Here is an 86,841-nt window from a genome sequence, read left to right on the forward strand (position 1 = left end):
AGGACTGCAGCTGCTCGAGCAACTCCTCCTTGCCTTCTAATAATCCTTCTACACTTACCTCCATCCTGCAAAGCTACAGCTACTTATAGCTTTGCACAACTCCTTAGCCTGACGGCTATGGTCAAAACACGCAGCAAGTGCGAGTGTTGTTAGGTTAGTTCATTTATCGAATCAAAGACAGAACTGCTTTTATTTTAAACCACCTGCTCCAGCAGCTCTATATATAGCTTAATTCCCTCCTCTATTTCTGACACATAAATAAATTCATCAGCCATGTGAGAGCGGCCGGAAAATCCTGGGCCCAATTTGAGGGAAGGAACAGATAGCAGCGCCTGGTCTGAGGTCGTGGGAGAACCATAAGTCTGGCGGCCCATCCGAATGCCAGCCTGCACCAAAGGATGCACTAAAGGTATAGAAGAAGGTTTCAGACGCATGGAACGGGGTTTTACTTCCGCTTTTACATGCTGCTCTATTACCTCCATCACTTCCTCCATAGTATAAGCATCCGTTAAACGAACATCTACGGTAAAATGACAGCTGTCTGGTACCACGTTATGCTGCGTTCCTGCCTGCACCATCGTCACGCTCATCTTTACAGGACCTAGGTACTCAGACTCCTTCTGGAATTTATACTGCTGAAACCACTGTATATCCGGCAGTGCTTCGTATATCGCATTGAGTCCTTCTTCCCGGGCTGCATGGCCTGCCTTGCCTTTCGCCTCACAATCCAGCACCAGCAGGCCTTTTTCCGCTATGGCAAGTTGCATTTCGGTAGGTTCGCCTACAATGGCGGCCTCTAAGGTTCCCAACTGCGGCAAAATCAGCTCTATACCATTTCTGCCGGAGATTTCTTCCTCCGCTGTCGCTGCTAATACAAGATTATACTTTAGGTCCTTTCTTTCATAGAAATGCATGAAAGCAGCAATAAGCGAGACAAGGCATCCACCGGCGTCGTTACTGCCAAGTCCAAACAACTTATCTTCTTCTATCGCAGCCTCAAAAGGATTTCGCGTCCAGCTGGGATTCGGCTTTACCGTGTCGTGGTGCGAGTTTAGCAGGATAGTGGGTCTTGAAGCATCATAGTATTTGTTAAATGCCCACACATTGTGCTGCTCCCGGTAAATGCTTACCCTATGCTCTTCCAGGAAATGCGCAATGATAGCTGCTGTGTTGCTTTCTTCTTTGCTGAAGGATTGGGTTTGAATCAATTGTTTCAGCAGTTCAACAGCTTCTTCGTAGAGTTTACGGGGCGTCATTAACAAGGTACTTTTATTTATTTTTCTTTATGATAAAGCTGTTCGGCTTTCTGAGAGGAAGTTTTGATACCTTTTATTAAAGCGGAACTGAAACCGTTATGCTCCATTTCGTTTAAACCGGCAATTGTGCAGCCTTTCGGAGACGTTACTTTGTCTATCTCGTTCTCAGGGTGGCTTTGGAAATGCAGCAGCAGAGAGGCGGCCCCTTTTGCTGTCTGGGCAGCCATACGCAGCGCATCTGCCGCATGAAATCCGATTTCAGTGCCTCCTTGAGTGGCAGCCCGGATAGAGCGCAGGAAAAAGGCAATGCCACAGGCACAAAGGGCTGTAGCCGAGGTCATCAGCTCTTCCTCTATCTCCACCGTATCTCCCACCGCATCGAAAATATCCCTCACCAGGTTCAGGTTTTCTTCAGAAGCTTTGTTGCCAGCAATGCAAGTCATGGATTCGCGTATGGCAATAGCGGTATTCGGCATGGCACGAATTACCTGCAGCCCCATTTTTCCTACCCGCTCCACAATGTCTGTTACCATCACCCCGGTCACAATAGAAATAAAGAGGTGGCGCTGCACATCCACCTTCTCAGCCACGGAGTCTAACACAAAATCAAGCTGCTGCGGCAACATGCTCAGGATGATAATGTCGGCCTCTTCCACCGCACGTGCATTGTCGCTGGTTATCAGGTACCCTTCTTTTTCTAGGCTTTCAAGCGCCCGCAGGTTCCGGCGGGTCAGGGTGATGGCCGTAGGTTTGTATTTACCGGATGCCACCATGCCTTTGGCCAGCGCAATTCCCATATTGCCTCCGCCAAGTATGGCTACTTTTTTTACTTCTAAACTCATGATAATCTCTTTAAGGATGCATTAGGGACTATACCCTTACTAAAGCTATAGCGTAAGCAGTGTTCCTGCCTTTCCGCCTGCTACAATATCATTAATTTCGGCAGCATCTCCAATCTGCACGGCTTTTACTCCCTGGCCCAGTGCAGCGAAGGCATTATCCAGTTTAGGTATCATTCCCTCTGAAACCACGCCTGTGTCTTTCAGCTCTTGAAATGTTGCCTGATTTATATGTGAAATCACAGATGTATCGTCGGTGGGATCCTGCAACACCCCCTTTTTCTCAAAACAGTACGTCAACTTCACCTGGTACAGCGGAGCCAAAGCGGTTGCCAAAACAGAGGCAATGGTATCAGCATTGGTATTTAAAAGGCTGCCATCCCCATCATGCGTTAAAGGCGCAAAGACAGGCGTTACATCTAAGGTTAACAGCCCATGCAGTACCTCCACATTAATGCTTCTGTTGCCAGCCACATCACCTGCAAAGCCGTAATCCACCTCCCGCACAGGCCTTTTAGAGGCGAGTATGGTATTGGCATCAGCACCCGTCAAGCCTATAGCGTTACAGCTAAATGCCTGCAGCTGCGCTACTACCTGCTTATTAATCAGTCCGCCATAAACCATCGTCACCAGTTCCAGGGTCTCTGCATCCGTTATCCGGCGGCCCTCCATATACTTAGGTATGATACCAAGCCGCTGGCCAATGGTAGAGGCAATTTTCCCGCCACCGTGCACTAGTATTTTAGCACCCGGAAACGATGCAAAATCGCTTAGGAAGCGCTGCAGGTGCGTCGGTTTGTCCAGTATGTTGCCACCAATCTTGATGATGTTTAGCTCTTGCATAGGTTATTACTTAGAAGCTTGCCAGAAAGCTCACTTGTCTTGTAACAAGTGAGGTCTGTGCGGCTATCATTGTTAATTTAATCCTTCCAGGAGCCGCTTCAGTACGGTCTGCGCAGCGTAGGTGCGGTTGTTTGCCTGCTCAAGCACCAGGGAGTTTGGCCCGTCCAGTATTTCATCGCTGAGCTCCACGTTGCGGCGCACCGGCAGGCAGTGCATCACTTTCGCGTTGTTGGTTCCTTTCAGCTTTTCGTTTGTCATCATCCAACCTTCGCCATCCGTCAGCACTTTGCCATATTCAGTGTAGCTCGACCAGTTTTTAACGTATACGAAATCGGCATCCTGCAGCGCTTCCTGCTGGTTGGTCGTTACCTGCGCATTTCTTGTAAATTCATCTGCCAGTTCATACCCCTCAGGGTGCGTAATTACCAGGTCTACATCTGCCTGTCCCATCCATTCGGCAAAAGAGTTAGCCACGCACTGTGGGATTGCTTTCACATGCGGTGCCCAAGTCAGGACAACTTTGGGGCGTTTGCCTGCCGGTGTGTTTTCTGTGATGGTCAGCAAATCGGCAAAGCTTTGCAGCGGGTGGCGCGTGGCGGACTCAAGGCTCACGACCGGCACTTTGCAGTAAGAAATGAACTTATGCAGCAGGTCTTCATTGTAATCCTCCTCCCGGCTCTGCAGCTTTGGGAAAGAACGGATGCCGATGATGTCGCAGTACTGCCCCATCACAGCCGCTGCATCTTTTATATGTTCCACCGTGCTGCCGTTCATGATGGCCCCATCCTGCGTCTCCAGCGCCCAGCCTTCTTTGTCAAGGTTCATTACCATCACGTTCATGCCCAGGTTGGCACCAGCTATCTGAGTGCTCATGCGGGTGCGCAGGCTTGGGTTGAGAAAGAGCAGGCCCAGCGTTCTGTTCTGTCCCAACTCTTTATCTTGATATGGATTTTGCTTCAGTTGCTGTGCTTCTTTTACCAAATCTTTTAAATCGGCTACATCCTGCACAGAAGTAAATTTTTTCATTAATTAGCTTGTATGGTAGAAGTGTGAAGAACGGATTCAAAAGCAGACAGGAAAGTGTCTACCTCACGGGCGCCGATGCACAAAGGCGGCAGGAGGCGCAATGTGTTTTTGTCTGAGGACGAACCGGTGAAAATGCCGTGCTCGGTCAGCAGTTGCTTCCGGATGGGTGCGCAAGGTTCCTCTAACTCCACTCCAATCATCAAGCCTTCTCCGCGCACTTCCCGCACACCCGGAAACTGACGCAGGGCTTCATTCAACCTTTTACCGATGTGCTGCGCGTTTTCCAGCAGGTTCTCCTCCTCTATTACTTCTAGCACCGCTAGTGCAGCCACACAAGCCAGGTAATTCCCGCCAAAGGTAGTGCCCAGAAGGCCATGCTTCGCTTCTATTTTAGGGTGAATGAGTACACCCGCCACCGGAAAGCCATTTCCCATTCCCTTGGCAACGGTTATTAAATCAGGTTTTACGTCTGTATACTGGTGCGCAAAGAACTTGCCGGTGCGGCCGTATCCTGTCTGTACCTCATCCAGAATCAACAACGCTCCTACGCGCTCACAGCCAGCGGCAACTTCCTTCAGAAAGGCTCCTTCCGGTGCATGTACACCACCTACTCCCTGTATACCCTCTACAATCACAGCAGCCAGTTCCGGCCCATGCACTTTGAGTGCATAGTTGAAGGCTTCTGTGTCATTTAAAGGAACAAATACGACGTTTTCCGATTCGTTGATAGGCGCCTGTATGGCAGGGTTATCTGTTACAGCCACGGCAGCAGAGGTACGGCCATGGAAAGCACCTTTAAACGCCAGCACCTTTCTACGACCTGTATGGAAAGAGGCCAGCTTCAGGGCATTTTCATTTGCCTCAGCACCGGAACTGCACAGAAACAGGTTATAGTCCTCGTAGCCACTCAGCTTTCCTAACTTTTCTGCCAGCTCCTGCTGAAGGGGCATTTGCACAGAGTTTGAATAAAAACCGATGTTGTACAGTTGGCGTGCCATGCGCTTTACATAATGCGGATGGCTGTGGCCGATGGAGATAACTGCGTGGCCGCCATAAAGGTCGAGGTAGCGTCTGCCATGCTCGTCCCAAAGGTAGGCGCCTTGTGCTTTTACAGGTGTAATATCGAAGAGCGGATAAACGTCGAATAAATTCATATAAATGAAGTTAGAGGTAAGAGGTTAAACAATAAAGGAAGTACTTGATGTACATGGCTTGTGTCGTTATTTGTTAATCATTACTTATTATTCAATTTAAAAAGCAGAAGCTTTTAAGTTGAGCCCTGTCCTTTCATTCATGCCGAACAGCAGGTTCATATTTTGAACTGCCTGGCCCGAGGCTCCTTTCAGAAGATTGTCTATCATACTGGTGATGACCAGGTTCTCGCCTTGCTTCTCGATGTATAGCAGGCATTTGTTTGTATTCACCACTTGCTTCAGGTCTGGTGTAGTAGAGCTGATGCTAACAAATGGGTGCTCCTTATAGTAGGCTTCGTACAATGCTGTGGCTTCGCTCTGGCTCAGGCTGCTGCGCAGGTAGGAAGTGCACAGGATACCACGTGTAAACGGCCCCCTGTAAGGCACAAAGTTTATTTCAGACAATTCTCCTTCCTGCAGCCCTTGCAATGTTCGGCGTATCTCGTGCAGGTGCTGATGGTTCAGCACCTTATAGTTCGAGATGTTACTGCTACGCCAGCTGTAGTGCGAGGTGGCACTTAGGCTTTGGCCGGCACCAGTGCTACCGGTAATGCCGCTTACATGTACTTCTTTTGTCAGTAGCTTTTCTGCAGCCAAAGGAAGCAGGGCCAGTTGCATAGCGGTGGCAAAGCAACCTGGATTTGCGATGTTATCCGCTTCCTTTATGGCATTTCGCTGTAGCTCAGGCAAGCCGTAAACAAAAGTGCGACCGGCACCACTAACAGTGGCTTCTGTTATACTTTCATTCCATCGGAAGTCCTGGCTCAGGTCTATAATTTTCATATGCTGCGGCAGGTCACTGGCTTCTACAAACTTTTTTGCTTCGCCATGCCCTACACAAAGAAACAGCACATCCACGTCCGGCTGAAGTTCATCTGTAAAGGAAAGCTCGGTGTCACCAAGTAAATCTTTATGCACCTCATACACGGGCTTGCCTGCCTGGCTGTTGCTGTGCACAAAAGCAAGCTGCACGTTCGGGTGGTGTACCAGGAGGCGAAGCAATTCTCCTCCTGTATAGCCTGCGCCGCCTACAATACCTGCTTTCACGCTTAATCCGTCGCCCATGCCGCTTCGTTGTTGATGCTGTGATACATTTTACTCTGGTTGCCGAAAATTTTTGCAAATCCTTTTACATCGTCCGATGTCCAGGCGCGGTTCATTTCGCCATAGGTGCCGAACTTGTTGCTCATCAAATCATGCACACTCTCGATGCCTTCTACCTGGAAGCGGTAAGGCGCCAGCAGCACATGCACCTTGCCCGTCACGTTTTGCTGCGTGCTCTCCAGGAAAGCCTCAATGTCGCGCATGGTCGGGTCCAGCAGCTGCCCCTCGTGCAGCCAGTTGCCATACCATACCGACAGCTGGTCTTTCCAGTAAAGCTGCCATTTCGTGAGCACGTGTTTTTCCAGGGTATGGTGTGCTTTGATGATAACCATCGGAGCAGCAGCCTCGAAACCTACACGTCCCTTGATGCCTATGATAGTGTCTCCCACATGTATGTCGCGGCCAATGGCGAATGGCGCAGCTAACTCCTGCAGGTGCTGGATAGCCTGCACCGGGTGCTCAAACGTGTGGTCATTTACGCCAGTCAGTTCACCTTTTGTAAAGTGCAGCGTCACACGCTCCGGCTCCTGCTTGCTGAGTGGTGTCGGATAAGCTTCCTCTGGTAATGGCAGATGCGATGTCAGCGTTTCTTTCCCTCCCACTGAAGTTCCCCAGATACCTTTATTGATGGAATATTGCGCCTTTTTAAAGTCCATCTCCACGCCATGCTGCTTCAGGTACTCTATTTCCTCCTCGCGCGATAGCTTTTTGTCACGGATAGGCGTGATGATCTCTACCTCTGGTATAATGGCCTGAAAAATCATGTCGAAACGCACCTGGTCGTTTCCAGCGCCAGTGCTGCCATGGGCAACATAATCAGCGTCTATTGTTTTAGCATAGTTGGCGATGGCCAGCGCCTGCGTTACGCGCTCTGCACTCACCGACAGCGGATACACGTTGTTCTTGAGCACATTTCCGAAAACCAGGAAGCGGATACAGCTGTTATAGAAGTTTTCTGTTTCATCCAGATGCGTGTGCTTCTTAGAGCCCATAGCGTAAGCGCGACGCTTAATATCTTCCAGCTCATCCGCAGAAAAACCACCGGTGTCTACAATGGCTGTGTATACTTCCAGGCCCAGTTCCTGGGCAAGGTAGATGGCACAATAAGAGGTATCCAATCCGCCACTAAAGGCTAAAACTACTTTTTTCATTCTGTTTTCTTTTTCAGATTAAGGGTAAATTAAGCTGCCGACACTTTACTGGCGTTCTCTGGTTGTTGGTTTGGACGCTGCCGATGACGCATCCAACGCTCCTGTACGCTGTTAGCTTTTGGCTGTGGCTGCTTCTCTACTACTGGCAAAGCCATATAACTTTCTTCTTTTTCAGGATCATAAAGCATGGCTGTGCAAAGGCAGTTCGTGCGGTTTTTACTCTGCAGAATCTCGAAGTTCACGCAGCTGCGGCAGCCCTTCCAGAATTCCTCATCATCCGTCAGTTCAGAAAACGTTACCGGTTTATATCCCAAACTGGAGTTAATGCGCATCACAGGCAAGGCGGTAGTTAATCCAAAGATCTTCGCGTCCGGATATTTGGTGCGCGACAGTTCGAATATCTTCTTCTTGATCTGCCGGGCAAGGCCGCTCTTGCGCAATGTTGGCGATACTATCAGACCGGAGTTTGCAACATATTTACCATGTCCCCAGGTTTCGATATAGCAGAAACCGGCCCAGGTACCATCCGGGTGCAGCGCAATGACCGCTTTGCCTTCCTGCATTTTCTGTGCAATGTAATCTGGCGAACGTTTGGCAATGCCTGTTCCCCTGGCTTTCGCCGATTCCTCCATTTCCTGGCATATCTGCAGTGCATGGACGATGTGTTGCTCTCCGGCAACGGTAACAATGAACACTGATTGATTCATCTTTTTAGAAAATGATATAGCCCTGCTGTGGGAAGCACAGCGTAATTACAAAGTATAAAAAAAGAAAAAGTAGCTTTGGCCGGCATTCATTGATGAGCCTGGCGTCTTTAGCTATTCGGGAAGATTATTAGAAATATGACTACCACATAGGCAGTCGGTAAGCACGCCGGCCTAGGGCCTGTAGCGGACTATAGAGGTAGCTGTTATAGAAACTAGCCTTGTGGAAAGGATAGAAAAAGTCGCACGCTTCGTGTTTGAAGAGTGTTTTATCACTGATGATGATAAAAGCGCCTTTTTTTGCATTGACTTAGTAAATCGTTTAAAATTGAGCACATTACCTTATACCCAAATGAACAATACAAATGTTTCATTTTAATTTTGATATTTCAAAGTTTTGAACGCAAAATTTTGAAATTTAATGTAAATCATAGTTAATCTTAGCTAATACAGCAGGATTATGTACCTCCAAACTAGGAAATTTCACTTTAAGGTTTTGTTCAAATCAACTTTATGGGGCAAATGCGCTATCTTGCGAATTATTTGCTGCTCCTCTGCAGCCATAAACGTGCTTGCATTACATGAGAAAACTTTCCATTCGGGTTATCGCCGGAATCCTCTTTTCTGCTATAGGCATGGTATCTCTGTTTCTGACCCGTGAAGCACTGACAGCAGCCATCTGGTTGAGTTTTGGGAATGGCCTTATCCTGTCAGACCTGCGATTTTCAGCGACGGATGAAAAAGGAAACACTTATGTAAAGCCTGTTCCAAAGGCAAGATACTATACTGCCATCTTTCTGATTGTTTTCGCCATACTGCTGCTGGCGCTCCAGATTTACCTGGATGTGCAGGATGCTGGAGCAAATGAAACAAATTAACAAGCGCTAAATGCGGCTTTGCAACACCAGGTCTACATCCAGGATTTCCTGCTGCCGCTTCACCCGCAGACGCAGCGTACGACCGGGTTTGCTTTTTAAGATTTCTAGCAGCTCTGGCAACATAAGTTCATGGCATTTTCGCCCGTTAATGTTCAGGAGTTGATCCCCGGGCTCAAGTCCTAAGAGTTTGGCAGGAGAATCTTCCACTACATTGGAAATAACGTAGAAATTGGTACCAGGTAAGGGTGTTACCACCTCAAAACCAGCCATATTGTAATTAAATGGTTCTTTAAACCTGCTGTTAGGAATGAGCGTGAGGCGACCGTGCGGGTAATCAAAAACAGCTGTGAACCGGGAGAGTACGTCTGAGCCCAGATTTCCGTTCCGGCCCCCCAGATTAATAGCTAACTTTATCGACTCCTCATCAGGGTAAGAAGCGGGCAAATTTTCTAACTCATACCTGCCTAATGCAAAAGCTTGGAGCCTGCCTATCTTGCCATGCAAATCACCACTCAGCCCCCTGCCCAAATATGCTTTCATTACTTTAGGAGGCAGTGTAAGGCGTCCATCGGAAGGCAGGTAAAGAGAAAGGCTATTGCTTGCACCTGTATCTATAACCAATTTAACTTTTACTGTATCGCCATTATGCTGCCGCACATTTCCATAAACGTATGCTTTTGTTCCTTCTATGTGCAAGGGATACTCCTCGGCTTTACGTTTTTTCTTTAACTCAACGTCAGGCCGGTAAAGCGTCAGGTACTTGCTGCTATAGTTTATTTTTATAATAAAGTTTTTAAAAATATCGTAGCCTATAATGCCATGCACTGGCATGCCCATATAACTGGAAAGGTCAAACACATCTTCTAACAGCACATACACACGATGGTTGATGCCTTTTATTCCCCGCATAAACATTTCATTGCCGTCAGATTCATAGGCTTCTATGGAATGTCCCTCTCCTAATCCTTGAATCGTGATTTTATTTACCTCTTTCAGGTCAAGCGAATCATCATGGAATAGATGGGTAATAAGTGTATTTTTAACTCCGGAGTCAAGGATGAAGTTCAGCGGCTGAGAACCATTTATGCGAACAGGAATGACGATGAGGTTGTGTACCAGTTCGAAAGGAATGTTAATCTTCTTTCGTTTGGAAGTGAAAAAGACTGTGTCACTGTCCATACTCAGCGCCTCCTGGGCCTGTACCGGGTAATGCAGCAGGCAAAGGGAAAAGCAAATCAGCATCAGGAATTTAACTCGTGCCATAGCCTGAAACTCTGTGTTGGAACAATAGTAAATACGCTATTCTTATATACGTATCAAGCCAGAGTAGAGGTAATTCGTTCCCTGATTATCAAAAGATTAGCCGCAGGTTAAGGAAAAGTTTGAGAGGTGCCTGTTCGAGCTGAGGCTGCTTTACTCCCTCTTTCTGCGCGATGCTGCCACCGATGATATATCCTGCCCTTTTTCGCGGCCGAAGAAGAGGTGCTTAGGGGTGCCAATAATCTGTGACCCGTATATGCCGGAATGGCCGGAGAAAATGTAAGCGGTAACGCAGGCTAAAGCCATAAATACGCTGCTTTCTGCACCAAACAATTCAATTGCCATGATGGTGCAGGTAAGGGGGGTGTTAGTGGCACCGGAAAATACAGCAACAAAGCCCATGCCCGCCAGCAGGGCCATGGGCAGCGGAATGACGCCTGATAAAGCATTGCCCAGGGTGGCACCGGTAAAGAAAAGCGGCGTTACCTCTCCCCCTTTGAACCCCGCTCCAAGGGTAAAGGCGGTGAGTATAACTTTTACAATGGAAGCATACCACGGTTGAGCCACTTCAAATGCTTGCAGAATTGTCGGGATGCCTAGGCCAATGTATTTGGTGGTGCCCATGCCCCAGACTACGATGGCAATAACAGCCCCACCCAGCAAAGGCCGGAAGGGAGCATACGAGATACGTTGCTGAAACTGCTGTGTAAAGAAATTAGTAGATTTTGCAAAGGCCATACCAGCAACACCAAATACAGCCCCTGCCCCCAATGCAGAAGCAATACCCGATGCGTTCATATCAGGTACAAAAGGAATGGCAAAATGCATATGACCAACACCCCAGGCCAGGCAGACATAATCTGCAATAACAGCCGCAAGAAAGCTTGGCAAGAGGGCTTCGTAGCGCAGACGGCCTAATATAAACACCTCCAGCCCAAAAATGGCACCCGCCAGAGGTGTTCCGAATAAGGAAGCAAACCCGGCGCTAATACCTGTTATAATCAGTATCTTTCGATCACGGGGGCGCAGGCGAAACAGGTAGGTGAACTGGTCAGCAATGGCTCCTCCCATTTGTACTGCCGTGCCCTCCCGTCCGGCAGAGCCCCCAAACAGGTGCGTCACCAGGGTACCCAGCAGTACCAGCGGCGCCATCCGGAAAGGTATTACTTTGCGGGGCCGGTGAATCTCCTCCAGCAGCAGGTTATTTCCTTTCGCAGCGCGACCGGCATAGTAGTGGTATAGCAAGCCAACTACAAAACCGCCAATGGGCAAAAGCCAGATAATCCAGGTATTCGCCTCCCGGTAATTAGTTACCCAATCCAGCGCTACCAGGAATAAAGCTGAGGCAGAGCCTGCCAACACTCCTACCAGCACACAAATGACCAGCCATTTTAATGTGTATAAAAGTGCTGTCGCCTGCTCGCCGGCAGCGAGCGATTTGCTTAGAATCCTTTTAAATAATGATTTTTGAGATGTCGGGCGGTTTTTCATAATCAGCTGAAGACAAATATACAACATTGGCAATCTAATGCTTGCCAATCTGTAGGAGTCATCAGCCTATGCTGCGGGCGCAGGCGGTTTAAGGTGGTATCCCATCACCTTTTAGCGAAGGTACCAAAATAGCCCCTATAATGCAATAAACGCCCTTTCAGGCTGATGACTCCTACAGATTGGCCGCTTGCAAACCCCATTTTTAAGCCCCTTTTTTATAAAAAGTTGTGCATTTGGTTGTGCATAAAGTTGTGCATCATAAAAAAGGAAACATGAAGATTAAGTCACTCATTTACAGGGGTTTTGTCCATATCTACACATCACAGGACAAAAATATTTTAAGAGTTTCTACAGGTGTGAAGGCTTCGAATCTTACAAAACATGGCCTTCTGAGTAAAACAGTTGATGATTATGAAGAAAAGAACAAGCAAATCATCAAGGTTTACAAGCAAGTTGAAAAGGCTTTGGAAGAACACCCTAAACTGACATTCAAGGAGTTAGCCCACTTTGTTAAAACTGGTGAACTACCTGAAGACATTACTCAACTATCTTTCCTTGATGCTTTTGACAGGTTCATCAAAGCCAGCGAAAACGGTGAAAGGAAGACAGAGAAAGGAACAAGGTTAACCAAGGGTACTGTAAAGACATATAAGACCGTTTACAGCAATCTTAAGAAGTTTTCCAGTACTTATGACCTCCAATGGAACAACATCAATGACAGCTTCTATAATGCCTTCTGTGAATACCTCTGGACTAAACTTGATAACTATGATAACTCTGTTGGAAAGAACATCAGGATTGTCAGGTCAATGGTGTTCTGGTGCTATAAGATTGGTATCATCAATACCCTTATTCCTGCAAAGAACTGGAAAGTTTGGAAAGAAGAAATTGATATCATAGTTCTGTATCAGGATGAAATCAGAATGTTAAACCAGATGCCGTTACAGCGTGAAAGGTTAATCAGGACAAGGGACGTATTCATGATGGGTGTTTTCACTTGCTTCAGGGTGAATCACCTGCTAAACCTCACAGAAGAAGATTTGGAGATAGTCAATGGTGAATACTACATCAACACTATAGTAGAGAAAACACAGAAACCTTTAAGAGTAAGGTTAAACACCATTGCTGTGGCAATTATTGAGAAATACAGGCAAAAAGGTAAAACCCTTTTACCTTATATCAATCCACTAAGGTTCAACATTAACCTGAAGTTACTTGCAAAGGAACTTAAAGCCTATCTGAACAAGCTGAAGGAAGTAAACGGGGTTCAGGTTGATGGTAATAATTGGAACAGCAGCTTCAGACGTAGAAGAACTAAGAAGGGAATACATGTTTATGAGTACCTGAAAACTGAAGACTTCATTAGTTCACACGTAATGCGTAGGTCTGGAATAACTAACCTGTTAATGATGGGTATGAACCCTTATGAAGTTCAGATGATTTCAGGACATTCACCCAAATCAGATTCATTCCATAAGTACATCAAATTTAGTTCTGCCATAACTGAGAAGAAACACGTTGATGCATGGACTTCTGCATTAAGCACTATGAAGGTTGCTTGATTTTTACATTAATTTAACTCTACATAGATTTATGACCAAAGAAGATACATTGTATATGGATTTATATATATTTGTAACTCTAAATAAAGATTTAAAGCATCATCAAAAAAGGTGTCATGGAAGCGAAGCTGATAGAAATAATTGAGAATAAACTTAAAGTAACTTTGAAGAAGGATAATAGAAGTTACAATAGAGATTCACCCTATAAGGCAGAAGGAGATGTTTATTCTTTCGTACTAAAAGATTTGATAAACTATGGTCATGCAAAAGATGAAGTTGAAGCAATTGGTGACATTATTAAAGGTGATTTAGGCGATAAGTACCAATTGACTGCTGCTGTAAATGGGTTTGGCAGTGATATCAAAGAAGTGAAGTGTTATATAGTAACAAAAAACTAAATTTGAATAACTTAATATTTGAAGCGTAGTATGTTGGGGATACTACAATGAAGTAGTATTGGGGATACTACAAAAAGAGGGTGGTGTAATGCTACCCTTTCTTTTTAAATATCATTTGTAAAACATATATTTGGTACAAGCTGTGGAACAGCAATCATAATCACTTTTAGGGGTACCTTAATCAAGGTAAAAGAGAAGTAGCAACCTGTGCTTAAGGTTGCTTTTCTTTTTAGGTACCCTGTGTCAAACCAGATATCAGCATGGATGGTATAGACACAAAAAAGGGTAGCTGTTACGCTACCCTTTGTGACCTACTATATTCTTTGACCTATGCAGTTACTTTCTTAGCATCGTAAGATAAGGCTGTGTTGATTAGCTGTTCTGAGTACTGGAAAATATCATCAATGGACATGATTTCATTTCTCACTTCCTTTCTGTTATCGTCAAACACCCCTATATATTTCTTATTACCTTCTAAATATAGTCTGCAAACTGGTCTTCGATTGTTATCGTCTACCAGTACGCTGAAATAACTTTGGGCATCTCTGTAAAATACTCTGTTTGCATCAATCTTGATTCTAAGGATAGAACGAACCACATAAAATGCTTCCTTCTCTAATTCAGTGGTGTTAATCTTGCTTTCGGGTTCAGCATCTGGTACAGCAGCAGCATCAGCTTCAGGTGTAGGTGAAACCGTATCAGCAAATTCCCTTGTTGCCTCGTTATTTAGTGCTGATTTAAGCCTGTCTGAAATCATATCACTGATGTATTGATTAAGTGACTTCTTAACTATACCAGTGAATTGTTCCATTACTTTAGCAGTAAGAACACCTGAATGTATTTGTTTAGCAAAATGCCTTACAAATGCATCAGTTGGATTGTTCATCTCTTCCTGTAGTATCTTCTTAATTTCCCTGTTATACTTTAACTCAGTAGCAGCATTTAATATATTATCTACATCAAAAGTGTTCTTGTGATACTTTTTGAGTTCAGAAACCGCATTATCTTTTATCTCAGTAATGTTGAACTCCCAAAAAGGCTTATCATCCATCTTATTTGGTTCAACCAAATCAGTGTAGAATTTATAGATGATACCATTAGTAAGAATTCCAAACTTAGATGTGGTTACATGGAAGTAGCGGTGTAACTGGCTGTTGTGAACATTCAAATCTTCCTTCCAGTGCTTACACTCTATGATGATAATTGGTGAATCATCTTTAAAGATGCAGTAATCAACTTTTTCTCCTTTCTTAATCCCTAAATCTGCTATAAACTCAGGTACAACTTCCATCGGATTGAATACATCATAGCCCAATGCAGCTATAAAAGGCATTATGAAAGCATTCTTAGTTGCTTCTTCAGTTTGAATGCTGTCTTGCAGCCTTGATACTTTCTCAGAAAGTGCTTTGATTGAGTCTATAAAGTCCATTTCATTTATTTGGTTTTGGTTAGGAGAAGGGATAAGGTATAAAAATTTTATATATTCCGAAAATATTATGTTCAAAAAATACAAAGAAATATTTATATACCTCTTCTTCTACTTTAAAAGCCTATTTTGAAAATCAGAAAATTTTAAAATTTGGGATAAGACATTTTAGGAATTCTGAGATAATGGGGTGGTGGATAATCATAGGTGGTCAGCTTGGTCAGTTAACGGCCAACAGATTTTCATTTTCCCCATCTTGTATGAAAGGAATTAGTTATATTTAGTGGTGATATATAGCATCATGGATATAAAGACCATAATCAATTCATTGGGTATAATCTTCACCATTTGGGGTGTGTTAATGGTTTATCTTCACTCACCATTAAATATCAGTTCAATTCATGGTGGTTATGCTGATACAGATTGGGATAAAATAGAAGCAGAAGTCAACAGACACAACAAATTAATGAAATACGGTGTGATAATTGTTATCGCTGGTTCACTTTTACAGCTTATCAGCAACTTCATCCCAACAGGTGAACCACTGTTCCAGATATAAGATATCAGAATTCAGAAGCTATGGATGATGTGAAATATTTTGTTTGGAATATCATTGGTGTTTGTCTGATGATTCCAATAGTAGCCCCGATACCAGCCCTGATACTAATGTCAATAAGTGGATGGAATGGGTGGGTCTTTGGTAAACAAACCTATCTTACCTGCTTGCTGGTAATGGAAGCACTTGTCATTGGGTATGCTATAATCATAATGGTGGTTTCCTTTATCAAATATCTGGTGAAGCGTAAGAAAGAACCCAAAATCAGAAAATTTTAAAATTCTGGAATCCAGATTTCCATTTTTGATACATTTTGTATGTGGGCAATAAGAAAAGAAAATGCCTCATTTTTATGTAATAAATATTAAGTTCTGTATCTTATTTTTATTTTATTCTGTATAGGGTTAATTATACAATGCACTTCCGATTTACTAAACAATTCAATTATGAAAAAGCAGTTACCTTTCTTTTGCCTGTTAGTATTTCTGCTGTTTTCATCAACTGTATACAGTCAAGATATAAGCAAACTTGATGAAAAATATGGTTTTCGTGATGCTAAATTTGAAACTCATATTAGCAAGTTTGATAACTTAGAATTTTTGCTGACCAAAGGTGATGTAAAATTCTACAGGCGTACAACAGATGTTCATCAGATAGGAGAATTTGACATCAGTATCATCATGTACAGCTTCTACAACGAAAAACTTCATGGTGTTCAGTTAAAAACCAATGGCTATAAGAATACAAAAGGTTTGATAGAGACATTGAAAGCTGCATACGGTGAATGTTTAGTAGTTGATGATGATAAAGAGTTACTGAAAAGTGAAGGGGAAAAAGCATATTTGTGGTTCAGTAAAAAGGTTTCTCTGTTTGTTATAGAAAACACAAAAACTGAGGAAGCAACTGCCACTTTTCATTGCAATGCTTTGGTTGAGGAAAGAGAAGCTGCTGATGCAGCCGCAGCCGCAAAAGCAGTCAAAGACATGTAATTATGAATATAAAGACTTCACTAAATTTAACCCACACTTTCTAAGTATTAGAGAACAAAAATTCAGAAATTGGGGATTTTCTGTGAGATGGGATATAGGAACGACCACCGAACCCCCACAAAAAATGACCCCTGCCCCCCTATCTTAATTAAGACCCATCAACCACAACCTTTAACTTTATCAAACCCCTTCTTCATGGTGCGTCCTTAATTAAGGCACTATATTTAACATAATAAACACAATATACAGGTGTGTAACAGTTGAGTAAAAATAAGCTAATAATAATTGTTATGTTAAAGAGTATTTGAACCACCCTTACATTTAGTGCTTTAAAGTGACATTCTCTGTTATGTTGAGGCTTCCTTACATGGGGCTTCTATTCATAGTATCGGCATAGTATAAGAGGCACTAAAAACAATGTTGCAAAGCTGAACCCCTCCCCTACCCCTCCCATTTTTCAGATTTCGGGTGTGGAGGGAAATGGTTAGTTAGTGCATTTGCGTAAGTGAATATACTCATGTTGTGTTTAAACCCACTTTTTATCTCATAGGCATAATTGGTACTGGTGTCCCTATATCCAGAAGTTTTTATATATTTAACATAGGTTTTTATATATGTTACTATGTTGTCTATTCTCTTACAGGTCACAAACACCTTACCCACCGCTACACCGTTAATTTCCACCACCAACATCATCACTGGTTTCATCGGTGCTGCATTAGCATTGTTCATGAAAAGGGTATTTGATGCCTATGATAAGGATAGAAAGAATTCTGACATTAGGGAGTTAATTGTATCAGATTTGAAGAAGCAGAAACAAGGTTTACTGGAAATGGATAATGATATAGTTGCTACTTTGCCTATGGTGCTGGATAAAAGTGAAGGAAGTAAAGGAAGTGCAGAAAGTGGTGATAAAACTACTACACAATATCCATTTTCGGGTTATAAGATGGAAAAGTATGTTGATACAGATATTTTTAAATCTCATACCAGAATGGAATTCTTCAAAGCTTTTCATGAAGAAGACTTTCATCTGTTATCATCTATTTATAGAAGGATTCAACTGTATGAAGAACTAAATTTGATAGGGTTACATGAAAAGATTAGTGATAAGATTCAACATTATACGGATGTTGTTTATGAAATTATGAAAGAAACAGATACTGAAACCCTATTGGAACGGTTGGATAGGATTGAATACAATGTAAAGAATTATTATAGTGACATTCACAGTACCTTGGAAACCCTACATGAAGAATCAAATGTGGTTATACCTATGATTAACAAACTAATTCAGAACATTGAAATGAAGTATGATGTGATATTCTGACAAATGAAAAAGGTAGCTATTAACTACCTTTTTTCTCCTATGATGATGTTGTGTCACATCTGCTGAAAGTTTGATAATGTCTTAATTTTGTCAAAATAAACATCCCATGATTTCGGATTTGACTGTGGGTTGCTACCATCTTTATAAAATGTAACTGCCCTCCCTATGCAACCAAACTGTTAGTGAAAACGAGAAAAATCATCAGCAACCGCTTCAAATTAATCCCTACTTCAGAAACATCATAGATTAGTTGCAAATACATATATTGGTATATATATTTGCTTCAATTCAAACACAAGCTAAACCTGAAGCATCATGAGAAGCGTTATCTACACCAGAGTATCCACTGACGAGCAAACAACGGCAAGACAAATAACTGACCTGAAAAAAGCTGAAGGGTTCGAGGTGGTGAAGATTTTTTCAGAGAACATTAGTGGCTTCAGGAAGTCTGTTGAGGAACGGCCAATATTACAAGCCATGCTAAAGTATGTTGATAAAAATGATATCAAGTGCATTCAGGTGTCTGAGGTGTCACGTCTTGGACGTAATACCCAAGAGACATTGGCTTTGATAAATGAGTTAGAGAATAAGGGAGTTTGCCTTTACATCCAGAACTTAGGTATTACACTTGGTGCAGATAACGAAAAGGACAGGATGTTCCAGCGTCTGGTGGTGACAATAATGGCAGACCTATCGAGGCTTGAATCAGAGCAACTCTCCTACAGAATCAAATCTGGCCTGCGAGAAAGGAAAGCTAAAGGGCTACACGTGGGACGCAAGGTGGAAAGCACAGAATCAAAAGATAAGTTTCTCGCAAAGTACACTAAGGTAATAAAGCTTCTCAAGTTGGGCCGAAGTTACAAAGAAGTGCAGGCTATCACTGGTACAGCACCAGCCACACATAGCAAGATTAAGAAAGCTTTAGAAGACAGAGGGCATGAGTAGTGAAGTATAGTTGAATCCTGAGTCAAATAATATTGAAGGTTTTCAATTAACTTGACTTTATGCATAACTGAGGCATATTTTATAATATAGTTTGCTTAATAGCGATATAGATGAATACCAAAAGTTATCTATTCTTATATATCACTTGATATTACTATCTTCACTCAATAAAAAAGGCATGTTTCTATGTTAGATTCAAAAGAGTTGGAGAGAATCAATGCAAGTGCTGAGAGGTTAAACCACTCAAATATCAAGGTTCCTACTGTATTTTATCATTATACATCGATAAAGGCAGCAATGGCAATATTAAGGTCTGCAAAGTTTAAGCTTAGTCATCCCGACTCCTTCAATGACCCTTATGATTTAGACACTTCTGTCATAGATTTCAATTGTGACGCAGAAATATTCATGAATCACCTTGCTCAGCTTGGGGTTCATAATCCTCTCAAAGACACACCACCAAATTCAGAACTGAAAAAGTATATGATAAATGCCAGCTCTGTTGCTTTTTTGGAGAATGAAGTCAAAAGAGTAAGAGGTGGTTATAGAGTAGGCTGCTTTTCAAAGGAATATAATAACACTTTAATGTGGAGTCATTATGCCAAGAGTCATTCAGGTGTTTGCATTGGTTTCGAGTATAATGCTTTCAATCCTGAGTGTTTCGTATATCCTGTTAAGTACCTCTGGAAAAAAGAGTCTTGTAACTTATTCGATTCAGAAATTCAGCCTGTTTTTTTTGTGTGCTACCAGAAGTCACGGGTTTGGAAGTATGAAAGAGAAATTAGGGTTGTTCACTTTGATACTAACTTACTAACTAAAGGAAAAGTAGCCTTTCAGAAAAACTCAGTTCTAAGATTGTACTTTGGTCTAAAGACGAAGCCTGAGGATAAAAAGGAAGTTCTAAGCCTTCTAAAGAAGAAAAAATATACTAATGTTAAAATTTATGATATGATTCATAATCCTAAAGGTTATGGTTTCCTTAAACCTCAAAAGATAGCTTACTAATTGTTAGAACTATCAAGAAAGCAAGAGACAACCCTGATGCATTGTGTTTATGAAGGAGAGCGAAAGACAGGCTATAATAAGAAGAAGAAACAAAACTATTGAAGTCTTAGGTATTGATAACTCTTTTGAAGGCAGTGACCCTATTATCTATCATTACACCAATTTCGAAGCGGCAAAGAAGATACTTGGTAATGCTTCCCTAAGATTTGGAGACCCAACTAATTTCGAAGACAAACGTGATATGGACGTGGGGTTGATTACGTTTGATGCTGACAAGGCTACTTATTTAAAGCACACTCTCAGGACTATGCCTGAAATACCTTATGAGAGATTATTGAAGATTTCTAATCACTTTGATATTTACCCTCGGTTGTTCAAAGAAGAAGCTCAGAAGCTGTTGAACGAGCAAAAGTCTAAGGTTGGAGTTATTTGCTTCACTGAAGAGAATGATAATGAGTATCTGTGGGATAAATATGGAGAGGGTGAAAAAGGAGTTTGTATAGGAATCAGAGTTTCAGGATTAGAAGGTTTCTTTATGTCAAAAGTTAAATACTCCCCTGCGATGCTGAAGGTGAATTTTTTTGATGAAGAGGTTGAGGCTTATATACATTGGGCCTTAGTCAAATCAACAAAATTTGATAAAGAAAAAGAGATAAGGGTTTTTTGCTTTGATGTACAGAACATATGTGACAGCAATCGTTGCATTCCATTGAAAAAGAACTCTGTTGACGCTGTTTACTTTGGTCAATATATGCCTGAGTCTAATCAAGAAGAACTTGTTAAAATTCTCAAACAGAAGAATTATCCTGATAGCCTAAGGCTTTTAAAGATGGTGGGTAACCCTGAGGACTACGGTTACCTTAACCCCAACAAATTATTTTTTTAAACTTCTTTTTCTTTGCTTTCTGCTGACACCACTCAAGGTGTTCTACTTACTCTCGTCTTTGAACCTGAGGTACCTGTACTTCTCAGGGTTTAGGGGGAATGTCTCAGCCACCATTGACACCGTTTTGAAACCTGCACTGTCTTTGTTCAGGAGAAGGCATCTCATTCCTCGTACCCTTCTGGTATAACCTTCGTGCTTTTATGAATTCAATTATTCCATCAGTTCAACTATTAATAATATTGATATTCAAACACCTCTTTTTTTAGTTTGCTCAGGTTATACTCAGCAAGCAATTTTAAGTCTTCTGGTGACAGTTCAGAGAGGTCTCTACCTGTCTCTTCCTTCAACCTGCTGATAGCCTCTTGCTCTTCTGTAGTCAGCGTGAAAGGGTCAAAAGTGGTCTCATCAGATGAATTGAGCCATTTCTCAAAATCATCATCATCATCATTTAAGTTGTACTTGCTGTACTTGTCAGCCTTAGTCTTTTCCACTGGCGCTACTACTTCTCTGTTTTCTTTGTCTTTCAGGTCTTGAGGCTCTGGTAACGCTACTGCTGCCACCACAGGCTCTACTACTGGTGCTGGTGCTGGTGTTGGTTCTGGCTGCCTGTTCGGGTAAGTGATGTGCTTCTCTGACTCTTCCTTGAGGGTTGTCACCTTTACCATGTTCATCAACCCCGTTGCCTTGTAGACTTCCTCATTCATTATTCTCAGGATTTCTGATTCATCATCTTTCTTGAAGATAAAAGCGTCATAAATTCCAGCTATGAAGGTCTGAGAACCTAACTCCTTATAGACCCTTCTGGCTATCCTGTTGTTGAACAATTCAGCCTCTACGGGAGTCATTACAGTAGTAAAACTCATTCCTTTTTTCAGCACCCTCAGGAATTCAGTGACTGTTGGATACAGCTTCTTGAATGCAGCATAGAAAGGGTTCTCTCTGTGTTTCTCGTTATGGTTACAAACTTTCCTGAGGAAATCTGTTTTAGGGTTGCTGACCTGCACACCTTCAGCCTCTAACTGCAAGCTAAGGGTTTTATAGAATTCACGTGTCTTTAGCAAAGCCTCAAACTGGTTAAGTTCTTCTGTGGCGATGGGGTCAGTCAATTGGTCTCTGTAGGTTCTCATGGCATGCAACATCAGGATAATTTGAGCAGAGGTAACGTCTGCTTGCATGATTTCACCTTCATAACCATCTACCACCAATCTTCTTCTCAAGACCTTGTAGGATGAAGTCAGGTCGGTTGTGATTCTGCCTGTCATGCCTATTGTAAAGGATACTGAGTCACTGTTGAGGCTCTCAACTGTTCTACGCATCATCTCTCTTGTGACTTCGTTGAACTCAACATTTTTGATTCGAACACCTTCAGCAAGCCACTCTTCGAAGTCAGACTCAACAGCCTCTACATCATATCTGAGCTTGTGTAAATTTGAGAGTAGGAAGTTGTACTCAGGTGTACTTGCGTTCTGAAGCAATAACTCAGTTTTCTTGTCTTCTATCTCTATTTTAGGCTGCTTAGGGTCTACCCTCTTGAATGCATGGACTAACACAGTGGCTTCATCTCTGAAGGTGTCAGTGAGCCTGTATTGCTTGCTTTCATCGTTATCAGCAGAGTAAGAGTCAGTGCCTCTGTTGTTCTGCTTTACCTCAATGATTCTTAGTGCTTTGAGGTCTTCAATAACTTTTTTATATGCACCAGTCAGGTTGATGGCTAATATCTTATACCAGAGCATTACCCATCCGTTATCATCTTTTCTTCTGTCTGATGTCAGGAGGTCAATAAATCTAAGGTATCTCCAAAACTGTGTGTCAGTTACTGGTTTCTTGGTGGTAGTTAATGAGTTGATTTGTTCTCTGAGTGCTTGAGGGTCAAGGTTCTCAGGTAGTATGCAGTTAATCTGCTTGTCAATAGTTTTTCTTTTAAGCGTTGGCATCTCTTCATTTTTTGTTTAGGCTTTAATGTTATTCTCTCACTATTTTTTTCTGTAGTTCCAGTACAGTCAGGCTTGTCGGGGTGGAACGTGAGCAGGCCGCCTGAGGGATAATGATAAACCCTAACCTGCTCACTCCCCTTAGTATTCTTATATAAATAGGTTGAAATAATATTTCAACTTGTTAGAGGGTGATTTTTTATAAAATATACTTAAGAACCTAAAAAGCGGCCATACATGCTATTTTATGGCATGGGCACGTTTTTGATATATACCAAATATATGTTTTGTGTGCTACAATTAAAAAGAGAGGTGAAAAAAAAGTACAATTATTTTTCAGAACTGAGAGTAGTCAGCAGATGTCCTGTAATGCGGGTGTTTTGTAGACTTGCTTTACCCTTCTGGCTATGTGATGGTGTTTTTTTGTGTGATGGGTATTTTGTTGTGATGCTGGTAATCAGTTAGTTATATGATGGGTAATTTGTTGGTATGCTGAAAGCCAGTTGGTTATGAGGATATTTGAACAAACTGTGGCGTATGAGGTTTTATTGAGATGGTTTACCCCTTCGTACAAGCATGGGTACTTTATTGTGATGCTGAGTATCAAGTATTTACATTATGTGTATTTTGTTGTGATGCTGGTAATCAATATCTTATGCATGATGAAATAATCAGTCATAAGTAGTTTTTTATCTCTCCTTAAGCAGTTGGGTGCTTTGTTTGGTTGCTGATTATCAACAAGTTTGGGTATTTTGTTGTCATTGCCCCTCCTCTCTCACCTGAATACTATATATATATTATAATACACTATATAGTATATAATAATCTTATATAACCCTTATAGATATAGAATAATAGATACTAATAAATAATAGGAGTATAATAACTGATGATATAGAGTATTCTTCATGAGTAAGTAAGATATTACCCCAATGATGGTGTATATAGTTGAAATATGTAACATATCAACTGTCAACAAGCCCAAGGCCACCCATGAAACAGGAAAGAACTTGATTCTGTGTATGAAGATTAGATTTTAAACAGTGCATCTATCCTGCTGGAAAATCAATACAGGTCGGGGTACTACCTGATTAATGGTAAGCCCACCCCCAAGGGAATGAAGATTACAGAAGCGCAGGCTTAAGTAAGAATACCTGAACCAAGACATCAAGCGCTTTGGAAAAGGTAAGAGCAGGTTGGCGAAGCCAGCAATCAACAAGAACATGTTCTCAGCACTGGTTTCTTTTGCGTGCAACTGCGGTCTGGACAAACTTAAAGAATACACTTCGTATGCGAGTGAGTAACGCCCCCCAATAACCCTGATGTTGCTTCAGTCTTCAGGCTCGAATCGTGGTGGTAAAGCACTGATGGGTTTGACACGTAGAAGAGCAGCAGAATCAAAGCTTCGTTTCTCTTGATGATTGAAGTAATGTAAATAATGGTCTCAATGGTCTTAATTTATATTTTCAGCCCTTCTGAGACACTTTAACAGCACCAGACAGACCAACACCTTAGCGAGGCTCAGAGAGGTTTAAAACAGCTGTAAAAAGAAAGGTTACAAGGAAAGAGGCTACTCATGACTAACCTCTTTGTTTCTGTATATATGATGTGGGTTTTTATGATATGACAGGATTAAACCACCTGCATAAGTACGCATCTATTCAAGTGTCGCCTTCAACACAGTGCCTGAAATGAAGCTATTAGAGACGATTACAGAGGCTTTTGCTCCTGCTATGGCAACTACACCACCTCAGGTGTCTGAGAACAACAGGGCCTATCAGATACTGTCTGAAGAGGAAATGTGGAAGCTTCAGGAAAGGGAGGATTGGGGCGACAGAGTGGCTGCAAGAATCCTCAGGCTCGTTGAAGCCGAAAGCAGGTTAGATTTCACTGAGGACGACATGCCCGTCATTCGCCACACTTATCGCATTAAGAAGAGGCACCTAAAGAGGGCTTCATAGCAGCGTAAGAGCATGTTTATATATGTATGTAGCTCTCTATGGATTTAGATTAACAGATTACTCAATTATTGAACATCAGCACAGAGAAGCCTTCCAATGAAAAACGGAGGGCTTTCTTGTTTCTGTTTCTCAATCTTCTATATAGGTCTCGTACATGAGGTGGCGAAGCTAACTTATAGCTCTTGTGGGAGTTTCGTCATTTGTTGTTTTCATTCCAGTTCTTCAACCAGAACTGATAACCTATAGCATCTGCTGAGTCTCCTTGAGATTCCGTTTTGATTATTGTTAGTGCTTTTTCTTCTTTTTCTTTGTCCGTTGGAAGTCTCTCAAGAATATGAACTGCTGCCCATAAACTTATTTTATGTTCGGGAATATCGAGTAAATCCGCAAATTCGTTTGGAGTTTCAGGTGTCTGCTCGTTGGCTATTGCTTCAACTATTTTGTACATTCTGCCTACAGCCTTATTGCGGCTTTTAACAGATGCTTTATCGCTATAATCTGTACAAGCGCATGTAGCCGCTAAGCTTTTGTACTCTTCTATCAAGTCTTTTTTTATCATTGGCATGCGGCACAACGTACTTGCCTATAATGTGGCATAGCTATATTATAGGCGTGGTTTGCGTTTGTATTTCTTCACTATTTGTTCTTCTTCTGATTCAATCTTCAAGATGCTTTCTTTAGAAGTCACAGAATTTATCTCTACACAGTTTCTAAGCCCACCTATTTGCTCTCTTGCACAAAGTGAATCTTGAAAATCCTTAACTGAGTTTTTCTTGTTATTCTTTATGTCGTGGAGTATTAAGGCTTCGTTCTCTTCGTGTAGGTCGGTGATATAGAGAAGTACCTGTTCAGCTTCATTTACGCCACCAGAATACCATTTAATAATTCATTTCCAGTCTTCTTTTCTATGAGTTGTATTGGGTGCGGATTACCTGCACCGAAAGAATACACAAACAAAAAAGTATCTCCAAAATCAGCACCTATGTAGCCAAGATTCTTATGTAGCATTTCAGAATTTTCTTCATTCAGTACTTTAATATCTTTTTTCCCCTTAACTAAAGTTAGGCTCTGTAATACTTCGTCAGTTGTAGAACTTGGGTATACCCTGTAAGACAAATGATAAACATGACTTAGCAATGTGTCAAAACTATATTGCTCTATCGAGTCAACTTTAATCAATTGTTTGGCTGCACCTTCTTTCAGAGATGAATTATTCATTTGTTTATCCTGTACAATTGTGGTACAGGAACAAATGAAAGCGAGCAATATTATGTATAGGAGCTTTATCATTTCATATGCATGCTAACGGTTAGGACAGGCTGCGAACGAGGCATAGCCGAGTATGAAGCCTGTGTCGTGTTAGCGGAAGGAGTTCTTGTCTAACCGATACAGCACTTGTCTGAAATACTTGTTAAGTAGTCCAGTACCTTTAAAAGTCTCTAACACTTTTGGTGCAGCTTCAACCTCTGCCTTTCTATACTCATTCTGGTCAACATTTATCAAGCTACCCAAATATGCCAGTTTGTAGATTAAATTTTTTGGTTCAAGAAGAGTCGCTTTCAAAAGCATTTCTTCTCCTTCCTTTTCTAAGTCTTCATAATCGCCATACTCATAAGGGAAGATTGAAACAGTATAACCAGCAACAAAATTGAAATCAGCTTTATCAGAAAATCTCACTTTCCCTTCCTCATACATTACCTGCAATCTATGACTTAAGTTAACCTTGTCATGGAAGCTGCTTGGAGCGTCTTCAATTGCTGTCCATAGGAAAAAGTAAAAGTGCTTCCACACCTCATAGTTACTTTTATCCGCTGAATATATTAGATTGTAAGCCTGAAAAGTCTCATTGAACTGCTCTTTTTCCTCAAGCTCAAATATGTACTGAAGCTTTTGAGTCATTTCTCTTAATGATTAAGCCTACCGCTAACGTCTCTGCTACAAGGTGGCGAAGCTAACTTATAGGTTTGGTTGGCGTATCGTTGTTCTTATTCTTTTCTTCTTTTCGCTTCTTCTTGACTTCCCGCTTTACACTACTCTTTTCAGCATACTCGTTTAACAAAGAATCTTTGTCCTTAGCCATTTCGTCAAGCTCTCGTTTTGAGAGTCCTTTCAAATCCTTACGGGTTACATGATAACTCTTTGACATTGTTTTCTTTTGTTTTGAGTTCTATTGATTGTCTATGCACGCCAACGGTCTCGTACATGAGGTGAGTGAGGCATTTGCCGAAGTTTTGCTCATGTGCATTGTTGTAAGCTGTTTATTTTTTTACGGCAACAACTATTCCTGTTGCCCACACCTGCTTTGTCAAAACCAAGTCCTCTCTTGTTTCTAAGCGGTCAATAAGGTTGATTGCCTTTTCATGATGCCCCTCTGGCCAGTTGGGCTGCGGCAGCATATCGTCAATGATATATACCCCTCCTTTATTCAACATGGACAACGCTTCATCCAAAAGAAGATATTTCCCATGCCATGTGTCGGCAAAAATGTAGTCAAACTTTTGATGCTTGTTACTTTCAATCCATTCGCCACCATCTGTATCAATCAGTTCCAACCGCTTATCATCACTAAGGAACTGCCGTGCGATTTCCAAGAACTGAGCATCATTGTCTATCGAAACCAGTGTGGAAGCATCATCCATGCCGTCCAGAATCCATGCTGTTGACAATCCAGTTCCCGTTCCAAGTTCAAGAAATTTACCTGATGGTTTAGAGCCTGCAAGCGTCCGAAGCAAAGAGCATGTTAGTACATCTGAGGCCATTGTAAAACCTGATTTTTTAGTAGCTTCATCAATAGCGATATAAGACTTCGGGAACTGCTGGTTTATTTCTTCTGTCATTATTTATTTTGTTAAAATATCTTACAACTCGGCTATGAGGTGGCGTAGCTAAAGTTTAGGTGTGGTTATGCATTGTTTTACTTCAGATTTTGCCCTAAGCTTACTGATAGTTCTTTTTCTGACCATGGAAAGTATCCAGATGCTTCTTCTACGCCTTCGTTAAATCTCACAATAGCGACTGTCTTATTATCTGGCATCCTAAATACCCAAATCCCATGCTGCTTTTCATCCTTAAAGCTTCCTTCAGTGTTCTGAATCCCACTCTCAAACCATTCAGCTATTCTTCCATTCTTTTTGCCGTTCACCCAAATGATGTGGTTTAGTCCCCCGCTTTGTGTGTATTCTTCTATTTTATTTTCTATTTTCAGATTCACCTTCAGCTTTTTAAAAGTCCTTTCCATGTCGGAGAGGTAACTTCTAAAACCACCTTCTTCATACAATGTCTCTCCGTCAAGCCCATACAGCCTGTAATCTGATGGTTGACACTTAGGCATTTCATAAGTTGTCACAAGTGCGCCATGTGTTGCGTAGCCTTCGGCAAGTGCATTTTTAAGTTCAGCGACTTTGCTTGAATGGACATACTTGAAGTACCCAAGCGACTCAAGCTTTTGAACAACTTCTTTGCCCGAAGTCTTTTTCTGAAAAATGCACTTGAAACTAAACAACATGACTATTGAAGAAAGGCAGAAGGTGAATAGTAAGACCTTTTTCATTGATTACAATTTTACTCAACGTACTGGGCTTTGCGGTGGCGTAGCTACTTTATAGGTGTTGTTGGCAGAGGTAGTTTTCATTTTCTGTTTAAACTGTCATAAGGTACACTAACTGGAGTTGGCGGAGGAGGTAATAACACGTCTTTAGCTGTGCTAAAGTATCTGTCCTCGCTTTTAATTAGATTTTGACTCTCAACGATTTCAAACAAACTGTGCATCTTCCTCTGTAATTCATTTTCAAGAGTACCCTTCATTACTACCTCCCCATTAGCAAACTTTAGTTTTAAAGAGTACCAAGGCTCGTGTTCAGCATCATAGTACTCGCTTTTCAAGCTATTAAAATCTATAGAGTCAAGTAGTTGATGAATTCTCCCCATACTTTGGGAGTCAAGTTTCGCTTTGTAATTTTCTACTATAGTCGTTTCGTCTCTCAAGCGATAGAAGACTATACTGTCCTGCAGAATCTCCACATCCTTACTCTTCCTCTCTCGGCCATACAAAGGGTTCATGGAGAAAGCAATTCTTTGAAAGCTAATGTCCTTCTTTTCAGTTGGAGATTGTTCAGTTACTTCATCACCTAACTGTATTTTTTCTTCACTACCCCCACAGGATATTAGAATCGTCAGAAACACCAGTGATAAGAGGTTTTTCATAATTTCTATTGCTGCCAATGATGTGGTGCAGCCGAAGCCCGTAGCGTAGCGAGGGTTAAGACTGAACTTGGTTGGCATGAGAGCTTCTTTTATTCTTTTATTAACTTGTTGAGGCGTGGCTGTAATACCCAATAACCGATGATTGAGAACCATATCAGAAAAAGCTCTCCTACATAGTCTCCGAACTTTGCGACCCGTCCTAACTCAACTGTTTTCATTGTCTTTGCAGCAAAGCGTAAACCCATGAAGATGAAAACCATTGACAAAAGGTGAAGCACAACTATTGCAATACCAGCCACTGCCACATTATCTCCCGAACCGTCTGTCAGAAAACCCATATATATTATGGTTCCCAAGATATATAGTATCGGAATCGAAAAGTAGACTTTAAATCTTCCAGAGTTTAGCCTTGTATCTTACGGAAGCTTTTGGTTCAACTCTGTTGCTATCGCCCATACCCATCCCAAGGTTCCAAGGGTAAAGAGTACCATCATAACTGGAAACACCTCAAACATCAATTCAGGATGAGAGAAGGTGAATACATTTATTAGTATTGGAAGTCCCCATGTCAGGAGAAACAATTGCCAATGCTTTAGCTTTAGAAGAAACTTCATTTGTTCTGTTTTTATAACTTATGCTTTGATGCCAACGGTACTCGTGCAGCCGAAGCCCAAAGCGTAGCGAGGGTTAAAGCTGAACTTTGTTGGCGGAAGCTGTTCTTTTTAACCACCAATCGAATTTCTGAAGAACCTGTAACATTCTCCTGTATCAATGTTGGTGACTATGTTAAAGTACCACTCTCCACCATCATCTACTTCTACTACTTCTGTTTTCCAGTCTGAATGGGCAAAGGAACTCTCTATTGAAAAGCAGTTAATCCAAATCAACTTCTGACCTTTCTCATTTCTGGCACCATAGTACTGTCTCCTATAACTTGGTAATTCTTCAATCGCATTATTGGAGATTCTTAAGCTATCTGCACCTATCTTGTCAACTTCAACACATCTTTTTAAGATTCTCTCTGCTTCCACGATGTTTTCAAGAGATGGGGTGAAGGGAGTAACTTCTTCCGCTTCCGTAGGTCTCATGAGCATGCTAAAGGTGTAAACATCATGTGTTGGTTTTTCTTGCTCATTAAATACAACACCTGAAAAGCTTTTGGTCTCAATCAGGTAATTTGCTGAACTATCAACTGGGGTTACAGCATATTCCACTCCATTAATTTCATAAGTTTCTGTCTTACTACATGAACAGAAACAAACCAAAAGTATAAGAAGAGGTATAAGCTGCTTCATATTTTCATAGTTAAAGTTACCGCCAACGGATAGTACATAAGGTGAGCAAGGGGTAGCCGAAGCGAAACTTATGTGCCGTGTTGGCGGCTGGAGTTCTTATTTTTCTACAATCGTGTCTCTTTCACTTAAGACTTTGTTAATCCGTGGCTGTATAAACCATATACCAATAGGCCACATCAACATCAGAACCACATCTCCCGCATACTCTCCAATCTTAGCTTCTCTTCCTAATTCAATAGATTTAAGCTCCTTAACAGGAAAGGCATAGACATATAGGTAAGCAAAAATGACATAATAAAAAGGTAAGGCGGCTAATCCGCTGAATACATAATGTTGCCCATCTCCAAAAACTAAAGCAACTCCTACAATGAGCAACACTAATACCCCATTTACCAAGAATAAATTATAGTTAAGCCTTACATTATCTGGAACATACTCATACAGTTCGTTTCCTAAAATCAAAGGAAAACTTACTATGGCAATTAGAAACAGAGTATCAAGAATGATTTGAAATGTTGAAGAATCACCACTGCTTATGTTACCGATGAAAGACAAAAGCATAAGAATTAGAAATATCTGCCAATGCTTTGCCTTTAGTATTGCTTTCATTTTTCTTTAATTAATCTTACCGCCAACGGTTTATTCATAAAGCGAGCGAGGCGCAGCCGCAGCTTAGCTCATGTGCTGGGTTATGTACTGCTTTTCTTTATATGGTTACTCTTGGTTCTGAAATATGAGTCACTGCTGCATTGTTCAGAAACTCAGACAAATAGATTTGACTTGTTGCCATACTGTTTGTAAGCTCAATAAGATATTCTAAAGGGTTAGCCATACCTTCTTCAAAAACCCAAAATCTAAACCGTCTTTTGGTGCCATTCTTATTTAGATGAGTCAGTTCTTCAAAGCAACATAACTGCATTGACTGGCTATGATAAAGATGTTTAGGGTTTAGAATCCCCTCTGTAAAAACTCTCCTGTATACTTCGTCTTCAATATCCAGTATCACTCTTAGACTGTCGAAGTAGACGATGTTGTGTTCGCTAAGAGAATCTTTGATAATGTTTCCATTGAATTTTTGATACTGCTTGACCTCGTAGTCCTGACTAAAATGTTGTTCAGCGAGGTGATTCTCATACTCGCCTTGATTAGCATAAGTTCTTTCCACTCCAACTACTCCATTTATTTCTACTGTTTTGCAGCCACAAATAGCGATAACGATTAGAAGTGGATATGCTGTTTTCATTTGTCTTCTATAATTGAAGTGCTACATAACGGATTGTGCATAATGTGGGCGTGGCATAGCCGAGCCTAAATCATGAACCGTGTTGAGTGATGTTATTTTTTCTTTTTTTAGACCACTCGCTATACCTGCTGTCGATAATCTTGCTTATCAGTTCATAGTTGCTCCATTTATCTTCTACATGATAAAGCGTTGGTAGCTCATTAGCTAATGTCTTCTCGTAGTCCTGTAGATAACTTCCTTTTTCGAAATCAAAGTAGTCCAATGTGAAGTTCATCCCAATACTGCTAAGCTCTTCTGAGGTGAAGACACCATCAAGGTAATCACTATAGAAGCTGCTTCCTGTAATTTCTCTTCTCTTGACCTTTTCAACTTCTTCTGAAAACTCTTCACTCAGCAGTTCATTGGTTAGGTTATTTTCAATTATCCAGTTCAAATATAAGCCAGTATGAACATAAGCTTGACGTTCGTTTAGCTCATAAGGAAAATCACCATCGAGGTGCCACTTCGCCTTATCAAACACAATGGTTTCAATAGGCTGAACTTCTTCACCATACCTATAGCCCTTATTGAGATATGTTGCTGCATGATTCTCTGCTTCTACTATCGCTTTATCAAGTGAGCCACAGTTCTTAGTCATTTTCGAAACTCCTGCTTTGCCCACTTTGCCTGAATGAATATGCAGAAACTTATCTTCCACTTGTAACTCTACATAGTCAGTAGTCTTCTTATTTTCTTTAATTAAGTAGAGTTTCTTCATGATTCTAATATCACTCAACGTGTTGGTATAGCAGATTGTGAGGCGTAGCCAAAGCATGACTGCTATACTTTGTTGTTACCCTGTTATTCTTAATCTACTTATCTGGTCGTTATGCTGCACATCAATATTTGTCAGCCCATTTTTGTCTAAGGCATTGAATATTGTAAAGTAGTTCTTTGTATCAAATTGATTCTTCTTTTTCAGGACAAATTCAACTCCATGCAACATATAGCCTGTCTCGTGCTTTCTACCGACATTTTTCGGGTTCTGCTTATCTTCGATGTATTCACTAATGAAGTTGTATGCAAGGATTCGGACTTCTTCAATTGGTTGGTCCAGATTTTCAAGTAACTCTTCTTTTCCGTTTACCTTCCAACTTAAGGGAAGTTCTTCTCCCAATCCAGTTTCTCATCAAGATTTATTGTGTTGATGGTTAAGCTAAGTTCATCAAGTTGATAAGCTGTGAACTCATATCGGTTATTATCTATTTCAAGAATCACTGGTCCATCAGGATACCATTCATTCTCCATGTCATCCCACATTACCCAAAAACGAGTTATAGTTTTCCCAATCAAATTTTGAAGTGTCTCCTGAAATGTTCTTTTGAAGAGTTCAACATCATAAAAAAATTTTGGTGCATAAGATGGGATTCCTAACATTCTATACTTTTAATTGAGTACAACGGATTGGCTTTTTGGTGGCATAGCTACCGTAAAGGTGGGGTTATGGGTAATATTCTTTCATTCTTTTAGCAAACCGCTGTATCATATTCCTTTCTTCAGCATCACACTTTCGGCAGTTGCTTAACATTCTGGATTCTACTCCATCTATTTCTTCTATTTCACTGTGTTCGTATTTAATGCCTACTTCCATGGCAACACCGTCTGCCCATTTGTTAAAATCAGCTTCTGTTAACACGGGTTCAGATTGAAAGTAAGTAATAAACTGCTTCGGCTCAGTTTCTACATACTCTTTCATTGATATGCCTAAAGGTTCTGAAAATGCTCCATCTGCCCACCAGAGTGTCTTTGTGACAAGCGTAAAGTAAAAGGGATGTCTAACTCTATCATTGCTGAACAAGCTATCTATGAGAGAAAGGGTTTTATCGTCATCGTCTAAAGCTACTTTTTCCTGAAACACATCTTTGAAGAGAACAGGAATCAAAGGGTCATCAAGATGCTCCTGTAGTGTCTTAGAACCTATCATCCCGTTAGTCTCAATCACTCTGAGGCTCCTTTCGTGGTAGCTCGTCTGTGCTTGTGTCAAACTTATAGAACTGCTGTCGACAACTAATTCCTGAACCACTGGCGCAGGTAGTGGTTCGTTTGTGCTTAGTTTATGTTCATTTACTTGATTGCATGAAGCAAGAAAAGCAGCCAGCAGGACAGCAAGGGCTAATTTCATTATTTATTTTTTCCCATAACGGCCAAGGGGATGAGCAGGCGGGCTTTAAAAGTTAATTGCCTTTCAGCCAAGACCAAATATTTTCAAAAGTATTACTGTTTGAATTAGCACTGCCCGCCCGCTTACATATAGCTGATGTTGTAAGTAGGGCTTCTTTATTTTCTTCTATTTCTATCGTTTCAACAGTTCTTAGTTTTCTTTCCGTGTCAGTCCTTTTGTCGATGTACTCATAATGTCCGATGTCGTCCATTTCACCTGTTGGAACAATGTTTTCTTCGTCAAGCCAATTCAAAACTAATTCAGCTTCTTTTTTGACACCTACATAAATTCGGTCAATTCTATTTTCTTTTTCACTCTTGGTCAGCTTTTCCCATTCATTGTAATCCCAAAAGTCTTCCGAGAAGGTCAGGCCGTATCCTAATCCAAGGTTGTTAAAGAAGTTGTATCCTGAACAGTACAACTTATAAGTTTCAATAAGGGATTTGGCGAAGTCGTCTGTCCGCTCATTCAGGTCAGTCAGAATTTTTCTCAATTTTCTCTCCTCATTTTTTCGGAAGTCCAAGAACGGGTCGACTATTTTACCCACTTCAGGTTTTACGTGTCGGTCTTTGAAGTTTAAAGAAATCAAGTCGATGTAAATGTCATAGCCTAAAAGCTGTTCAAGCTCCTTTGTGGAATAGAGCCACTTTTCGAAGTCAGCAATGGAAATTTCATTGTTATAGACTTTGAAGAACTGAATTTGTATGTTAAGTGGTAATTTGTTCATCGGGTATTTTGTCGCATTTCATACAACGTTCTCGTGTAGCAGAGCCGAAGCATCAGCAAGGCTTACTGCTACACCTTGTTGGGCTTTCGTGATTCTTTTAAATACTCTTCTACTACTGCATTAAACTCACCTACTGAAAAGGCAGGAACCCCATTATCTTTCTCCACCTTTTTACAATTCATATTCATGTAACTCTGCAATTCTATGTTTTCCTTCTCAATGCTTAGCTTCTGGGTCAAACCATACTTCCAATTCTTAAATGTATCTGTGGTTTTCAGCTTCCCTTCATTTATTTCTACTAATCCACACGCTTTAGCTGATTCTACACTTTCCGTAAATTCTTGATAGGTAAGAATGGCATGATTCACATAGTCAACATAGCCAATGATGTCCAGCAAACTCGCTCCTTCTTCACCCTTTTCTGAGTGAAATACAGACTTGATTACCAAGGAGTGAGTTTTGCTAAATTTCATTTTCATTAATTACTCATGCAGCCCAACGTTCTCGTGTAGCAGAGCCGAAGCCTAAATTATGAACTTTGTTGGCAGAAGGAATTCTTAATTTTCTTTAGCAATTTGATATATGTAGTCAACCAGTTTATCGACTTCGCTATTTTCATACTCTAAAGGTTCAATCAACCCGATAGCATAGTCCCTTACTTTATCTCTGTCCAAATCTGCTAATGTGCTAAGTATTGAGTCAGATAGGTGCTTTAGTCGATTTGCTATTGCTTTGCCTGTAATACTATCAAACTTGTAAACTGACCTTTTTAACCAGTCTTCAACTACATCAGCACGCCCTTCTTCCTCGAAGTTTTTCATTACTTCTTCTCTCGCCTTGATAAGAAGACTTGTTATAAGTGGGCTGCCAGCAAATTCATTTAAGTCATAACTGTCTATTTGGTCAGAGAACTTGGCCTTCGCCAGTAACTTATAAAGTGCGTAGACTTCGTTTTTATCAGCTATAACCATTTCTTCTATAATTTTTATTGCTGCCAACGCCTCTGCTTTGCGGTCGGGCGGGATGATTAGTATTACTGCTCACTTACTACTAACACAACAGAAGGGTAATATAGTAAAATTTAGATTTAAGTCCGCCTGACGTGAAGGTTTCGTTGGGGCATGTTTTTCTATCTATTCTTAGCTCAACACCTTTAAGGGCGAAAGTATATCATCAAAACCTTACTTACTAACCAGATTTGAACAGCTAAAAGAAGTGCAAGTCCTGCTACTTTAAGAATCTTCTTTGATTTCCTTTCTTCATCTAATTCAGTCCCTTCAGAAGAATTCCAGTAAACTAAGCTGCTAAATGAAGCCACTCCATAAACCGCCAGAAGAACTAAAATAAATGTAAATACAGCTTCGGGCAATATGAGTCTGCTGAAGTTTATACCTATGAAGAAAAAGGTAAGAAATACTGAAATCACCACATTCCAGCCGAATCGAAGATATTCTTTCAAAATGTGAATCATGAGTTCATTCAATACTTTAAATACGCCCCAACGGTGTTCGTGTAGCAGAGGTGAAGCGTCAGCAAGCCTTACTGCTACACCTTGTTGGGCTATCGTTATTCTTCTTTTCCTTCTGATTTTTTAGAGTTATCAGAAGAATAGGCATCAATTAGTTGTCTACACTTCCTAAGAATGTCGGCTTTAAAAATCTTATTGGTCTCGTCAAACTCATTTTCAAATTCAATGAGCTTTTCAATATTCCATTGAAGCCGTTCCGTGCCAACTGGCAAATCATCAATAATTAAATCATAGTCTCGGAAGATACCCACCTCTACATCATCAGTCTTTCTGTAGGGTTCTAACCAGCTTATGATTTGATTCATTTTGTATACTCCAAGGGGTATAGCAACTTGGTTTGATATTATGGCTCTTGCGTTAGAGACAATTTTATTAATGAACCTTTGCCTTTCCTTTTCTTCTGGAGTCATGTGAACATTCTATAAGTTGTAATGTAGCCCAACGGTCTGGTGCAGCCGATGGGCGAGGCATAGCCGAGCCTAAATTATGAACCGTGTTGCACTAAACCTTCGGTGGTTTACGTATATACACACTGTGAACTTCGTTGGAATACATTGAAACATCTTAATAAATTTAAATAACTGACTGTCAATAGCTTGTAAAAATATTTTAGACAGATTTTTTAATGCAACAAGTTGAACATCAGTTATTTATAAAGCATTTCAGCAAAACGGAAAACCCATTATATTATAGTGTAGGCAAATCGGTAAGGTGCAACCACGGCTTCATTGTAGGCACTCCGTACCCAACGAAGCCTTAGTTGTTGGGAGAAGCTATTCTATTATCAACCTATCTTTCGGGAACACCAAGCTCTCAATCCTTGGGTTCAACAAAACTTTTTCAATTATTTCTTTATCAGCCCCAAGAAAGAGATAATCCGCATCATAACAGGTATGGATAAACCACTTTTTTGATTCATCCCAGATGTCAGTGGGTGTGCCTTTGAATCCCATTTCCAGTGTGGTGGGTATGTCATTTAATTCGCCTTCGAAAAAAGTATTCTTGTAGGTGTCTATCGCAATCAAGTCATAGTGGAAAAAGCATTTACCCTTACCTATTGGCTTTAAGGTTTTTAGTATTTCTTTCAACAACTCTTCTTCAACTGTTCCGCTATCTGGGTATAAAAGCCATTTGGGCTGACTTCTCCCAAACTGGCTACTGATATTATTAGACTTAAAATCTACCCCATACTCCAATAAGAAGCCATACTCTATTTTCATCAACTCTATTATGTGCCTAACAGGAAGTCTTAGATATTCTTCATAAGGCTTCTCATGCATGCTTACCCAGCTAAAGAAAGATTCAACAATCTCTTCTGTGTCAAACTGCTGCACCTTGTCTCTCAACTGGCTTAAATCTGGGTCAATGAGAAAGGGATTAAAGATTTTCAGATAGTGGTTGAATTTGATTGGAAACAGTTGGTCAACGCTTATCTCATAAAGTAAACGCATGTTACCTTCAAAGAAAGCTCTAAACTCGTTGTTATCCGTTTCGCTTATCATTATTATACTTTGAGTTACTCCCAACGTCTCTGCTTTGCGGTCTGGCGGCTTAGGAAATAAGCCCACAGAACAACCTTTACTAAGCAGCAAAGTAATATAGTAAACTTTGCATTTAACTCCGCCTGACGTAAAGGTTTTGTTAGGTGCTGGGTTTCTTTATTCTGATGCTTTGGATATCTTCATACACTCCATCAAAACTAACATAATGAAGAAGCTTCTAACCCTTCTTTTGCTTCTTGTCACTTTCTTAACCTACGGCCAAAGTCAAAGCTGTAATGTGGAAGAGCTATACAGATTTCTTCATTCAAAGGGTTTAGCAAATGAAGAGGATAAGGACTATGTAAAGTGTTCTCCAATAGTGACTGAAGAGAATGGCAATGGTGTCTTTTCATTCGGTATTGATGAGACGCATGCACCAACATTCTTTTTCATTCGTAGAGATTCTGAAATTCACTTCATTGACAACTCCAAAGTAGACAATATCTTCAATGATGTATCAAGCTACTTAAAAGGTTCTAACCTCTCTTTGGAGAAGAAGCTATACTGCTACCAGAGGCTATTAGAATTAGTGAAGTCAGATACAGTTGATTATCCTTGGTCTTTACCCAAGAAGTAGTATCTTTTTTCTTCTATAATTCACCTTACACCTACGGCTTAGCTATAAAATGGCGAAGCTACCTTATAGGTTTTGTTATAAGGTCTTGTTCTTTATTTTGTCTTCCCAAAGCAACTTCATGGACGTGAAGTAATCCGATTCAAAAGCTATAGCTCTTATTTCATTCACATCGAACTCAAAGTCATAGTTTTCCTCCACAGAACCGTCTGCCTTTATCATGTCGATAGTCAACAACCTATCTGTTACTTCTGATATTTTGCCGTAGAAGACTTCTGTTTCGCTGTCGTCTTGAAACTCAAACAAGCCATACTTCTGCTCTGACCATTTCAGCAGGTCAATCGCTGAGCCAAAGAGGTTAACAGTTAAACCAAACCTGAATCCTATTGGGGGTTCTTCTTTTACTCCTTTTAGGTTCAACACCTTCTCTATTACTACTTCTCTTGAGGTATAAAGTCTTTCTTCTATGAAAGATTTCCTGTAGAGTTTGTAGCCATCTATTTGATAATCCACGGGAACATACTTCACCAGAACCCATTCGTCATTTTCTACTATGACGAGACCTTTTTCTGGTTCTTCCCATGAAGCAATTTGAAAAGATTCTACTTTCATAATTATACCCTACAACGTATTGCCTAAAGGCTGGCATAGCTAACGTAGGCGTGGTTATAGGCTTCTGTGCTTCTCTTTATGATTGATACTGTAAATCAAGCTCGATAACACTACGCTTCCAGAATAGACTAAGCTAAGCATAAAAGCCATGGAGCCAGATATAATTTTGAAGGTAATAAACACAATTCCGATTATTACCATGTTCAGGAGTATCTTAATCAGTATTGCGGATGATATTGTTTCAGTCAAAAGTCTATAGGTAAGAAAGCTAATTAACAAGGCGGGTAAAGAAAGGACTAAACCGAACATTAAAAACAATGGTAGAGTCTCTAACCCTGTATTCCATTCACTTTTTGTTAACCCAATGATAATAAGCAATAGTGGGGCAACAAAGACAATGCATGTAAACCAAAGCTGCAAAGGGTATAGCTTATTCATTCTTTTTCATTCATTGGTCTTGCCTATAACTGGCTGATGCAGCCGATGGGCGAGGCGTAGTCGAGCATAAAGGCTGAACTTTGTTGTAGGGCGTTTAAAATTTCCTCATATGATATTTCTCCCCTTGATGCGTAAATATTTGCATTGAATTATTAGTAATATTCTCAACAGAGATTACATATTCTTCATTATCGAAATCGAATTTGAAAGCATTATTTTCATGTGACCATGTAAAGAACTGTCCCTTCTTTCTTCCGCACCATATTAATTCTCCACTTGTTTTATCCGTTAGTTCAAATCCAGAGTTATATTCAAAAGGTAACACTGCGTAGGCACATGGCCAAAGACTTCCTTCTTGATAAAAAATAGTGTCTCCGTTTAATTGGACTAAATATTCTGCCTCCCATTTGCCAATAAAATTTGGCTTTACACTTTCCTCTTTTCTACAAGCATAAATAAATATTAGCGCGACCAACATTAAAGTAATCCTGTTCATAGTTAAGTGGTTTTTTATTTAAAAAAGTACATATTTTTTATTTTAATATTTGTTAAATTATGATAATGGCCTACGGATTTGGCTTTGCGGTGGCGCAGCTACCGTAAAGGTGGGGTTAGCGCATGTGCTTCTATTCATTTAAGTTGTTGAATTCTACTATACTTCCTCAATCTGGTGTCCTTCCCATGTTGTTATGATTGGGCGCTTGTGCATTTTATACCATCGTTGAACAAAATATTCAATATTATTCAAATCCGTTTCGATGATTCTCTTTAGTTGCTTTGCTCTTTTGCTAAAGCCATTCTTCGAATAATAGCTTCCAATTTTATGCTTTCTAAACATGAAGTCATAGTTAAGTATTGGAGGTCTTTTAATATCATCAATCCCCAAACGCATTTCTGTAATACTATTAGGTGGAAGCTTATATTGAAGTCCATCCACATCATTCAGTTGGTTGATAGATTCAGGGTTTGGATTTAGTTTAAAGATGTTCAAAATAAACTTTATCCATCTGTCCTGTCGAGTTATCTGTATCTCAATAATTTGTAATGTTGAATCAGGATTTAGGCGGCATAATTCATAGGTATAACCTTGAAGGCTGTCCCTACCAAACCATGATGTTGAGAAGGGCGATTTCTTAAAGCCTTTTTTCTCCAATAATGGAATCCCGCATTCAAGAACTATTCTATTTCTAACTTCAAGCAATTCTTTTGCTGAAGATTTAAAGAAAAGACCCATTATTACTTCTATATATTGCTTTGAAATTGTAATCGTATTAGCCCTAACGGCTCGTGTAAACAGTGTGCGAGGCCGTCGGCCTAAGTATGTTGTTTAAACCATGTTAGCCAATGCTTTTCTACTAAATGGCTTGAATGCCAACACAAAAGCCAAAACAGTTGCTACAACCCCAATTTGAGCTACGAAATACCCAAAGTCGGAGTGGTTGAAGCTAAATATGCTCAACAGGAACAATATTATAATAGCTTTCTCAATTCTATTCAAATCTTTCCATTGGAATATTCCACAAGTTATGGCAGCAATCCAAAAGCCCCAAGCTATCAATCCAGCTGAAGCAATCGGCCGATTTAATTCATTGCCATAGTTGATTAAAGTAAACAATAACCCTCCTACTAAAGCTGAAATCAAAATTATGATAATTAGAGTATTGTGATGGGTTCTTTTCTCTATGATATATCCTGCTGGTAAAATTATTAAAGCTATTCTTAACCAACCAAATAAGCCATTACTGTCAAGCGGATAAGTCAAAAATCTATACCAATGCAGAGGTTGAGATAAACTACTCGGGAATAGAATTAGATATTCACTTATTTCCTTTTCAAAGAGCATTCCTATTGTCCTGATTAGAATTGTGCTTACCAGAAGCATAATCAAGAATTTTATTGTAAAAGTTGGTTTCTCTTTTATTAAATTCATCTTTTAAGTTTTGGCTAACGGTACTCGTACATGCGAAGCCTGAAGCGTAGCAAGGGTTAAGTATGTACTTGGTTGGCGTTTCGTGCTTTTTATTTTGCCCTTTTTGCCTGTCTTTCCTCGAACTCCATAATAAGTACATCAAGCTGAATAGCTTGGTCCTTATTTATTCTTCCAGTTTGTTCCGCCACTACAATAGCATCCTTGATGTTGTCATACTCATGGATGCTCTTAATTCTGTTTCTTTTCAAAACGGTTTTGATAGTGTCTGTTCGCTGGAAGTTGATTCCCTCCTTTGAGAGTTCAATCCAAAAAACATCAATTTCTTCCCCACTTGATTCATTCCAAAACGTTAGAAAATCGTTTTCAAGATATTTAAGGCTTACCACATATCTATACTGGGGCTCAGGATTCAAAGCCATGTGCTTTACCTGCTGCCCCCATTTAAGAAAGTGAATCTTGTTTTCTTCAGGAATTGCTTGGGAGTTCCTCACAATTTTATCTGCTATGTCAACTGTTTTGGCAAGCTGTTCAGCTCTCTCTTGATAGGTATATTTCTTTTTAATCATTCCTTTTATTTCGCATGCATGCCAACGTGCTTGTGTAGACAAGGTGCGAGGCCATCGGCCGTAGCATGAAGTATACACGTGGTTGAGCTAAGCGTTTCTATACATCAAACTCCTTCCATTCCAGTTTTATCTCTTGCTGTTGAACAACTAAATGTTCCTCGATGGAGTCTATAAATTTTATGGAGCTTGAGATATTGTTAAATATTAAAACACTCTCATGATAATTTAAAATTGGATTGTCATGAGCAAAGCTTCTGTTATTGCGGACGTCATTGAAAGCATCCATAATCTGTATTGAAAATTTAAGGATTTTTTCAGCCATCGCAGAATGAATCAAACCCGTACCAACAACATGCTTCACATATTTACCAAAAATGCTGTTAAGAGCTTCAGTCAATGCGTATTCAATATTGTGTTTTCTGCAAAGCTCTCTAACATATTTCACAACAAAAGTATGAAGTCTATCAAGTGCCGTTTCAGGCTCATTTCTTTCGATACTTTCTCTTATTAGCTTCTCAAGGAGTTTAAAGTCCTTATCTTCATTATTAGCTTGAATTGCATCAATATTCTCTATCGGAAATTCTTGTTTTAAGCGTTGTGCTATTCGTAGGCATTCTTCATATAGTTCTTGTTCTTGAGCAGTAGTTTCAGCTTCATTGATAATTTTTTTGTCCTTCCAATATGCTATCAATTCTGCTGTTAACTTACCCGCGATATAGTTAGTTTCTACTCCCCAAAACCTCCGAAGCCTATTCGCTTTCGAACCGCTACTATAACTATACTTCTCAGATAGAATATCCAGCTCTGATTTATCTAAAACAAAATCTTGAAACGTCCTATCGGAAAAATCAAGGACATAGCCATTTCCCATTCCAAACAGTTTTTCAAGTTTATGTTTCTCTATTGTACTTAAATCAGACATTTCTTTATTATTTAAGTTAAGCTCAACGTTACTCGTGCATAATGTGGGTGAGGCATAGCCGAAGCCTATATTATGAACTTTTTTGCCAGAAGTTATTTTCTCTTTAGTTCTGTTTCAAAGATATTCTTTATAACCACATAGTCTTTCAGCTCCTGCACATCATCATAGAAAGAAGAATATGTGTCTGGATTATTGAAAGTATACACTCTGTACTTATCACCTATTTTAAATTCAACTGTGTAGCTTTGCCCGTCAGTTGTTTGAATCTTCTGCTCTGCTCTTCCCCTTATAGTATCTACATACTTTTTCATCTTTGGCTCAAGCTCTTTTTGGCTCGGAAGACTCGCCAAGTTATTTTGAAGGAGCATTTTGACTAATTCTGCGAATCCATATTGAGCAACTAAATCGAACTTTTTAATCTTGACCTTAGGGTAATTAGTTTCACTGTATTGAGTTCCTTTCCATGAATCACCTTTCAGTTCTAACACCTTCAAGTCTTTGGTGCTGCTTAATTCTTCATGCTTGTAGAATCGAATTTCAATTTTGTTATCTGATTTGTCTATAGGCTTTAGTTCGATTCGCTTCTCAAATTCCTTGTTTGGTGAAAGATTAACAGAGTCAGATGGAATACCATCAGTTACAATGGTTGTTACGCCTCGAATTTCTACCTGTGAAAAGCTATTCTCACAGTGCAGAAACATGACAATAAGTAACAGCAACAGCTTTTTCATGATTACAATTACTGGCAACGGACTTGGCCATAAGGCGGCGTAGCTGGCTTATGGGTGTGGTTATACTGATTAATTTTAAAACCCAAGAGAGACTAATAGAGAAGGATTTTCACCAGCTTCTATTTTTCTAAAATTAACAAAGGCACTACACTCAAGAAATGCATCAAGAATTTCAGGTGCCGTTTCTCTCATTGACTTACCTTTTTCAATATGAATTACAGCTTGTTCGTCTTCCGTTAAATCATCCACACAATCAATCCAAGCATTCATGTTTTCACCGTAATAATCAGGAAAGCCTAAAATGTTTTTAAACTCAATATGAAAAGATTTCCAATTCGTTAATTTCTCGGCTTTAAGTGTAAATGTTTTCATAACTTTTATTGAGTAAAGCGGTACTCGTGCATAGTGTGGGTAAGGCGCAGCCGTAGCCTATACTATGAACTTTGTTGGCACTTGTTATTTTTTCAGGTAGTTATCATTATAACCTACTTGGAAACGTTCTGGCAAATACTGATTCAACCCCTTGATGAAGGAATATAAAAAATCTACCTTCACTCTTTCAATATGAAAGCCCTTCATTATTCCATCATGCTGAACAGTTATGTCATACTGGTAGCCATGGTCACTTAATTCTCCTTCAGGTAATGGGGCAGAAAAAACATAAGCAGGCTCTTCTAATTTTCTTAAATCAACTGCTTCGATTGGGGCAAATATCTTTTGGCTCTGTTCTTTGGTTAAAACTGAGTTGAAGTAAATATTTTCAAGATATCCACTCTTCCTGATTTTTATAGAGTCTGTCGTAATGATGTAGCTATTATCTGCACCCATTGACCACTCCTTAATTGTGATTCTGTAATCTTTTTTCTCAACAGTTTGAGAGAAGCAAAGGCTATAAAAAGCACCTAATAAAAGTATAATCAGATAACCCTTCTTCATTCTCATTGATTAAAATATGTGCCAACGGTGTGGTGCAGCCGAAGCCCGAAGCGTAGCGAGGGTTAAGGCTGAACTTGGTTGTACGCTGTTTTTTTATGTGTTCTGAATGAAATAGCACGCAACTTTTGATGTTGGTTCAAAGAACACCTTTAAGGCACCGTCACACCAAAAGTTCATTTCCTCAAAAATCTTTTCGTAGTAGTCGTCTTCGCTTCTGAAGTTTCTGCTCTTGGCTTTTACATGTCCGTTACTCATTAGCTGGCAGACAAATTTCATTTTCTTTTTAGTCTTCGGGCAGATAGGGTAATCTTCAGCTTGAATCCAATGAGGTCTCCCTGCAAGACCGATTATTTCAAATTCATTGTCATCATCCACCCCTTTGAAAGGCTTCAAGGAGCAACTCAGAGAGTTGTAAGTTACTCTGGAGTCCTTATCCAGTTCATCGTAAGCCGTTGTGATTTCGGAGGTGTTAAGCGGATATAACAACTTGGGCTCGTTCGCATTTTCATAGTCCAAGAAAACGTAATCGAAGTCCAAGAAGATAGGACAAATCAAGTTGAGCTTAAATGGGAGCCAATCGAAGAACTTGTCTTTGTTTTCAATATAGCCCAAATACTGAAAGCCTCCCTTAAATTCATTTTCTGGTATTTTAAAATCGCGTGGTATTTCCCCTCCTAATTGGTGTAGCCCAGCACTGTCTTCTACAAACTCAAACTGTGATTGTATGTTCATTATCCTTTTTAACAGATTCATTTTTATTCTATAAATAGCGTACAACTACTGGATATGCGTGAACATACGCTTATCTGCACTATGTACGAAAGTGGTCTTATCTGCTCTATCTTCATTTTTGAAGCTTGTAGGGCTATTTTTAGTGTCTTCCCTCATAATATATTGCCTATTCAATATAATAACTTTTAGTGAAATACCAGCTTCTTTCATTTTATATTAGGCTCGTCTGGCACAAAATAATAGGAAGAACTGAAACCGTGTTGGAAAATCCAACAATCTCCCCTTGCTCACGGCTCTGACTCTTCATGATGTGGTCTAAATCTCCTGAGAATAGTAGCTATGACGATACACTCATAGCATATTCAGTGCAAATGCATTATCCGTGTATAAACGGGTATACTCGAGTAATAACACGGGTAAGTATGAATACTGATTCCGAAAGAGCTTTTTTAGCAATTGCATATCTTGCTCAATTCAGCAACTGAGCTTATCAGATGCTCAGAAGATGAAGTGTTTAGTCCAATCGGAAAGAATGGACAGCCTAAATTAAATGCTTAAAGGGATGGGTTTCGCAGTAGTTTACTGACTCAACCACACTCTCTACCGCCAACTCTGATTATTAGCGAAAGCAGGTATCACGATTTTTTTCAAACCAGTATATCATTTTTCATTTGTGTCCCTCCTACATGCAGGAAAGGTGGAGCATATATACAAGTAGCATGTGCTACAGAAGGGAAATGGAATCAAGGTCATATGAAGCTTAACTCTTGAAGATAGAACCAAAACCCTATCATCAACTCACATCTCCAAGTAAGATTCACGAAAAATAACCCCGCCATCTAACACTATAACATGAGTTAATATGTTCCCTAACTAACCTTATTCTATGTAAACGCTCCCTTTAACGGACTCTAAATCACCTTTTTCGAGCAATGGAACGGTAAATTGTATATCGTCATTCACGTATAGAGTTAGAATGTAGAATTAAAGCCACTAAAGTGCATCTAAAACACCCTCCGAGGGGGATATCCCACTACTACCCCTACCCATTAAACATTGTACAAACACCGAGGACTGCATAAACACAATTTCTAAAAAGAATCCGTTTTGAAAATCAGGATTATAAAAAATTATAAACCCCTAAAAGGTTTGATGAAAACGGGTGCGGCACCAAAATTTTTTCCAAAAATTTTTCAAAATCCTGAAGGCCATTTTCTGTCGCAACGATGTTATGACATGGTACATGGTTAAGGAACAGGAGACCCAATAGCTGTTTGGAAGGGCTGCTTAGAGAGAGTGGCGACTTGATGATTCCTGCCTCGCCATTAGTACCTGTTATTTGACGTTTTTAGCCATGTTCTACAGCAGCAAGCAACTTAGAGCTGGAAAGACCCTATATAGCCCTTCGGCTCTTATACAGTCGCTTAAATCATATTTTTTCAGTCAGGGTGAAGTAGCCTTTCCTTGAGCAGTACATCAGATATCTCCTACCTCTTCTATTCTCGTTCAGCAGCAACTCCTATTCTATAGTCGGGTATAGATAGTTCCATTTTTTGCAATGAACATATGTTCAAATGTTATCAAGACCTTGATAAAACTATTGTACAGCTATTTCACAGAGGTGGTTCCTATGAGGATTTGCAGGAGCAGTCACTATTTTAAATCCGTTTCTGTTCTGGATAGCACCCACCGCTAAGGGGGACGTGAAGAAAGTATTCACGAGGCTCAGAAAGGATTTCACAGGGCTAAAGCCACAAATTCTTACTACGAGAGAAAGATGGCTGAGCCTTAAAAACTGAATTATTCATGCTCAAATTTTCAAAAGGTGGGCAACTTTAGTTAAGTCAAGAGAATAAAAAAGAGGGTGTGGAAAACTTTTTTTAAAAAAAATCAAAATTCCCCCCCCTTTAAACTCCAAAACGCCCCTTACTAAAAAAAGTTGTGCATTTTGGTTGTGCATCCTTAATATTAGAACCATAAGTAACTGTCACTCAACATGATGCTGCGGGCGCAGGCGGTTTAAGGTGGTATCCCATCACCTTGAAAATAAAGATAAGTATAAAATATAAGTTTAAATCAGCTTCAGCTGATTTTGTCTAGCCTGTAGTAGGCTTGAGGTACTGTTATGAACGTAATTTGACCAGAAAATTAACCTTGACTTGAAAAAAGAAGTTACTGCCCCTCCCCTCACTGTTTCACCTTCTGTATCATTTAAGATTGGCCTTACTTAATAGGACTGAGCTAATATAACTCGTTTAAGCCTTTATCCAAAGAATGTTGCCAGGTTGGTATCCGGACTTATGTATTTGTACTATGCCACACACACCAAACGCACAGTATAGCTTGTAAAAGGCAGCAAAAGCATCAAAAACAATGACGTTAGGGCATTTCTGGGTATCTTCAGGCATACCAATACTATCCATTTTTTGTCTGAATTATATTTTACCAATAGATGCACTACATCGACTTAACCATTTTCGTGCTTTACATGCTGGCGATGCTGGGCGTGGGATTTTACTTCCTGAAAAAGAACGAAGGGGCTGACGATTACTATGTAGGAGGCCGCAACATGAGCAGCGGGCACATTGGATTGTCTGTAGTGGCGACGGATGTGGGCGGTGGGTTTTCCATCGGCTTGGGTGGTCTCGGCTTTGCTATGGGGCTTTCCGGCTCCTGGATGCTTTTCACCGGCCTATTGGGAGCTTGGCTGGCAGCAGTTTTCCTGATTCCGAAGGTGAAGAATAACCCTGCCTTTGCGAAGTTTCTGACCTTCCCGCAAATTTTTGGGTACTACTTTAACGCCCGTGTGGCGTTACTGGCTGGTATTATCTCCGCTATAGGCTATACCGGTTTCACCAGTTCACAGATTCTGGCGGGTGCCAAACTGGCCAGCGGCACCTTCATCAACCTCGACATGAACACCGCCCTGCTGATTATGGGCATCATTGCGGTGGTGTATACGGTGATGGGTGGCATGAAAGCAGTTATTTACACCGATACCGTTCAATGGGCCATCCTTATGAGCGGGCTGGTTTTTATCGGCATACCCGTATCCTTTTTAGCCGTGGGTGGCGGCGTGGAGCAAATCAGCTTTTCACAGCTTTTAAACCTGGAGTGGCTTTCGGTGCAAAGCAGCAGAAGCATGGCTGCCATACGAACGACCTTGCCTCCCGAATTCCTCAGCCTCACAAATGTCACATGGCAGCAGCTGGTGAACTGGGCCATCACCATTATTCCGATTTGGTTTGTAGGCATGACGCTGTACCAGCGCATTTACGCCTGCCGCGATGCGAAAACCGCCAGAAGAGCCTGGTACCTGGCGGGCCTGTTCGAGTGGCCCATTATGGCATTCATGGGTGTGAGCCTGGGTATACTGGCCCGTGTAGCCGCTGAGCAGGGCATGTTCGATGCCCTTGGCGCCGGTGCAGTGGTAGACCCTGAAACAGGTTTGCCGATGCTCCTACGCACAGTGCTGCCGGTGGGGTTGATGGGGCTGATGCTTTCCGCTTACTTCTCCGCCATCCTTTCTACCGCAGACAGCTGCCTAATGGCCTCATCCGGTAATATTGTATCAGATGTTATCAGCCACTTCTGGAAAATTGACCCGGATGCTCCTTCCACGCTGCGTCTTTCACAAATAGTAACCCTGGGGGTAGGAGCCTTTGCCCTCTGGCTGGCCACCACCATGACCAACGTGCTCGACCTGATGCTGTACTCTTACGCCTTTATGGTATCGGGGCTATTTGTGCCTGTTTTGGGTGCTTTTTTCTGGAAACGCCGCAGCAGTGTGGCTGCTTTCTGGGCAATGCTTATGGGCGGGGTGGTAACGGTCGTGCTGCAGGTAAGCATGCTTTCTGCTCCCGCCCCCGACGTTGATTTGATGGGACTTGCCCAATCGTTATACCCTTATTTTCCGGCTGAAGTAAGCAGCACCTGGGTGGGCCTGAGCGGGTTTGAGTTGCAGGAGCTGTTGGAACGTACACTTTCAGCGCACAGCATCGTACATATACCATGGCTGAACCTGACGTTCCAGTTGCCGCTAAACCTGGACCCAAACCTGTTTGGCTTAACAGCTTCTCTCATACTTTATATCACCCTGACCTTTTTATATCCCGATAAACACATAAAAACAACATGGCAGAAAACACTAGTGTCCGCTACGAAATTTACACCCCAACCAACCCACAAGGAATAGACAAAGATGAGATAATAGACTTCCTGTTCCATCAGCTTGATGAGTATGGAGATGAGCGGAACGATATTGGCAAATGCATAGACTATGCGCTTTCTGAAGCAGAAGGAAAAGGCGGTTCTGTAATGGTAGCGCGGGAAGGTGATGCCGTAGTGGGTGCTTTGATACTAAACAACACCGGTATGAGCGGGTTTATACCTGAAAATATACTCGTTTACATAGCCGTGCACAGCAGCCAGCGCGGCAAGGGCGTTGGGAAAAGGTTGGTACAAATGGCGGCTGATAACACCACCGGGAGCATAGCTCTGCACGTGGAGCCACAGAACCCGGCCCGTCACCTGTATGAGAAAATGGGCTTTACAAATAAATATTTAGAGTATAGATTACTGAGATAAACATGGCTGTCCTAAAGCTGTACCGCGAAAAATTAAAACATAATTACAATCACCTCGACAAGGTTTTTAAGGAACACAGTATTGATTGGGGTGTTGTTACAAAGCTGCTTTGCGGGGAAGAGATTTTCCTGAAAGAGGTGCTTGCACTTGGGGTGCGTGAAATCCATGACTCACGCGTAACCAATTTAAAAGCCATCAAAAATGTGGCACCCGATGTGCAGACGGTATACATTAAACCATCTCCTAAAAAAAGTATTCCTGATATTGTACAGTATGCTGATGTAAGTTTTGAGACGGAGCTGGATACTATCCGGATGCTGTCGGAGGAAGCCCTGCAGCAAAGAAAGATTCATAAAATCATTATCATGATTGAGATGGGTGACCTGCGGGAGGGCGTAATGGGCGATGAACTGGTGAACTTTTATGCAAAGGTATTTGAACTACCCGGCATATCCGTGATAGGATTAGGTGCCAATTTTAATTGCCTGCATGGGGTAATGCCTACGAGAGACAAACTCATTCAGCTCAGCCTTTACAAGCAGATTATTGATGCAAAGTTCAATAAGGAAATACCCTGGGTATCCGGTGGCACATCCGTCACCATCCCGCTCCTTTTCAACCACCAGTTGCCCAAAGGCATTAACCATTTCCGGATTGGCGAAGCACTGTTCTTCGGTCTGAACCTGTTTACCGGCGAGATATTCGAGGGTATGTACGATGACGTGTTTGAACTGGAAGCGGAGATAATCGAACTGACAGAAAAACCAAAGGTGCCAAGTGGTATGCTGGCTGAAAATCCCAGCGGCGACAGCTTTGAAGTAGATGAAAGTTTGTATGGAAAGTCTTCTCACAGAGCCATTCTGGATGTCGGCTTGCTGGACATAAACCCCAAGTTCCTGCTCCCGAAGTACGAAAAAGCAGCAAAGGAGGATGAGCTAAACGTTATAGGCGCCAGTTCAGATATGCTGGTGGTAGAACTGGGGGAAAATAGAAACAGCTATAAGCTTGGAGATACACTTCGCTTTAACCTGCGCTACATGGGTGCTCTCAGTCTGCTGAATTCCCGCTATATCAGCAAGGAAGTCATCAGCTAAATGCTTTTAGACTGTATATTAAACATGTCATCACACATGAACAGCCCCGGGAAATTCTAGGGCTGTTTTTTTTAGTCTGTCACTATTGCCGATAACCTTTAGACCGCTGACACGTCTTTTGCTTTAACAAGTATTTTTATTCAGACTATCATAAAACAAGTATGTCAGCAAAAACTCCCATCATTCGTCGTATCATTTATCCATTGCAGCGATTTATTCAGGCAGAGGCATTCAGTGGTATACTTTTGATGTTTGTGACGCTTGTAGCACTTGCCTGGGCAAACTCTCCCTGGGCAGCATCTTATGTTGATACATGGAACACGCCATTAACCCTTGCATTCGGTGACTTTGGCTTAACAAAAGCGGCTATACTATGGATTAACGATGGCTTGATGGCCATATTCTTTTTTGTGGTGGGCTTAGAGATAAAACGAGAAATGCTGATGGGCGAACTCGCCTCCCTGAAGAATGCAGCCTTTCCGGTAGTGGCTGCTTTGGGTGGCATGGTTGTGCCTGCTTTAGTTTACGTTTTCCTGAACCTCAATTCAGAGGGAATATCCGGTTGGGGCATTCCGATGGCGACTGACATCGCTTTTGCCCTTGGCATCCTGACGTTATTAGGAAACAGGGTGCCTATCTCGCTCAAGCTGTTTCTGGTGGCATTCGCCATTGTGGATGATATTGGCGCTGTTTTGGTAATTGCGCTTTTTTACACAGCCGAAGTAGATTTTGTTTTCCTGTTTGGAGCATTTTTAGTTTTTGGCTTCCTGCTTGTACTAAGTGCACTACGTGTTCGGATGGTCTGGCTTTATATCCTTCTGGGAATGGTGATGTGGGTGCTGTTTTTAAAGTCCGGGGTGCATGCTACCATTGCCGGTATTCTTTTGGCCATCACTATTCCTGCCCGTTCTAAAATCACGGAAACTGAGTTTGTCGGGTCTACAAACAGCATAATAGAAGAAATGCAAAGTGTATATGCGCCGCAGCCAAACCCTGAAGAAGAAGTTAAGGAAATGGAAGAAGAACAGTATCAGGCAGCAGTATACACCATCGAAGACAACTGCGAAGAAGCCTTATCGCCACTGCACCGGCTGGAGCACACCCTGCACCCCTGGGTAGCCTATGCCATCATGCCCATCTTTGCTCTGGCCAATGCGGGCATTTTTATAGATGCCAGTTTGACTGCTGGCTTTTCCAACCCCATTTCCTGGGGTATAATATTAGGTTTGATTTTAGGTAAGCCCGTGGGCATCATTGTATTCACCGGACTGGCTTCTGTTACCGGGCTTGTAACCAAACCGGAAACGTTCAACTGGTCACAGGTAGTTGGTGCCGGGCTATTAGGTGGTATCGGTTTTACCATGTCTATTTTTATTGCCAACTTAGCTTTTGTCGGCTCCCCTTACCTGGCGCAGGCTAAGTTCGCGATTCTTTGCGCCTCCTTTGCGGCAGGTATTGCAGCTTACCTCCTGCTTCGGATCGCCTCCCGCAAAACAATAGAAAGAGTGTAAAGAATACTTTTTAATAAAAAAAACCACAGCGTCCTTGCCGGTTGGATTAAATGGCAAGGACGCTGTGGCGTCAGCTATTACGCAAGGCAGCTAATATTATTTGTTAATCAAAGCATCTAAGAAGCCTATTTCTTCATCTTTGTTTTTAAATACAAGTAAAGGAATGTCCATGTCGTAGCGCAGTACTTTTTCAGTTACACTGCCGATAACAAACAAGGCCGCCGCCGACATCCCTTTCGCCCCGATGACGAGTATGTCAGCATGGGCTCGTTTCGCTTCCAATGCCACAAGTTCACCGATATCATCCTGCTCCTCCTGCCGTACCAGTACAAGTTTTGCTCTGTTTTGCAGGTCTGGGAAACGCTCCATTAACTTGCTAAATTTTTCCTGTGCGAAACCCTGCATCCGCTTATCGAATTCTTCATAGCTTATACCGAGGGTAATATACCCTGACGGAACGTCATACACATGCAGGCACACCACCTGTACCTCTGGCTTCGATAAAGCAGAATGGAGTACCCTATCGAGCGCCATCTCGCTGTATTTTGAGAAATCGATGCTGACTACAATACGGTTTAATTTCGGCTGATCATACGTTTCCGGCACATAAAGCACGCTCAGCCTACCTGACCGGAGTAATTTCTGGGCCAGCACACCACTCCCGCGCAAGCGCAGTTTACGGCCTACCAGCATCAGATCAATATCTTTTATTTTTGACCAATGCAGCATTTCTTTTACTGGTGTTCCCTCTTCAACCAGGATTTCTGTTTTCACCTGCGGCATCTGCTCGAAAACGGGTCCTACTTTAGATGCAATCATGTTTCGGAGTCCTTCCTCGGGAGATACATTTTTCCGCTGCAGGTTTTGCCGCAGCTCTTCGGGTATTTCTAGGCTCTTTTCTACATGTATGAAACACACCTTCTCTAGCTGTAACTCTGCACATAAAAAGGCGGTGTAGTTAATTAGTGTCTCATCCATGGGTGTCAGATCAAGACCTACAAGCAATCGTTTTAATGTGTTCATGACGTGTGGGCGTTTTTTTTCTTTATATATTCAAATTTGCGCTACGCTAACTCTTACAGTCTGCAACTTAATAAGCGTAGGCGGGTAAGTATGTTATCATACGGTTTTATGCTAAAAGATATACATTAAGTAAAACTTACATGTTCTACACCCTTCTCGCCGGTCTTTTGGTTGCCTTTGCTGCGCCACTTCTGTTTCGCTGGCTGGGCAGGTATGTTGTCTTACCGCTGGCGTTGCTGCCTTTGTGCATCTTTATTTATTTCTGTGCTCAGGTGTCGCAGGTGCTGGGGGGCACCCGTATAATTGCGTCCACCTCTTGGGTGCCTGAACTGGGGATAAACTTAGATTTTTACCTGGATGGACTGAGCCTGCTTTTTGCACTGCTGATTTCCTTTTTCGGCTTTCTGATCATGATTTATGCCTATGGCTACTTGGAGAAGCATCCGCTGCTAGGGCGCTTTTATATGTACCTCACGCTGTTCATGACCGCCATGCTGGGAGTGGTAACGGCAGACAATATATTTTGCCTTTTCCTGTTCTGGGAACTTACCAGCATCAGTTCTTACCTGCTGATAGGTTTTAACAACGACCAGATAGAGTCCCGCACCTCTGCCTGGCAGGCGCTGCTGGTAACAGGTGGCGGTGGACTGGCACTAATGGGAGGACTAATCCTTTTAAGCCTCGCAAGTGGCCACTTTACTTTCAGCGGCATGGTGCTCAGTAGCAACATCAGCCTGGCAACACATCCTTTGTACCTGCCTGCGCTGCTGCTTATTCTGCTGGGGTGTTTCACAAAGTCGGCTCAGTTTCCGTTTCATTTCTGGCTGCCGAATGCCATGGCAGCTCCCACGCCTGTCAGTGCTTACCTGCATTCTGCTACCATGGTGAAAGCAGGTATTTTTTTACTGGCCCGGCTCTCCCCGGTATTAGGAGGCACAGAAACCTGGATGACCATTCTGCTTGTGGTTGGTGGAACTACTGCAGTTGTAGGGGCACTACTGGCCCTGCAGCAAACAGACTTAAAAGCCATTCTGGCCTATACTACCATCAGTGCCCTTGGCCTACTCGTGATGATGCTGGGCATCGGATCCGTGCTTGCGATCGAAGCCATGTTGGTGTTTTTGCTGGCGCATGCCCTGTATAAAGGTACCTTATTTCTGGTGGCCGGGGTAGTAGACCACAGCACCGGCACCCGCCAGGTAAATGATTTGAAGGGCCTGGGCAGGAGCATGATGTATACAGGTATAGCCGCCACCTTGGCCGCTTTATCCATGGCCGGTGTTATTTCCTTCTTTGGCTTTATTGGTAAGGAACTGCTGTACGAGGCGTCTTTGGAGAGTGAAGTGTTCAACTGGCTTACCTTGGGGGTAAACATGCTGGCAGGGCTTACTTTCGTCGCTGTTGCTATTCTAATGAGCTACCGGTTGTTCTGGTCTAAAACAAGTAAGCCTACAGCCTTGCAGCATCAAACTTCCCCGTATCTGTACCTGCCACCGCTGGTGCTGGGCTTGTTAGGATTGGTGTTCGGTTTAATGGCCGGTTTGCTTCCTGCACCCGTTTTAGAGAAAGCCGCGCTCAGCATCCTGCCCAGCCAGAAGGTACAGTTTGAATTGGCGATCTGGCACGGCTTTACCCCAGTTTTAGGCCTCAGCATGCTGACGCTTGTGCTGGGATACCTGCTGTACCGGTTCCTGCCGGCACTGCACAGTGCAGCTCCCAGACTAAAGAAAGTATACCGCTACGGGCCTGACAGTATGTACCACACAGGCTTCAAAAGTTTTCAGAAAGGGGCTAAAGTGTTTATCAACACCTTGCAAAACGGCTACCTTCGTAACTATATCATATACATCGTACTTTTCTTCTGTGGGCTGATGCTGTTTGCGCTGTGGAGAGATGCCCCACACGTAAATCTTGGTGCAAGGAGAGAGCTTTTAGATCAAATTGAGCTACACGAACTGGTTTTGTTCGTACTGGTGATAGCCGCCCTATTTTACATACTCAATACCCGCTCCCGCCTCACTTCTATCGTGGTAATGGGATTAGTGGGATATTCCGCAGCCTTGTTTTATATTTTGTACGGAGCTCCTGATGTGGCCGCTACGCAGCTGTTGATAGAAACACTGACCGTGGTGATTTTTGTGCTCCTGTTGCATAAGCTGCCTGCTTTTTGGTACTTGTCGCATCAGTTCCGGAAATATAAATTCATTGCCATCTCCATCTTGTTTGGTTCTGTGATGACCTATACCCTTCTATTAGTACAGGAATTTGCGGTTGAATCTGAACTGAAGGAATTTTACGGAAACGCTAGCTTTCTGGAGGCGCACGGCAGAAATGTTGTGAATGTAATATTGGTTGACTTCCGGGGCCTGGACACGCTGGGTGAGATAACAGTGCTGGCGGTGGCGGCGGTGGGAATTTTTGCGCTGCTGCGACTGAACCCGGAGAAAGGAGGCAAACCTTGAAAACCATCATTTTGTCAACGGCTATTCGCCTGCTCACACCAGTGTTCCTGCTTTTTTCGGTGTATATCCTGTTAAGAGGACATAACCACCCCGGGGGAGGTTTTATAGGCGGGCTCATTGGTTCTATCGCGTTCGTTTTTCATGTGCTCGCACACGGAGCAAATGCCACTGCCAGGGTCTTTTTCAGTCTGACGCTTTACCACCACCCACGCCAGTCCGGGCACAGCCGTACCCGCTATTTTATGCAAATAATGAATGCGAACATAAGGGGCCGCCGCAAGGGCCGTAATATGGAAAACCGATGGAATTACATTTTTGTGCGTGTGAGGCCGGTATACCTTATTGCATTCGGTTTGCTGCTGGCTGTTGCCAGTGGCACCATCGGGCTGCTGGCTGGCCAGCCCTTCATGTCTGCCTTCTGGCTGGATGTACACCTGCCGGTATTAGGCTCTCTTGGTACTCCCCTGCTTTTTGATGCAGGGGTTTACCTGCTGGTAATGGGCATGGTGCTTAAAATGATCTTCACGATGTCAAAAGAATAAACGATGGAACTACTGATGCCCTTTCTTGTAGGTACCTTGTTCTCGGTAAGCCTCTATTTTATCCTGCACCGCCACCTGTTCAAACTTATACTAGGCCTCATCCTCTTCGGCCTGGCAACCAACCTGTTCCTGTTTGTAGTAGGCGGCATCACAACCGGAGAAGTAGCCATTATTCCGCAGGAAAAGGAAACAGCAGAACCCCCTTTTCCTGATCCTGTGCCGCAAGCCCTTCTGCTAACCGCTATCGTGATCGGTTTTGGCTTGCAGGCTTACGCTATTGTCCTTATCCGTAGGGTATACCAGACCTTAAAATCAAACAACCTCGATGATTTGAGCAAAACAGATAAAACCTGAATCTCAACTGCATACAGCTTCAGTGTCTTTGATGCTGCAATCAAAAACGTATCAGCCACGCATGAACCCAAGCCTGCTCCTTACACTTCCCCTACTCCTGCCGCTCTATGGGGCGGTATTATGCCTGCTATTCTGGCAGCGTAATCAGGCACAGGCAGTTATTGCAGCAACAGTTCAACTCGGCTTGTCAATATCGGCAGGCCTGCTTCTGTACGAAGTATCACAGACAGGTATTCTGACGACGCAGATAGGAAAATGGCCTGCACCTTTTGGTATAACGCTTGTCTCCGACCTTTTTAGTGCCCTCATTCTGGTTAGTGCCTCCATTGTAGGTATTGCCGTATTCCTGTTCTCACTACAGGGCCTGGATAGCAAGCGTAAGAAATACGGCTATTACCCACTGCTGTTGTTTTTGCAGATGGGTGTGAGCGGAGTATGCCTGACAGGTGATATATTTAATTTATATGTATGGTTTGAGGTACTGCTGATTTGCTGCTTCGCGCTTTTGGCCCTGGGTGGCACCAAGGCTCAATTAGAAGGTACGCTGAAGTACGTGACCATAAACATTTTTGCATCCGGGATTCTGCTGACAGGTGTCGGAGTAGTTTACTCGCTGTATGGCTCCCTTAACATAGCTGAACTGGCCCTGATTGTGCGTCAGCCAGACCACCCCAACCTGCAACTTCTTACGCTGTGCAGTGTCTTTTTCCTGACGGGGTTTGGTATAAAATCCGCCATTTTCCCGCTATTTTTCTGGCTGCCGGCTTCCTATCATACGCCACCTATCGCTATATCTGCTTTCATTGCAGGCCTCATCTCTAAAATCGGGATTTATACTTTAATCCGGCTCTTTACACTGGTATTTATACCGAAGGCAAATTTTATGCTGCCTATGCTGCTGTTATTGTCCGCTTTAACCATGGTAATAGGTGTGATTGGAGCTGCTGCCCAGAAGGATTTCAGGAAAATTCTCTCTTTCCACATCATCAGCCAGATTGGCTATATGCTGATGGGTTTAGCTATTTATACTCCCCTGGCCTTAGCGGGTAGTATTTATTTTATCATCCACAACATCCTAGTCAAAACAAACCTTTTTTTGGTGAGTGGCGTCGTAGCACAGCAACATCATACCTTCTCATTAAAAAAACTTGGTGGCATTTATCTGAAACAGCCGTTCCTGGCGCTGCTGTTCCTTTTGTCGGCGCTTGCTTTAGCGGGTATTCCCCCACTGTCTGGCTTCTGGGGAAAATTTATGCTGGCAATGGGTGGTTTTAAAGCAGGTAATTACGGTATTGTGGCAACCTCGCTATGCGTTAGTTTGGTAACCCTTTTTTCAATGACGAAAATATGGAATGAAGTATTTTGGAAAGCAAAGCCATTGAAAGTCAGTAAGCCGTCAGGCGCCATACCTGCAAAAAGCCGTTACCCTAAGTTTCTGTATATGCCTGTCATTTTTCTAATGGTCTTTATCCTGCTTATCAGCCTGTATGCGCAGCCTTTTATTAACCTGGCACAGCAAGCAGCCAACCAATTACTGTACACCAATAGTTATATAGAAGCCGTACTTAAAAGATAAGAGCATGTTTAAATTTCGTTTTTGTAGGCGATAACTGACCAAAAAGGGTTCTGGCGAAACGGTTTTAGAACTTCATAGCAGCGCTATGGAGCGAGAAAACTGAAGTCAGGTTCCTTTTGGGGCGGTTTGCAGCGCAAAGGATGAATTTTAGACATGCTCTAAGCAACATATCACCATTCCCAAAGCCTCATATTGTGTGAAAGGTTGAATGGTGGCTGTAACTTAAAGTTAAAATTATGAGGGTGTTTTTTTTACATAGTATGGTAACCTTCGTGGTAGTATTCACTTTTCTTCAGCAGGGTTGGGTAGACATGCCCTATAATGCGGCGACGGCCTCCATCGCTTTTCTGATGTTGTTTATTTTACTCTGGCTGAGCACTTGGTTCTATGACCGTACTTATTTCCGGAAGCTGCCAAAGGCATTGAACTTTGTGTTTTTTTTCCTGAAAGAACTGCTATTGGCCAACCTGAAGATAGCCTTCGATATTTTAACGCCTCACTATTATATGAACCCCACTGTAATTGCATTCCCACTGCGTGTTAAAACCAATTTTGAAATTATGCTGCTGGCTAATATGATAACACTTACTCCCGGAACGCTGAGCATTGATGTAAGTAAAAACCGGAAGTTGCTGTATGTGCATGCCCTGTATGTGAAAGACAACAATGTTGAAAACCTGAAAAAGGAAATTAGAGAGGGCTTTGAACGAAGAATACTGGAACTGACGACATGAGCTTATTTCAAACAACACTCATGATTTCTATGGTTGCACTCAGCTTTTGCCTGCTGCTAACGGCAGTAAGGTTTGCTATTGGCCCAACCTTACCTGACAGAATAACGGCTTTCGACCTTATTGTAGCCGACGTTATCGGTATTATTGCTATTTACACTGAGTTTACTGGAAATGAGGATTATATAGACGTTGCCATTATACTCTCGCTGTTCGGGTTCCTGGGGTCTATATCCTTTGCCTATTATCTTATGAAAATAACAAAATGACTATGCTCGAAAACATTGACTGGAATCTGCTGAAGGAAATAATTAGTTGCGTTTTCATCTTATCGGGCGTAATGTTCATGCTGGTGGCTACGATAGGTTTACTCCGTTTACCTGACTTTTACATCAGAATGTCGGCTATCACCAAAGGAAGCACTCTTGGCCTGGGACTTATTCTCTTTGGGCTCGGCATATACTTTAACCAGCCGAGTATGCTGCTGAAGGTTTTGGCCGTTATCACGTTTACTTTTATTACGGCACCTGTGGCGGCGCATGTTATAGGCCGTACCGCAGTGCAGAATAAAATTCCTTTTTGGAAGCACACAAACCTGAACGAGTTTAAAAAATATTTGCACAGGGAACACCTAGAAGAGATAGTGAACTATGACAAATATGAGGAGAAGGTGCTTAGGAAGAAGAAGGCTGCTGCTCGTGAGGATAATGTTGAATAAAAGGCCTTATAGAATGAGCATAATGCCCGAAAGCCCCTACAGCAGTAAGTTCGTGGTCTGGATAAGTCAAAGCAGAAAGGCTCCCTCCAAATACACAGCCTGTATCAATGTTAATGGTATTGTTGCGCCAGATGGGTTCATGCACGGGTGTATGGCCGTATACCACAATCGCTTTACCGCAATAGGTAGCAGCCCAGTCTAAACGTACAGGCAAGTCGTGCTCATCCTGTGCCCCGGTGGTAGGGCCATACAGGCACAAAGCCCGGACTCCTTTAGAGTTTTGGCCATGCATGCGTTCTTCCAGCCCGGCATGTGCAATCACCAACCGTCCCTGGTCTAAGATGATGTGATGCGGGAGCTTACCTAAAAAGACTTTAACCCGCTCATGAAACGCAGCATCATAGCGATCCATCTGCGCCACAGTTAACTCCAGGCCGTGCCGCACCTGCACATTATGGCCCAGTAGTTTGCGGTATAACTTATTGTCGTGGTTACCACTCACACAGTAGGCTTGCCCTGCGTCAATCATGTCCATTACCAGGCGGAGCACCTCCGGCGAATTGGGTCCGCGGTCTACCAGGTCCCCTACGAATAAGGCTTTGTAATTCCCAGGAGGTTTGATCTCATAGCGCTGCTGCAATTCGTTGAAGTGAACGTGATAATTCAGGCGCTGCAACAGCGCCTGCAATTCCTCAAAGCAGCCGTGCACATCGCCGATTATGTGAAAAGGGCCGTGTTCATCCGGAAGAATGAGAAAATCGTTATCGTGCTCTGCCTGTGTCGTCATTTTTAGTGTGCTCACCTAAAATTCTTAATGACTAGATAGCAATACAACTTATTTATTACAGTAAAAAGAGCCACTAGGTTAGGGAAATGGGACAAATTTTGAGTGCTAAGTGCAAAACATATGCATGGAGGTCCCAATATTATTGCTGCGCAGCCCCACTGATGGCCGCTTAATATCGGTAGGCAGGCCTGTTTATCTCCACAAACCTGCTGTGAACTTAACATTCATTTACCTGGCTATTTTAAAAGAAATTTAAACCTTTAATAAGTTCTTGTTGGCCTTTGTTCTTTCTAATTTTACTCTTCTAAAAATAACTCCTTCAGGAAGAGCACCTGCAATGCCTTATTACAAAAAATATAAAATTCCCCTCCTTTGGCTTCGGCGCCATACCTCAGACCGTGAGTTTATGATTATCTCCAGTGTACTGGTAGGTTTCACAGCCGGAATGGCTGCTGTTGCCCTGAAGTCACTGGTGCATTACATTCATGTGTTACTGGCTTATGGAAACCGTCTGTTAGACCAGCCTTATTGGCTGGTTATTTTCCCAATTATTGGTATTCTGCTCACTGTGTTGCTGGTGCGCACACTTTTTAACGGCACTATCGGGCGAGGAACGGCAAATGTGCTGTTCAATATTTCGCAGAAATCCAGTATGATGGAGCGGCATAAAATGTTTTCGCACGTGCTCACAAGCGGGATTACAGCAGGTTTTGGCGGTTCGGCAGGTCTAGAGTCTCCCATTGTCGTAACAGGCTCGGCCATTGGCTCTAATTATGGCCGGGAATATCACCTGAACTACCGTGACCGCACGCTGCTATTGGCAAGTGGTGCGGCATCTGGCATTGCAGCTGTTTTCAATGCGCCCATTGCAGGAGTTCTTTTTGCCATTGAGGTCCTGCTGACAGACATTAGTATCGCTGCTTTTATCCCGCTTATTATAGCAGCAGTAGTTGGCGCACTCTGTTCAAGAATAATACTGCAGGAAGAGATTCTCTTCAACATTGGGCAAATTGAGTTTTTTGCCGCCAATCATGTGCCTTTCTATGTGCTGCTGGGTATACTGGCTGGTATGATATCAGTTTACTATACCCGCATGGCGCTGCGCGTGGAGGAGCTGTTTGAATTGTATCAAGGCAAACCTTATACCCGTGCCATCATTGGAGGTATGTTACTGGGACTGCTGATTATACTGTTCCCGCCCTTGTTCGGGGAAGGCTACGGCAGCATCACCTTGCTAGAGCAGAACAATGCGGAGAAACTGTTGCAGGACAGCTGGCTTGCCTTTTTCGGTACAAATGAGTGGCTGGTGCTTTGTTTTGTGGGGGCATTGGCGCTGGTAAAAGTGTTTGCCACCACCATTACCATCGCTTCCGGCGGAAACGGGGGTAACTTTGCCCCTTCTATGTTTGTGGGAGCCGCCACGGGGTTTTTCTTCTCACGGCTCGTTAACCTGCTTAACATCAGCAGCCTGCCCGTCAGCAGCTTTTCGATGGTGGGCATGGCTGGTATATTGAGTGGTGTGATGCATGCTCCCCTCACGGCTGTTTTTCTGATTGCGGAAATCACCGGGGGCTACACCCTCATGATACCGTTGATGCTAGTGGCTGCTACGTCTTTTGCCATGGTCAAGTACTTCGAACCGTACTCACTGGACACCAAGAAGCTGGCGCAGAAAGGGCAGCTACTGACGCACAACAAGGACCGCACCATCCTGCACATCATGAAAATACGCCACCTGATAGAGACGGAGTTTCAGCCTGTTTCGCCGGATGCCACCCTGGGCGAGTTGGTACAGGTCATCGCCGATTCCCGCCGCAACTTATTCCCGGTAGTGAATGCGGAGCAGAAGCTGGAAGGCATAATTCTGCTGGAAAATGTGCGCGAAATTATGTTTAAAACAGAAAAATATGAGGTGGTAAAGGTGAAGGAGCTCATGATTAAACCTCCTGCCGTGGTGCAATACAACGATAGCATGGCGGATGTAATGAAGAAGTTTGATGAATCAGGTGCCTGGAACCTGCCCGTGCTGCTGGATGAAAGATATATCGGTTTCGTTTCGAAATCCAGTATTTTCACTAAATACAGAAAACTTCTTATTAAGACCACGAACGTCTGATGACTTGTTCCTCATGTTCTCAAGCATGAAAGCAGCTAAAGTAGGCTTAAAGAAAACCAGTTTCTTTAAGCCTATTTAATAGTGGCAATCGACATAAAGCCATCAATAATGCAGTTTGTCCAGTAGCTGAATATCGACTTCTTCTCGTTATGTGTAACATCAATTTCACCTACACGTGGCTGCTCCCCATCATCACCCGAGTTACTTTCCTTAATAGCTACCCAATTGACCACTTCAGACAATATCTCTTTCCCGAAGGATTGTTCCCCGCCAGTTCCCTTAGATAAAAGTTCTATTTCGAAATTGCTATAAATTAGTTTTAAGGTTCCTGTTGCCTTGTCATTTGTCAATTCAGCATCCATGCTCCCTCGGCTTATTTTTCCGCTCTCAACCCGCACAAAGGCTGTGGGGGCTATCATAGGATTTAAAATTTCAGGATCAAATGCTTCTACCTCCACATGTAATGTATGATAGCCATTCTCGTTCAACAAAGGTAGCCGCGATGTTAAACTTGCAGGTGCTTTACCCATTATCATTCCTGTTATCTGCACTACAGCAGGATTTTCCATCGAAATATGCGCCGGAATATTACTGAAGTTCGAAATGGAAACTTCTATGTCTTCTAAGGAAATGTTTCCCCGCTCCGCCGCCTTCGGCACAATTTCCTCATACCGGGCAAAGCCATTATTCAGTTCAAAAGTATCTAACAGGAACCTAGTTTGCATATTCTGCACTATCTCATGTGGGAGCGGTCTCCTTGTTTCGTTACTAAAGTTTTTCTTGTCTTTGAAAACGTACAACGACGGGTCTTGAATAAGTGCGTGCTTTACTATGAAATCTCCTTTGCGAGAATGTGCCGGGTAATCAACTCCATTAAGTGCAAAGAGGGGAATTTCTAAGTTTGTGTGTGATGTTGCTTCTCCTTTAGTTTGAGCTAGTGTAAAAGGATCTGTAGTTGGCTTAAAAACTACCTGCTTAGCCTGCAGTGTCCTCTTTTCAGTGTTCAAACTCACTGAATCGGCTGTTAACTTGTAAAGGCCATCAGAAGTAAAATAAGCTGCCTGTTCAGCATTGAAAACAATGCGCGCAGCATAATAGGCCTTGTCCTGCGCGTGGAATGACTGACTATCCAGCTTTATATCATCCACGGTGAGGTTAAACTGCTGTACAGAAAATATAGTTGATGCTGTATCTGTATCATCCCGAAAGCTGACTTTCCCGCTGTCAAGGTCTACTTGTCCTATCTGTAGTCCTTTTATTCTATTAGGCACCGATGCATGCAGCGGCTTGCCCTGCGTGGTTGTGTCCTTCCGCATCATCGTCACAAGCATTTCAGGATTTTCAATTAATAGTTCATCCAGTTGCGGGTCCCTGCCAAGCAGCACTGCCAGGTAGTTAAGACCGTTCAACGATATGTCACTGGACTGAAGATCCAGCAGCGTTGGCGATGCATTCTTATTCTGGCTGTTCAGTTGCTGCCAGCGCTCATAATCAGGTACCAGGGAAAGGCTGTCTAATGACAGGTTACCAATAAAGGGTGAAAGCTGCAGCCCGTGAAGCTGAAGTTCATAAACACCGTCAGACTGCTCCGCCACCATTCGCTCCAGCTTGTTTTCCAACCAAATCGTTAGAAAGAATAAACCCATAAAAAGGAATAAAGCTATTCCAAAAATCCATGCCCCTGTTTTCAGCCAGCTTTTGCTCTTGTTATTTTCGTCGCTTTTATATCTCACAAATAACTATTTTAAATTTCTGTTCTATCTACGGGTTAACGCAAATACATTTTAATTTTTCAGCAATTTATTTAGGAATGTTAAAAATTGTGATACAGAATAAGAAGTATTATATTTATTGAACAAACGTTCATTCATTGAAATGAAGAAGACAGAAGAGAAGCGGGAAAAAAGCAAAAAACTGTTGGTGGAGACAGCACTCAACCTCTTTTCAGAAAAAGGATACGAGGCAACTTCCATCCGCCAAATAGCTTCAGAGGCTGGTGTGTCTTTAGGGCTGATGTACAATTACTTTAGAAGTAAAGAAGAACTGCTGCATGAGATATTCCGCCTTGGCAAGGAAGACATTCAGCATTCTTTTGCAAAATCAGGTAAGCCAGAAGGCACATCAGCATTGAAGCAACATATCTTACAAACTGTCCAACTACTGAAAGAAAAGAGACATTTCTGGCGCCTGTTGCACAGTCTTCGGTTTCAGCGCAACATTATGGCGACTGTTGCGGTGGAGGTACAGGAACAGATTGTATATGTAGAGGCGCAGCTAAAAGATAACCTCAAAGAGGCTGGTGCTCCTGCCCCGGACCTGGAAGCAAAGCTTTTTTTCGCCTCCATCGATGGCATGGCCTTGCATTACCTGCTGAACGAGAACTATCCTCTTGACGAAGTAGCGAGCCTGCTGATTCAGAAATATACAACCTACTAAACAGATAAAACTATGAAATCCCCAAAATGGCTTGATCGTATTTTATACCCGTTCCAGCACCATACCTTACAACTGGAGGCAGGGCAAATGCATTATTTGGATGAAGGCAGTGGCGAGACTATTGTATTTGTGCACGGTACGCCCACTTGGTCTTTTGTGTGGCGGCAGCAAATAAAAGCCCTTAGCCGTAACTACCGCTGCATTGCCCCGGACCACCTTGGCTTCGGACTTTCTGATAAACCTAGTGATGGCTTTCTTTATACTCCTGAAGCACATGCAGAAAACTTGGAAGCGCTGATAGAGCACCTACAACTCCGGAATATCACTTTGGTAGTGCACGATTTTGGTGGTCCCATCGGTCTGCGTTATGCGCTGCGCCACCCCGAAAACGTGAAAAACCTGATTATCATGAATTCCTGGATGTGGAACTTGGAAGAAGAAAAGCAGCTAAATAAAATAAGCAAATTTATGAGCGGAAGCATCGGCAGGTTCTTATACCTGCAAGGCGGGTTTTCTGTGCGGATGTTACTTCCCAGAGGTTATCATCAGCGCAAGCATCTTACTAAAGATATTCGTAATCACTATCAGAAGCCGCTTTCCGCCATTTCAGACAGATTAGGAACCTGGAACTTTGCAAAGGCCTTACATGAGGCTAACCCTTATTTTGAAGCACTTTGGAAACAGCGGGAGAAGCTGAAAGGAATAAATAAGCTCATACTTTGGGGGGAGAAAGACGCGCTGCTACCTCTACATTTCCTGGACAGATGGAAAGAGGGTTTTCCCGAAGCTAAAGTAGTGAGATTGAAAGCGGGTCATTTTCTGCAGGAGGAAAGCGGTGGTGAGGTAGCAGATGAAATAAAAAAGGTATTAGCTATATAAAATATTGGCATGAAAATGGATGTTGCGATTTAAACTAATATTTCAATTTTCAACATGAAAAAGCTATTCCCATGTTCTCTGCTGCTGCTGCTATTCTGCTTCCTGTTTACTTCTTGTGACGAGAGGAATGACAATGTGCTGCCTGTAGCTGAACTTTCCGTGGAGAGAACTTTTACCAGTACGGCTACAACTGAAGTTAACGCAGCCTCATATACAGAAGAAACAGTAACAGGAGATTTCATAAACAATGACGGTGAACTCGTCGTTATTGTTTCAGCTTCTGCTGAAGGCGGCAGAGACCATGTTTTCTTCACTGTTCTGGCAGAAAATCTGAAGCATAACAATATTGGCAGGTACACCTTAAAGTAACAACCAGATAGTAGCGTAGGAGACATACAGATGTATTATGGCTACCATATTTCCTCTACATCCTCCCCCACCAGTCGGGGCTTTGGAAGTAACAATAGAGACATTGAAGGAGAATTCGTGATTACCGGGTATGACGCAAAGTACAAAGTGGTGAGCGGCTACTTTGAAGTAAAAACAGATGATATTGACGACCTGACCACCTATTACGCAAATCCTGCAGACGCTCCGAGAGTAGATGTAAGCATTACGGGTGAGTTTAAAAATGTAAAACTTAAGGAGGTTTAGTCCATAACTTATTAAATGCAAAAATGCAGCGGCAGAAATAAATAACTCCTGCCGCTGCATTTTTATATGATTCTGAGATTTCTATTTTTTATGCCGCTCCTGCAGCACCTCCACCACATCTTTTAGCTCCAGCCCGGTTGCTGAAAGAAGCACCAGCAGGTGGTACAGTAAGTCAGCTGCTTCACCTTTCATGGTGTCTAACTCGCCTGCCACGGCATCAATCACCGTTTCAACAGCTTCCTCCCCCACTTTCTGGGCAATTTTATTCACACCTTTTTCAAACAGGAAATTAGTGTATGAACCTTCTACCGGGTTAGCTTTTCGTTGCTGTATAACTTCTTCAAGGTCAGCGATGAAACGAATAGCAGTAGCCCTGTTAGAGGCAGCCTCCTCACCAAAACAACTGGTAGAGCCGGTATGGCAGGTTGGACCTGTTGGGTTAACCTTTATCAGAAGCGAGTCTGCATCACAGTCGCGTATAATGCTCTTTACCTGCAGTGTGTTGCCGGAAGTCTCTCCTTTTGTCCAGAGCCGGTTTTTTGAGCGCGAAAAAAAGGTAACCAGTCCCTCCTGCCGGGTTTTGTCCAGCGCCTCCTGGTTCATATAGCCTAGCATCAGCACCTGGCCCGTCAGTTCGTCCTGTATAACGGCTGGTACAAGTCCGCCTGTTTTATCAAAATCTAATTCCACCTATTTTGAGTTAAAAAGTTAGAGAGTTAGAGAGTTAGTAAGTGTAGCTTAAGGACTATACTTGCTAATTCAATCACATATTCAAAATTGACTATAGCCGTACATCCACGCCTTGCTCCTTCAGATACTTTTTCAGGTCAGGCACCTCCAATTCTCGGAAGTGGAAGAGGCTGGCAGCCAGTGCCGCGTCAGCATGTGCCTGATGAAATACGTCAGCAAAATGCTGCTTACTGCCTGCACCGCCCGAGGCAACCACAGGAACCGAAACGGCTTTGGCTACAGCTCCTGTAATATCCAGGGCGAAGCCTGCTTTGGTGCCGTCGTTGTTCATGCTGGTGAGCAGGATTTCGCCTGCCCCTAAATCTGTCACTTTTCGCGCCCAGTCTACGGTGGCATGCTCTGTTTCTACGGTACCGGCACGTGCATAGACTTTCCACCCTGTAGCGTCGGTATGCTTGGTGTCTACGGCCACGGTCACACACTGGCTGCCGAAGCGTTTAGCCAAATCCTCCACTAAAGCTGGATTCTGAATAGCGGCTGAGTTGATAGAAACTTTATCCGCTCCTGCCTGTAACAGCACCTCCACATCAGCCACAGCACTTATACCGCCACCTACTGTAAAAGGTATATCGATGTGGCGGGCAATGTCGCGTACGAGTTCGGCAAAGGTCTTTCGTTCTTCGTTTGTGGCTGTGATATCTAAGAAAACAAGTTCGTCAGCACCTTGTTCGGCATACCACTTAGCCAGTTCCACCGGGTCTCCTGCATCGCGGATGTTCTCGAAGCGCACGCCCTTTACAGTACGTCCGTTCTTAATATCGAGGCAGGGTATGATGCGTTTTGTTAGCATATAAATCGCTCTAAGTCTTTTAACTGAATAGTACCTTCATAAATTGCTTTGCCAATGATGGCACCTTCCATACCTATTTTCTGCAGCACTTCCAGGTCTTCTATTGTCGTGACGCCACCGCTTGCTATCAAACCTGCTTTCGGAAGCGTCGCCTTCAGTTCGCGGTAGGTATCGGTAGAAGGGCCCTGCAGTTTACCGTCCTTGCTTACATCGGTACAAATGAACAGATTTGCTCCAGTCTCTATATAATCTGAAATAAATTTCTGCAGCGCATAATCGCTTTCTTCTGTCCAGGCGCTGATAGCGATGTGCTGGCCTTTAAAATCAGCACCTATGATGATTTTGTCTGGGCCATACTGCTGAAGCCATCCTTTCACCGTTTCCGGCTCCCGCACCGCAATGCTTCCGGCCGTAATCTGAGAGGCTCCTGCATCAAAAGCCTGTTGCACTGCCTCTGCCGACTGTAGACCACCGCCAAAGTCAATGGTTAACCCGGTATTGGCTGCTATGTTCTCCAGAACAGCCAGGTTCACTGGCTTTCTGGCCCTCGCACCATCTAAATCTACTAGGTGCAAACGCTTAACACCGTGCGCCTCGAAGCGTTTGGCTACTTCCAAGGGGTTGCTGTCATAGGTTGTCTGCTGGGCAAAATCTCCTTCAGTCAGGCGAACGCACTGGCCGCCAATCAAATCGATAGCTGGTATAATCTCCATCATAAGGCTAAAAAGTTCTTAATGATTTGTGAGCCGGCAGGCCCGCTTTTCTCCGGGTGAAATTGGGCGGCATAAAAGTTTTTATACTGCAAAGCAGCGGAAAAAGGCTCCGGATAAACGGACTGGGCGATGGTATAGTCGCTGTTTGGCACATAATAACTATGCACATAATAAACGTACTCCTGCTCCTTTATACCTTCAAACAGTGGCGATTGCAGGTTCTCCAACTGGTTCCAACCCATGTGCGGGACTTTCAAATTGGTCTGGAAACGCTTTACCTGCAACGGAATGATGCCCAGTAAATCAGTGTCACCCTCCTCGGAGTGCTTGCACAGCAGTTGCATGCCCAGGCAAACGCCAAAGAACGGCTGCTCCAGTGTGGGCAAAAGCTTGTCGAGGTTGCGGGCTTTAAGCTGTGCCATGGCCGACGAAGCCTCTCCCACTCCCGGGAAAATAACCTTGTCAGCAGACTTGATGGTTTCAAAGTCGGCACTCAGCTTGGCCTGTATACCCAGCCGCTCCAGTGCAAACAGCACCGACTGTACATTACCGGCTTTATAATCAACTATAACTAAGTTCATCTATGTAGACGTGATATATTAGATGTTAGACTGATGGCATTTCAACACAGGCAACCGTTTTCTGACTCAATCATGAGACACATACTAAGCCAAAGCATTAATCCTGTTCATCTCATTAATCCTAAAATCCTGATTCAGATAAACAAAAAAGCCTGACCCATTTCGGAGTCAGGCTTTGGATATCATGTTTATGTTTTAGCGAATCCAAAGGCAGACGGCTCCGAAACGAGTGCTTCGTGCGTGGTGGTGATGAATATGTGCTCTGATGCCTGCCATTGCTACAAAGATAGAACTTGCCGTGTATAATGTATAGCTAATGCTTAAAAATTTTATAGCAAAGTGCCTGTCAGTATGGCTGCGGCAATGGAAAAATAGATGACCAGACCTGTCACATCCACGAGCGTCGCTACAAAAGGTGCCGATGAAGTGGCAGGGTCCAGGCGTAACAAACGAAGCAAAAATGGTATCATGGAGCCTGAAAGTGTACCCCACAGCACTATACCAATTAGCGAGAGTCCAACTGTCATACCTATTAAATGAGCATACTCGCCATAGTCATAAAAGCCCGCCTGCTGCCACAGCACAATCCTGATATACCCGACAGCGCCCAGAATCAAACCTAATAACAAACCAGAAAATATCTCCTTCCGCATCACGTACCACCAATCCTTTATACCCAGCTCCTTAATGGCCATAGCCCGCACAATCAATGTGGCTGCCTGAGACCCGGAGTTACCACCACTGGAGATTATCAGTGGAATAAAGAGCGCAAGAACCACCGCCTGCTCAATTTCGCCTTCAAAGAAACCCATGGCAGAGGCTGTCAGCATCTCTCCCAAAAACAGAATCAGCAAAACGCTTGCCCGCTTACGCACCAGCGTCAGCAAAGGCGTTTCTGTATAAGATAGCTCCAGCGCCTCCAGACCACCGAACTTCTGAATGTCTTCCGTATCCCGACGTTCAATTTCATCAAAAATGTCGTCGAACGTTACAATGCCTACCAGCACGCCGCTTTCTGATACGACCGGCATTACGGCCCTGTCATACTTATCAAACTGCTCAATGGCTTCTTCCCGGGTCATGGTGGTGGTGAGGCTCACAAACTGGTAGTCCATTAATGACTCAATTGTCTGCTCTTCATCGGCCATCAGCAGTTTTCCTATTCGGATATCGTCGATGAGCCTGTTTTCCTTGTCTATAACATACAGGTGGTTCAGTGTCTCCGCTTTTTTGCCATAGCGTTTGATGTTGTTCATGGCTTGCCTGATGGTCCACCCTTTTTTGGCCTGTATATAATAAGGCGTCATGATGCGGGCAATACTCTTTTCCGGGTATCCCAACAGGTTCAGGGCAATGCTTTTCTCCTCATCCGACAGCAGGTTAATAGACTCTTTTATGAGCAAGTCCGGGAAGTTCTCGAAAATTTCTGTCCGGTCGTCCGGAGCCATGTTCTCCAGCATATCAGCCGTATCGCGGGAGCCAATCTCTTTGAGTATATCTTCCTGTATGTTGTGGTTGAAGTATGTAAAAACTTCTGCTTTAAGCGTACCTGGCAGCAGCAAAAATGCCAGAACCCTTTCTTTAGCACTTAACTTCGTAATAACTTCCGCAATGTCATTGGGGTGCTTGTGACGGAGGTCTTCAAAATTTATATCCGTACGAAAGGTATCGAGTGGTTTAACCATTGCATTTTAATATAGTTATTCTTTGAGGCTTTACTGCTCAAAGACAAAACGGTTGCTCCATATGCTTTTCATGATGCGCAAAGACATAGAACAGCCAAAGACTATTTACGTATTCACATATAACGCAAAATGGCCGTTGCTACGTTATCCTACCAACATTCGTTAGTGAGGTTCTATAACAACGGCCCTTTCTTACAATTGACTTAGATACCCAATAAGCCAACATGTTATGTAGCACAGAATTACCTGCTACTACAGTTGCGCTCCAAGAACTGCATCTGTATCCTTGTCTAAAAACTTTCCCTTAACTGGTATGTCTGCCGCATCCGCTTCACCAGGCGCTCCGACTCCTGGAAGTTCAGTGTTTGCTGGCCATCCGAAAAGGCCTCCTCCGGCTTTTGGTGCGTCTCGTAGATAATGCCATCTGCACCAGCCATCACCGCTGCCAGCGACATTTCCTCTACGTAGGCGCGCAATCCAATACCGTGTGACGGGTCTACAATTACAGGAAGGTGCGTTTTTGCTTTTAGTACCGGCACTGCATTCAGGTCCAACACGTTGCGGTATGCATTCTCGTAAGAACGGATGCCGCGCTCGCAGAGCATGATTTTCTCATTGCCGTTAGAGAAAATGTATTCCGCTGCCTGCAACAGTTCTTCTAAAGTGCCCGATATACCGCGTTTCAGCAGCACCGGCTTTTGCGCCTCTCCCAGCGAGTCGAGCAGGTTGAAGTTCTGGCTGTTGCGTGCACCCACTTGGAACACATCCACATAATCCACCATCTCCTCTATCTGAGACACCTGCATCACCTCCGTAATGATTTTGATGCCATTCTCACGGCAAATGCGGTAAAACATCTGCAGACCTTCCAAGCCCAAGCCCCTGAAAGCATAAGGAGAGCTGCGTGGTTTGAACACACCGCCCCGCATGATTTTCACATCATTCGCTACCAGGTGATCTACCACCAACTGTATTTGCTGCTCACTTTCAATAGAGCAAGGACCTGCCATAATGCTGAAGCTGCCTTCGCCAATGACCACGCCATCGCCTATGTCAATCCGGGTGGGTTCAACTCTCCATTTGCGAGAGATAAGTTTGTACTCGTCAGACACACGATGTATATCAGCCACACCCTTCAGCTGCCCGATTGTCCGGATATCAAAATCTCTCTTACCGATACCTACTATGTAGTGGCCGCCCTGAGTTTGAACCTCATTCCCTTTGAAACCTACTTTCTTTATTTCCTGCAGGATATTCTCTTTTACATCAGAGGATATACCTTGCTGTAATTGTATAATCATGCTTAATTTCTAATGCGTTGGATAAATGATTGGATATTTTCCTGAAGTGTTCCCTCCTGTGCCAGCGCCTTTATAAACGCACTGCCGATAATAGCGCCTTTGGCATGCTGGCAGGCCTGCGAAAACGTATTGTTGTCGTGGATGCCGAAACCAATAAGGCTGGGATTACGCAGCTCCATCTGCCGCACACGCTGGAAATAATCGGTGTTGGCCACGGCTTTGCCTGTTGTGCTCCCCGTAGTGGAAGCAGAGGAAACCATATACACAAAGCCGTTGGTGTGGCTGTCGATTTCCCGGATGCGCTTTTCCGGTGTCTGTGGGGTTACAAGGAATATCTTGCACAGGTTATGCTGCTCAAACACCTGCTTATACTCCCGCACATAATCTGAAAGCGGTAAATCAGGCAGAATGATGCCGTCGATGCCAATCTCCTGTGCCTTCTGGCAAAAGCGCTCCACCCCATACTGCATCACCGGGTTCAAATAGCCCATGAGCACCAGCGGAATCTGTGTTTGCTGCCGGATGTTTTTTAACTGCTCAAATAACTTCGGAATTGTCATGCCGTTGCGAAGTGCTATATCACTGCTCTGCTGTATGGTTGGCCCATCAGCCAGGGGGTCAGAGAAAGGCATGCCTACTTCTATTAGGTCTACACCATTCTTCTCAAGCTCCAGGATAATCGGAACCGTGTCTTCCAGGTTCGGGTAGCCTGCTGTAAAGTATACCGAAAGCAGGCCCTGTGGCTTCTGCTCGAAGAGCGTTTTGATTCTGTTATCCATTTAGTTGGAATCTATCTAAGTACGTTGACAAATCTTTATCACCACGGCCAGACAGGTTCACCACCACCACGTCATCCGGCTTGGCCCCTATTCTGCTTAACGCAGCAAGCGCATGGGCACTTTCCAGCGCCGGGATAATGCCTTCCAGCCTCGTTAGCTCCAGTACTGCCTGCAGTGCCTCTTCATCGGTTATATTTTCAAAAATAGCGCGCTTTGATTCAAACAGGTGCGCGTGCATCGGGCCTACGCCTGGGTAATCCAGTCCGGCAGAGATAGAATAAGGCTCTGTTACCTGTCCGTCTTCTGTCTGCATGAGCAAAGTGCGGCTTCCGTGTATGACTCCTTCTTTACCCAACACAGAAGTAGCCGCTGATTCACCAGACTCTACGCCCATACCTGCTGCTTCCACAGCCACCAGTTTTACTTCCGGCGTATCGAGGTAGTGATAGAAAGCACCGGCTGCATTGCTACCTCCGCCCACACAGGCCACTACATAATTAGGATTCTCGCTGCCAGTTTTCTCCTTCAACTGCCACTTCATCTCTTCTGATATAATTGCCTGGAAGCGAGCTACCATATCAGGGTACGGGTGCGGACCAACGACAGAGCCAATGATATAATAAGTATCTTCCGGGTTGTTGATCCAGTCGCGGATGGCTTCGTTGGTAGCGTCTTTGAGGGTGCGGCTGCCGCTAGTGGCCGGCACCACGGTGGCACCCAGCATTTTCATGCGCGCTACATTAGGCGCCTGACGCAGAATGTCCACCTCGCCCATATACACGATACACTCCAGGTTCATCAGGGCACATACCGTTGCTGTGGCCACACCATGCTGACCAGCGCCAGTTTCGGCAATAATGCGCTTCTTACCCAGGCGCTGCGCCATCAGCACCTGCCCTACCGTATTATTGATTTTGTGGGCCCCCGTGTGGTTCAGGTCTTCCCGTTTCAGGTAAATCTGCGTGTTGTATTTTTCTGAAAGACGCTTTGCAAAGTACAGCGGCGTCGGGCGGCCTACATAATCCTTTAGCAATGCCTGTAGTTCCTCCTGAAAGTCAGGAGACTGCATTATCTTCAGGTAGTTTTCCCGCAGCTCTTCCACATTAGGGTGTAGCATTTCAGGGATATAGGCTCCACCGAACTTGCCGTAAAAGCCGTTTTCGTCAACTGAGTATTTCATGTTTTAGTCTCTATCTCTAATTGTCATTTCGACCAAAGGGTGAAATCTGATATAGGTTGTGAGTAACTAACTCAGATCTCTCCTATCGTCGAGATGACATTTTATAATTTACTTTTCATTAATGTCATCAACTGCTTCAACTCCTCTACCTTTTTCAGGCCCGGCTCCTGTTCAAATCCGCTGTTTACATCTACGGCTAAGGGTTTCGGCCTCAGCTCTTCAAACTCTTTCTGCTGCAGGTTCTCCAGCGTAAGCCCGCCGCTCAGGAAGTAAGGTTTGTCAGCGATATGGCCTTTTAGCAGCTCCCAGTCAAAGACAACACCATTGCCGCCATACTGCTTCCCTTTCGTGTCAAACAGGAAATAGTCGCAGAAGCGTTCATAAAGCAGGGTACTCTGAAAAGAGAAACTATCTCCAACTGAGAACGCTTTTATTACTTTCACTCCTTCTTCCTGAAGCTCCTGGCACTGCCGTGGTGTTTCATTCCCGTGCAGCTGCACCAAATCCAGGTGATATGTCTTTACCTTCTCTAAGATTTCTTCCGTGCTTTGGTTTACAAACACTCCTATTTTCTGAACAGACGCAGGCAGGGAAACTAATAGTTCTGGTGTGATAGTTTCTCCGACGAAGCGTTTGGAATTCTTATAGAAGATAAAGCCCATGAAGTCAGGTTGCAGCGCAGCTACTTGCCGGATGTTTTCTGGTTCGCGCATGCCGCATACTTTCACCTTCATGCCACCTTCTCCTTTTTCCCCTGTAACGCCCGAAGTTCTTTAATAAAAACAGCAGCAGCACGTTCCGGGCGACTGTTCGTCATAAAGCTCTCCCCAATAAGGAAACCGTTGTAGCCTGCCTCCTGCAAATCTACCAAGGTCTGTGGCTGGCTCAGGCCGCTTTCAGAAATTTTTGTGACTCCTGAAGGAATATGCTTCGCCAACTCGAAAGACAAACCAACATCAGTTTTGAAGGTTTTGAGGTTGCGGTTATTCACACCGACCACCGTCACCTCGTCGTTCATGCTCTGCTGTAGCTCTTCCAGGTTATGCACCTCGAGTAATACTTCAAGACCTAGAGTGCAGGCAAAGGCAGCAAGTTCCTTCAGGCGGGCAGGCTCCAGTGCAGCGGCAATCAGCAGTATGGCATCAGCACCTATCGATTTTGCCTCCACCATCTGGTATTCATCCACCATAAAGTCTTTGCGCAGGATCGGGCAGTAGTTAAACTTTCTGGCGGTTGTTAAGTCTTCGTTTCTGCCGCCAAAGTAATTGGTGTCTGTCAGGATAGACAAAGCGGAAGCTCCGGCCTGCATATATCCGATAGAGGTTCTCTCCACCGAAACATAAGGATTGATGTCTCCTTTAGAAGGGGACTTGCGTTTAATTTCTGCTATGATACCGCTTTTGTCCGGGCGCAACAGGTAGCGCTCCAGCGAAACGCAGGGCGTGTTAAAGTAGATGCTTTTCTCCAGCAGCTTTACCGGATATAATTCTTTGCGCTCCGCAACTTCTTTATATTTCTGGGCAATGATTTCGTCTAGGATGTTCATATCATTAATGTGTTTCTTGCTGATTACACTGAGTCTTTATTCGTCTTGAGCAGTCCAACCACCCCTAACCCCTCCTGGGGGTAAAGGGGCCCCCTTTGAAGTCTAAGGCGGGGAATTTTCCAGCCTTTCTTGTTTTAAGCACTTATATTTCATTGTTGCAGCTATGCAAGGAGTTTTATACCGCTACCTTCTGGTCCTTTACAAGCCTATTAAACAAGTCATAAGCCTTGCCTGAGACAAGTGTTTCTTGAGCAAGCGCTACAGCGTCTTTTGTTTCCAGTTCTGGTCTGGCAGTCTGCAGGGCCATGCCTGCATTCGCGGCTACTACCGCTGTCTGTGCCTCCGTTCCGGTACCTTGCAACACTTTCAAAAATAATGCTGCTGAGCCTGCCACATCGTCTCCGCCTTGAATTTGCTCGTGCTTTAGCTTCGGCAGTCCCAGTGTGTCTGCATCATACAGCGCCTCTTTGTTATCAGAAATTACCTTGAACGGGCTGGTCAGGGAAATCTCATCATAGCCATCCAAGGTGTGGATGATGCTGTAGTGTACCTCCGGTTGTTGCTGGTAAAGGTAGCCGTACATGCGGGCTAGCTCTAAACTGAATACGCCCACCATCTGCCGCTTCGGGAAGGCTGGATTAACCATGGGGCCAAGCATATTAAAAAATGTTTTAACACCTAGCTCTCTGCGGATTGGCCCCACGCTCTTCATCGCCGGGTGGAACAGCGGGGCGTGCAGGAAACAGATATTATATTTGTCAATGCTTCGCTCCAGCGCATCGGTGTCGGTAGTGAATTTTATACCCAATGCCTCCAGCACGTTAGAAGAACCACAAGAAGAAGATACGCCATAGTTGCCGTGCTTGGCCACATGCACACCTGCTGCCGCCACTACAAAGGAGGAAAGCGTACTAATGTTAAAAGTATCCTTGCCATCACCACCCGTACCACACAGGTCGATAGGATTATATGCATCCAAATCCACGCGCTGGCAAAGGTCCAGCAGCGCATTCCGGAAGCCTTCCAATTCATCCACCGTAATGCTCCGCATCATAAATACGGTTAAAAAACTGGCAATCTGGTTCTGGTTATACTTGCCAGCCGTAACATTCACCAGCACTTCGTGCGCCTGCTCTTTAGTAAGCGTCTTATGCTCGAATAAGTGGTTCAGTATTTCTTTCATCTCTTTCTTTATAGCTAAAGGTTTTTGAAAAAAGTGAGGAAGATATGGGACTTCTAAAATGAAGGTTTTATCTCAAAAAGAAGTCTTAAGTCCTTTGTCGAACAATCCTTTGTCAACCTCAGCTTTCCAGCCAGTTCTTAATAATCTGCTTGCCGTGCTCTGTCAGCACTGACTCCGGGTGGAACTGCACGCCGCGCACATCATGCTCTCTGTGGCGTAGCGCCATGATACGGCCTGCCTCGTCTACGGCGGTTGGTATAAGGCAATCCGGCATTTCCTCTTCCACTAACCAGGAATGGTAGCGGCCTGTACCAAATTGCTGGGGCATGTTCCGGAAAAGTGGCTCATCCTCACTTACAATACGCACAGGTGTGGCGATTCCGTGCCATACTTCGTTGCTGTTAAACAACTTGCCTCCGTATACCTCCCCAATGGCTTGATGTCCGAGGCACACCCCAAACAGGCTCCTGTTCGAGCCATAAGTGCGGATGACATCTTTCAATATGCCTGCCTCATCCGGAATACCCGGACCTGGTGATAGCATGATTTTCTGAAAAGCGCCTACTTCCTCCAGCGTAATTTTATCGTTTCTCCGCACAGTTACCTGTGCACCTAACTCCTGCAGCAGGTGCACGAGGTTATAGGTGAAGGAATCGTAATTATCTATAACAAGAACTTCCATATCAGTTAATTTCCTGGGCTATTTGAAGGGCACGGCGCAGTGCCATCAGTTTATTGTCTACCTCCTGCAGCTCGCTTTCCGGGTTAGAAGCGGCCACAATGCCTGCACCGGCCTGGTAGTATAATTTATAGTCTTTGCTCAAAAAAGAGCGAATCATAATGGCGCTGTTAAAGTTCCCGTTGAAATCAAGGAAGCCAATGCAGCCACCATAAAAGGCGCGGTTGGTGGTTTCGTAGCGGTCGATGAGTTGCATGGCCATGTGCTTGGGAGCACCGGAGAGCGTACCCGCCGGAAAGGTGCTGGCAATCATCGGCAACGAATCCTCCTGCTTGTTCAGTTCTCCTGATACTTTGGATACCAGATGGATGACGTGGGAATAAAACTGGATTTCGCGGAAGGTCTCCACTTTCACACTGTGGCCGTTGCGGCTGATGTCGTTACGAGCCAGGTCTACCAGCATCACATGCTCCGCGTTTTCTTTCGGGTCTGCCAACAATTTCTCGGCAAGGGCGGCATCAGCAGCGTCATCGCCTGTTCTCCTGAAAGTGCCGGCAATTGGGAAGATGCTGGCTTTCTTGTCTTTTATCACCAGCTGTGCCTCCGGTGAGGAGCCAAAGATTTTAAAGCTACCGTAGTCGAAGTAAAAAAGGTAAGGCGAAGGGTTAACGGAGCGCAGCGCACGGTATACATTAAATTCATCGCCCTGAAAAGCCTGTGCAAAACGACGTGAAAGCACCAGTTGGAATACATCGCCCCGGAAGCAATGCTGTTTGGCCTTTTCAATGTTCTTCAGATAGTCGTGGCTGCTGATGTTCTGCTCTTCCTCTCCTACAGTTTTAAAAGTATAGCTTGGAATATTTCGGCTGTTTAGCAGGGCCTCAAGCTGATTAATACCATCGTCGCTGCCCTGGTTGTAGCTATGAGCAAAAATAAAAGCCTCGTTTGTGAAGTGGTTGATAGCAATAATGTAATGGTATACCGCATAGTATAGGTCTGGAATCTGCTGGCGGTCCGGGCGAAGGTTCAGCTCTATATCTTCAAAGTACCGCACGGCATCGTAGTTCATGTAACCGAACAGGCCATTATGGATGAAGTTAAACTTGGTTTGCTCTTCAACATCAAAGCTTCCTGAAAAGGCAGCCAGTCGCTCCGGCACATTTATTTCTTTTGTAATGTGGGTGTGGCGGATGCTGCCGTCGGGAAAGGTTTCTGTCAGCACCTCGTTCTCTGCTTTGATGCTGGCCATGGGGCTGCAGCAGATATAGGAGAAGCTGTTTTCGGCGCCGTGGTAGTCGGAACTTTCGAGCAGAATGCTATTAGGGAAGCGGTCCCGCAGTTTCAGGTAGACGCTGACAGGGGTTAGCGTATCGGCCAGCAGGCGCTTGTAGGTAGTACTGATTTTGTAGTTCTTCATCGTTTTATAGAAGGTGCTAAACAAAAAGCCCGCTATTCCAGTGAACAGCGGGCTTTTTTCTAATATCGTGTGCTATCTTATTTCATCATATATACATAGCAGAGCTGTTCACGTTTTGTTTTTCAACGTGCCACCACCATGCTGTATGTAAATTCTGATTCACTTATCTTTCTGTCTTTAACATTGAAGGTTACTTTCTCCTCCACTTTCACAAAAATAGAGGCTAATTTGATAACTCCCAACAATTGGCCACATTTTTTTATTTATCCGTTACATCTGGCAGCAGATCTGCCTCTTCCTGCTGCATCACCACCTGAAGCGGTAAATCTCCACACGTATTCCGAAGCAACGTCTTATAGAAGGCAATGCTTTTTTCGAATACCTCCACCTCCAGGCGTTCATCTACATTATGCACCAACTGAGCATCTTCGCGGGTTACCACCTGCGGACCAAAGCGATAGATGTTGTTGGTGAGGTTTGTGTAGTGCCTCGCGTCTGTTGAACCCGGGAAAAGAGCAGGCACTACAAGCGCCACTTTCGGGAAAGTCTCTCTTATACTCTGTTCTAAAGCGGCATAGGTCCATGTATCGGTTGCGGTAATGGGAGACGGCGGCGTATACTTGCCCTTCATCTCTATCTGAACGCGCTCGTCATTTATTGCTTTAGTTACATGCTTCAGCACCGTTTGCTGATCCTCACCGTTCAGAATCCGGATGTTGAGAACAGCCTTTGCCATACGAGGCATCACATTATAGGTGTCGCCAGCCTCTAAAACAGTAGGAGTCATTTGTGTGCGAATAAGTGCGCCGGTGGCTTGGTCCTTTGCCAGCATCTTTAGTATTTTTCCTTTAAACAAGCCATAATGGCGCATGGCAAATTTGTACTTGCCACCCATTTTGTTTGCCATCAACTCCATTGTTTCTTTGGTGGTTGGAATCATGCGCGCTTCAAAGGGGGTGTTCTGCAGGCGGTTCAAGGCTGCACTCAGAATAGAAACAGGCGTGTCGCGCGGTGGTGCAGAAGAATGCCCACCCTCTCCATTTACCTTTAGCTGCAGGTTCATGCCCCCTTTCGCTGCTGTACCTATAAAAGCAATGGGTTCTTCCACTCCTGGCAAAATTCCTTTCGCCACAGCCAGGCCTTCGTCAAAAACAGCTTCAAGTTTTACGCCCTGTTCCTGCAGGTATTCACTTATTTTGCCTGCACCTTCAGTACCTCCCACCTCTTCATCATGCCCAAAAGCTAAGTAAATCGTTCTTTCCGGACTGTATCCCTGCTGCAACAGTTGTTCTACGGCTTCCATAATGGCTATCACCCGGTATTTATCATCCAGTGCGCCACGGCCCCAGATATAGCCGTCTTTCACTACACCCGCGTATGGCTGCTGTTGCCAATCATGCTTTGTCTCCTCTTCCACAGGCACCACATCCATGTGCGCACTCAGTAATACAGGGGGCAAGTCAGGATCCGTTCCAAGCCAGGTATAAAGCAGGCTATACCCGTTAATTACTTCTTTCTGCAATTGCTGGTGTAAGGCGGGAAAAGCCTCTCCAAGGTAGTCGTGCAGGCTTAAAAACTCAGAATACCTGAATTCCTGTTCATCAACATCTGAAGCCGTCTGAAAAGAAATTGCTTTTGCCAGCTTTTGAACCGCTTCGGCAGTGATAGCAGATGAGGCAGCATCTTTAAAATCAGTATCCTGAGCAAAAGCATTGGGGTAAGAAAAGACTAGAAAGATAAATATAAAAAGATATTGCCTCATACTGACATGTATCTCCCGGAGAGGAGTGAAATTGTAAATTTACAAAATTAGAGAATGAAAATATTCCTGCCTCTAACTTCTATTATAATAACTTGAGCAGCGGAAATATGGTTTCGATTATTTTTAAGAAGTGCTGCAGGGAGTCAGGTAACACACTTGCCGCTAAGTATCACCTGCCTCTCTTAAAGTTACCTAAAAAACATGAAACCATATAAATAAGCAGGCACAGGTTCAGGAAAGGCATTTAAGAGAGCAACAGGAATGAGCAGTTAAAGTCTTCAATGACAGATTAAAACAGCGATATTGGAAGCCTTAGAAATAATTTTAAAAAAAAATCCAATTGGTATATTTGAACAGTAGCCGGGATACTTTTCTCTTGGTGTTGTAGCTGCTTCTACTGTAAAAACCGGGTAACCAATCGTTTGTATAAATCTGTTGAAGACGCATGAATTAGGCTGTATTGCACTTTATTTGAAAGTAACGGTAGTAATTAATATATAATTAAATATCTATATTTAGTAGCATCCTTCGTTTCTGCGTAGTAAATTTGAAGCCTTCGTACTAAAAGGTAATATCTTAGAATGAAATTAGCACGAAACGAAATATTGTACAGAGAGTCTTATATTGTGATTGAGTTAAATCACATGGACGATTGGATCTATGTAAATTGGCGTGGTTTTGTGAACTACGATACTGTAACTGCAGGTTGTGAGAAAATACTTCATTTCATGGAGGAGCACCAGTGTTTCAAAATCCTGAACGATAATACAAATGTGGAGGGTATATGGTCAGGCGCTTCAAAGTGGGTAGGGCAAGATTGGATTCCGAGGATGAATACGGCAGGAATGCAGTGCTTTGCCTGGGTATATTCTCCCAGCACACTGAGCCGCCTCTCTACGGATAAATCGTTGCGCTACGCGAAGGAAAACGAATGTATCAATACTTTCGATTCCAAAGAAGAGGCAGAAGACTGGCTTCGAACTAAATAAAAAACTGCAAAAAGAGCAGCATGAGCAACTCCTTCTGCAGTTAGATACAAGGCTTTTATAGCGTGCCTTTTGTACTTGGTATAGAGGTGTCAAGCAGGTCCCGCTCCACGGCTATCCGGATGGAACGTGCGAAAGCCTTAAATATAGCTTCGATCTTATGGTGCTCGTTCTGCCCTTCCACCTTCACGTTCAGGTTAGATTTAGAGGTATCGCTGAAAGATTTGAAGAAGTGAAAGAACATCTCTGTTGGCATATCCCCTACTTTCTCACGTTTAAATTCCCCGTTCCACACTGTCCAGGGTCTGCCGCTGAAGTCGATGGCCACCTGTGCCAGCACGTCGTCCATGGGCAGCAGGAAAAAACCATAGCGGCTAATGCCCCGCTTGTCTCCCAGTGCCTGCAGAAAGGCCTCGCCTAGTGCCAATCCCGTGTCTTCAATCGTATGGTGCTCATCGATATGCAAATCGCCTTTTACCTGAATAGTCAAATCCAGTTTTCCGTGTTTTGCCACCTGCTCCAGCATATGGTCAAAGAAGCCCAGACCGGTTTTAATATCCATTTTACCGGTACCATCGAGGTTAAGTTCTACAAGAATATCTGTTTCTGATGTGCTGCGTCTTACACTTGCTTTGCGGGTTGCAGGCTGCTTCAGGAAAGTATAAATCTCGTTCCAGTTGTTCGTGCTCAGAGCAGCTCCTTCGGCCTTAGAATCACCTATAAAGATGGCTTTTGAACCTAAGTTTTGTGCGAGCTTTACATCTGTCTGGCGGTCACCGATGACGTAGCTGTTCTCCAGGTCATATTCGCCGGCCAGGTAATTTTTCATCATGCCGATGCCCGGCTTACGAGTCTCCAGCCCCTCGTGCTCAAAGCTACGGTCAATCAGGATTTCGTCGAATTTGATTCCTTCGCTTTCCAGTATCTCGAGCATTTTGTTCTGGTAAGGCCAGAAAGTATCTTCCGGATAGGAGTCTGTGCCCAAACCGTCTTGGTTCGTCACCATCACAAACTCATAATCAAGCTCCCGGAAAATCTTCACCATGTTGCTGATGGAGCCCGGCACAAAGGCAAACTTCTCAAATGAGTCTACCTGAAAATCCGTTTTCGGCTCCACCAGGATGGTGCCGTCACGGTCTATGAATAATGCTTTTTTCATTTTATTTTTTCGATGCTCGATGCTCATATCAGGTATCACGATTTCAAAATTGTGTCGTGATACCTGATACGAGCTACTTGATACACTTTTTAATATTTTATTCAAACTCAGATATCGCTTGTATCAGCTGTTGGTTTTCTTCCAGCGTCCCCACCGAAATACGAAGACATCCTTCACAGCCCGGCAAGCTGGAGCGGTTGCGTACCACGATGCCTTCGCCTAACAGGTATTTGTATAAGCCGTTGGCATCTTTCACCTTCACCAGTATAAAGTTGGCATCGGAAGGAAACACTTTCTCCACTGCGTCTAAAGTAGGCAATGTCTGCATGAGCAAGGTTCGCTCCTGCACAATCTCCTCTACCATATCTTTCAGCGCCTCGGTACGCGTTAACGCCTCCAGCGCCAGCTCCTGCGTTGCTTCGTTTATGTTGTAAGGCGGTTTTATTTTGTCCAGCACCGAGATGATTTCGGCAGAAGCGAAAGCAAGTCCTAATCGCAAACCCGCCATACCCCAGGCTTTGGAGAAAGTCTGCAGCACCACGAGGTTCGGGAACTCATCTAGCCTTGTGGTCCAGCTTGGGACTTGCCCGAAGTCTACGTAAGCCTCATCCAGCACTACCAGCCCGTTGAAGTTACGCAGAATAGTCTCTATACTCGAAGTTTCAATTGCGTTACCAGTCGGATTGTTCGGTGTGCAGATAAAGATGATTTTTGTATGGGGCTTCACCTGCGCCAGCAGATCCTCGACTGGGATCTGGAAATCCGTAGTCAGCTGCACGGCCTCCAGCGCCACATCGTTCAGGTTCGCTGATACTTCATACATGCCATAAGTAGGCGGCAGGTGCAGCATCGCATCCTGACCAGGACGGCACACCATCCGGAAAAGCAGGTCAATGGCTTCGTCGCTGCCGTTGCCCAGGAAAATCTGGTCTGGCTGCACGCCTTTCAGCTCCGCAATGCGGGCCTTGAGCTTCTTCTGGTGCGGGTCTGGATAGCGGTTGTAATTTTCGCCGGCAAGGCTGCCGAGGTTGTTTTCGTTGGCATCCAGAAACACACTGGCAGCGCCTTTAAATTCGTCGCGGGCCGAAGAATAGGCCTTCATCTTCTGCACGTTCGGCCGGATTATGTCATTCAGGTTAAACACGGTTTACCTCCTTCAATCTTATACTTACTGCATTTTTGTGTGCCTCCAGCCCTTCAGCGGCCGCCATAGTTTCAATGGTGCTTCCAATCTGCTGCAAACCTTCCGGGGTAATGTACTGGAAGGTGATTTTCTTCACGAAGCTGTCTAAAGACACGCCGCTATAGGCGCGGGCGTATCCATTGGTAGGCAAGGTGTGGTTTGTACCCGAAGCATAATCGCCTGCCGACTCGGGGCTATAATTCCCCAAAAATACAGAGCCAGCGTTGGTGATGCTATCAATGGCTTCTTCGAAATTAAGAATAGAAAGAATCAGGTGCTCCGGAGCGTACAGGTTGGAAAAGTCCATCATTTCCGATACGCTACCCAGCACAACACCAAGGCTATTCTCTAAGGCTTTCTGAGCAAATTCCTTCCGTGGCAGTATAGCTAATTGTACTTCTAACTCCTGCTCTACTTTCTCCAGTAAACTTTCGGAGTTCGTTAGCAGCACCACCTGCGAATCTGCCCCGTGCTCCGCCTGCGAGAGCAGGTCAGCGGCGACAAATGCAGGATTGGCAGAGTCATCCGCCATCACCAGCACCTCAGAGGGGCCGGCAGGTAAGTCGATCGCAACGCCTGTTTTGCTCACCAACTGTTTTGCGACAGTCACATACTGGTTTCCGGGGCCGAATATCTTGTAAACGGCGGGAACTGTCTCCGTGCCAAAAGCCAAGGCGGCTACCGCCTGCGCACCACCTGCTTTTACCACCCGGTTCACTCCCAAAAGGGAAGCCGTGTAAAGGATGGCAGGATGAACCGTTCCGTCTTTGGAGGGCGGCGTGCAGAGCACCAGTTCCTTGCATCCTGCTATACGGGCTGGCACACCCAGCATCAGCAGCGTAGAGAACAAAGGAGCTGTTCCACCTGGAATATATAAGCCAACTTTCTCAATGGCCACACTCTTACGCCAGCAGGTAACACCAGGCATTGTTTCTACCTGTTTTACATGCTCCGCCTGCTGTGTATGAAACACCTGAATGTTGCTGTACGCCTGCAGAATCGCTCCCTTCAGTTCCGCTGACAACTTTGATTCTGCCTGGGAGAATTCTTCCTCTGAGGCCAATAGACTGTGCAGCTTCACGCCGTCGTACTTTTCAGCCAGTTCCAGTAAGGCGGCATCTCCCCGCTCCTGCACCAGCTGAAAGGTTTGAAGTATACCCGGCTCCAACTCCTCCAGGTTTTTAGTAGGTCGCTTCACCAGCTCCTGCCATTGCTCCTGTTTTGGGTTTATGATTTTGCGCATGGCTTATATAATCATCTTTTCAATCGGGATCACTAAAATACCCTGTGCCCCTGCCGCTTTTATCTTCTCGATGATCTCCCAGAAGTCATCCTCATTTACAACAGAGTGAAGCGAACTCCAGCCATCTTCGGCAAGCGGCAGAATAGTAGGCGATTTAATGCTTGGCAGCAAGGCTCTGATTTCGTCCAGGCTCTCATTGGGCGCGTTCAGCAGGATATACTTCTTTTTGCGGGCGCGTTGCACGGCATGTATCCGGAACAGGAGTTTGTCCAGGATCTCGCGTTTTTCTTCGCTCAGGTCGTCGTTGGCGATTAGGGCGGCTTCTGATTTGAACACACGCTCTACCTCTTTCAGGCCGTTGCTGATAAGGGTACTCCCGGAGCTTACAATATCACAGATTGCTTCTGCCAGACCTATGCTGGGGGCAATTTCAACGGAACCGCTGATAGTATGGATGTCTGCTTCCACGCCTTGCTCCTGCAGGTAGGCCTTTAACAGATTTGGGTAGGAAGTGGCAATGTTCTTCCCGTTCAGGTCCTGGATGGAGTTGTATTCCATTGTTTTGGGAACAGCCAGGGAAAGACGGCATTTTGAGAAACCAAGCTTCTCCACCGTCAGCGACTGTTTCCCCTCCTCTACAAGTACATTCTCCCCCACAATGCCAATATCGGCCACACCGTCGGCCACATAGCCCGGAATGTCATCATCGCGGAGGTAAAGAATTTCAAGCGGAAAATTGGTTGATTCAGTTTTAAGCTTCAGAGAAGAATTAACAAAGGAGATTCCACACTCGCGGATCAGGTTCAGCGAATCTTCACTTAACCTACCGGACTTCTGGATAGCTAATCGTAGCATACAAGGTATTTTTTATGTCTTTATGTATAACAAGAAATGGTGCCTTTGCTTCTGGCAAAGAACAAAATCGGGCACAAACCCTGGGGGGCAATATGATAGTAGTATTCCTCTTACGAGGAATGATGGATGTGATGGAAACGTACATGTGCAGCCGAAGCAACAGGAATTGCTGAAGAAGACGGGGTGCTATATATATTAGTTGCGCTCATGTAGTAGCTACAAAGTAAAGCTGTTTTTTGAATATATAAAAACAAACCGTGCTAAAATGTACAACTGATACAAAGAAGGCCGCACAAAGTTTCGTAAGGTAGCAGCTGAATAAAGCTAAGAAATGAACTCGAAAAGCTTTCGTAATATGAACCTGCAGATAATCATGATACACCCATTATGTGGCATTTTCCAGGAAGAAGCGCCACAGACCAACATCCTCTTCCCTCTTATACCTTTTGAAAACAAAAAGGTTGCTCCCATAACACATGCTGTATAGTGAATATTAGATGAATATGCCATACCATGCATGCTGGTGCGCAGCGTATACAAAATAAATATTACTGTGGCGCAAGTAGTTGCCGGGTAGTGTATTTAAAGTAAGGATATATTATTTGCTACTTTCACATAATTCAAGTGGTACAGTAGGAAGCGTATTGCCAGACGGTGATTCTCCCAA

At 43.4% G+C, this 86,841-nt stretch carries 96 protein-coding genes and 1 riboswitch; of the genes, 30 read left to right on the forward strand and 66 right to left on the reverse strand.

The window, feature by feature from the left end; genetic code table 11:
• Positions 1-194: 194 nt before the first annotated feature.
• From E1919_RS00005 to E1919_RS00040, 8 genes are all read right to left on the reverse strand, one after another.
• A complete protein-coding gene (locus tag E1919_RS00005) occupies positions 195-1,256 on the reverse strand; it encodes a M20 family metallo-hydrolase (RefSeq protein ID WP_162051299.1) in 1,062 nt (353 codons plus the stop codon).
• A 17-nt stretch (positions 1,257-1,273) separates the two neighbouring features.
• Positions 1,274-2,098 (reverse strand): pyrroline-5-carboxylate reductase, encoded by an 825-nt coding sequence (gene proC, locus E1919_RS00010; protein WP_162051300.1) that lies wholly within the window; start codon positions 2,096-2,098, stop codon positions 1,274-1,276.
• 45 nt (positions 2,099-2,143) lie between these two features.
• Entirely contained in the window at positions 2,144-2,938 is a 795-nt protein-coding gene (argB, locus tag E1919_RS00015) for an acetylglutamate kinase (RefSeq protein ID WP_162051301.1), read from the reverse strand.
• 72 nt (positions 2,939-3,010) lie between these two features.
• Positions 3,011-3,964 (reverse strand): Rossmann-fold NAD(P)-binding domain-containing protein, encoded by a 954-nt coding sequence (locus E1919_RS00020; protein ID WP_162051302.1) that lies wholly within the window; start codon positions 3,962-3,964, stop codon positions 3,011-3,013.
• Positions 3,964-5,118 carry an aspartate aminotransferase family protein gene (locus E1919_RS00025; protein ID WP_162051303.1) on the reverse strand — a complete coding sequence of 385 codons (1,155 nt, stop codon included), beginning with the start codon at positions 5,116-5,118 and terminating at the stop codon, positions 3,964-3,966. Before E1919_RS00025 ends, E1919_RS00020 begins: the two co-directional genes overlap by 1 nt.
• Positions 5,119-5,214: 96 nt before the next feature.
• Positions 5,215-6,222: an N-acetyl-gamma-glutamyl-phosphate reductase gene (gene argC, locus E1919_RS00030; protein WP_162051304.1), complete on the reverse strand. Its 1,008-nt coding sequence runs from the start codon at positions 6,220-6,222 to the stop codon at positions 5,215-5,217.
• Entirely contained in the window at positions 6,207-7,412 is a 1,206-nt protein-coding gene (locus E1919_RS00035) for an argininosuccinate synthase (RefSeq protein WP_162051305.1), read from the reverse strand. Before E1919_RS00035 ends, argC begins: the two co-directional genes overlap by 16 nt.
• A gap of 29 nt (positions 7,413-7,441) precedes the next feature.
• Positions 7,442-8,119: a GNAT family N-acetyltransferase gene (locus E1919_RS00040; protein WP_162051306.1), complete on the reverse strand. Its 678-nt coding sequence runs from the start codon at positions 8,117-8,119 to the stop codon at positions 7,442-7,444.
• Positions 8,120-8,697: 578 nt separating this feature from the next.
• On the opposite strand from E1919_RS00040, the gene E1919_RS00045 reads away from it, so the two are divergent.
• Complete coding sequence (locus tag E1919_RS00045; RefSeq protein WP_162051307.1) at positions 8,698-8,994, forward strand: hypothetical protein; 297 nt, start codon at positions 8,698-8,700, stop codon at positions 8,992-8,994.
• Between the two features lie 6 nt (positions 8,995-9,000).
• Here E1919_RS00045 and E1919_RS00050 read toward each other — a convergent pair whose 3' ends face one another.
• Together E1919_RS00050 and E1919_RS00055 are read right to left on the reverse strand one after the other, a co-directional pair.
• Entirely contained in the window at positions 9,001-10,257 is a 1,257-nt protein-coding gene (locus tag E1919_RS00050) for an aspartyl protease family protein (protein WP_162051308.1), read from the reverse strand.
• Positions 10,258-10,407: 150 nt separating this feature from the next.
• Positions 10,408-11,745, reverse strand: coding sequence for a voltage-gated chloride channel family protein (locus tag E1919_RS00055; protein WP_162051309.1), 1,338 nt, complete (start codon positions 11,743-11,745; stop codon positions 10,408-10,410).
• Positions 11,746-11,790: 45 nt separating this feature from the next.
• Positions 11,791-11,863, reverse strand: a riboswitch (Fluoride riboswitch).
• A gap of 154 nt (positions 11,864-12,017) precedes the next feature.
• Here E1919_RS00055 and E1919_RS00060 point away from each other — a divergent pair.
• Entirely contained in the window at positions 12,018-13,307 is a 1,290-nt protein-coding gene (locus tag E1919_RS00060; RefSeq protein ID WP_162051310.1) for a tyrosine-type recombinase/integrase, read from the forward strand.
• Positions 13,308-13,423: 116 nt separating this feature from the next.
• Positions 13,424-13,705 (forward strand): hypothetical protein, encoded by a 282-nt coding sequence (locus E1919_RS00065; protein WP_162051311.1) that lies wholly within the window; start codon positions 13,424-13,426, stop codon positions 13,703-13,705.
• Between the two features lie 328 nt (positions 13,706-14,033).
• On the opposite strand, the gene E1919_RS00070 is transcribed toward E1919_RS00065, so the two are convergent.
• Positions 14,034-15,134 carry a type I restriction endonuclease gene (locus E1919_RS00070; protein WP_162051312.1) on the reverse strand — a complete coding sequence of 367 codons (1,101 nt, stop codon included), beginning with the start codon at positions 15,132-15,134 and terminating at the stop codon, positions 14,034-14,036.
• Between the two features lie 298 nt (positions 15,135-15,432).
• Between E1919_RS00070 and E1919_RS00075 the strand changes: the two genes are divergently transcribed.
• The 3 genes from E1919_RS00075 to E1919_RS00085 all read left to right on the forward strand — a co-directional run bounded on the left by E1919_RS00075 (position 15,433) and on the right by E1919_RS00085 (position 16,676).
• On the forward strand, positions 15,433-15,690 hold the full coding sequence (locus E1919_RS00075) for a hypothetical protein (protein ID WP_162051313.1): 258 nt from the start codon (positions 15,433-15,435) through the stop codon (positions 15,688-15,690).
• 20 nt (positions 15,691-15,710) lie between these two features.
• A complete protein-coding gene (locus tag E1919_RS00080) occupies positions 15,711-15,965 on the forward strand; it encodes a hypothetical protein (RefSeq protein WP_162051314.1) in 255 nt (84 codons plus the stop codon).
• Positions 15,966-16,133: 168 nt separating this feature from the next.
• Positions 16,134-16,676 (forward strand): hypothetical protein, encoded by a 543-nt coding sequence (locus E1919_RS00085; protein ID WP_162051315.1) that lies wholly within the window; start codon positions 16,134-16,136, stop codon positions 16,674-16,676.
• Positions 16,677-17,117: 441 nt separating this feature from the next.
• On the opposite strand, the gene E1919_RS00090 is transcribed toward E1919_RS00085, so the two are convergent.
• Positions 17,118-17,408: a hypothetical protein gene (locus E1919_RS00090; protein WP_162051316.1), complete on the reverse strand. Its 291-nt coding sequence runs from the start codon at positions 17,406-17,408 to the stop codon at positions 17,118-17,120.
• Between E1919_RS00090 and E1919_RS00095 the strand changes: the two genes are divergently transcribed.
• The 4 genes from E1919_RS00095 (at position 17,407) to E1919_RS00110 (ending at position 20,842) form a co-directional block, all read left to right on the forward strand.
• A complete protein-coding gene (locus tag E1919_RS00095) occupies positions 17,407-18,006 on the forward strand; it encodes a hypothetical protein (RefSeq protein ID WP_162051317.1) in 600 nt (199 codons plus the stop codon). The two genes, E1919_RS00090 and E1919_RS00095, sit on opposite strands and share 2 nt — an antisense overlap.
• A gap of 315 nt (positions 18,007-18,321) precedes the next feature.
• A complete protein-coding gene (locus E1919_RS00100; RefSeq protein ID WP_162051318.1) occupies positions 18,322-18,951 on the forward strand; it encodes a recombinase family protein in 630 nt (209 codons plus the stop codon).
• Between the two features lie 186 nt (positions 18,952-19,137).
• Positions 19,138-19,956, forward strand: a complete 819-nt coding sequence (locus E1919_RS00105; RefSeq protein WP_162051319.1) for a DUF2971 domain-containing protein — start codon at positions 19,138-19,140, stop codon at positions 19,954-19,956.
• A gap of 49 nt (positions 19,957-20,005) precedes the next feature.
• Positions 20,006-20,842: a hypothetical protein gene (locus tag E1919_RS00110; protein ID WP_162051320.1), complete on the forward strand. Its 837-nt coding sequence runs from the start codon at positions 20,006-20,008 to the stop codon at positions 20,840-20,842.
• Positions 20,843-21,072: 230 nt separating this feature from the next.
• Here E1919_RS00110 and E1919_RS00115 read toward each other — a convergent pair whose 3' ends face one another.
• A complete protein-coding gene (locus E1919_RS00115; protein ID WP_162051321.1) occupies positions 21,073-22,776 on the reverse strand; it encodes a hypothetical protein in 1,704 nt (567 codons plus the stop codon).
• A gap of 1,151 nt (positions 22,777-23,927) precedes the next feature.
• On the opposite strand from E1919_RS00115, the gene E1919_RS28090 reads away from it, so the two are divergent.
• Entirely contained in the window at positions 23,928-24,077 is a 150-nt protein-coding gene (locus E1919_RS28090) for a glycoside hydrolase family protein (protein ID WP_394351736.1), read from the forward strand.
• A 387-nt stretch (positions 24,078-24,464) separates the two neighbouring features.
• A complete protein-coding gene (locus E1919_RS00120; protein WP_162051322.1) occupies positions 24,465-24,734 on the forward strand; it encodes a hypothetical protein in 270 nt (89 codons plus the stop codon).
• Positions 24,735-24,930: 196 nt separating this feature from the next.
• On the opposite strand, the gene E1919_RS00125 is transcribed toward E1919_RS00120, so the two are convergent.
• The 22 genes from E1919_RS00125 to E1919_RS00225 form a co-directional block, all read right to left on the reverse strand.
• A complete protein-coding gene (locus E1919_RS00125; RefSeq protein ID WP_162051323.1) occupies positions 24,931-25,293 on the reverse strand; it encodes a hypothetical protein in 363 nt (120 codons plus the stop codon).
• 299 nt (positions 25,294-25,592) lie between these two features.
• Positions 25,593-25,952: a hypothetical protein gene (locus tag E1919_RS00130; RefSeq protein WP_162051324.1), complete on the reverse strand. Its 360-nt coding sequence runs from the start codon at positions 25,950-25,952 to the stop codon at positions 25,593-25,595.
• A 141-nt stretch (positions 25,953-26,093) separates the two neighbouring features.
• Positions 26,094-26,633, reverse strand: a complete 540-nt coding sequence (locus tag E1919_RS00135) for a hypothetical protein (RefSeq protein ID WP_162051325.1) — start codon at positions 26,631-26,633, stop codon at positions 26,094-26,096.
• A gap of 52 nt (positions 26,634-26,685) precedes the next feature.
• Positions 26,686-26,814, reverse strand: a complete 129-nt coding sequence (locus E1919_RS27870; RefSeq protein ID WP_262888679.1) for a hypothetical protein — start codon at positions 26,812-26,814, stop codon at positions 26,686-26,688.
• A gap of 178 nt (positions 26,815-26,992) precedes the next feature.
• A complete protein-coding gene (locus E1919_RS00140) occupies positions 26,993-27,571 on the reverse strand; it encodes an O-methyltransferase (protein ID WP_162051326.1) in 579 nt (192 codons plus the stop codon).
• A gap of 77 nt (positions 27,572-27,648) precedes the next feature.
• Positions 27,649-28,284, reverse strand: coding sequence for a toxin-antitoxin system YwqK family antitoxin (locus E1919_RS00145; RefSeq protein WP_162051327.1), 636 nt, complete (start codon positions 28,282-28,284; stop codon positions 27,649-27,651).
• Between the two features lie 77 nt (positions 28,285-28,361).
• Positions 28,362-29,015 carry a hypothetical protein gene (locus E1919_RS00150; protein ID WP_162051328.1) on the reverse strand — a complete coding sequence of 218 codons (654 nt, stop codon included), beginning with the start codon at positions 29,013-29,015 and terminating at the stop codon, positions 28,362-28,364.
• An 11-nt stretch (positions 29,016-29,026) separates the two neighbouring features.
• Positions 29,027-29,293, reverse strand: a complete 267-nt coding sequence (locus E1919_RS00155; protein ID WP_162051329.1) for a hypothetical protein — start codon at positions 29,291-29,293, stop codon at positions 29,027-29,029.
• Positions 29,294-29,353: 60 nt separating this feature from the next.
• Positions 29,354-29,551, reverse strand: coding sequence for a hypothetical protein (locus E1919_RS00160; protein ID WP_162051330.1), 198 nt, complete (start codon positions 29,549-29,551; stop codon positions 29,354-29,356).
• Positions 29,552-29,659: 108 nt separating this feature from the next.
• Positions 29,660-30,232, reverse strand: coding sequence for a hypothetical protein (locus E1919_RS00165; protein WP_162051331.1), 573 nt, complete (start codon positions 30,230-30,232; stop codon positions 29,660-29,662).
• A 96-nt stretch (positions 30,233-30,328) separates the two neighbouring features.
• On the reverse strand, positions 30,329-30,841 hold the full coding sequence (locus tag E1919_RS00170; RefSeq protein ID WP_162051332.1) for a hypothetical protein: 513 nt from the start codon (positions 30,839-30,841) through the stop codon (positions 30,329-30,331).
• A 97-nt stretch (positions 30,842-30,938) separates the two neighbouring features.
• The gene (locus tag E1919_RS00175; RefSeq protein ID WP_162051333.1) at positions 30,939-31,475 is read right to left on the reverse strand and encodes a hypothetical protein; all 537 of its coding nucleotides are present in this window, start codon (positions 31,473-31,475) and stop codon (positions 30,939-30,941) included.
• A 70-nt stretch (positions 31,476-31,545) separates the two neighbouring features.
• Positions 31,546-32,232, reverse strand: a complete 687-nt coding sequence (locus E1919_RS27245) for a DUF7832 domain-containing protein (protein ID WP_202915820.1) — start codon at positions 32,230-32,232, stop codon at positions 31,546-31,548.
• Positions 32,233-32,307: 75 nt separating this feature from the next.
• Positions 32,308-32,631, reverse strand: a complete 324-nt coding sequence (locus E1919_RS00185; protein ID WP_162051334.1) for a hypothetical protein — start codon at positions 32,629-32,631, stop codon at positions 32,308-32,310.
• Positions 32,610-32,891 (reverse strand): hypothetical protein, encoded by a 282-nt coding sequence (locus tag E1919_RS00190; protein ID WP_162051335.1) that lies wholly within the window; start codon positions 32,889-32,891, stop codon positions 32,610-32,612. The genes E1919_RS00185 and E1919_RS00190 overlap by 22 nt, the downstream gene beginning before the upstream one ends.
• Positions 32,892-32,955: 64 nt before the next feature.
• Positions 32,956-33,636, reverse strand: a complete 681-nt coding sequence (locus tag E1919_RS00195; RefSeq protein ID WP_162051336.1) for a hypothetical protein — start codon at positions 33,634-33,636, stop codon at positions 32,956-32,958.
• A 52-nt stretch (positions 33,637-33,688) separates the two neighbouring features.
• Positions 33,689-34,402, reverse strand: coding sequence for a hypothetical protein (locus E1919_RS00200; protein WP_162051337.1), 714 nt, complete (start codon positions 34,400-34,402; stop codon positions 33,689-33,691).
• Positions 34,403-34,470: 68 nt separating this feature from the next.
• Positions 34,471-34,875, reverse strand: coding sequence for a hypothetical protein (locus tag E1919_RS00205; protein WP_162051338.1), 405 nt, complete (start codon positions 34,873-34,875; stop codon positions 34,471-34,473).
• 84 nt (positions 34,876-34,959) lie between these two features.
• Positions 34,960-35,400 carry a hypothetical protein gene (locus E1919_RS00210; RefSeq protein WP_162051339.1) on the reverse strand — a complete coding sequence of 147 codons (441 nt, stop codon included), beginning with the start codon at positions 35,398-35,400 and terminating at the stop codon, positions 34,960-34,962.
• A 155-nt stretch (positions 35,401-35,555) separates the two neighbouring features.
• On the reverse strand, positions 35,556-35,861 hold the full coding sequence (locus tag E1919_RS00215; RefSeq protein WP_162051340.1) for a hypothetical protein: 306 nt from the start codon (positions 35,859-35,861) through the stop codon (positions 35,556-35,558).
• A 107-nt stretch (positions 35,862-35,968) separates the two neighbouring features.
• Complete coding sequence (locus E1919_RS00220; RefSeq protein ID WP_162051341.1) at positions 35,969-36,340, reverse strand: hypothetical protein; 372 nt, start codon at positions 36,338-36,340, stop codon at positions 35,969-35,971.
• Between the two features lie 363 nt (positions 36,341-36,703).
• A complete protein-coding gene (locus tag E1919_RS00225) occupies positions 36,704-37,456 on the reverse strand; it encodes a hypothetical protein (RefSeq protein ID WP_162051342.1) in 753 nt (250 codons plus the stop codon).
• A 181-nt stretch (positions 37,457-37,637) separates the two neighbouring features.
• Here E1919_RS00225 and E1919_RS00230 point away from each other — a divergent pair, with 181 nt between their 5' ends.
• Positions 37,638-38,048, forward strand: coding sequence for a hypothetical protein (locus E1919_RS00230; RefSeq protein WP_162051343.1), 411 nt, complete (start codon positions 37,638-37,640; stop codon positions 38,046-38,048).
• A 75-nt stretch (positions 38,049-38,123) separates the two neighbouring features.
• Here E1919_RS00230 and E1919_RS00235 read toward each other — a convergent pair whose 3' ends face one another.
• From E1919_RS00235 to E1919_RS00280, 10 genes are all read right to left on the reverse strand, one after another.
• On the reverse strand, positions 38,124-38,657 hold the full coding sequence (locus E1919_RS00235; RefSeq protein WP_162051344.1) for a hypothetical protein: 534 nt from the start codon (positions 38,655-38,657) through the stop codon (positions 38,124-38,126).
• A 532-nt stretch (positions 38,658-39,189) separates the two neighbouring features.
• Positions 39,190-39,591, reverse strand: a complete 402-nt coding sequence (locus E1919_RS00240) for a hypothetical protein (RefSeq protein ID WP_162051345.1) — start codon at positions 39,589-39,591, stop codon at positions 39,190-39,192.
• 156 nt (positions 39,592-39,747) lie between these two features.
• On the reverse strand, positions 39,748-40,329 hold the full coding sequence (locus E1919_RS00245) for a hypothetical protein (protein ID WP_162051346.1): 582 nt from the start codon (positions 40,327-40,329) through the stop codon (positions 39,748-39,750).
• A gap of 93 nt (positions 40,330-40,422) precedes the next feature.
• Positions 40,423-41,025: a hypothetical protein gene (locus tag E1919_RS00250; protein WP_162051347.1), complete on the reverse strand. Its 603-nt coding sequence runs from the start codon at positions 41,023-41,025 to the stop codon at positions 40,423-40,425.
• An 89-nt stretch (positions 41,026-41,114) separates the two neighbouring features.
• Positions 41,115-41,591 (reverse strand): hypothetical protein, encoded by a 477-nt coding sequence (locus E1919_RS00255; protein ID WP_162051348.1) that lies wholly within the window; start codon positions 41,589-41,591, stop codon positions 41,115-41,117.
• Between the two features lie 97 nt (positions 41,592-41,688).
• Positions 41,689-42,513: an abortive infection family protein gene (locus E1919_RS00260; RefSeq protein WP_162051349.1), complete on the reverse strand. Its 825-nt coding sequence runs from the start codon at positions 42,511-42,513 to the stop codon at positions 41,689-41,691.
• 92 nt (positions 42,514-42,605) lie between these two features.
• Positions 42,606-43,244, reverse strand: coding sequence for a hypothetical protein (locus E1919_RS00265; RefSeq protein ID WP_162051350.1), 639 nt, complete (start codon positions 43,242-43,244; stop codon positions 42,606-42,608).
• A 75-nt stretch (positions 43,245-43,319) separates the two neighbouring features.
• On the reverse strand, positions 43,320-43,616 hold the full coding sequence (locus E1919_RS00270; RefSeq protein WP_162051351.1) for a barstar family protein: 297 nt from the start codon (positions 43,614-43,616) through the stop codon (positions 43,320-43,322).
• 84 nt (positions 43,617-43,700) lie between these two features.
• Positions 43,701-44,186: a hypothetical protein gene (locus E1919_RS00275; RefSeq protein ID WP_162051352.1), complete on the reverse strand. Its 486-nt coding sequence runs from the start codon at positions 44,184-44,186 to the stop codon at positions 43,701-43,703.
• A gap of 87 nt (positions 44,187-44,273) precedes the next feature.
• Positions 44,274-44,933 (reverse strand): hypothetical protein, encoded by a 660-nt coding sequence (locus tag E1919_RS00280; RefSeq protein WP_162051353.1) that lies wholly within the window; start codon positions 44,931-44,933, stop codon positions 44,274-44,276.
• Positions 44,934-47,364: 2,431 nt separating this feature from the next.
• Here E1919_RS00280 and E1919_RS00285 point away from each other — a divergent pair.
• The 4 genes from E1919_RS00285 (at position 47,365) to nhaA (ending at position 52,104) form a co-directional block, all read left to right on the forward strand.
• A complete protein-coding gene (locus E1919_RS00285) occupies positions 47,365-49,107 on the forward strand; it encodes a sodium:solute symporter family protein (RefSeq protein ID WP_162051354.1) in 1,743 nt (580 codons plus the stop codon).
• A complete protein-coding gene (locus E1919_RS00290) occupies positions 49,047-49,499 on the forward strand; it encodes a GNAT family N-acetyltransferase (protein WP_162051355.1) in 453 nt (150 codons plus the stop codon). The genes E1919_RS00285 and E1919_RS00290 overlap by 61 nt, the downstream gene beginning before the upstream one ends.
• Before the next feature lie 2 nt (positions 49,500-49,501).
• Positions 49,502-50,593 (forward strand): alanine racemase, encoded by a 1,092-nt coding sequence (locus E1919_RS00295; RefSeq protein ID WP_162051356.1) that lies wholly within the window; start codon positions 49,502-49,504, stop codon positions 50,591-50,593.
• A 161-nt stretch (positions 50,594-50,754) separates the two neighbouring features.
• Entirely contained in the window at positions 50,755-52,104 is a 1,350-nt protein-coding gene (gene nhaA, locus E1919_RS00300) for a Na+/H+ antiporter NhaA (protein ID WP_162051357.1), read from the forward strand.
• Between the two features lie 96 nt (positions 52,105-52,200).
• Here nhaA and E1919_RS00305 read toward each other — a convergent pair whose 3' ends face one another.
• On the reverse strand, positions 52,201-53,127 hold the full coding sequence (locus tag E1919_RS00305; RefSeq protein ID WP_162051358.1) for a universal stress protein: 927 nt from the start codon (positions 53,125-53,127) through the stop codon (positions 52,201-52,203).
• Between the two features lie 140 nt (positions 53,128-53,267).
• On the opposite strand from E1919_RS00305, the gene mbhE reads away from it, so the two are divergent.
• The 7 genes from mbhE to mnhG all read left to right on the forward strand — a co-directional run bounded on the left by mbhE (position 53,268) and on the right by mnhG (position 59,510).
• Positions 53,268-55,589, forward strand: a complete 2,322-nt coding sequence (gene mbhE / locus E1919_RS00310) for a hydrogen gas-evolving membrane-bound hydrogenase subunit E (protein WP_162051359.1) — start codon at positions 53,268-53,270, stop codon at positions 55,587-55,589.
• Positions 55,586-56,131, forward strand: a complete 546-nt coding sequence (locus tag E1919_RS00315; protein WP_162051360.1) for an MnhB domain-containing protein — start codon at positions 55,586-55,588, stop codon at positions 56,129-56,131. The genes mbhE and E1919_RS00315 overlap by 4 nt, the downstream gene beginning before the upstream one ends.
• Positions 56,132-56,134: 3 nt before the next feature.
• Positions 56,135-56,485, forward strand: coding sequence for an NADH-quinone oxidoreductase subunit K (locus tag E1919_RS00320; protein WP_162051361.1), 351 nt, complete (start codon positions 56,135-56,137; stop codon positions 56,483-56,485).
• Between the two features lie 31 nt (positions 56,486-56,516).
• Positions 56,517-58,061, forward strand: a complete 1,545-nt coding sequence (locus E1919_RS00325; protein WP_237143926.1) for a proton-conducting transporter transmembrane domain-containing protein — start codon at positions 56,517-56,519, stop codon at positions 58,059-58,061.
• Between the two features lie 236 nt (positions 58,062-58,297).
• Positions 58,298-58,795: a Na+/H+ antiporter subunit E gene (locus tag E1919_RS00330; RefSeq protein ID WP_162051362.1), complete on the forward strand. Its 498-nt coding sequence runs from the start codon at positions 58,298-58,300 to the stop codon at positions 58,793-58,795.
• Positions 58,792-59,061 carry an MrpF/PhaF family protein gene (locus tag E1919_RS00335; protein ID WP_162051363.1) on the forward strand — a complete coding sequence of 90 codons (270 nt, stop codon included), beginning with the start codon at positions 58,792-58,794 and terminating at the stop codon, positions 59,059-59,061. The genes E1919_RS00330 and E1919_RS00335 overlap by 4 nt, the downstream gene beginning before the upstream one ends.
• Positions 59,062-59,063: 2 nt before the next feature.
• Positions 59,064-59,510 (forward strand): monovalent cation/H(+) antiporter subunit G, encoded by a 447-nt coding sequence (mnhG, locus tag E1919_RS00340; RefSeq protein ID WP_162051364.1) that lies wholly within the window; start codon positions 59,064-59,066, stop codon positions 59,508-59,510.
• On the opposite strand, the gene E1919_RS00345 is transcribed toward mnhG, so the two are convergent.
• The gene (locus E1919_RS00345; RefSeq protein WP_237143927.1) at positions 59,467-60,312 is read right to left on the reverse strand and encodes a metallophosphoesterase; all 846 of its coding nucleotides are present in this window, start codon (positions 60,310-60,312) and stop codon (positions 59,467-59,469) included. The genes mnhG and E1919_RS00345 overlap by 44 nt on opposite strands.
• Before the next feature lie 322 nt (positions 60,313-60,634).
• Between E1919_RS00345 and E1919_RS00350 the strand changes: the two genes are divergently transcribed.
• A complete protein-coding gene (locus tag E1919_RS00350) occupies positions 60,635-62,413 on the forward strand; it encodes a chloride channel protein (RefSeq protein WP_162051365.1) in 1,779 nt (592 codons plus the stop codon).
• Between the two features lie 71 nt (positions 62,414-62,484).
• Here E1919_RS00350 and E1919_RS00355 read toward each other — a convergent pair whose 3' ends face one another.
• On the reverse strand, positions 62,485-64,059 hold the full coding sequence (locus E1919_RS00355) for a DUF748 domain-containing protein (RefSeq protein ID WP_162051366.1): 1,575 nt from the start codon (positions 64,057-64,059) through the stop codon (positions 62,485-62,487).
• 229 nt (positions 64,060-64,288) lie between these two features.
• Here E1919_RS00355 and E1919_RS00360 point away from each other — a divergent pair, with 229 nt between their 5' ends.
• Genes E1919_RS00360 through E1919_RS00375 form a run of 4 tightly spaced genes read left to right on the forward strand, consistent with a single transcriptional unit; the run spans position 64,289 to position 66,382 of the window.
• Positions 64,289-64,849, forward strand: coding sequence for a TetR/AcrR family transcriptional regulator (locus tag E1919_RS00360; protein ID WP_162051367.1), 561 nt, complete (start codon positions 64,289-64,291; stop codon positions 64,847-64,849).
• Between the two features lie 12 nt (positions 64,850-64,861).
• The gene (locus E1919_RS00365) at positions 64,862-65,728 is read left to right on the forward strand and encodes an alpha/beta fold hydrolase (RefSeq protein WP_162051368.1); all 867 of its coding nucleotides are present in this window, start codon (positions 64,862-64,864) and stop codon (positions 65,726-65,728) included.
• Between the two features lie 54 nt (positions 65,729-65,782).
• Positions 65,783-66,097, forward strand: a complete 315-nt coding sequence (locus tag E1919_RS00370; RefSeq protein ID WP_162051369.1) for a hypothetical protein — start codon at positions 65,783-65,785, stop codon at positions 66,095-66,097.
• 30 nt (positions 66,098-66,127) lie between these two features.
• On the forward strand, positions 66,128-66,382 hold the full coding sequence (locus E1919_RS00375; RefSeq protein WP_162051370.1) for a hypothetical protein: 255 nt from the start codon (positions 66,128-66,130) through the stop codon (positions 66,380-66,382).
• An 81-nt stretch (positions 66,383-66,463) separates the two neighbouring features.
• On the opposite strand, the gene hisIE is transcribed toward E1919_RS00375, so the two are convergent.
• From hisIE to E1919_RS00445, 14 genes are all read right to left on the reverse strand, one after another.
• Entirely contained in the window at positions 66,464-67,072 is a 609-nt protein-coding gene (gene hisIE, locus E1919_RS00380) for a bifunctional phosphoribosyl-AMP cyclohydrolase/phosphoribosyl-ATP diphosphatase HisIE (RefSeq protein ID WP_162051371.1), read from the reverse strand.
• A gap of 91 nt (positions 67,073-67,163) precedes the next feature.
• Positions 67,164-67,922, reverse strand: coding sequence for an imidazole glycerol phosphate synthase subunit HisF (hisF, locus tag E1919_RS00385; RefSeq protein WP_162051372.1), 759 nt, complete (start codon positions 67,920-67,922; stop codon positions 67,164-67,166).
• The gene (gene hisA, locus E1919_RS00390) at positions 67,916-68,638 is read right to left on the reverse strand and encodes a 1-(5-phosphoribosyl)-5-[(5-phosphoribosylamino)methylideneamino]imidazole-4-carboxamide isomerase (RefSeq protein ID WP_162051373.1); all 723 of its coding nucleotides are present in this window, start codon (positions 68,636-68,638) and stop codon (positions 67,916-67,918) included. The genes hisF and hisA overlap by 7 nt, the downstream gene beginning before the upstream one ends.
• Positions 68,635-69,216, reverse strand: a complete 582-nt coding sequence (hisH, locus tag E1919_RS00395; RefSeq protein ID WP_162051374.1) for an imidazole glycerol phosphate synthase subunit HisH — start codon at positions 69,214-69,216, stop codon at positions 68,635-68,637. Before hisH ends, hisA begins: the two co-directional genes overlap by 4 nt.
• A gap of 329 nt (positions 69,217-69,545) precedes the next feature.
• Positions 69,546-70,901, reverse strand: coding sequence for a magnesium transporter (mgtE, locus tag E1919_RS00400; RefSeq protein WP_202915821.1), 1,356 nt, complete (start codon positions 70,899-70,901; stop codon positions 69,546-69,548).
• A gap of 290 nt (positions 70,902-71,191) precedes the next feature.
• Positions 71,192-72,202, reverse strand: coding sequence for a 3-deoxy-7-phosphoheptulonate synthase (gene aroF, locus E1919_RS00405; RefSeq protein ID WP_162051375.1), 1,011 nt, complete (start codon positions 72,200-72,202; stop codon positions 71,192-71,194).
• A 2-nt stretch (positions 72,203-72,204) separates the two neighbouring features.
• A complete protein-coding gene (gene trpA, locus E1919_RS00410) occupies positions 72,205-72,981 on the reverse strand; it encodes a tryptophan synthase subunit alpha (RefSeq protein WP_162051376.1) in 777 nt (258 codons plus the stop codon).
• The gene (gene trpB / locus E1919_RS00415) at positions 72,974-74,161 is read right to left on the reverse strand and encodes a tryptophan synthase subunit beta (RefSeq protein ID WP_162051377.1); all 1,188 of its coding nucleotides are present in this window, start codon (positions 74,159-74,161) and stop codon (positions 72,974-72,976) included. Before trpB ends, trpA begins: the two co-directional genes overlap by 8 nt.
• Before the next feature lie 101 nt (positions 74,162-74,262).
• Positions 74,263-74,895 carry a phosphoribosylanthranilate isomerase gene (locus E1919_RS00420; protein ID WP_162051378.1) on the reverse strand — a complete coding sequence of 211 codons (633 nt, stop codon included), beginning with the start codon at positions 74,893-74,895 and terminating at the stop codon, positions 74,263-74,265.
• Positions 74,892-75,707, reverse strand: coding sequence for an indole-3-glycerol phosphate synthase TrpC (gene trpC / locus E1919_RS00425; protein WP_162051379.1), 816 nt, complete (start codon positions 75,705-75,707; stop codon positions 74,892-74,894). Before trpC ends, E1919_RS00420 begins: the two co-directional genes overlap by 4 nt.
• 175 nt (positions 75,708-75,882) lie before the next feature.
• Positions 75,883-76,890 carry an anthranilate phosphoribosyltransferase gene (gene trpD / locus E1919_RS00430; protein ID WP_162051380.1) on the reverse strand — a complete coding sequence of 336 codons (1,008 nt, stop codon included), beginning with the start codon at positions 76,888-76,890 and terminating at the stop codon, positions 75,883-75,885.
• 118 nt (positions 76,891-77,008) lie between these two features.
• Positions 77,009-77,572 (reverse strand): anthranilate synthase component II, encoded by a 564-nt coding sequence (locus E1919_RS00435; RefSeq protein ID WP_162051381.1) that lies wholly within the window; start codon positions 77,570-77,572, stop codon positions 77,009-77,011.
• Position 77,573: 1 nt separating this feature from the next.
• A complete protein-coding gene (locus E1919_RS00440; protein WP_162051382.1) occupies positions 77,574-78,986 on the reverse strand; it encodes an anthranilate synthase component I family protein in 1,413 nt (470 codons plus the stop codon).
• A 259-nt stretch (positions 78,987-79,245) separates the two neighbouring features.
• Complete coding sequence (locus E1919_RS00445; RefSeq protein WP_162051383.1) at positions 79,246-80,748, reverse strand: M20/M25/M40 family metallo-hydrolase; 1,503 nt, start codon at positions 80,746-80,748, stop codon at positions 79,246-79,248.
• A 581-nt stretch (positions 80,749-81,329) separates the two neighbouring features.
• Between E1919_RS00445 and E1919_RS00450 the strand changes: the two genes are divergently transcribed.
• Entirely contained in the window at positions 81,330-81,737 is a 408-nt protein-coding gene (locus tag E1919_RS00450) for a hypothetical protein (RefSeq protein WP_162051384.1), read from the forward strand.
• Between the two features lie 55 nt (positions 81,738-81,792).
• Here E1919_RS00450 and hisB read toward each other — a convergent pair whose 3' ends face one another.
• The 4 genes from hisB to hisG form a co-directional block, all read right to left on the reverse strand.
• Positions 81,793-82,893, reverse strand: a complete 1,101-nt coding sequence (hisB, locus tag E1919_RS00455; RefSeq protein WP_162051385.1) for a bifunctional histidinol-phosphatase/imidazoleglycerol-phosphate dehydratase HisB — start codon at positions 82,891-82,893, stop codon at positions 81,793-81,795.
• A 97-nt stretch (positions 82,894-82,990) separates the two neighbouring features.
• Positions 82,991-84,037, reverse strand: a complete 1,047-nt coding sequence (gene hisC / locus E1919_RS00460; RefSeq protein WP_162051386.1) for a histidinol-phosphate transaminase — start codon at positions 84,035-84,037, stop codon at positions 82,991-82,993.
• On the reverse strand, positions 84,030-85,319 hold the full coding sequence (hisD, locus tag E1919_RS00465; protein ID WP_162051387.1) for a histidinol dehydrogenase: 1,290 nt from the start codon (positions 85,317-85,319) through the stop codon (positions 84,030-84,032). The genes hisC and hisD overlap by 8 nt, the downstream gene beginning before the upstream one ends.
• 3 nt (positions 85,320-85,322) lie before the next feature.
• Entirely contained in the window at positions 85,323-86,174 is an 852-nt protein-coding gene (gene hisG / locus E1919_RS00470) for an ATP phosphoribosyltransferase (RefSeq protein ID WP_394351735.1), read from the reverse strand.
• Positions 86,175-86,841: the final 667 nt, after the last annotated feature.

Origin of the sequence: Pontibacter pamirensis, assembly GCF_010015475.1 — a bacterium.
Lineage (GTDB): Bacteria > Bacteroidota > Bacteroidia > Cytophagales > Hymenobacteraceae > Pontibacter > Pontibacter pamirensis.

What these genes read in the sequence shown, in the direction of transcription:
- E1919_RS00175 (WP_162051333.1), bottom strand. Translation starts at nt 31,475, where the DNA reads ATGAAAACAGCATATCCACTTCTAATCGTTATCGCTATTTGTGGCTGC.
- E1919_RS00270 (WP_162051351.1), bottom strand. Translation starts at nt 43,616, where the DNA reads ATGAAAACATTTACACTTAAAGCCGAGAAATTAACGAATTGGAAATCT.
- E1919_RS00115 (WP_162051321.1), bottom strand. Translation starts at nt 22,776, where the DNA reads ATGCCAACGCTTAAAAGAAAAACTATTGACAAGCAGATTAACTGCATA.
- E1919_RS00005 (WP_162051299.1), bottom strand. Translation starts at nt 1,256, where the DNA reads ATGACGCCCCGTAAACTCTACGAAGAAGCTGTTGAACTGCTGAAACAA.
- E1919_RS00275 (WP_162051352.1), bottom strand. Translation starts at nt 44,186, where the DNA reads ATGAGAATGAAGAAGGGTTATCTGATTATACTTTTATTAGGTGCTTTT.
- E1919_RS00285 (WP_162051354.1), top strand. Translation starts at nt 47,365, where the DNA reads ATGCACTACATCGACTTAACCATTTTCGTGCTTTACATGCTGGCGATG.
- E1919_RS27870 (WP_262888679.1), bottom strand. Translation starts at nt 26,814, where the DNA reads ATGGCTAAGGACAAAGATTCTTTGTTAAACGAGTATGCTGAAAAGAGT.
- aroF (WP_162051375.1), bottom strand. Translation starts at nt 72,202, where the DNA reads ATGATTATACAATTACAGCAAGGTATATCCTCTGATGTAAAAGAGAAT.
- E1919_RS00370 (WP_162051369.1), top strand. Translation starts at nt 65,783, where the DNA reads ATGAAAAAGCTATTCCCATGTTCTCTGCTGCTGCTGCTATTCTGCTTC.
- hisF (WP_162051372.1), bottom strand. Translation starts at nt 67,922, where the DNA reads ATGCTAACAAAACGCATCATACCCTGCCTCGATATTAAGAACGGACGT.
- E1919_RS00060 (WP_162051310.1), top strand. Translation starts at nt 12,018, where the DNA reads ATGAAGATTAAGTCACTCATTTACAGGGGTTTTGTCCATATCTACACA.
- E1919_RS00105 (WP_162051319.1), top strand. Translation starts at nt 19,138, where the DNA reads ATGTTAGATTCAAAAGAGTTGGAGAGAATCAATGCAAGTGCTGAGAGG.
- E1919_RS00205 (WP_162051338.1), bottom strand. Translation starts at nt 34,875, where the DNA reads ATGAAATTTAGCAAAACTCACTCCTTGGTAATCAAGTCTGTATTTCAC.
- E1919_RS00260 (WP_162051349.1), bottom strand. Translation starts at nt 42,513, where the DNA reads ATGTCTGATTTAAGTACAATAGAGAAACATAAACTTGAAAAACTGTTT.
- E1919_RS00450 (WP_162051384.1), top strand. Translation starts at nt 81,330, where the DNA reads ATGAAATTAGCACGAAACGAAATATTGTACAGAGAGTCTTATATTGTG.
- hisA (WP_162051373.1), bottom strand. Translation starts at nt 68,638, where the DNA reads ATGATGGAGATTATACCAGCTATCGATTTGATTGGCGGCCAGTGCGTT.
- E1919_RS00295 (WP_162051356.1), top strand. Translation starts at nt 49,502, where the DNA reads ATGGCTGTCCTAAAGCTGTACCGCGAAAAATTAAAACATAATTACAAT.
- E1919_RS00170 (WP_162051332.1), bottom strand. Translation starts at nt 30,841, where the DNA reads ATGAAAGCAATACTAAAGGCAAAGCATTGGCAGATATTTCTAATTCTT.
- E1919_RS00075 (WP_162051313.1), top strand. Translation starts at nt 15,433, where the DNA reads ATGGATATAAAGACCATAATCAATTCATTGGGTATAATCTTCACCATT.
- E1919_RS00280 (WP_162051353.1), bottom strand. Translation starts at nt 44,933, where the DNA reads ATGAATCTGTTAAAAAGGATAATGAACATACAATCACAGTTTGAGTTT.
- E1919_RS00360 (WP_162051367.1), top strand. Translation starts at nt 64,289, where the DNA reads ATGAAGAAGACAGAAGAGAAGCGGGAAAAAAGCAAAAAACTGTTGGTG.
- E1919_RS00335 (WP_162051363.1), top strand. Translation starts at nt 58,792, where the DNA reads ATGAGCTTATTTCAAACAACACTCATGATTTCTATGGTTGCACTCAGC.
- E1919_RS00055 (WP_162051309.1), bottom strand. Translation starts at nt 11,745, where the DNA reads ATGAAAAACCGCCCGACATCTCAAAAATCATTATTTAAAAGGATTCTA.
- E1919_RS00120 (WP_162051322.1), top strand. Translation starts at nt 24,465, where the DNA reads ATGAAGCTATTAGAGACGATTACAGAGGCTTTTGCTCCTGCTATGGCA.
- hisB (WP_162051385.1), bottom strand. Translation starts at nt 82,893, where the DNA reads ATGAAAAAAGCATTATTCATAGACCGTGACGGCACCATCCTGGTGGAG.
- E1919_RS00095 (WP_162051317.1), top strand. Translation starts at nt 17,407, where the DNA reads ATGAAAAGGGTATTTGATGCCTATGATAAGGATAGAAAGAATTCTGAC.
- mnhG (WP_162051364.1), top strand. Translation starts at nt 59,064, where the DNA reads ATGCTCGAAAACATTGACTGGAATCTGCTGAAGGAAATAATTAGTTGC.
- E1919_RS00150 (WP_162051328.1), bottom strand. Translation starts at nt 29,015, where the DNA reads ATGCCAACCAAGTTCAGTCTTAACCCTCGCTACGCTACGGGCTTCGGC.
- hisH (WP_162051374.1), bottom strand. Translation starts at nt 69,216, where the DNA reads ATGAACTTAGTTATAGTTGATTATAAAGCCGGTAATGTACAGTCGGTG.
- E1919_RS00305 (WP_162051358.1), bottom strand. Translation starts at nt 53,127, where the DNA reads ATGAACACATTAAAACGATTGCTTGTAGGTCTTGATCTGACACCCATG.
- E1919_RS00080 (WP_162051314.1), top strand. Translation starts at nt 15,711, where the DNA reads ATGGATGATGTGAAATATTTTGTTTGGAATATCATTGGTGTTTGTCTG.
- E1919_RS00320 (WP_162051361.1), top strand. Translation starts at nt 56,135, where the DNA reads ATGGAACTACTGATGCCCTTTCTTGTAGGTACCTTGTTCTCGGTAAGC.
- hisD (WP_162051387.1), bottom strand. Translation starts at nt 85,319, where the DNA reads ATGCGCAAAATCATAAACCCAAAACAGGAGCAATGGCAGGAGCTGGTG.
- E1919_RS00140 (WP_162051326.1), bottom strand. Translation starts at nt 27,571, where the DNA reads ATGACAGAAGAAATAAACCAGCAGTTCCCGAAGTCTTATATCGCTATT.
- E1919_RS00085 (WP_162051315.1), top strand. Translation starts at nt 16,134, where the DNA reads ATGAAAAAGCAGTTACCTTTCTTTTGCCTGTTAGTATTTCTGCTGTTT.
- E1919_RS27245 (WP_202915820.1), bottom strand. Translation starts at nt 32,232, where the DNA reads ATGAAGAAACTCTACTTAATTAAAGAAAATAAGAAGACTACTGACTAT.
- E1919_RS00365 (WP_162051368.1), top strand. Translation starts at nt 64,862, where the DNA reads ATGAAATCCCCAAAATGGCTTGATCGTATTTTATACCCGTTCCAGCAC.
- E1919_RS00440 (WP_162051382.1), bottom strand. Translation starts at nt 78,986, where the DNA reads ATGAAGAACTACAAAATCAGTACTACCTACAAGCGCCTGCTGGCCGAT.
- trpA (WP_162051376.1), bottom strand. Translation starts at nt 72,981, where the DNA reads ATGGATAACAGAATCAAAACGCTCTTCGAGCAGAAGCCACAGGGCCTG.
- E1919_RS00100 (WP_162051318.1), top strand. Translation starts at nt 18,322, where the DNA reads ATGAGAAGCGTTATCTACACCAGAGTATCCACTGACGAGCAAACAACG.
- mbhE (WP_162051359.1), top strand. Translation starts at nt 53,268, where the DNA reads ATGTTCTACACCCTTCTCGCCGGTCTTTTGGTTGCCTTTGCTGCGCCA.
- E1919_RS00265 (WP_162051350.1), bottom strand. Translation starts at nt 43,244, where the DNA reads ATGAAAAAGCTGTTGCTGTTACTTATTGTCATGTTTCTGCACTGTGAG.
- E1919_RS00445 (WP_162051383.1), bottom strand. Translation starts at nt 80,748, where the DNA reads ATGAGGCAATATCTTTTTATATTTATCTTTCTAGTCTTTTCTTACCCC.
- E1919_RS00070 (WP_162051312.1), bottom strand. Translation starts at nt 15,134, where the DNA reads ATGGACTTTATAGACTCAATCAAAGCACTTTCTGAGAAAGTATCAAGG.
- E1919_RS00420 (WP_162051378.1), bottom strand. Translation starts at nt 74,895, where the DNA reads ATGAAGGTGAAAGTATGCGGCATGCGCGAACCAGAAAACATCCGGCAA.
- E1919_RS00050 (WP_162051308.1), bottom strand. Translation starts at nt 10,257, where the DNA reads ATGGCACGAGTTAAATTCCTGATGCTGATTTGCTTTTCCCTTTGCCTG.
- E1919_RS00065 (WP_162051311.1), top strand. Translation starts at nt 13,424, where the DNA reads ATGGAAGCGAAGCTGATAGAAATAATTGAGAATAAACTTAAAGTAACT.
- E1919_RS00130 (WP_162051324.1), bottom strand. Translation starts at nt 25,952, where the DNA reads ATGAATAATTCATCTCTGAAAGAAGGTGCAGCCAAACAATTGATTAAA.
- E1919_RS00355 (WP_162051366.1), bottom strand. Translation starts at nt 64,059, where the DNA reads ATGGGTTTATTCTTTCTAACGATTTGGTTGGAAAACAAGCTGGAGCGA.
- E1919_RS00160 (WP_162051330.1), bottom strand. Translation starts at nt 29,551, where the DNA reads ATGAAGTTTCTTCTAAAGCTAAAGCATTGGCAATTGTTTCTCCTGACA.
- E1919_RS00240 (WP_162051345.1), bottom strand. Translation starts at nt 39,591, where the DNA reads ATGAACAGGATTACTTTAATGTTGGTCGCGCTAATATTTATTTATGCT.
- E1919_RS00125 (WP_162051323.1), bottom strand. Translation starts at nt 25,293, where the DNA reads ATGATAAAAAAAGACTTGATAGAAGAGTACAAAAGCTTAGCGGCTACA.
- trpB (WP_162051377.1), bottom strand. Translation starts at nt 74,161, where the DNA reads ATGAAATACTCAGTTGACGAAAACGGCTTTTACGGCAAGTTCGGTGGA.
- E1919_RS00330 (WP_162051362.1), top strand. Translation starts at nt 58,298, where the DNA reads ATGAGGGTGTTTTTTTTACATAGTATGGTAACCTTCGTGGTAGTATTC.
- E1919_RS00020 (WP_162051302.1), bottom strand. Translation starts at nt 3,964, where the DNA reads ATGAAAAAATTTACTTCTGTGCAGGATGTAGCCGATTTAAAAGATTTG.
- E1919_RS00195 (WP_162051336.1), bottom strand. Translation starts at nt 33,636, where the DNA reads ATGAAATTAGCCCTTGCTGTCCTGCTGGCTGCTTTTCTTGCTTCATGC.
- E1919_RS00245 (WP_162051346.1), bottom strand. Translation starts at nt 40,329, where the DNA reads ATGGGTCTTTTCTTTAAATCTTCAGCAAAAGAATTGCTTGAAGTTAGA.
- E1919_RS00250 (WP_162051347.1), bottom strand. Translation starts at nt 41,025, where the DNA reads ATGAATTTAATAAAAGAGAAACCAACTTTTACAATAAAATTCTTGATT.
- argB (WP_162051301.1), bottom strand. Translation starts at nt 2,938, where the DNA reads ATGCAAGAGCTAAACATCATCAAGATTGGTGGCAACATACTGGACAAA.
- E1919_RS00230 (WP_162051343.1), top strand. Translation starts at nt 37,638, where the DNA reads ATGAAGAAGCTTCTAACCCTTCTTTTGCTTCTTGTCACTTTCTTAACC.
- E1919_RS00045 (WP_162051307.1), top strand. Translation starts at nt 8,698, where the DNA reads ATGAGAAAACTTTCCATTCGGGTTATCGCCGGAATCCTCTTTTCTGCT.
- E1919_RS00040 (WP_162051306.1), bottom strand. Translation starts at nt 8,119, where the DNA reads ATGAATCAATCAGTGTTCATTGTTACCGTTGCCGGAGAGCAACACATC.
- E1919_RS00090 (WP_162051316.1), bottom strand. Translation starts at nt 17,408, where the DNA reads ATGAACAATGCTAATGCAGCACCGATGAAACCAGTGATGATGTTGGTG.
- E1919_RS00145 (WP_162051327.1), bottom strand. Translation starts at nt 28,284, where the DNA reads ATGAAAAAGGTCTTACTATTCACCTTCTGCCTTTCTTCAATAGTCATG.
- E1919_RS00190 (WP_162051335.1), bottom strand. Translation starts at nt 32,891, where the DNA reads ATGTTAGGAATCCCATCTTATGCACCAAAATTTTTTTATGATGTTGAA.
- E1919_RS00165 (WP_162051331.1), bottom strand. Translation starts at nt 30,232, where the DNA reads ATGAAGCAGCTTATACCTCTTCTTATACTTTTGGTTTGTTTCTGTTCA.
- proC (WP_162051300.1), bottom strand. Translation starts at nt 2,098, where the DNA reads ATGAGTTTAGAAGTAAAAAAAGTAGCCATACTTGGCGGAGGCAATATG.
- E1919_RS00035 (WP_162051305.1), bottom strand. Translation starts at nt 7,412, where the DNA reads ATGAAAAAAGTAGTTTTAGCCTTTAGTGGCGGATTGGATACCTCTTAT.
- mgtE (WP_202915821.1), bottom strand. Translation starts at nt 70,901, where the DNA reads ATGGTTAAACCACTCGATACCTTTCGTACGGATATAAATTTTGAAGAC.
- E1919_RS00220 (WP_162051341.1), bottom strand. Translation starts at nt 36,340, where the DNA reads ATGACTCCAGAAGAAAAGGAAAGGCAAAGGTTCATTAATAAAATTGTC.
- E1919_RS00290 (WP_162051355.1), top strand. Translation starts at nt 49,047, where the DNA reads ATGGCAGAAAACACTAGTGTCCGCTACGAAATTTACACCCCAACCAAC.
- trpC (WP_162051379.1), bottom strand. Translation starts at nt 75,707, where the DNA reads ATGAACATCCTAGACGAAATCATTGCCCAGAAATATAAAGAAGTTGCG.
- E1919_RS00325 (WP_237143926.1), top strand. Translation starts at nt 56,517, where the DNA reads ATGCTGCAATCAAAAACGTATCAGCCACGCATGAACCCAAGCCTGCTC.
- E1919_RS00235 (WP_162051344.1), bottom strand. Translation starts at nt 38,657, where the DNA reads ATGAAAGTAGAATCTTTTCAAATTGCTTCATGGGAAGAACCAGAAAAA.
- E1919_RS00435 (WP_162051381.1), bottom strand. Translation starts at nt 77,572, where the DNA reads ATGGAAGTTCTTGTTATAGATAATTACGATTCCTTCACCTATAACCTC.
- E1919_RS00255 (WP_162051348.1), bottom strand. Translation starts at nt 41,591, where the DNA reads ATGATTAAAAAGAAATATACCTATCAAGAGAGAGCTGAACAGCTTGCC.
- E1919_RS00350 (WP_162051365.1), top strand. Translation starts at nt 60,635, where the DNA reads ATGCCTTATTACAAAAAATATAAAATTCCCCTCCTTTGGCTTCGGCGC.
- E1919_RS00110 (WP_162051320.1), top strand. Translation starts at nt 20,006, where the DNA reads ATGAAGGAGAGCGAAAGACAGGCTATAATAAGAAGAAGAAACAAAACT.
- argC (WP_162051304.1), bottom strand. Translation starts at nt 6,222, where the DNA reads ATGGGCGACGGATTAAGCGTGAAAGCAGGTATTGTAGGCGGCGCAGGC.
- E1919_RS00200 (WP_162051337.1), bottom strand. Translation starts at nt 34,402, where the DNA reads ATGAACAAATTACCACTTAACATACAAATTCAGTTCTTCAAAGTCTAT.
- E1919_RS00135 (WP_162051325.1), bottom strand. Translation starts at nt 26,633, where the DNA reads ATGACTCAAAAGCTTCAGTACATATTTGAGCTTGAGGAAAAAGAGCAG.
- hisG (WP_394351735.1), bottom strand. Translation starts at nt 86,174, where the DNA reads ATGCTACGATTAGCTATCCAGAAGTCCGGTAGGTTAAGTGAAGATTCG.
- E1919_RS00025 (WP_162051303.1), bottom strand. Translation starts at nt 5,118, where the DNA reads ATGAATTTATTCGACGTTTATCCGCTCTTCGATATTACACCTGTAAAA.
- nhaA (WP_162051357.1), top strand. Translation starts at nt 50,755, where the DNA reads ATGTCAGCAAAAACTCCCATCATTCGTCGTATCATTTATCCATTGCAG.
- E1919_RS00375 (WP_162051370.1), top strand. Translation starts at nt 66,128, where the DNA reads ATGTATTATGGCTACCATATTTCCTCTACATCCTCCCCCACCAGTCGG.
- trpD (WP_162051380.1), bottom strand. Translation starts at nt 76,890, where the DNA reads ATGAAAGAAATACTGAACCACTTATTCGAGCATAAGACGCTTACTAAA.